114 protein-coding genes, 6 tRNA genes and 2 pseudogenes (1 of these 122 only partly in view) are annotated in these 109,827 nt (G+C 62.0%); 62 read left to right on the forward strand and 60 right to left on the reverse strand.

The window, feature by feature from the left end; genetic code table 11:
• Positions 1-120: pseudogene (locus RYZ20_RS13640) on the reverse strand (IS3 family transposase); the annotation flags it as partial.
• A gap of 203 nt (positions 121-323) precedes the next feature.
• Positions 324-395, reverse strand: a pseudogene (locus RYZ20_RS13645) (hypothetical protein); the annotation flags it as partial.
• A gap of 170 nt (positions 396-565) precedes the next feature.
• On the opposite strand from RYZ20_RS13645, the gene RYZ20_RS13650 reads away from it, so the two are divergent.
• Complete coding sequence (locus RYZ20_RS13650) at positions 566-1,795, forward strand: DNA methyltransferase (RefSeq protein ID WP_317674377.1); 1,230 nt, start codon at positions 566-568, stop codon at positions 1,793-1,795.
• A 1-nt stretch (position 1,796) separates the two neighbouring features.
• Here RYZ20_RS13650 and RYZ20_RS13655 read toward each other — a convergent pair whose 3' ends face one another.
• Positions 1,797-2,039, reverse strand: coding sequence for a hypothetical protein (locus RYZ20_RS13655; protein ID WP_317674379.1), 243 nt, complete (start codon positions 2,037-2,039; stop codon positions 1,797-1,799).
• A 71-nt stretch (positions 2,040-2,110) separates the two neighbouring features.
• On the opposite strand from RYZ20_RS13655, the gene RYZ20_RS13660 reads away from it, so the two are divergent.
• Genes RYZ20_RS13660 through RYZ20_RS13670 form a run of 3 tightly spaced genes read left to right on the forward strand, consistent with a single transcriptional unit; the run spans position 2,111 to position 3,656 of the window.
• On the forward strand, positions 2,111-2,596 hold the full coding sequence (locus tag RYZ20_RS13660) for a hypothetical protein (protein ID WP_317674381.1): 486 nt from the start codon (positions 2,111-2,113) through the stop codon (positions 2,594-2,596).
• A complete protein-coding gene (locus tag RYZ20_RS13665; RefSeq protein ID WP_317674383.1) occupies positions 2,593-2,829 on the forward strand; it encodes a hypothetical protein in 237 nt (78 codons plus the stop codon). The genes RYZ20_RS13660 and RYZ20_RS13665 overlap by 4 nt, the downstream gene beginning before the upstream one ends.
• Positions 2,826-3,656: a hypothetical protein gene (locus RYZ20_RS13670; protein ID WP_317674385.1), complete on the forward strand. Its 831-nt coding sequence runs from the start codon at positions 2,826-2,828 to the stop codon at positions 3,654-3,656. The genes RYZ20_RS13665 and RYZ20_RS13670 overlap by 4 nt, the downstream gene beginning before the upstream one ends.
• 629 nt (positions 3,657-4,285) lie before the next feature.
• Here RYZ20_RS13670 and RYZ20_RS13675 read toward each other — a convergent pair.
• Entirely contained in the window at positions 4,286-4,432 is a 147-nt protein-coding gene (locus tag RYZ20_RS13675; protein ID WP_317674387.1) for a hypothetical protein, read from the reverse strand.
• Positions 4,433-4,572: 140 nt separating this feature from the next.
• On the opposite strand from RYZ20_RS13675, the gene RYZ20_RS13680 reads away from it, so the two are divergent.
• A complete protein-coding gene (locus tag RYZ20_RS13680) occupies positions 4,573-5,505 on the forward strand; it encodes a DNA adenine methylase (RefSeq protein ID WP_317674389.1) in 933 nt (310 codons plus the stop codon).
• Here the strand turns inward: RYZ20_RS13680 and RYZ20_RS13685 are convergent.
• The 4 genes from RYZ20_RS13685 to RYZ20_RS13700 all read right to left on the reverse strand — a co-directional run bounded on the left by RYZ20_RS13685 (position 5,467) and on the right by RYZ20_RS13700 (position 8,250).
• A complete protein-coding gene (locus RYZ20_RS13685; protein ID WP_317674391.1) occupies positions 5,467-6,204 on the reverse strand; it encodes a type II restriction endonuclease in 738 nt (245 codons plus the stop codon). The two genes, RYZ20_RS13680 and RYZ20_RS13685, sit on opposite strands and share 39 nt — an antisense overlap.
• A 501-nt stretch (positions 6,205-6,705) precedes the next feature.
• A complete protein-coding gene (locus RYZ20_RS13690) occupies positions 6,706-7,143 on the reverse strand; it encodes a hypothetical protein (RefSeq protein WP_317674393.1) in 438 nt (145 codons plus the stop codon).
• Between the two features lie 145 nt (positions 7,144-7,288).
• A tRNA-Asn gene (locus RYZ20_RS13695) sits at positions 7,289-7,363 on the reverse strand.
• Positions 7,364-7,431: 68 nt separating this feature from the next.
• On the reverse strand, positions 7,432-8,250 hold the full coding sequence (locus RYZ20_RS13700) for an MBL fold metallo-hydrolase (protein ID WP_317674395.1): 819 nt from the start codon (positions 8,248-8,250) through the stop codon (positions 7,432-7,434).
• Positions 8,251-8,355: 105 nt separating this feature from the next.
• Here RYZ20_RS13700 and RYZ20_RS13705 point away from each other — a divergent pair, with 105 nt between their 5' ends.
• The 5 genes from RYZ20_RS13705 (at position 8,356) to RYZ20_RS13725 (ending at position 13,227) form a co-directional block, all read left to right on the forward strand.
• Positions 8,356-9,705 carry an ATP-binding protein gene (locus RYZ20_RS13705; RefSeq protein ID WP_317674397.1) on the forward strand — a complete coding sequence of 450 codons (1,350 nt, stop codon included), beginning with the start codon at positions 8,356-8,358 and terminating at the stop codon, positions 9,703-9,705.
• Positions 9,706-9,906: 201 nt separating this feature from the next.
• Positions 9,907-12,321 (forward strand): endopeptidase La, encoded by a 2,415-nt coding sequence (gene lon / locus RYZ20_RS13710; protein WP_317674399.1) that lies wholly within the window; start codon positions 9,907-9,909, stop codon positions 12,319-12,321.
• Positions 12,322-12,547: 226 nt separating this feature from the next.
• Positions 12,548-12,889, forward strand: coding sequence for an HU family DNA-binding protein (locus RYZ20_RS13715; RefSeq protein WP_317674401.1), 342 nt, complete (start codon positions 12,548-12,550; stop codon positions 12,887-12,889).
• An 85-nt stretch (positions 12,890-12,974) separates the two neighbouring features.
• Positions 12,975-13,049 (forward strand) — tRNA-Val (locus tag RYZ20_RS13720).
• A gap of 102 nt (positions 13,050-13,151) precedes the next feature.
• Positions 13,152-13,227, forward strand: a tRNA-Val gene (locus RYZ20_RS13725).
• Positions 13,228-13,347: 120 nt separating this feature from the next.
• On the opposite strand, the gene RYZ20_RS13730 is transcribed toward RYZ20_RS13725, so the two are convergent.
• Positions 13,348-14,397 carry an ABC transporter substrate-binding protein gene (locus RYZ20_RS13730; RefSeq protein WP_317674403.1) on the reverse strand — a complete coding sequence of 350 codons (1,050 nt, stop codon included), beginning with the start codon at positions 14,395-14,397 and terminating at the stop codon, positions 13,348-13,350.
• Between the two features lie 182 nt (positions 14,398-14,579).
• Between RYZ20_RS13730 and RYZ20_RS13735 the strand changes: the two genes are divergently transcribed.
• From RYZ20_RS13735 to RYZ20_RS13755, 5 genes are all read left to right on the forward strand, one after another.
• Positions 14,580-16,001: a cryptochrome/photolyase family protein gene (locus RYZ20_RS13735; protein ID WP_317674405.1), complete on the forward strand. Its 1,422-nt coding sequence runs from the start codon at positions 14,580-14,582 to the stop codon at positions 15,999-16,001.
• A gap of 398 nt (positions 16,002-16,399) precedes the next feature.
• A tRNA-Asp gene (locus RYZ20_RS13740) sits at positions 16,400-16,476 on the forward strand.
• 34 nt (positions 16,477-16,510) lie between these two features.
• Positions 16,511-16,587 (forward strand) — tRNA-Asp (locus tag RYZ20_RS13745).
• A gap of 90 nt (positions 16,588-16,677) precedes the next feature.
• Positions 16,678-16,902 carry an RND transporter gene (locus RYZ20_RS13750; RefSeq protein WP_317674407.1) on the forward strand — a complete coding sequence of 75 codons (225 nt, stop codon included), beginning with the start codon at positions 16,678-16,680 and terminating at the stop codon, positions 16,900-16,902.
• Between the two features lie 60 nt (positions 16,903-16,962).
• Positions 16,963-18,228 (forward strand): glutamate-5-semialdehyde dehydrogenase, encoded by a 1,266-nt coding sequence (locus RYZ20_RS13755; protein WP_317674409.1) that lies wholly within the window; start codon positions 16,963-16,965, stop codon positions 18,226-18,228.
• A 370-nt stretch (positions 18,229-18,598) separates the two neighbouring features.
• Here the strand turns inward: RYZ20_RS13755 and RYZ20_RS13760 are convergent.
• Positions 18,599-18,675 (reverse strand) — tRNA-Arg (locus tag RYZ20_RS13760).
• A gap of 108 nt (positions 18,676-18,783) precedes the next feature.
• Positions 18,784-20,181 carry a sensor histidine kinase gene (locus tag RYZ20_RS13765; RefSeq protein ID WP_317674411.1) on the reverse strand — a complete coding sequence of 466 codons (1,398 nt, stop codon included), beginning with the start codon at positions 20,179-20,181 and terminating at the stop codon, positions 18,784-18,786.
• Positions 20,182-20,469: 288 nt separating this feature from the next.
• On the opposite strand from RYZ20_RS13765, the gene rpmH reads away from it, so the two are divergent.
• The 8 genes from rpmH to yihA all read left to right on the forward strand — a co-directional run bounded on the left by rpmH (position 20,470) and on the right by yihA (position 27,272).
• Positions 20,470-20,604 (forward strand): 50S ribosomal protein L34, encoded by a 135-nt coding sequence (gene rpmH / locus RYZ20_RS13770; RefSeq protein ID WP_096433999.1) that lies wholly within the window; start codon positions 20,470-20,472, stop codon positions 20,602-20,604.
• A gap of 21 nt (positions 20,605-20,625) precedes the next feature.
• Positions 20,626-21,126, forward strand: a complete 501-nt coding sequence (rnpA, locus tag RYZ20_RS13775) for a ribonuclease P protein component (protein WP_317674414.1) — start codon at positions 20,626-20,628, stop codon at positions 21,124-21,126.
• Complete coding sequence (gene yidD, locus RYZ20_RS13780; RefSeq protein ID WP_317674415.1) at positions 21,123-21,380, forward strand: membrane protein insertion efficiency factor YidD; 258 nt, start codon at positions 21,123-21,125, stop codon at positions 21,378-21,380. Before rnpA ends, yidD begins: the two co-directional genes overlap by 4 nt.
• Entirely contained in the window at positions 21,373-22,257 is an 885-nt protein-coding gene (gene ttcA / locus RYZ20_RS13785) for a tRNA 2-thiocytidine(32) synthetase TtcA (RefSeq protein WP_317674416.1), read from the forward strand. Before yidD ends, ttcA begins: the two co-directional genes overlap by 8 nt.
• 81 nt (positions 22,258-22,338) lie before the next feature.
• On the forward strand, positions 22,339-23,874 hold the full coding sequence (locus tag RYZ20_RS13790; protein WP_317674418.1) for a GGDEF domain-containing protein: 1,536 nt from the start codon (positions 22,339-22,341) through the stop codon (positions 23,872-23,874).
• Between the two features lie 148 nt (positions 23,875-24,022).
• The gene (gene yidC, locus RYZ20_RS13795) at positions 24,023-25,834 is read left to right on the forward strand and encodes a membrane protein insertase YidC (protein ID WP_317674595.1); all 1,812 of its coding nucleotides are present in this window, start codon (positions 24,023-24,025) and stop codon (positions 25,832-25,834) included.
• Entirely contained in the window at positions 25,831-26,622 is a 792-nt protein-coding gene (locus tag RYZ20_RS13800; protein WP_317674420.1) for an MOSC domain-containing protein, read from the forward strand. The genes yidC and RYZ20_RS13800 overlap by 4 nt, the downstream gene beginning before the upstream one ends.
• Positions 26,622-27,272: a ribosome biogenesis GTP-binding protein YihA/YsxC gene (yihA, locus tag RYZ20_RS13805; protein WP_317674422.1), complete on the forward strand. Its 651-nt coding sequence runs from the start codon at positions 26,622-26,624 to the stop codon at positions 27,270-27,272. Before RYZ20_RS13800 ends, yihA begins: the two co-directional genes overlap by 1 nt.
• Before the next feature lie 15 nt (positions 27,273-27,287).
• Here the strand turns inward: yihA and RYZ20_RS13810 are convergent, their stop codons facing one another.
• Positions 27,288-28,025 carry an SDR family NAD(P)-dependent oxidoreductase gene (locus tag RYZ20_RS13810; RefSeq protein ID WP_317674424.1) on the reverse strand — a complete coding sequence of 246 codons (738 nt, stop codon included), beginning with the start codon at positions 28,023-28,025 and terminating at the stop codon, positions 27,288-27,290.
• A 139-nt stretch (positions 28,026-28,164) separates the two neighbouring features.
• Between RYZ20_RS13810 and argB the strand changes: the two genes are divergently transcribed.
• The 5 genes from argB to RYZ20_RS13835 all read left to right on the forward strand — a co-directional run bounded on the left by argB (position 28,165) and on the right by RYZ20_RS13835 (position 31,730).
• On the forward strand, positions 28,165-29,043 hold the full coding sequence (gene argB / locus RYZ20_RS13815; protein WP_317674597.1) for an acetylglutamate kinase: 879 nt from the start codon (positions 28,165-28,167) through the stop codon (positions 29,041-29,043).
• Positions 29,040-29,657, forward strand: coding sequence for a ferredoxin (locus tag RYZ20_RS13820; RefSeq protein ID WP_317674426.1), 618 nt, complete (start codon positions 29,040-29,042; stop codon positions 29,655-29,657). The genes argB and RYZ20_RS13820 overlap by 4 nt, the downstream gene beginning before the upstream one ends.
• On the forward strand, positions 29,654-30,172 hold the full coding sequence (locus RYZ20_RS13825) for a SixA phosphatase family protein (protein WP_317674428.1): 519 nt from the start codon (positions 29,654-29,656) through the stop codon (positions 30,170-30,172). The genes RYZ20_RS13820 and RYZ20_RS13825 overlap by 4 nt, the downstream gene beginning before the upstream one ends.
• Positions 30,173-30,186: 14 nt before the next feature.
• Positions 30,187-31,392: a tryptophan synthase subunit beta gene (trpB, locus tag RYZ20_RS13830; protein WP_317674599.1), complete on the forward strand. Its 1,206-nt coding sequence runs from the start codon at positions 30,187-30,189 to the stop codon at positions 31,390-31,392.
• A gap of 173 nt (positions 31,393-31,565) precedes the next feature.
• Positions 31,566-31,730 carry a hypothetical protein gene (locus RYZ20_RS13835; protein WP_317674430.1) on the forward strand — a complete coding sequence of 55 codons (165 nt, stop codon included), beginning with the start codon at positions 31,566-31,568 and terminating at the stop codon, positions 31,728-31,730.
• 51 nt (positions 31,731-31,781) lie between these two features.
• Here the strand turns inward: RYZ20_RS13835 and RYZ20_RS13840 are convergent, their stop codons facing one another.
• Positions 31,782-32,591, reverse strand: coding sequence for a division plane positioning ATPase MipZ (locus tag RYZ20_RS13840; protein ID WP_317674432.1), 810 nt, complete (start codon positions 32,589-32,591; stop codon positions 31,782-31,784).
• 226 nt (positions 32,592-32,817) lie between these two features.
• Here RYZ20_RS13840 and RYZ20_RS13845 point away from each other — a divergent pair, with 226 nt between their 5' ends.
• A complete protein-coding gene (locus tag RYZ20_RS13845; protein ID WP_317674434.1) occupies positions 32,818-33,084 on the forward strand; it encodes a DUF6552 family protein in 267 nt (88 codons plus the stop codon).
• Positions 33,085-33,117: 33 nt separating this feature from the next.
• The gene (locus tag RYZ20_RS13850; protein ID WP_317674436.1) at positions 33,118-33,831 is read left to right on the forward strand and encodes an alpha/beta hydrolase family protein; all 714 of its coding nucleotides are present in this window, start codon (positions 33,118-33,120) and stop codon (positions 33,829-33,831) included.
• A 9-nt stretch (positions 33,832-33,840) separates the two neighbouring features.
• Here RYZ20_RS13850 and RYZ20_RS13855 read toward each other — a convergent pair whose 3' ends face one another.
• Positions 33,841-34,845 (reverse strand): Hint domain-containing protein, encoded by a 1,005-nt coding sequence (locus RYZ20_RS13855; protein WP_317674438.1) that lies wholly within the window; start codon positions 34,843-34,845, stop codon positions 33,841-33,843.
• Between the two features lie 197 nt (positions 34,846-35,042).
• On the opposite strand from RYZ20_RS13855, the gene RYZ20_RS13860 reads away from it, so the two are divergent.
• On the forward strand, positions 35,043-35,183 hold the full coding sequence (locus RYZ20_RS13860) for a hypothetical protein (protein ID WP_317674440.1): 141 nt from the start codon (positions 35,043-35,045) through the stop codon (positions 35,181-35,183).
• 229 nt (positions 35,184-35,412) lie between these two features.
• Here the strand turns inward: RYZ20_RS13860 and rpmE are convergent, their stop codons facing one another.
• From rpmE to RYZ20_RS13905, 9 genes are all read right to left on the reverse strand, one after another.
• Positions 35,413-35,634, reverse strand: coding sequence for a 50S ribosomal protein L31 (gene rpmE / locus RYZ20_RS13865; RefSeq protein ID WP_317674442.1), 222 nt, complete (start codon positions 35,632-35,634; stop codon positions 35,413-35,415).
• Positions 35,635-35,645: 11 nt separating this feature from the next.
• Entirely contained in the window at positions 35,646-36,023 is a 378-nt protein-coding gene (gene rplS, locus RYZ20_RS13870) for a 50S ribosomal protein L19 (protein WP_317674444.1), read from the reverse strand.
• A gap of 51 nt (positions 36,024-36,074) precedes the next feature.
• Positions 36,075-36,836: a tRNA (guanosine(37)-N1)-methyltransferase TrmD gene (gene trmD / locus RYZ20_RS13875; protein ID WP_411572356.1), complete on the reverse strand. Its 762-nt coding sequence runs from the start codon at positions 36,834-36,836 to the stop codon at positions 36,075-36,077.
• A gap of 155 nt (positions 36,837-36,991) precedes the next feature.
• A complete protein-coding gene (rimM, locus tag RYZ20_RS13880) occupies positions 36,992-37,498 on the reverse strand; it encodes a ribosome maturation factor RimM (protein ID WP_317674446.1) in 507 nt (168 codons plus the stop codon).
• Positions 37,498-38,142, reverse strand: a complete 645-nt coding sequence (gene bluB, locus RYZ20_RS13885; RefSeq protein WP_317674448.1) for a 5,6-dimethylbenzimidazole synthase — start codon at positions 38,140-38,142, stop codon at positions 37,498-37,500. Before bluB ends, rimM begins: the two co-directional genes overlap by 1 nt.
• 2 nt (positions 38,143-38,144) lie before the next feature.
• Complete coding sequence (rpsP, locus tag RYZ20_RS13890) at positions 38,145-38,507, reverse strand: 30S ribosomal protein S16 (protein ID WP_317674450.1); 363 nt, start codon at positions 38,505-38,507, stop codon at positions 38,145-38,147.
• A 43-nt stretch (positions 38,508-38,550) separates the two neighbouring features.
• Complete coding sequence (locus RYZ20_RS13895) at positions 38,551-38,853, reverse strand: chorismate mutase (RefSeq protein ID WP_317674452.1); 303 nt, start codon at positions 38,851-38,853, stop codon at positions 38,551-38,553.
• A gap of 6 nt (positions 38,854-38,859) precedes the next feature.
• On the reverse strand, positions 38,860-40,353 hold the full coding sequence (ffh, locus tag RYZ20_RS13900; RefSeq protein ID WP_317674454.1) for a signal recognition particle protein: 1,494 nt from the start codon (positions 40,351-40,353) through the stop codon (positions 38,860-38,862).
• A gap of 200 nt (positions 40,354-40,553) precedes the next feature.
• Positions 40,554-41,126 (reverse strand): FMN-dependent NADH-azoreductase, encoded by a 573-nt coding sequence (locus RYZ20_RS13905; protein ID WP_317674456.1) that lies wholly within the window; start codon positions 41,124-41,126, stop codon positions 40,554-40,556.
• Between the two features lie 99 nt (positions 41,127-41,225).
• Between RYZ20_RS13905 and RYZ20_RS13910 the strand changes: the two genes are divergently transcribed.
• Positions 41,226-42,119, forward strand: a complete 894-nt coding sequence (locus tag RYZ20_RS13910; protein WP_317674458.1) for a LysR family transcriptional regulator — start codon at positions 41,226-41,228, stop codon at positions 42,117-42,119.
• Here RYZ20_RS13910 and RYZ20_RS13915 read toward each other — a convergent pair.
• From RYZ20_RS13915 to RYZ20_RS13930, 4 genes are read right to left on the reverse strand one after another with little or no spacing between them, the layout of a single operon-like run.
• Positions 42,116-43,279, reverse strand: coding sequence for an OpgC family protein (locus RYZ20_RS13915; RefSeq protein ID WP_317674460.1), 1,164 nt, complete (start codon positions 43,277-43,279; stop codon positions 42,116-42,118). The genes RYZ20_RS13910 and RYZ20_RS13915 overlap by 4 nt on opposite strands.
• On the reverse strand, positions 43,266-45,029 hold the full coding sequence (gene mdoH / locus RYZ20_RS13920) for a glucans biosynthesis glucosyltransferase MdoH (RefSeq protein ID WP_317674462.1): 1,764 nt from the start codon (positions 45,027-45,029) through the stop codon (positions 43,266-43,268). The genes RYZ20_RS13915 and mdoH overlap by 14 nt, the downstream gene beginning before the upstream one ends.
• A gap of 3 nt (positions 45,030-45,032) precedes the next feature.
• Positions 45,033-45,209 (reverse strand): hypothetical protein, encoded by a 177-nt coding sequence (locus tag RYZ20_RS13925; RefSeq protein WP_317674464.1) that lies wholly within the window; start codon positions 45,207-45,209, stop codon positions 45,033-45,035.
• Entirely contained in the window at positions 45,206-46,819 is a 1,614-nt protein-coding gene (locus tag RYZ20_RS13930; RefSeq protein WP_317674466.1) for an OpgD/OpgG family glucan biosynthesis protein, read from the reverse strand. The genes RYZ20_RS13925 and RYZ20_RS13930 overlap by 4 nt, the downstream gene beginning before the upstream one ends.
• 409 nt (positions 46,820-47,228) lie before the next feature.
• On the opposite strand from RYZ20_RS13930, the gene RYZ20_RS13935 reads away from it, so the two are divergent.
• Genes RYZ20_RS13935 through RYZ20_RS13960 form a run of 6 tightly spaced genes read left to right on the forward strand, consistent with a single transcriptional unit; the run spans position 47,229 to position 53,390 of the window.
• Entirely contained in the window at positions 47,229-50,258 is a 3,030-nt protein-coding gene (locus tag RYZ20_RS13935; RefSeq protein ID WP_317674468.1) for a monovalent cation/H+ antiporter subunit A, read from the forward strand.
• Positions 50,258-50,608 carry a Na+/H+ antiporter subunit C gene (locus tag RYZ20_RS13940; RefSeq protein ID WP_317674470.1) on the forward strand — a complete coding sequence of 117 codons (351 nt, stop codon included), beginning with the start codon at positions 50,258-50,260 and terminating at the stop codon, positions 50,606-50,608. The genes RYZ20_RS13935 and RYZ20_RS13940 overlap by 1 nt, the downstream gene beginning before the upstream one ends.
• Positions 50,608-52,212 (forward strand): monovalent cation/H+ antiporter subunit D, encoded by a 1,605-nt coding sequence (locus RYZ20_RS13945; protein WP_317674604.1) that lies wholly within the window; start codon positions 50,608-50,610, stop codon positions 52,210-52,212. Before RYZ20_RS13940 ends, RYZ20_RS13945 begins: the two co-directional genes overlap by 1 nt.
• A 14-nt stretch (positions 52,213-52,226) precedes the next feature.
• Positions 52,227-52,718, forward strand: coding sequence for a Na+/H+ antiporter subunit E (locus RYZ20_RS13950; protein ID WP_317674472.1), 492 nt, complete (start codon positions 52,227-52,229; stop codon positions 52,716-52,718).
• Entirely contained in the window at positions 52,715-52,984 is a 270-nt protein-coding gene (locus RYZ20_RS13955) for a K+/H+ antiporter subunit F (protein ID WP_317674474.1), read from the forward strand. The genes RYZ20_RS13950 and RYZ20_RS13955 overlap by 4 nt, the downstream gene beginning before the upstream one ends.
• A gap of 7 nt (positions 52,985-52,991) precedes the next feature.
• Positions 52,992-53,390: a Na+/H+ antiporter subunit G gene (locus RYZ20_RS13960; protein ID WP_317674476.1), complete on the forward strand. Its 399-nt coding sequence runs from the start codon at positions 52,992-52,994 to the stop codon at positions 53,388-53,390.
• Positions 53,391-53,447: 57 nt separating this feature from the next.
• On the opposite strand, the gene dapA is transcribed toward RYZ20_RS13960, so the two are convergent.
• Positions 53,448-54,320, reverse strand: coding sequence for a 4-hydroxy-tetrahydrodipicolinate synthase (gene dapA, locus RYZ20_RS13965; RefSeq protein WP_317674478.1), 873 nt, complete (start codon positions 54,318-54,320; stop codon positions 53,448-53,450).
• Positions 54,321-54,464: 144 nt separating this feature from the next.
• Between dapA and RYZ20_RS13970 the strand changes: the two genes are divergently transcribed.
• Positions 54,465-56,402: a lytic transglycosylase domain-containing protein gene (locus RYZ20_RS13970; protein ID WP_317674480.1), complete on the forward strand. Its 1,938-nt coding sequence runs from the start codon at positions 54,465-54,467 to the stop codon at positions 56,400-56,402.
• On the opposite strand, the gene RYZ20_RS13975 is transcribed toward RYZ20_RS13970, so the two are convergent.
• Both RYZ20_RS13975 and mnmC2 read right to left on the reverse strand, forming a co-directional pair.
• Complete coding sequence (locus tag RYZ20_RS13975; protein WP_317674482.1) at positions 56,399-57,274, reverse strand: DMT family transporter; 876 nt, start codon at positions 57,272-57,274, stop codon at positions 56,399-56,401. The two genes, RYZ20_RS13970 and RYZ20_RS13975, sit on opposite strands and share 4 nt — an antisense overlap.
• On the reverse strand, positions 57,267-57,941 hold the full coding sequence (mnmC2, locus tag RYZ20_RS13980) for a tRNA (5-methylaminomethyl-2-thiouridine)(34)-methyltransferase MnmC2 (RefSeq protein WP_317674484.1): 675 nt from the start codon (positions 57,939-57,941) through the stop codon (positions 57,267-57,269). Before mnmC2 ends, RYZ20_RS13975 begins: the two co-directional genes overlap by 8 nt.
• A 54-nt stretch (positions 57,942-57,995) precedes the next feature.
• Between mnmC2 and RYZ20_RS13985 the strand changes: the two genes are divergently transcribed.
• The gene (locus RYZ20_RS13985; protein ID WP_317674486.1) at positions 57,996-59,045 is read left to right on the forward strand and encodes an NAD(P)/FAD-dependent oxidoreductase; all 1,050 of its coding nucleotides are present in this window, start codon (positions 57,996-57,998) and stop codon (positions 59,043-59,045) included.
• A gap of 59 nt (positions 59,046-59,104) precedes the next feature.
• Here the strand turns inward: RYZ20_RS13985 and RYZ20_RS13990 are convergent, their stop codons facing one another.
• Genes RYZ20_RS13990 through RYZ20_RS14000 form a run of 3 tightly spaced genes read right to left on the reverse strand, consistent with a single transcriptional unit; the run spans position 59,105 to position 61,779 of the window.
• Positions 59,105-60,475, reverse strand: coding sequence for a glutamate--cysteine ligase (locus RYZ20_RS13990; RefSeq protein WP_317674488.1), 1,371 nt, complete (start codon positions 60,473-60,475; stop codon positions 59,105-59,107).
• 54 nt (positions 60,476-60,529) lie between these two features.
• On the reverse strand, positions 60,530-61,075 hold the full coding sequence (locus RYZ20_RS13995) for a hypothetical protein (protein WP_317674490.1): 546 nt from the start codon (positions 61,073-61,075) through the stop codon (positions 60,530-60,532).
• A complete protein-coding gene (locus RYZ20_RS14000; protein ID WP_317674492.1) occupies positions 61,045-61,779 on the reverse strand; it encodes a 16S rRNA (uracil(1498)-N(3))-methyltransferase in 735 nt (244 codons plus the stop codon). Before RYZ20_RS14000 ends, RYZ20_RS13995 begins: the two co-directional genes overlap by 31 nt.
• Positions 61,780-61,791: 12 nt before the next feature.
• Between RYZ20_RS14000 and ubiA the strand changes: the two genes are divergently transcribed.
• From ubiA to RYZ20_RS14015, 3 genes are read left to right on the forward strand one after another with little or no spacing between them, the layout of a single operon-like run.
• Entirely contained in the window at positions 61,792-62,775 is a 984-nt protein-coding gene (ubiA, locus tag RYZ20_RS14005) for a 4-hydroxybenzoate octaprenyltransferase (protein ID WP_317674494.1), read from the forward strand.
• A 51-nt stretch (positions 62,776-62,826) separates the two neighbouring features.
• Positions 62,827-64,806, forward strand: coding sequence for an OmpA family protein (locus RYZ20_RS14010; protein WP_317674496.1), 1,980 nt, complete (start codon positions 62,827-62,829; stop codon positions 64,804-64,806).
• A gap of 24 nt (positions 64,807-64,830) precedes the next feature.
• Positions 64,831-65,160 carry a hypothetical protein gene (locus RYZ20_RS14015; protein ID WP_317674498.1) on the forward strand — a complete coding sequence of 110 codons (330 nt, stop codon included), beginning with the start codon at positions 64,831-64,833 and terminating at the stop codon, positions 65,158-65,160.
• Between the two features lie 64 nt (positions 65,161-65,224).
• On the opposite strand, the gene RYZ20_RS14020 is transcribed toward RYZ20_RS14015, so the two are convergent.
• From RYZ20_RS14020 to RYZ20_RS14040, 5 genes are read right to left on the reverse strand one after another with little or no spacing between them, the layout of a single operon-like run.
• Positions 65,225-65,428, reverse strand: coding sequence for a formate dehydrogenase subunit delta (locus tag RYZ20_RS14020; RefSeq protein WP_317674500.1), 204 nt, complete (start codon positions 65,426-65,428; stop codon positions 65,225-65,227).
• On the reverse strand, positions 65,425-66,198 hold the full coding sequence (fdhD, locus tag RYZ20_RS14025; RefSeq protein ID WP_317674502.1) for a formate dehydrogenase accessory sulfurtransferase FdhD: 774 nt from the start codon (positions 66,196-66,198) through the stop codon (positions 65,425-65,427). Before fdhD ends, RYZ20_RS14020 begins: the two co-directional genes overlap by 4 nt.
• Positions 66,195-69,053: a formate dehydrogenase subunit alpha gene (gene fdhF / locus RYZ20_RS14030; RefSeq protein ID WP_317674504.1), complete on the reverse strand. Its 2,859-nt coding sequence runs from the start codon at positions 69,051-69,053 to the stop codon at positions 66,195-66,197. Before fdhF ends, fdhD begins: the two co-directional genes overlap by 4 nt.
• Complete coding sequence (locus RYZ20_RS14035; RefSeq protein ID WP_317674506.1) at positions 69,050-70,567, reverse strand: NADH-ubiquinone oxidoreductase-F iron-sulfur binding region domain-containing protein; 1,518 nt, start codon at positions 70,565-70,567, stop codon at positions 69,050-69,052. Before RYZ20_RS14035 ends, fdhF begins: the two co-directional genes overlap by 4 nt.
• Positions 70,564-71,007 carry an NAD(P)H-dependent oxidoreductase subunit E gene (locus RYZ20_RS14040; protein WP_317674508.1) on the reverse strand — a complete coding sequence of 148 codons (444 nt, stop codon included), beginning with the start codon at positions 71,005-71,007 and terminating at the stop codon, positions 70,564-70,566. The genes RYZ20_RS14035 and RYZ20_RS14040 overlap by 4 nt, the downstream gene beginning before the upstream one ends.
• Positions 71,008-71,160: 153 nt before the next feature.
• On the opposite strand from RYZ20_RS14040, the gene RYZ20_RS14045 reads away from it, so the two are divergent.
• The 10 genes from RYZ20_RS14045 to RYZ20_RS14090 all read left to right on the forward strand — a co-directional run bounded on the left by RYZ20_RS14045 (position 71,161) and on the right by RYZ20_RS14090 (position 79,018).
• A complete protein-coding gene (locus RYZ20_RS14045) occupies positions 71,161-72,000 on the forward strand; it encodes a S49 family peptidase (RefSeq protein ID WP_317674510.1) in 840 nt (279 codons plus the stop codon).
• A gap of 4 nt (positions 72,001-72,004) precedes the next feature.
• On the forward strand, positions 72,005-72,181 hold the full coding sequence (locus tag RYZ20_RS14050; RefSeq protein ID WP_317674512.1) for a hypothetical protein: 177 nt from the start codon (positions 72,005-72,007) through the stop codon (positions 72,179-72,181).
• 1 nt (position 72,182) lies between these two features.
• On the forward strand, positions 72,183-73,139 hold the full coding sequence (locus RYZ20_RS14055) for a calcium/sodium antiporter (protein ID WP_317674514.1): 957 nt from the start codon (positions 72,183-72,185) through the stop codon (positions 73,137-73,139).
• Positions 73,136-73,912, forward strand: a complete 777-nt coding sequence (locus RYZ20_RS14060; RefSeq protein WP_317674516.1) for an SDR family oxidoreductase — start codon at positions 73,136-73,138, stop codon at positions 73,910-73,912. The genes RYZ20_RS14055 and RYZ20_RS14060 overlap by 4 nt, the downstream gene beginning before the upstream one ends.
• A gap of 307 nt (positions 73,913-74,219) precedes the next feature.
• Positions 74,220-76,115, forward strand: a complete 1,896-nt coding sequence (gene uvrC, locus RYZ20_RS14065; RefSeq protein WP_317674518.1) for an excinuclease ABC subunit UvrC — start codon at positions 74,220-74,222, stop codon at positions 76,113-76,115.
• A gap of 33 nt (positions 76,116-76,148) precedes the next feature.
• Positions 76,149-77,210: a lysine-2,3-aminomutase-like protein gene (locus RYZ20_RS14070; protein ID WP_317674520.1), complete on the forward strand. Its 1,062-nt coding sequence runs from the start codon at positions 76,149-76,151 to the stop codon at positions 77,208-77,210.
• Positions 77,210-77,656 (forward strand): GNAT family N-acetyltransferase, encoded by a 447-nt coding sequence (locus RYZ20_RS14075; protein ID WP_317674522.1) that lies wholly within the window; start codon positions 77,210-77,212, stop codon positions 77,654-77,656. Before RYZ20_RS14070 ends, RYZ20_RS14075 begins: the two co-directional genes overlap by 1 nt.
• A 49-nt stretch (positions 77,657-77,705) precedes the next feature.
• Positions 77,706-78,335 (forward strand): CDP-diacylglycerol--glycerol-3-phosphate 3-phosphatidyltransferase, encoded by a 630-nt coding sequence (pgsA, locus tag RYZ20_RS14080; protein ID WP_317674524.1) that lies wholly within the window; start codon positions 77,706-77,708, stop codon positions 78,333-78,335.
• Positions 78,328-78,576, forward strand: a complete 249-nt coding sequence (moaD, locus tag RYZ20_RS14085; RefSeq protein ID WP_317674526.1) for a molybdopterin converting factor subunit 1 — start codon at positions 78,328-78,330, stop codon at positions 78,574-78,576. The genes pgsA and moaD overlap by 8 nt, the downstream gene beginning before the upstream one ends.
• Before the next feature lies 1 nt (position 78,577).
• Positions 78,578-79,018: a molybdenum cofactor biosynthesis protein MoaE gene (locus tag RYZ20_RS14090; RefSeq protein ID WP_317674528.1), complete on the forward strand. Its 441-nt coding sequence runs from the start codon at positions 78,578-78,580 to the stop codon at positions 79,016-79,018.
• Here the strand turns inward: RYZ20_RS14090 and RYZ20_RS14095 are convergent.
• The 5 genes from RYZ20_RS14095 to RYZ20_RS14115 all read right to left on the reverse strand — a co-directional run bounded on the left by RYZ20_RS14095 (position 79,005) and on the right by RYZ20_RS14115 (position 84,871).
• A complete protein-coding gene (locus RYZ20_RS14095) occupies positions 79,005-80,180 on the reverse strand; it encodes a TIGR03862 family flavoprotein (RefSeq protein WP_317674530.1) in 1,176 nt (391 codons plus the stop codon). The genes RYZ20_RS14090 and RYZ20_RS14095 overlap by 14 nt on opposite strands.
• The gene (gene holA, locus RYZ20_RS14100) at positions 80,181-81,203 is read right to left on the reverse strand and encodes a DNA polymerase III subunit delta (protein ID WP_317674532.1); all 1,023 of its coding nucleotides are present in this window, start codon (positions 81,201-81,203) and stop codon (positions 80,181-80,183) included. It lies immediately after the preceding gene.
• Entirely contained in the window at positions 81,200-81,694 is a 495-nt protein-coding gene (lptE, locus tag RYZ20_RS14105) for an LPS assembly lipoprotein LptE (protein WP_317674534.1), read from the reverse strand. Before lptE ends, holA begins: the two co-directional genes overlap by 4 nt.
• Positions 81,681-84,224 (reverse strand): leucine--tRNA ligase, encoded by a 2,544-nt coding sequence (leuS, locus tag RYZ20_RS14110; protein ID WP_317674536.1) that lies wholly within the window; start codon positions 84,222-84,224, stop codon positions 81,681-81,683. The genes lptE and leuS overlap by 14 nt, the downstream gene beginning before the upstream one ends.
• A 140-nt stretch (positions 84,225-84,364) precedes the next feature.
• Positions 84,365-84,871 carry a DUF3576 domain-containing protein gene (locus tag RYZ20_RS14115; RefSeq protein WP_317674538.1) on the reverse strand — a complete coding sequence of 169 codons (507 nt, stop codon included), beginning with the start codon at positions 84,869-84,871 and terminating at the stop codon, positions 84,365-84,367.
• A gap of 293 nt (positions 84,872-85,164) precedes the next feature.
• Between RYZ20_RS14115 and RYZ20_RS14120 the strand changes: the two genes are divergently transcribed.
• Positions 85,165-86,055: a porin gene (locus RYZ20_RS14120; RefSeq protein ID WP_317674540.1), complete on the forward strand. Its 891-nt coding sequence runs from the start codon at positions 85,165-85,167 to the stop codon at positions 86,053-86,055.
• 402 nt (positions 86,056-86,457) lie between these two features.
• Here the strand turns inward: RYZ20_RS14120 and RYZ20_RS14125 are convergent, their stop codons facing one another.
• The gene (locus RYZ20_RS14125) at positions 86,458-87,024 is read right to left on the reverse strand and encodes a tyrosine-type recombinase/integrase (protein WP_275811019.1); all 567 of its coding nucleotides are present in this window, start codon (positions 87,022-87,024) and stop codon (positions 86,458-86,460) included.
• A gap of 723 nt (positions 87,025-87,747) precedes the next feature.
• Here RYZ20_RS14125 and RYZ20_RS15875 point away from each other — a divergent pair.
• On the forward strand, positions 87,748-88,185 hold the full coding sequence (locus RYZ20_RS15875) for a DUF6626 family protein (RefSeq protein ID WP_411572355.1): 438 nt from the start codon (positions 87,748-87,750) through the stop codon (positions 88,183-88,185).
• A gap of 234 nt (positions 88,186-88,419) precedes the next feature.
• Here the strand turns inward: RYZ20_RS15875 and RYZ20_RS14135 are convergent, their stop codons facing one another.
• Entirely contained in the window at positions 88,420-89,355 is a 936-nt protein-coding gene (locus RYZ20_RS14135) for a hypothetical protein (RefSeq protein ID WP_317674547.1), read from the reverse strand.
• 63 nt (positions 89,356-89,418) lie between these two features.
• Between RYZ20_RS14135 and RYZ20_RS14140 the strand changes: the two genes are divergently transcribed.
• The gene (locus tag RYZ20_RS14140; protein ID WP_317674549.1) at positions 89,419-90,237 is read left to right on the forward strand and encodes a hypothetical protein; all 819 of its coding nucleotides are present in this window, start codon (positions 89,419-89,421) and stop codon (positions 90,235-90,237) included.
• A gap of 229 nt (positions 90,238-90,466) precedes the next feature.
• On the opposite strand, the gene RYZ20_RS14145 is transcribed toward RYZ20_RS14140, so the two are convergent.
• Positions 90,467-91,417: a tyrosine-type recombinase/integrase gene (locus RYZ20_RS14145; RefSeq protein WP_317674551.1), complete on the reverse strand. Its 951-nt coding sequence runs from the start codon at positions 91,415-91,417 to the stop codon at positions 90,467-90,469.
• A gap of 142 nt (positions 91,418-91,559) precedes the next feature.
• On the opposite strand from RYZ20_RS14145, the gene RYZ20_RS14150 reads away from it, so the two are divergent.
• Together RYZ20_RS14150 and RYZ20_RS14155 are read left to right on the forward strand one after the other, a co-directional pair.
• On the forward strand, positions 91,560-92,363 hold the full coding sequence (locus RYZ20_RS14150) for a porin (RefSeq protein WP_317674606.1): 804 nt from the start codon (positions 91,560-91,562) through the stop codon (positions 92,361-92,363).
• A gap of 96 nt (positions 92,364-92,459) precedes the next feature.
• Positions 92,460-93,119, forward strand: coding sequence for a YggS family pyridoxal phosphate-dependent enzyme (locus RYZ20_RS14155; protein WP_317674553.1), 660 nt, complete (start codon positions 92,460-92,462; stop codon positions 93,117-93,119).
• Here the strand turns inward: RYZ20_RS14155 and RYZ20_RS14160 are convergent.
• A complete protein-coding gene (locus tag RYZ20_RS14160) occupies positions 93,116-93,649 on the reverse strand; it encodes a L,D-transpeptidase family protein (RefSeq protein WP_317674608.1) in 534 nt (177 codons plus the stop codon). The two genes, RYZ20_RS14155 and RYZ20_RS14160, sit on opposite strands and share 4 nt — an antisense overlap.
• A complete protein-coding gene (gene ribA / locus RYZ20_RS14165; RefSeq protein ID WP_317674555.1) occupies positions 93,649-94,728 on the reverse strand; it encodes a GTP cyclohydrolase II in 1,080 nt (359 codons plus the stop codon). The genes RYZ20_RS14160 and ribA overlap by 1 nt, the downstream gene beginning before the upstream one ends.
• A 142-nt stretch (positions 94,729-94,870) precedes the next feature.
• Between ribA and RYZ20_RS14170 the strand changes: the two genes are divergently transcribed.
• Complete coding sequence (locus tag RYZ20_RS14170; protein ID WP_317674557.1) at positions 94,871-95,557, forward strand: response regulator transcription factor; 687 nt, start codon at positions 94,871-94,873, stop codon at positions 95,555-95,557.
• 128 nt (positions 95,558-95,685) lie between these two features.
• Here RYZ20_RS14170 and RYZ20_RS14175 read toward each other — a convergent pair whose 3' ends face one another.
• From RYZ20_RS14175 to RYZ20_RS14225, 11 genes are all read right to left on the reverse strand, one after another.
• On the reverse strand, positions 95,686-95,877 hold the full coding sequence (locus RYZ20_RS14175) for a hypothetical protein (protein ID WP_317674559.1): 192 nt from the start codon (positions 95,875-95,877) through the stop codon (positions 95,686-95,688).
• A 145-nt stretch (positions 95,878-96,022) separates the two neighbouring features.
• Positions 96,023-96,367, reverse strand: a complete 345-nt coding sequence (locus tag RYZ20_RS14180; protein ID WP_317674561.1) for a DUF3775 domain-containing protein — start codon at positions 96,365-96,367, stop codon at positions 96,023-96,025.
• A 61-nt stretch (positions 96,368-96,428) separates the two neighbouring features.
• The gene (locus tag RYZ20_RS14185; protein WP_317674563.1) at positions 96,429-97,595 is read right to left on the reverse strand and encodes a DNA recombination protein RmuC; all 1,167 of its coding nucleotides are present in this window, start codon (positions 97,593-97,595) and stop codon (positions 96,429-96,431) included.
• Entirely contained in the window at positions 97,592-99,463 is a 1,872-nt protein-coding gene (mutL, locus tag RYZ20_RS14190) for a DNA mismatch repair endonuclease MutL (protein ID WP_317674565.1), read from the reverse strand. The genes RYZ20_RS14185 and mutL overlap by 4 nt, the downstream gene beginning before the upstream one ends.
• 55 nt (positions 99,464-99,518) lie before the next feature.
• On the reverse strand, positions 99,519-100,820 hold the full coding sequence (locus RYZ20_RS14195; protein ID WP_317674567.1) for a M16 family metallopeptidase: 1,302 nt from the start codon (positions 100,818-100,820) through the stop codon (positions 99,519-99,521).
• Positions 100,817-102,157 (reverse strand): M16 family metallopeptidase, encoded by a 1,341-nt coding sequence (locus RYZ20_RS14200; protein ID WP_317674569.1) that lies wholly within the window; start codon positions 102,155-102,157, stop codon positions 100,817-100,819. Before RYZ20_RS14200 ends, RYZ20_RS14195 begins: the two co-directional genes overlap by 4 nt.
• 87 nt (positions 102,158-102,244) lie before the next feature.
• Positions 102,245-102,793, reverse strand: coding sequence for a DUF3035 domain-containing protein (locus RYZ20_RS14205; protein ID WP_317674571.1), 549 nt, complete (start codon positions 102,791-102,793; stop codon positions 102,245-102,247).
• Positions 102,794-102,868: 75 nt separating this feature from the next.
• Positions 102,869-103,345 (reverse strand): signal peptidase II, encoded by a 477-nt coding sequence (gene lspA, locus RYZ20_RS14210; RefSeq protein WP_317674573.1) that lies wholly within the window; start codon positions 103,343-103,345, stop codon positions 102,869-102,871.
• A 10-nt stretch (positions 103,346-103,355) separates the two neighbouring features.
• Positions 103,356-104,942, reverse strand: coding sequence for a bifunctional phosphoribosylaminoimidazolecarboxamide formyltransferase/IMP cyclohydrolase (purH, locus tag RYZ20_RS14215; RefSeq protein WP_317674575.1), 1,587 nt, complete (start codon positions 104,940-104,942; stop codon positions 103,356-103,358).
• A gap of 20 nt (positions 104,943-104,962) precedes the next feature.
• A complete protein-coding gene (locus RYZ20_RS14220) occupies positions 104,963-106,720 on the reverse strand; it encodes a heparinase II/III family protein (protein WP_317674577.1) in 1,758 nt (585 codons plus the stop codon).
• Positions 106,721-106,803: 83 nt separating this feature from the next.
• Complete coding sequence (locus RYZ20_RS14225; RefSeq protein ID WP_317674579.1) at positions 106,804-108,069, reverse strand: RsmB/NOP family class I SAM-dependent RNA methyltransferase; 1,266 nt, start codon at positions 108,067-108,069, stop codon at positions 106,804-106,806.
• An 82-nt stretch (positions 108,070-108,151) separates the two neighbouring features.
• Here RYZ20_RS14225 and RYZ20_RS14230 point away from each other — a divergent pair, with 82 nt between their 5' ends.
• Positions 108,152-108,331 (forward strand): DUF1674 domain-containing protein, encoded by a 180-nt coding sequence (locus RYZ20_RS14230; RefSeq protein WP_317674580.1) that lies wholly within the window; start codon positions 108,152-108,154, stop codon positions 108,329-108,331.
• Positions 108,332-108,391: 60 nt separating this feature from the next.
• On the opposite strand, the gene dapB is transcribed toward RYZ20_RS14230, so the two are convergent.
• Complete coding sequence (dapB, locus tag RYZ20_RS14235) at positions 108,392-109,201, reverse strand: 4-hydroxy-tetrahydrodipicolinate reductase (protein ID WP_317674581.1); 810 nt, start codon at positions 109,199-109,201, stop codon at positions 108,392-108,394.
• Positions 109,202-109,301: 100 nt separating this feature from the next.
• Here dapB and rbfA point away from each other — a divergent pair, with 100 nt between their 5' ends.
• Positions 109,302-109,724, forward strand: coding sequence for a 30S ribosome-binding factor RbfA (rbfA, locus tag RYZ20_RS14240; protein ID WP_317674583.1), 423 nt, complete (start codon positions 109,302-109,304; stop codon positions 109,722-109,724).
• Positions 109,696-109,827 carry the 5' portion of a phosphodiester glycosidase family protein gene (locus RYZ20_RS14245; RefSeq protein WP_317674585.1) on the forward strand. 603 nt of this gene lie beyond the right edge of the window, so 132 of the gene's 735 nt are visible here — the first part of the coding sequence; its start codon is at positions 109,696-109,698; its stop codon lies off the right edge, out of view. The genes rbfA and RYZ20_RS14245 overlap by 29 nt, the downstream gene beginning before the upstream one ends.

Consider the following 109,827-nt stretch of genomic DNA (forward strand, 5'->3'; position numbering starts at 1 on the left):
CAGGCGGCGATATCCAAATCGACGCCGCTCAGCCGACAGCTCCCGCAGCCGCTGGCGCAGATCTTTGTCCTCCGGCCGCTTCGGGTGCCGCCGATACACACGCGGATCGATCCCGGCCAGGCCTTGTCCGACAATTGCCACCAAGTCTCAACCACGACGGCATCCTGATTAGGGTGGCGTTCGTCATATCGCGTTGCAAACCGGCGAGGATAATCCTCTGTCACGTCAAACGTGGTTTGCGCTTTTCCGAACGGTCGAATGGATTGCAGGGCGGTGAGCGTTGCGGTTTTGCCTGCCTCGTTCTTTCCGACGAGGCAACACAGTTCACCCACGGAGATTTTTCTCGTGTCAAGAATCGACTTGAAGTTCTGAACGCGAATATGGGTTAGTTTCATGGGATCGGCCCGCTCTTGCTGCTCAACGCAAAGGATGCACCAAGTCTTTTGATTCAACAAGATGTTGTGCTCAGGCCAAGAGACTTGCGAACTTCTGGCGCGAGACGGTTGCGGTTTCGCTCATTTCTAACGCATAAAGGTGGCCTAACCGTCCACGTCAGCAGAGACCCATGAACCAGCTTTCCATCTTCGATCAGGACCAGTTCGCGGCGACGGCTGAGACCTTTATCGACGACCTTCGGGCGTTCGATGACTTCGGCCAGCGCACCGTGACTGATACTGTGGAAGGCATCCCCTACCTGATCAACGAGTTCTGGACGGCAGGGCAGCGCCAAGCGCACTCGATCCACGAGGTGTCCTATCGGGCTTGCTTTAAGGCGCAGTTGCCCGAGTTTTTCATCAATCGGCTGACCAAGCCGGGGGACGTGGTGTCCGATCCGTTCATGGGGCGGGGCACAACGCCTGTGCAGGCGGCGCTGATGGGCCGTCAGGCTTTCGGCAATGACATCAATCCGCTGTCGGTCCTGCTGACCCGTCCACGGCTGCGCCCGATCACCTTGCAGGCGGTTGCGGCGGCGCTGCAAACGGTTGATTGGTCGCGCGGTGCGATTGGGCGCGAAGACCTGCTTGCCTTCTACCACCCCGAAACGCTCAAAAAGTTGGAGGCGCTACGCCTGTGGCTTGCCGAACGCGCCCCGCTTGGTGGCGAGAGCGTTGACCCGGAGGCCGACTGGATTCGGATGGTGGCGATCAATCGCCTCTCTGGCCACTCTCCGGGCTTTTTCTCTGGCCGGTCGATGCCGCCGAACCAAGCCGTGTCGGTCAAGGCCCAACTCAAGATCAACGAGAAGCTAGGCGTTTCACCGCCAGAGCGCGACGTGGCCGCCGTGATCCTCAAGAAGTCGAAGACGCTGCTCAAGGACGGCTGCGCCCCTAGCCAGGCGCGCTCGGGCCTTCACATCGGCGCTGCGTGGGATTTGCGCGGCATCGCTGATGCTTCGGTCGATCTCACCGTCACGTCGCCCCCATTTCTCGACATCGTGCACTATGCCGCCGACAACTGGCTGCGCTGCTGGTTTGCAGGCATCGACCCGGAAACCGTCGCCATCGACATGCACCGCACAGAGGAAGCGTGGACCGCGATGGTGCATCGCGTCCTAGCCGAACAGGCCCGCATCTTGCGCCCCGGTGGCTATGTCGCCTTTGAGGTCGGAGAGGTCCGCAATGGCAAAGTGCTGCTCGAACGGCTCGTCTGGAAGGCGGCGGAGGGCCTGCCGTTCAACCGGCTGGGCGTGATGGTGAACGATCAGGAGTTCACCAAGACGGCCAACTGCTGGGGCGTGGACAACGGCGCAAAGGGCACAAATACCAATCGGATCGTGTTGCTACAGCGAGATTGAGTTAATTCATCTCGCCCAAGTGGTTTCTGAAGATCGACGTCAGTTGATATTCCCAACCGCCGTTGCCGTAGTCGTAAGCATAGCGGCAGATTTTACCGCGATCCTCGTCCGTCAGATCAATTCGCCCGGTTTGTTGGTTGAGTTTGCCTTGGAGGTATTGAAGCAGACTCTGAAACCCACCTTGGCCGACTGTGGGTTCCATCAGGCGAGCAATTTCGGCCGCGTCTAGGGTCACTGTTTTCAACTCAAATCTCCAAGGGTTTACTAGGCGTCGCTAATAGGGGACAACGCTCTCATAGCAACTGTGAGGGCATTGTGGAAAGACGTTTTCAACTTCGCTGGGATGAGGAAGAGCTTGCCCGCGCGTTCCGGGTGACACCCAAGGATGTCCGCGAATACCTGACCGATGGTCGGCGCGTCTCGTTCATCATCGAGCGGCGTCTGATGTGGGAGAATCCGGGCTGGAAGCTGGCCCCGTCTGAGGGCGCTGGCTATGACCTGCTCGACCCTGAGGGCGGCATGTGGGAAGTGCGCTCGATCACGCGGCAGGGGGTGTATTTCAATCCGAGCAATCAGGTCGGGTCTGGCCGGGTGTTCAATGAGGAAGGTTTTCAAGCCAAGCTGTCGGGCATCAAGGGCTTCATCCTGTCCGACATCGTGGGCTTTCCCGTCGTCGATGTCTTCGTCGTGCCGGTGGACAACGTGCTGCGCTGGCATCGCGGTCGTGCGCTTGGCAGCAATGCAAAAATTTCTCGGGAGAAGTTCCTCAACATTTTGGCGCGCGACATCCGCCACGAATGACCGATCCGAAAGCGAAGTATCGCCAGAAGAACCGGGCCTTGCTCGCATACAAGCAGGCCCTGCGTAGGGCGGGGCCTGCTGCCCCGCCTTGGCTTACCCCTGAGCATCGCGCACAGATTCTGGCGATCTATCAGGAGGCGCAGGCGTGGACCGATCAGACCGGGATCAAGCACAGCGTTGACCATTTGGTGCCCCTTATGCGTTCGGCAACGGCGTCGGGCGCGAGCGGATGAAGTCGAACGCCGAGATGCGCAAGGTGCGGCATTGGCTGTGCAACGCCGCCATGTCGTCGGAAAAGACCGTCGAGGGGATTTTCGCAGAAATGGACGAGGCGCAGGCTGGCGGGATGATCTTGCGCCTGATCGACCAGGACATGAATCCATTCTTGCCGCACATCGGGGCGGAAGATGTTCGTGCATTCGAGGACGCTGTGGCTCGCTGCTACGGGGTCGCGGGTCCAGAGTTCGTTCGCCGCCTGATGGACATCGACGACGGCGATCTGCGGGCGCGGCATCGGGCGGCGCTGCTCGATCTGTATGCAGGCGGTGATAGCCGCCTTGAGCGTGCTGCGGCTTCTTACGCGCAGTTGATCGTCGCGGGCGAGATCATGGGCATTGACACGACCGTGGTGTCCGACGCTTGGCGCGCGTGGCTCGACGGTGTGGTCGAGGCGAACGTGATGGACGATCATGTCGGGCTCGCGCGCCGCATCGTCGATCTGATCGACGCCGAGATGAACGCGGGGATCATCCGCATCGGTTCGGCGCAGGATGATGACTATGGCAATTCGGACGAGGTTGACGACGAGGTGACGGAGCGGGGGTATTCCAGCCGCACGCGGCTCGGGTGGTATGACGAGGAACGGGTGTATCTGGCCTCTGGGACCTTGGACAAGATGCTGCGCGGGTTCGACAAGGGCGCGTTCTGCGACTGGGCCGTCGAGAACGGCGCAATGATCAGGCCGCAATCGGATCGGCGCACGGGGTGGATTCCGAAGCTGACGCCGCGGCGTCAGGCATATTGGTTCGACGAGAACGGGCTGCGGTCTGTAACAGGGTGACTGTTACACGGCGGCGGGTGTTGCAGCGCGCGGGGCGGTCTTCGGGCCGCCTCGTTTGCATTTCGACGGGCGGGTTGCAGGGGTGCTGTAACGTGTTACAGGCATTCGAGGGGTACTGTAACACCGCTTTTCGACTGGAAAGCCAAGGGGGTGCCGGGGGTCTGTTACAGTTGTTACACTATCTTCAAAAGAGAGATAGATAGAAGAAACCTGCTGTTTTTGCGTGTTTTTGTCTTATGCCTCTCTCTCGGCCAGACCACTGTAACAACTGCAACAGCTGTAACACTTCGAGCTGCTCCCTCGATCCCCTCGACCCACACTGCGCGTGTCGCCGCGTCTAGGTCCTGCGCAGGTTAATCAGCAATCAATGGTTCTCGGTGCTCAACCGCTTGATCTCTATGGAATCCAAGTGGTTATTTGCAACATTCTTGCAATTCCACGTCGGACGACGGCGCAGACGCGTCAACCTCACTGACCCATTTTAGGCAGACGTTCATTTCTAGAAACGCCCGCGCGCCACCTAATTCCGCGCAGGAACCGCGGCCAGCGCTGCGCCATCGTGTTGCGGTCAACGGAAGACCGAACATGCAACACGATACCCACCTCGCACCCTTCGTCGCCGCGCTCTCTTACGCGTGTGCGACGAGCGGTTCGACGACCTTCTGCCCGATCATCGTGCCCATGCCGACGAGGCCCGAAATCCATATGACGGCTTCGACGGACACGCTTCCGTCTTCGTCGCGCCGAAAGGCGCGTAGGGTTCTGATGCTACTCAAATTCATTCTCCGTTGTTAAGGTCAGCAAAGCTGACCAAACGGAGCATCGGAACTTCGCGCTCGGAACGTCTACCGCAATAGTTGATGGCGACGCGACAAATGGTGCTGTATAGAGGACAGAACCACTAAGGAGAGTGTTCTTGTCGTTCTTGCCCCGCTCCATTCGCCCGAAAGCCCCGCCGATCAAGACGCAGGGGATCAAGACGAAGGTCGTGCCGTTGATCGCACGCTCCATCGTGTGGGATGGCGGGGGGCGATGGATCGAACCGTTCCTTGGGTCCGGCGTCGTGGCACTGAACATCGGCCCGCAACGGGCTGTTCTCGCTGATACCAACGAACACATGATCGACCTATATCGCGGCATTCAAGACGGCTCGATCAACGGGCGGTCGATGCGGCAGTACCTTGAACGCGAAGGATCTGAACTGCTCGACAAAGGCGAGTCGCACTACTACGCCGTGCGCGAACGCTTCAATGAGCACGGCGACCCGTTCGACTTCATGTTCCTAAGCCGCTCCTGCTTCAACGGCATGATGCGCTTCAACAAGAAGGGTGGGTTCAACGTGCCGTTCTGCCGAAAGCCCGAACGCTTCCGGCCCGCGCTCGTGACGAAGATCGTGAACCAAGTCGAATGGGCACGCGGAGCGATGGCAGGCAAGGACTGGGATTTTGTCGTGCAGGACTGGCGCGCAACAATTGCGTCGGCGGAACCCGGCGACATGATCTACTGCGATCCGCCGTATGTTGGACGACACACGGACTACTACAACGGTTTCACTGACGAGGAATCCGACGACCTTGCGCGCGCGCTGATCGAGACCGACGCGTCCTTTGCACTGTCGAACTGGCTCGAGAACAAGTATCGACGCAACGAATACGTCGACCGCTGGTTCTCAAGCCACCCGCAGCGAACCATGTCGCACTTCTATCACGTCGGCCCGCAGGAGGCTTTGCGGAACGAGATGATCGAAGTGGTGATCCTGTCGACGTGTGCGGCGGCTGAGCCCGTCGACGAAACGCATAAGGAATCTGCGCTACCCTTGTTTGAAGCTGCGGAACTCGCCGATGTTTGAGAAGTCGCCACGGTCGGCTTTCGTGCGACCGTAGGCGCGCCAGTAGGCGAGAAACTCGTCCTCGGATTCGAACGGGCCGTTGCCAGCGCGGAAGTCTTCAATCGTGCCGTTGATGGACCCGATGTTGGTCGTGTTGCCGCTGCCAGCGCGGTCGGACGAAATGCGCCATTTCTCCTGCACGAACACTTCGACATTACCGAAAGGCAGCGGAATGTCGGTCAACTGATCGACCGAGAATTTGTGCTCGGCCTGCGCTTTCTTCTCCGCAATACGGTTGTAGACGAACCCGATCACCCAGTGTTCGGCGTAGTGATCGAACGGGAAGACGATGTTCTTCTTCTCGTTCCCAGGTCGGATGAAACTGGTGTAGCCGCCGAGCGTGTAGCTGAACTTGTCGTCGTCGTGGATGCGGTAGGTCGTCTTCACGTCGATGGCGATTTTGCCCATCGCGCCTAGGCCTTTGTGGAACGTGAAGTCCGGGTAATGATTCTGCACGGTTGGTTCGAGGCATTCATACCCGAGTGCTTTCGCCGTCGCATAGACGGCGGGGCGGCTGACCAATTCGAAGATGGTGCTCAGGACCTTCGTGTCTGCGCCGAGTGGATACACGCAGCCAGTCTGATCGACAATGCCGCAGACCTTGTAGGCGTCAGCCAGCTTGTCGAGTTCTTCCGATAGGGTTTCTTCAATGCCCGGCACGCCGCCCCTCCTTCAATTCGCATCTTTTCTCGATGCTTATCTGACGAAGTTGCCGCAGTCGAGGGCGGGGCGGCGTTTCATCCGCGTGCAGCGCCGCGGCAGCACACGGGGCGCCGCGCCTCATTGTCGCCAAGGTGGCGTGTGATGTATCGACGAAAAGGAGTGATCATGCACGACGACTTGCCGAGGTCGCGGGACGAGGCGCTAAGGAAAGGCGCATTTCTGTATTTCACCGGTCGTGTGTGCAAGCACGGGCATGTCGCGCCGCGCTACGCGAGTTTCGGCGGGTGTGTCGATTGCCAGAGCGAGCGCAACACAAAGCGCGATGAATGGCCGGCGCCGCGGCGAAGAATCCTCAGGGCGCAAACCTAATTCGGCCTCTGGCCCTCGCGGAACGGTCGTGCGACGCAGGGGACGCTAAGCGTCCTTCGAGGTGTGGGATCGCGATTGCGGGCAAAACTGGGCGGTCGCTACCTGCGGCCGCCCTTTTTCGTTGGCGACTTAGAAGGGCGGTTCTTCGGGAGGAAAATCGAAGTCTGAGCCAGACGACGCTGCCTGCATCTCCTTGATCTCACGCTTTGTGATTCTCGGCATCCGCCCCGACTTCTCGCCGGGTTCTTTTCCGCGCTCGCCCTGAATGATGTCGATGGGCCTTTTCGGGAGGAGACCCACTTGTCGGCCTTCGCCGCGACGCACACCATGCGAACGGAGTGAATGTCGCTTGCGCTTCGGAAGACCGTAAAAGGTTCGTGCACGCTCCCAGTCGGCGGCGTCGAGCACTTCTTCGAAGAAGTGGAACCGATCATCGACAATAATGCGGCTGACTTCTTTGTCGAACAGGTAAACACGCCCCTCGGCATCGACGGAAGCAGCGTTCATGTGCTTCTGCCGAAAGTTGGGCGTCTTGTAGCGCGGCGGTTTGATCCATTTCACATACATCTGCCTGCTTTGCCTGAACAATCTGGCAATAGTAGGGCCGGTGGCCGTCACATCGAAAGTGACTCGATGCGTTGCAAATACGTTGCAAACGAGAGACGCGTTGCAAATGATGCGACGCGTAACTCATTGAAATCCTATGGATTTTTGGCTCCGGCGGTAGGGATCGAACCTACGACCAATTGATTAACAGTCAACTGCTCTACCGCTGAGCTACGCCGGAACACGAGGGGTGTATAGAAAGACTGTTTGGTGTTGTCCAGAGGGATTGAGCGGAATTTTCGCGAAAAACTAACTTCGCGAAAATCTGCTCGTAAGGGAAATGGCGCCTAAGGATTTTGTTATATTTTCTCTTGTCATTTCAATTAGATGGGCGAGCACGTTTCGCTCTGCTGCAAGCATCAGGGCATGGGGCGTGTCGGTATAGATTGCTTGGGTCAGTTCTGCCGCCGTCGCTGGACCTTTATCAAGCGCTGAAAGAATTTGCTGGCTGCGCTCGTGGCGGTGTGCAGCCAGTTCCTCGATGCGGGAGCGGGGGGAGACCACGGGAGCGCCATGGCCGGGGTAGAGGATGCGGGGGGCTTCCTTGGCGAGTTTGTCGAGCGAACGGAAATAATCTCCCAGATCACCGTCCGGCGGCGAAATCAGCGTTGATGCCCATCCCATGACGTGATCGCCGGTAAAGGCAATGTCGCCGGACAGGAAACACAGGTGATTGCAGAAATGCCCGGGCGTATGGATCGCGCGCAAAGACCAGTTGGCGTCGTGTACGACCTCTCCATCGGCCAGCATTACGTCGGGCAGGAACGCGCGGTGCACACCTTCACCCCCGCCAATATCGGCGAGCGCGGCCAGGTTCCGCATCACCGCCGAGCGCCCGGCCTCGGGAGGGCCGAAGGCATAGACTGGCGCACCGGTCAGTTTGGCCAGCGGGGCAGCGCCTGGCGAATGGTCCAGATGGGCATGGGTTACGAAGATATGGCTGACTGTCTCGTTCGGAGCCAACCCTTCGAGAAGCGCCCTCAGATGTGCCGGATCATCGGGGCCGGGGTCGATAACCGCCACCTCGCCTGTCCCAACAATATAGGTGCAGGTGCCATTCAGCGTCATAGGCGAGGGGTTCGGCGCCACAATCCGCCGCACACCGGGTTCAAGAAGTTCAAGACCTGCCATCTTCCGCTTTTCCTTTCTCATGCTCCAGACTAGGGTTTAGCCATGAAATTCGGCTGGCTCAAACAGATCATGCCGCGCGGGCTTTACGGGCGTGCCGCGCTGATCCTGATTGTGCCTGTGATGACGATCCAGCTGGTGATCTCGGTTGTGTTCATCCAGCGCCATTTCGAACGTGTCACGCAACAGATGACCGGCTCGATGGCGCGCGAGGTGGCGCTGATGGGGGATCTGGCCAAAGCCGCTCCCGATCTGGGCATCGCGTTGCCGGCGATGCGCGCCGTGGCCGAGCCTTTGGAGCTTCTGGTCGAGCTGCCCGCGCCCGAGGGTAACCTGCCCGACGGGAATTTCCGTCGCCCGTGGCTTGATCTGACGGGGATCGTTGTGATCTCGACCTTGCAAGAGGAACTGCCCGATCTGGTGGGCGTCGATCTGGCAGACAGCCGGTATGTGCGGGTGTTCCTGCCATCGCATAACGGGCTGGTGCAGATTGATTTCGCGCGCCGCAGCGCCTCGGCATCAAATCCGCACCAGTTGCTGGTGCTGATGATTGTCGTGTCGCTGTTAATGACGATCATCGCCTATCTTTTCCTGCGCAACCAGTTGCGGCCGATCCGGCGGATGGCTTTTGCCGCCGAGGAGTTCGGCAAGGGGCGCACTGTGCCCTACCGGATTTCGGGCGCGACCGAGGTGCGCAAGGCTGGGGCCGCGTTTCTGGACATGCGCGCGCGGATCATGCGCCATCTTGAGCAACGCACCTTGATTCTGTCGGGGGTAAGCCACGATCTGCGCACGCCACTGACGCGGCTGAAGCTCGGGCTTTCGATGCTGCCGCGCGACGAGGAGGCCGAAGACGAAATCCAGGCGATGGAACGCGATGTCTCGGAGATGGGGAAGCTTGTTGACGCCTTCCTTGATTTTGCGCGTGACGGGGCAATCTCTGGGGAGCCGGAGGTGCGCGATCCCTGCGTATTTGTGCGTCAGGTGGTTGAAGATGCCGCGCGCACAGGGTTTCCCGTGCGGCTGATAGACTGTCCGGGCGAGGGGAATGTCGAAATGAGTTTCCGCCCCGACGCCCTGCGCCGCGCGATGGAAAATCTGATCGGGAATGCCGCGCGCTATGGCACCCGAACCGAGGTTTCGGTCGCGCTCCGCCCGACGGCCTTTGAGATTCGGATCGAAGATGATGGCCCCGGCATTGCGCCAGATGCGCGCGAAGAAGCGCTCAAGCCCTTTACCCGCCTCGATCCGGCGCGCAATCAGGACAAGGGCCAAGGGGTTGGCCTTGGGCTTTCGATCGCGGCCGATGTGCTGCGTGGGCACGGCGGGATGCTGAAACTCGAAACATCTGAACGCCTTGGCGGGCTGTGCGCGCGGCTGATCCTGCCGCGTTGAGGCAGGGTGCGTCGCGTGAAGTTCATCTTGTCGCCCGATCCGGTCTTGCGTGTGTCCGAACCCATGCGCATTGTGAGGACGAGAGACCGCGCTGATGGTTGAAGAAGACAGGTTCGCCTCCTAGATATGGGGCTGACGGGAAGGGGTGAGTGCTGCCGCATCGAGCGGGGCCGGGCCACCTTCGCCACTAAAGGACAAAAGATGACCGAGAGTTTTACCAATACCTTCGCTGTGCTGCCGCTGCGCGATATTGTGGTCTTTCCGCATATGATCGTGCCGCTGTTCGTCGGTCGTGAGAAATCGGTGCGCGCGCTGGAAGAGGTGATGGCCGAGGATCGCCAGATTCTGCTGGCCAGCCAGATTGATCCCAGCGTTGACGACCCCGATGCCGACGGGATTTTTCGTGTGGGCGTTCTTGCGAATGTGCTGCAACTGCTGAAATTGCCCGATGGCACCGTGAAGGTGCTTGTCGAGGGCGCGACGCGGGTGCGGATCACCGATTTTGCCGAAAACGAAATGTTCTTCGAGGCTTATGCCGAGCCTCTGGAAGAGGTCGAGGGCGATGTCGAGACGATCCGCGCGCTTCTGCGCTCGGTGTCGGATGAATTCCAGCGCTACGCCAAGATCAAGAAAAATGTCCCCGAAGAGGCGCTTTCGGCTGTGTCCGAGGCGACCGATGCCGCCAAGCTGGCCGATCTGGTTTCGGGGCATCTGGGCCTTGAGGTGAAGCAAAAGCAGGAGCTTCTTGAAACGCTCGACATCTCGGCGCGTCTGGAGAAGGTATTCGGCCTGATGCAGGGGGAGGTTTCGGTCCTGCAGGTCGAGAAAAAGATCAAGTCGCGCGTGAAATCCCAGATGGAGAAGACGCAGCGCGAATACTATCTCAATGAGCAGATGAAAGCCATTCAGAAGGAGCTTGGCGACGGCGAGGACGGGCAGTCCGAAGTCGCCGAGATCGAAGAGAAAATCGCCGCGACCAAGCTCTCGAAAGAGGCGCGTGAAAAGGTCGAGGCCGAGGTCAAAAAGCTCAAGTCGATGTCTCCGATGTCGGCTGAGGCGACGGTTGTGCGCAACTATCTCGACTGGATTTTGGCGCTGCCCTGGGGCGTGAAAAGCCGCGTGAAGAAAGATCTGTCGCGCGCCGAAGAGATCCTGAATGCGGATCACTACGGGCTTGAGAAGGTCAAAGAGCGGATCGTCGAATACCTTGCCGTGCAGGCGCGGTCGGCCAAGCTTAAGGGGCCGATCCTGTGCCTTGTTGGCCCGCCCGGCGTGGGGAAAACCTCGCTTGGCCGTTCGGTCGCCAAGGCAACGGGACGCGAGTTCATCCGCATCTCGCTTGGTGGTGTGCGTGACGAAAGCGAAATCCGCGGCCACCGGCGCACCTATATCGGCTCGATGCCGGGCAAGATCATTCAGGCGCTGAAAAAGGCCAAAACCACCAATCCGCTGATTCTGCTCGATGAGATCGACAAGATGGGGCAGGATTTCCGTGGCGATCCGGCCAGCGCGATGCTGGAAGTCCTTGATCCGGAACAGAACTCGACCTTCGTCGACCACTATCTTGAGGTGGAATACGACCTCTCGAACGTGATGTTCCTGACCACGGCGAACAGCTACAACATGCCGGGGCCGCTGCTGGACCGGATGGAGATTATCTCGCTTGCCGGCTACACCGAGGACGAAAAGCGCGAAATCGCCAAGCAGCACCTGACCCCCAAACAGGTCAAGGCGCACGGGTTGAAGAAAAGCGAATTTACGCTGACCGATGCCGCGCTGACCGATGTGATCCGCCACTATACCCGCGAAGCGGGCGTGCGGAACCTTGAGCGCGAGATCGCGAAGCTGTCGCGCAAGGCGGTGACCGAGATCATCAAGTCGAAAGGCGCGGTGAAATCGGTGCATGTGGATGAGGCGAAGGTCGGCGACTACCTTGGCGTCAAACGCTTCCGCTATGGTCTGGCCGAGCAGGAAGATCAGGTCGGTGTGGTGACGGGGCTTGCCTGGACCAGCGTCGGGGGCGATCTCTTGCAGATCGAGGCGCTGCGCCTGCCGGGCAAGGGCCGGATGAAGACCACCGGCAAGCTGGGCGAGGTGATGAAAGAGTCGATCGACGCGGCATCGTCCTATGTGCGCTCGGTAGCGCCCGAGATTGGCGTGAAGCCGCCCAAATTCGAGAAGGTCGATATTCACGTCCACGTTCCCGAAGGCGCAACGCCGAAGGATGGCCCTTCGGCGGGTATCGCGATGGTCACGTCGATTGTTTCGGTGCTGACCGGCATTCCGGTGCGCAAGGACATCGCCATGACCGGCGAGGTCACGCTGCGCGGCAATGTGCTGGCTATCGGCGGCTTGAAGGAAAAGCTGCTGGCGGCCCTGCGTGGCGGCATCAAGACGGTGCTGATCCCAGAGGAGAACGAAAAAGACCTCACCGAGATACCCGACAATGTGAAAGAGGGGCTGACGATTATTCCGGTCAGCCATGTGCGCGAAGTGCTACCGCGTGCGCTGGTGCGGATGCCCGAGGCGATCGACTGGGATGAAGAGGCCGAAGAGGCTGCCGCTGCGGCGGCCGTCAAGGCCGCCAGCGAAGGGACGGGTGCCACCGCGCACTAAGATCGTGTCACTTATCGGGAAGGGGCGTGCCTGCGGGCGCGCCCTTTTCATATTTGCGGTCCAGACTGGATTGTTAACCTTTTCCCGCGTAGGCTGCCGCCATCGTTGACACAAACCATCGGGGGCAGTGATGGCTAAACGTAGAACGCGATCCACATCGCGAAGCAAACCCACGCAAACAAACACTCCGGCAACGGCGGCAAAACCTACTGTCGGACTTACCGTCGTGTCGTCCGAGGAGCCCGTGCAAGGCGCGGCGCCCGAACCGTCGGTCGTTCTGAAGAAAAAAGAGTTTTTCGAACGCGTCGTCGCGCGCTCGGGGGCGAAGAAGTCGGAGGTTCGCACCATCGCCGAGGCTGTGCTGGAGGAAATCGGTGAGGCGCTGTCGAAAGGTGAAGTGCTGGCCCTGCCGCCTCTTGGCAAGGTGCGGGTTACGCGCTCGGTCGATCGCGATAGCGCCGAGATGATCGTCGCGAAAATCCGCCGCCCGAAGGCAGGTGCCGGGGCATCGGACGCGAGCGATGACGACGCGTCGGATACCGATATGGACGAGGGCGACGACGAATAAGCCCCGCGCGCGCCAGTGTGGTCCAGAAAAAAATCAAGCGGGCCTCTTGCGAAGAATTCAGAGCTTCGCTAGAAGCCGCGCTATCGGGCGATTAGCTCAGCGGTAGAGCGCTTCGTTCACATCGAAGATGTCAGCGGTTCAAATCCGTTATCGCCCACCAGAATTCGAAAAGCGCTCCTGAAACGGGGCGCTTTTTATTTTCTCCCGGTCATCGTTACGGGCTTGCGCATCGCTTTGTGCCCGCGTTAAAAGCGCTGCGGTCGGGCGGTTAGCTCAGTTGGTAGAGCGCTTCGTTTACACCGAAGATGTCGGGGGTTCGAGTCCCTCACCGCCCACCAGTTATCCCGTTGAAATGTTGTGGCCCCCAGGCGTGATCTGGCATTTGCGGCCTCATCAGTCGGGTTCTTATTTGAAAACGGGGCCATCGTCGGCCCCGTTTGTTGTCCCGCAGGGCTGTATCAGAAGCCTGCTTTGATCTTCTCGAACTCGGCCAGCTGACGTTCGCGCAGGGCCGGATCGTTCGGGGTCTGGGCCAGAATCGGTGCGGAAATCTGTCCCAGGCCTGCGGTGACCAGATCTTCGGCCGGAACCAGCTCCATCGCTGTGGTGTTCGAGTGGCCATAACCGATCGCGTCGATCAGCGCGGGGCCGGACGAGGGGGCGAGCCACGCGTTGATAAAGTCATACAGCTTGTCTTCCGAGCCGGGGCCGTCCTTCATGTTGACGAAGCCGCAGAACCAGGTCGAGGAGCCTTCTTTCGCCTCGCGCTGGAAGCCAACCGGATAGCCGTCGTCTTGCAGATAGGCGACGCCATCGTTCCATGACCACGAAATCAGAACCTCGCCCGAGGCCATGGTCTGTGCCTGCTCGGCGGGGTCCGCCCAGTAGCTTTGCACATTCTGGTGCGCCTTGCGCAGCCAGTCGGCGGCGGCGGCGAATTGCGCGTCGGAAATCTCGGTCCAGTCGCTCACGCCGGTAGCCAGATAGGCCAGCGCCCAGACGTCGTCCGAGCTGTCAGGCAGCGAAATGCGGCCCATGTAATTCGGGTTCAGGAACACATCGAGCGAGGCAACATCCTCGGCGGGAACCTCTTCGGGGTTATAGGCAACAGCCGTCACTCCCCAGTCGGTCGGGATATACCAGACGCCTGCGTCATCCTTGAAAATCTTGGAGTTCAGGAACTTCGGATCAAGGTTGGCGAATTCGGGAATGCGCGAGACATCCCATGGCTCAATCAGGCCGGCATCGCGGTATTTCGACACCATCTGCGAGCAAGGATGCGCGGTGTCGGCCTTAAAACCCGAGGCGAGCTTTTGATAGGCTTCGTCGTCGTCACCATAGAAAGTATAGCTTGGGCCGTCGCCGTGCTTTTCGGTGTAGGCGGTGAACAGGCCGGGCTCCTCGAAGCCTGCCCAGTCAAAGACGAGCAGGTCAGGATCGGCGGCGAAAGCGGGCATGGAAACCGCGAAAAGCGCAGTGCCTGTCATGAGTGCAGCAAGTTTTTTCATCAGTAGATTCCTGTTGGTTTTACTTGTTCTGATCCCGACGCTATGTCGCCCCGCGTAATCGGGCAAGAGGGTTTTGCGCCGAACTTTCGGGCGATAAAAACCGTCGAAAGATAACTGGAAACGGGTGCGGCAGATCATATCTGGACGCAAAGGTCCGCGAGCAGGAGCGCTGTCAATTGGAATTGAACGAACGACCAGTCATCTTGTGGTTGCGCCGCGATCTGCGTTTGCACGATCATCCCGCGATGCAGGCAGCAGTGCGCACGGGCAGGCCGGTGATTCCGGTGTTTATCTGCGATGAGACTGTCGAGGGGCTGGGGGCTGCGCCGAAATGGCGGTTGGGGCAGGCGCTGGAGGCGTTCTCGGCGTCGCTCAACGCGATCGGGTCGCGGCTGGTGCTGCGCAAGGGCGCCGCGCTTGAGGTGTTGCGTGCGTTGATTGCGGAAACGGGCGCGGGGTCGGTGTTCTGGAGCCGCTATTACGATGGCCCTGCGCGCGACCGCGATTCCACGGTCAAGGCAGCGCTAAAGGCCGAGGGCGTCGAGGCCGAAAGTTTCGCGGGGTTCTTGCTGTTCGAGCCTTGGACAGTTGAAACCAGACAGGGCGGCCCCTATCGGGTCTATACGCCCTTCTGGCGTGCGGTCCGTGATGTGCCCGTTGCTGCGCCTGAGGCTGCCGTGACTGCGTTGCCTGCGCCGGATTGCTGGCCGGAAGGCGACAACTTGGCCGCTTGGCGTCTTGGCGCGGCGATGCATCGCGGCGCGGATGTCGTTGCGCGCTATGCCCGTGTCGGAGAGGCGGCGGCGTTGGACCGCTTGCAGCAGTTTTGCGAGGATAAGATCGAGGCTTATGCCGAGGCCCGCGACTTTCCCGCGCGCGCTGCGACCTCGGGTCTGTCGGAAAACCTGACCTATGGCGAGATTTCTCCGCGTCTGATCTGGCACGCGGGCTGGCGAAGTGTCCACGAGGGCGCGCGCGGGGCCGAGCATTTTCTGAAGGAACTGGTCTGGCGCGAGTTCGCCTGGCACCTGCTCTATCACTTCCCTGATCTGGGGCAGGCCAACTGGCGCGCCGAATGGGACGGGTTCCCGTGGCGCGGTGACAGTGCCGATGCCGAAAGCTGGCGGCGCGGGATGACTGGGGAGCCTCTGGTTGATGCGGCCATGCGCGAGCTTTATATCACCGGCACGATGCACAATCGCGCCCGCATGATCGCGGCCTCCTATCTGACCAAGCATCTGTTGACCGACTGGCGTATCGGGCGGGCGTGGTTCGAGGAGACGCTGATCGACTGGGATCCGGCGGCGAATGCGATGGGGTGGCAATGGGTGGCGGGCTGCGGTCCCGATGCCGCGCCCTATTTCCGGGTGTTCAACCCCTCCGGCCAGGCCGATAAATTCGACCGTGATGGAGGTTATCGGCGCCGCTTTATTGCCGAGGGCCAAACTGATCCGGCCCGATCCGCACTTGATTTCTTTGCGGCGGCCCCGCGCAACTGGGCGCTGTCGGCCGCGCATCCCTATCCATCTGCGCAGGTCGAACTGGCCGAGGGGCGCCTGCGTGCCTTGGCGGCCTATGAGGCATTGCGCGCCAAAGCCTTATAGGCTGCGTTTCGCAGAAAACGGCGTGTATCGTCGTGATGCCCGGAGACCCTGAACGCCCTGCATCAGGTGCCGGGCATCACTCGGCTGCAGGACGCGGTGAAGGCAGAGGGACCGCGCTGTCTTTTGGGATTTCATGGCGTCGTCGAGAGAGCGGGGGGGGGGCAACAGCCGCCATATACGCGGACGACCGGAGGTATGGGCGATTCCGTTTGCCCGCTGAGAAACTGGCCGGTTTCATCCCCGTTCTGCGGCGTCAAAGCTCGCGTTAAGCTTGTTTCCAAGGCTGCCGTGCTGCGCGCGAATTTTTATCGCGAATTTCGTAAAGGTCCGCTTGACGCCGCGCGCCGCCCTGCGTAATACCCTCTCCACGCTCGGACAGCGATCCGAAGCGGGAGCGAGCGGTTGTAGCTCAGTTGGTTAGAGTACCGGCCTGTCACGCCGGGGGTCGCGGGTTCGAGCCCCGTCAACCGCGCCAGCTCCTGTTTTGAACGCCCGAGTGCCATAAGTGCGCGGTTGTAGCTCAGTTGGTTAGAGTACCGGCCTGTCACGCCGGGGGTCGCGGGTTCGAGCCCCGTCAACCGCGCCACTTTTCCCCTTAGATGAATGGATGCGCGCCGCAAGCGATTGCGCTTGTGGGTCGATTTTCGTATTCGGGTTTTCGAATATGGAGGGAGCCATGGCATTTATCGACCGGATCAAGCTTGAAACCGCGCTGATTGCCGCGCTGTTCCTGGGGCTGGCCCCCTTTGTGCCCGAGCCGCATGTCTGGGAAAAGCTCAAGATGCTGGCCTCTGGCGCTCTGACCCGCCCCATCGACATCTTTGATCTGGTGCTGCACGGCGCGCCTTGGATGGTGCTGTTCCTGAAACTCGGGCGGATGGCTGGCCGTAAGGCGGGCTGAACTTTTCAAACCCCGCGAAGCCGCGTATAGCGAAGGCAGTTTACCCAAGGGAGCCTCGCTATGACGGACCAACTGGATGCAAAAGCGCTGATCGACGAGCTGGGGGCGAAGGCCCGTGCGGCTGCGGCGGAGCTTGCCTTTGCGCCAGCCGAGGCGAAGGCGAAGGCTCTGACGGTTGCGGCCGAGAAGGTCTGGCAGGACCGCCACGCGATCATCGCCGCCAATGGCGAGGATATGGCTTTTGGCGCGAACAAGGGGCTTAGCCCCGCGATGCTGGACCGGCTGATGCTGGACGAGGCGCGGATCAATGGGATTTGCGAGGCGCTGCGCGCGGTCGCGGCGCAGGAAGATCCGGTCGGTAAGGTCATCGCGGAATGGGATCGCCCCTCGGGGCTGCATATCAGCCGCGTGCGCACGCCTTTGGGCGTGATCGGGGTGATCTATGAATCGCGCCCGAACGTGACGGCGGACGCGGGTGCTCTGTGCCTGAAGGCGGGCAATGCCGTGATCCTGCGCGGCGGATCGGAGAGCTTCCATTCAAGCCGTGCAATCCACGCCTGTATGGTGGCAGGGCTGGAGGCCGCGGGCCTGCCGGTCGATGCGATCCAGCTTGTTCCCACGCGCGACCGCGCCGCTGTGGCCGAGATGCTGAAGGCGGTCGGCTATATCGACGTGATCGTGCCGCGCGGTGGCAAGGGGCTGGTGGGGCTTGTGCAGGCCGAGGCGCGCGTGCCCGTTTTTGCGCATCTCGAAGGCATCTGCCACATCTATGCCGATGGCGCCGCCGATCCGGAGAAGGCGCGCAAAGTGGTGCTGAACGCGAAGACGCGGCGCACGGGGATTTGCGGTGCGATGGAGTGTCTGCTGATCGACCGCGCCTTCTATGCCAAACATGGCGGTGTGCTGATCGAAGATCTGGTCAAGGCCGGCGTCGAGGTGCGTGCGGATGGCGAGTTGGCCGAAATTCCGGGCACCGTTCCGGCGACCGAGGAGGATTTCGGCAAGGAATACCTTGATGCGATCTGTGCGGCGAAGCTGGTCGACGGCGTGGACGGGGCGATTGCGCATATCCGGCGCTATTCATCGTCGCATACGGAATCGATCCTGACCGAAGACGACGCGGTTGCCGCGCGCTTTTTCGCACGGGTCGATAGCGCGATCCTGATGCGCAACGCTTCGACCCAGTTTGCCGATGGCGGCGAGTTCGGCATGGGCGGCGAGATCGGGATTGCGACCGGCAAGCTACATGCGCGCGGCCCCGTAGGCGCCGAGCAGCTTACCTCGTTCAAATATGTCGTGATCGGGGATGGAACGATCCGTCCCTGATTCGGGCCGGATCGGCTCTCGCCCAAAGGTTCACGCCCGCCCGCAGTAGCTCTGCGGCAGGGCGGGGCTCCTGTATGTGGACGGCGAAACATGCGGCCATCGCTCGTGCGCTGCGAAAGCCCGGTGCCGTGGGTCGACAAAAGCGCGCGAGGGCACCGAATCCGATGCGACCTATCTGCGCGCACTGTGCCTGAAGGCTCTCAGGCATCGCAATGGCAGGCGAGGCTGTGAAGCATATGTCTGGCGGCTGAGGGCGTGCCGAACACTGATCGGTCTCCGGCAGAAGCTTTGCGTCATGCCGACTTGGATGCAGCCGACATTGGCACGTTGTTGAACGTCCAAATGCCTGTCTGGCGGTTGTTTTGGGAAATGGCGGACCCGGAGCGATTCGAACGCCCGACCCCCAGATTCGTAGTCTGGTGCTCTATCCAGCTGAGCTACGGGTCCGCTGTGAGGGGGGATTTAATGCCCGTGCCGACCCTTTGCAAGGCCGAAATGCCGAAAAAAGAAAAACAAATTTTCGGGCGGGAAAAGCCCCTTGTTTTGCTGCGCGGGTCAGGCGGCGTCGGTCACCAGGTCTTTCGGAAGGTGCATCCGGAACTCGGTTCCCTCCGAATCGCTGCGCGCCAGATCGAGGTGCCCGCCATGCCCGCGCACCAGCTCGGCCGAGATCGCAAGGCCAAGCCCCGTGCCGCCTTTGCGCGTGCCGCCCTGAAAGGGGCGGAACAGGTGTTCACGGGCACGCTCGGGGAGGCCCGGGCCGGTGTCTTGCACGCGTATCCACCACTCATCACTGGCCTCGCCTGCGCCCACCTCGATGGTGCCGGGGGCTTGCGTCGCTGCAATCGCTTGCCGCGCATTGCGCACGAGGTTCGAGAGCACGCGGTAAAGTTGCTCGCGGTCCGCGCGGATCACCAGATTCGGTGCGATGTCGGTGACAAACTCGATCTGGGCGGCATCTGCGGGCGATTGCTCGCTCTCGATGATTTCGTTGACCAGTTCGGCCAGCATAAATCGCGACAGGCTGGGCGGGGGTTCCTCGGCGCGCCCGAAGGCCAGCGTCGTTTCGCACAGGTTCACCGCCCGCCCGATCGAGGCGACCAGCTTGGGCGCGGCCCGTTTCACCCCCGGATCTTCCGAGCTTTCCATCCGGTCCGCAAAAAGCTGCGCTGTCGTCAGGATGTTGCGCAGGTCATGGCTGATCTTTGCCACCGCCTGCCCAAGCTGTGCGAGCCGCTCCTTTTGCTTCAGCGATGCCGTTAGCTGGTGCTGCATCGTCGAGAGCGCTTCTTCCGCGACGCGCAGTTCCTTGATCCGCGCCGACGGTTCGATGAAGCGGCGTGCGTCTTCGGGGGCGTCAGCGTAGATCGACATCTGTTTCACGACGCGGCTGATCGGTTCCAGAACCAGACGGCGCACAGCGGCGAACAGCAGTAGCGCCAGAGGGCCAGCGATTGCCGCCGAGAGCATCAAAAGCCGCAGCCCGTATTCGATCATCTCGACGCGCATCGGGCCGGTTTCCATCGTAACTTCGATGACAAGGCCGCCTTTCTGCACCGGATCACCGATCACGCGGATCACATGGTTGCCCGAATCGACCAGCACCACGAGGGCATCGCGGATCTTTTCCCAGAACCCCGGCTCGCGCAGGTCATAGGTCGAGACGACGGGCGAGGGGATTTGCGAGGACAGCACCAACTGGCGCACCTCATCGCGGCGCAACACGACGTTGAACACTCCCGCATTGGCCAAAAGCTCTTTTTCCAGATCCTCGTCGATCATCTGGTCGGTCGTCAGCAGCGCGAGCGAGGCAATCTGGGCGCGCTCAAGGCGTGAGATAAGGTAGTCTTCGCGAAAACTGCCAACGCCCGGCAAGAGGAGCGCTACCTCTGCCAGCACGACGAAGATCGTCGTCAGAACCAGAAACCGGCCTGAAAGAGTGTTGACCGCCATCGTTCACCGTCTGTGCGGAACTTCCTCCGCGCGGGGCCTTTCCTCCCGTCTTTCTGCCAAGATGCCTGGCATTTTCTTGATTTGCCAAGGCTTTCGCGAGAACATAGGCAGTGATACGCCGAGGAAAAAGAGGGCGATCCGGTTTGAAACCCGCTTTTGGCGGAAAAACGGTAAAAATCCCCCTTGGGTGAATTGACTTGCCTCCCAACCCTCACTAAAGGACTGGCTTCGAATGTTATCGGCCCTCGAATCCGCAATGGTTTGGGGCCCGAACCGGAGTAGAGACATATGAAACGCACGTTCCAGCCGTCGAACCTCGTTCGCGCCCGCCGTCACGGCTTCCGCGCCCGCATGGCTACCAAAGGTGGCCAAAAGGTGCTGAACGCTCGTCGCGCCAAGGGCCGCAAGCGTCTTTCGGCCTAAGGTCCAATCGGCCTTAACGACATGACACCGCCGGAGGCACCCGTGACTGACCCCAAAGGTCGGAGTGCGGGGGAAGCGCCGGCGGTTTCTGTATGTCCGGAGGGTGCTTTGGTGTCCACGGCCATTCTTCGCAAACGCGCCGATTTTCTGCGGGCTGCTTCGGCGCGCAGGCAAGGCACGCACGGTTTCCTCTTGCAGGCACGCCCGCGTGTGGGCGGAGAGGGTGTTCCCGCCGATCTGATCCGTGTGGGCTTTACCTGTTCCAAAAAGGTCGGCAATGCCGTTGCCCGCAACCGTGCCAAGCGTCGCTTGCGTGAAATTGCCCGTGCGATCTTGCCGAAAAACGGGAAGGTGGGCTGGGATTATGTGCTGGTTGGCCGCCCCGAGGCGACCGCGACACGCGAATTTGCCCTGATGCTGGACGATATGATCCGCGCGCTGGCCTCGGTCCATTCGGATAAGCCGCGCCCGCCGCGAGATGACAAAACCCCGCCGCGCGGTCGGCGCAGGGGGCGCGGATGAGTCCCCTGGCCTTTGTCGTTTCGCTGCCTGTGCGGACCTATCGGCTTTTGCTGTCGCCCTATGTGGGCCATGGCTGCCGGTTCCAGCCGACCTGCTCGGCCTACGCGATGGAGGCGCTGGAAAAGCACGGCGCGTTCAAGGGTAGCTACCTTGCGGCTTGGCGCATCCTGCGGTGCAACCCTTGGGGCGGGCAGGGCTATGATCCGGTGCCGGGCTGCGGGCATGACCATCACAAGGACACGGACGATGCTTGACGACGAAGACGCCCCGATCCACCCGCTTTTTGCGGGCGCCCCCTCGACGACCGAGTTCAAGAAGCTGCGTAAGCGGATCGTGCGCGAAACCCGTGATGCGATCGAGAAGTTCGGCATGATCGAACGCGGTGCAAAATGGCTGGTCTGCCTGTCGGGCGGCAAGGACAGCTATACGCTTCTGGCGATCCTGCACGAGCTGAAATGGCGCGGCCTTCTGCCGGTGGAATTGCTGGCGTGCAATCTTGACCAGGGACAGCCGGGGTTTCCCTCGACGGTGCTGCCGAAGTTCCTTGAGGACATGGGGGTGCCGCACCGGATCGAGTATCAGGACACCTATTCGGTCGTCGTCGACAAGATCCCGCAAGGTCGCACCTATTGCTCGCTGTGTTCGCGTCTGCGCAGGGGGAATCTGTATCGGATCGCGCGCGAAGAGGGCTGTTCGGCCGTTGTGCTGGGGCACCACCGCGACGACATTCTTGAGACGTTTTTCATGAACCTGTTTCACGGTGGCCGGTTAGCGACGATGCCGCCCAAGCTGTTGAATGAAGAGGGGGATTTGTTCGTCTATCGCCCGCTGTCCTTTGTGGCCGAGGCCGATTGCGAGAAGTTCGCCAATCAGATGAACTACCCGATTATTCCGTGTGATCTGTGCGGCTCGCAGGACGGGCTGCAACGCCAGCAGGTCAAGCGCATTCTGGATGAATGGGAAAGCCGCAGTCCGGGGCGCCGGCAGGTGATGTTCCGCGCGCTGATGAATGTGCGCCCCTCGCATCTGTGTGACCCGTCGATTTTCGATTTTTCGGGGCTAATGGCCAATCTACCCAAGGATTCGACGGATTTTAGGCAAAACATCCCCGATTTGTTGGGCCGCGATTAACGGTTCGCTGACGTTCACTCCCTAAGGTGCCGGTTGAAGGTGGCGGTATGTGCCGCTGGCGATTGGTGCTGAGGTAGGGATATGGCGAAGAGCAGAGACCCGTTGGGCAAGGCAATCGGCCCGATTCTCTGGCGCCGCGAGATGGTGGCATTTGTCCCCGCGGTTGGGCTTGCGTGGCTGTGGTTCGGGCTTGGGGTGATGATGCTTGTGGGGGTGACGGCGTTGGCTGTCGCATGGATGACGCGCCCTCTTTCTGCGCCCGATTTCGAGAATCAGCCTCCGCGTGACGGGGTGACCGGCTTGCCGCTGCGGGCTGAGGGAGAAACGATCCTGGAAGGTTTGCTGATCGAGGCGGAAAACACTGCACAAAGCACCGCGTGTCTTGTTGTCGGGGTGGACGGAGCCGAGGGGTTGGCGCATCAGCTGTCCCCCACCGAGTTTGACGAAGTGCTTGGCAAAATAAGCGAGCGACTGGTTGATTCGTTACGGCACAAGGATAGGGTGGTTCGTCTTGAAGGCGCTAAGTTCGCTGTGATGCTGAAGCCGACGCCGCGTCCCGATCTTGAAAGCATGATTCAACTGTCCGGGCGCCTTCAATCGGCGGTATCTGACCCTGTTTCCATCGCCTATCGCGCGGTTTCGCTCACGCTTTATGTGGGATTTTGCCTGATGGGGCGTGCGCCGGAAGCAGGTGCGGTTGCGCTACTGGGTGCTGCCGAACTATCGGCCGAGGAGGCTGCGCGGAATGGTCCGAGAGCCATTCGGGCCTATTCGACCGAGATTTGCCAGTCGGCGGATGTCCGGTCGGCGCTTTCGTCCGAAGTGACGGCCGCTTTGGAAAACGGGCAGGTCAGAGCCTATTTTGTGCCGCAGCTGTGCACGGATACGGGGCATGTCTCTGGAATGCAGGTCGTCCCGCGCTGGGTGCATGAGAGCCGCGGCGTTCTTCCGGAACAGGATCTGATGACTGCGTTGGAGGCGGCGGGGCTGCGCCAGCGGTTTGCCGAAGTTATGCTGTATCAAAGCTTTGCTGCATTACGGGCGTGGGAAGAGCGTGCTTTGAACTTGGGAGCGATCTCGCTGCCCGTTTCTGCTGAGCTGCTGAGCAACCCGAAAATGACAGAGCGTCTGCGCTGGGAATTTGACAGATTCGATGTTCTGCCGTCGCGAATCCGCCTGATCCTGCGTCATTCGGTTCTGCCCCTGATCGGTCAGGAAGTGGTATCGCGAAATTTGCGGGCATGTGTTGCGCTTGGGTGCCAGATCGAGCTGTCTGGCTTTGGCAACGGTCAGGCTTCGGTCAGTTGCATCCGACGCTCGAACGCACAAAGGCTGCGCATCCACCGGAGCTTCGTCGCGAATGTCGATAAAGACCCCGAGCAGCAGCGCCTCGTAGCTGCTCTGATTTCCCTCGCGGAAGGTTTGGGGCTAGAGACAATAGCCGAAGGCGTGCAGACCATAGGCGAACACTCGATGCTCGCCCAGCTTGGCTGCCAGCATGTGCAAGGAAAGGCGATCGCAGCCCCGATGCCTCTTGACGAGACCTTCGACTGGTCGGAGCGGCATCTGGCCAAGCTGGCCGCAACCCCGATCCTGCAAACACGGCGCGGTGCGTAGCTCTCCGTTCGGCGTAGGGTCGCGAAATCGGGCCATGTCGACGAAAACGGCAGGGCAAATGGATCTTCTCGGGAAAAAGCCTTGACCTTTGCTGCCCCCTTCTGTTGAACCTCCAGCAACCTTGGACCGTCTGGTGGACCCCGATTTTATGGATAATCAGAACAAAAACCTGATTCTCGCGACCGTTCTCTCGGCGCTGGTGCTGATCGTTTGGAGTTTTCTCTTCCCCGCGCCCGAAGCGCCTGCCCCTGCCGAAGCGGTGGCGGTCGAGCAAGGGGTATCCGTTCCCGCGCCGGTGACCGATGCCGCAACGGTGACAACCGCGCCGGCCCCTGCGCAAAGCGCCGTTGTAGACGCACCGCGTATCAAGATCGAAACGCCGCGCCTGACCGGCTCGATCTCGTTGATGGGCGGACGTTTGGATGATCTGTCGCTCAAGGATTATAAAGAATCGCTCGACGAGGATTCCCCGCTCGTGCGCCTGCTTGCGCCGGTTGGCGGCGATGACCTGAATGCGGCCAAACCCTATTATGCGGTTTACGGCTGGTTGCCGACCGCAGGGCTGGATGCAGCACTTCTGCCAGGACCGCGCACGCTCTGGACGACCCCGGCGGATGCGACTTTGACGCCGCAATCGCCCGTGACCCTCACTTGGGACAATGGCGCCGGGCTGATCTTCAAGCGCGAACTGTCGGTCGACGAGAACTACCTGTTCACCATCAAACAATCAGTCGAGAACCGGACTGCCGCGCCCGTGCGGATCGCGCCCTACGGCATTATCGCACGCCACGGCATTCCCGAAAGCCGCCGCGTCTATGTGCTGCACGAAGGCGCGGTTCGTATGTCGGACGGCAAACTTTCCGAAAAAGATTACAAAGACATTACCGATCTCGACGAGGTCGCGGGTGAAGGTCAGGCCAATAAGACTGAGGTCGCCGAGGGTGGTTGGACCGGCTTTACCGACAAATACTGGATGACGACGCTGGCGCCGATGTCCGGCCCGTTTACTTCGGTTGTGAAATATGTCGCGGCGCTGGACATCTACCAGACCGAGACGCGCCTCCCCGTGATGGATGTCGCTGCTGGCGCCAGCACCTCGATCGAGACCCGCCTCTTCGCTGGCGCGAAAGAATGGGAAACGATCAAGCATTACGAAGAAGAGGTCGGCATTCAGGGCTTTGTGGATTCGATCGACTGGGGCTGGTTCTACTTCCTGACCAAGCCGATGTTCCAGCTTCTGCACTGGCTTCATGGCGCGATCGGCAACATGGGTTGGGCGATTATCGCGCTGACCATAATCATCAAGGCGCTCGTCTTCCCGCTGGCGCGCAAATCCTACATCTCGATGGCGAAGATGAAGGAATTGCAGCCCGAGATGGAGAAACTCAAGGCCACGACGGGCGATGATCGCGCGAAACTGCAGCAGGGCATGATCGAGCTGTATAAGCGCGAAAAGGTAAACCCGGCTGCGGGCTGCCTGCCGATCCTGCTGCAAATCCCGATTTTCTTCTCACTCTACAAGGTGATTTACGTCACGATCGAACTGTATCAGGCGCCGTGGCTTGGCTGGATTCGCGACCTCTCGGCGCCCGATCCAAGCTCGATCCTGAACCTCTTTGGCCTGCTGCCCTTCGCGGCGCCCGAGCAAGGTTCTCTGTTCTTCATGTTCAGCCTTGGTGTGCTGCCGATCCTGCTGGGCATCTCGATGTGGATGCAGCAAAAACTGAACCCGGCGCCCACCGATCAGACGCAAGCGATGATCATGGCGTGGATGCCTTGGGTGTTCATGTTCATGCTGGGCAGCTTTGCATCGGGCCTCGTGCTTTACTGGATTGCGAACAACACGATCACGTTCCTCCAGCAGTACACGATCATGTCGATGCACGGAAAACGGCCTGATATCTTTGATAACATCAAAGCGAGCTTCAAAAAGCACTCGGCCGACAAACCGAAGCAATGACGGCACAACTGGCCCATATCATACGCCACCCGATCAAGTCGGTCGGCTATGAGGAAATCGAAAGCGCGCCCCTGCAAGAGGGGCGCGCTCTGCCTTTTGACCGGATCTGGGCGATCTCGCACGAGGGGGCCGAGTTCGACGGGCCGCTCGACCATTGGGCGGCGAAGCGGAACTTCCTGCGCGGCGCCGCAGCGCCCGAGCTGATGGCGATAACCGCGCAGACGANCGCAGCGCCCGAGCTGATGGCGATAACCGCGCAGACGACCAACGAAGGGATCATGCTCAACCATCCCGGTCAGTGGCACGCGCTGTTCGACCCCACCAAGCCTGAGGATTGCGTCAAGCTGATCGAATGGGTGCGCCCGTTCTGGCCGCTGAACCGCCCCGCGCTGCGGGCGGTCGAACGGGTTGCCGATGTCACCTTGGGCGATATGGAAGCGCCTTATATTTCGATCCTGTCGCTTGGCTCGCTTGATCGGCTGTCCGAAGCCGCGGGCGCGCCCGTGTCGATGCATCGCTTTCGTGGCAACCTTTGGGTTTCGGGCTGGGAGGCAGGTGCCGAGCGGGATCTGATCGGGCGGCGCCTTCGCATCGACGAGGCCGAGCTGGAGGTCGTCATGCCGATCACCCGCTGCCGCGCCACCTGCGCCAACCCCGAAACCGGCGCGGAAGACATGAAAACGCTTGAGCTGCTCCAGTCGATCTGGGGCGATACGCAATTCGGCCTTTACGCCAAGGTTGTTCGCGCTGGCGAAGTTCTGACCGGCGATACCGTGGAGATACTCTGATGGAGCTTCAGTTCCAGATCACCCCCGAACCCGACGAGTTTGCCCGCGAAAAGGGGCGGCTTTTGTTTGCGGCCCCCGTCGAGTTTCTGAAGGGCGTTGTTGCGATGAACGGGCTGCCGCCTGCGGACCGGATCGAGGTCTGCTTTGCGGGGCGCTCGAATGTCGGGAAAAGCTCGCTGATTAATGCGCTGACGGGCCGCAAGAACCTTGCGCGTGCCTCGAACACGCCGGGCCGGACGCAGGAGATCAACTTTTTCACCACGCAGGACGGCCCCTATCTGGTGGACCTTCCGGGCTATGGCTTTGCACAGGCGCCGGTCGCGGTGGTGAAAAAATGGCAGGCGCTGCTGAAAAGCTATCTCTCGGGGCGGGCAACGCTGCGCCGGGTCTTTGTGCTGATCGACGCGCGCCACGGGATCAAGGATGTCGATGACGAGATCCTGACGCTTCTGGATCGCTCGGCGGTGACGTTTCAGGTCGTGCTGACCAAGCTTGATAAGATCAAGACAAGCGAGCACCCGAAGCTTCTGGAGCAGGTGAAAGGTGCGCTGCAAAAGCATACCGCCGCCTACCCCGAGATCGTGATGACCTCGTCCGAAAAAGGCGAGGGGATCGCCACCTTGCGCGCGATTATCGCGGGACTTGAGTAGCGCCAGAGCGGCCGGTCAGACATGCTGACCGGCGTTCACCTCGATCTCGGTTCCGGTGACATAGCTCGACGCATCCGAGCACAGGAACCAGATCACATCCGCCACTTCCGAGGGCTGACCAAGCCGGCGCAGCGGTAGCCCTTCGACGATTTTCTCGGTGCCGGGGGACAGGATCGAGGTTTCGATCTCGCCCGGCGCGATGGCATTGACGCGCACCCCCAAGGGGCCGAAATCATGCGCCATTTCGCGCGTCAGCGCCTTGAGAGCGGCTTTTGATGTCGCATAGGCGGCACCCGCGAACGGGTGCACGCGCGATCCCGCGATCGAGGTCACATTCACCACCGATCCTTTCACCGCCGACAGCTCGGCCTTTAGCCCCCGTGCCAGCACGATCGAGGCGAAGAAATTGACGTGGAACACCTGTCCCCAAGTGCTGAGATCGGTGTCGAGCGTGTTCAGCCGCGACCCGCCTTCGCCTTTGGGTGAAATGCCTGCGTTATTCACCAGCGCGTGCAGCTTTCCATCCAGCCGATTACGAATCTCATCAATTGAGGCGATGGTTTTCTTCGGGTCAGCCAGATCAAGAACGATATGATCCTCGCGTCCGCCCCCCCACGGGCATTGCTCGGGGAAGGGTTGACGCGAGCAGGTAATCACCCGCCATCCCTCGCGCGCGAATTTCTTGACCGTGGCGTGGCCGATGCCCCGGCTTGCCCCTGTCAACAACATCACCTTGCGTTCGTCTTGTGCCATCTGCCCCTCCGGATCGCTTGACCTTGTTCTAGCGCGTCTTTTCCGCCCTGCAAGCGCGGACCCCTTGGCAGTGCGCGTCGAAGTGCTTAACACTAGCCTTCGCACCCCACCCGAGACGAGCGCCATGAGAAAGCTGACGATGAACCGAGACTGGATCGCCACCGCACGGACCCTGAACGAGGCCTTGCCTTACCTGCAACGCTATACCGGCGCGGTTGTCGTCGTGAAATTCGGCGGGAATGCCATGGGCGACGAGGCCGCGATGGCCGATTTTGCCCGTGACATCGTGCTGATGCGGCAGGTGGGTATTTATCCGGTTGTGGTGCATGGCGGCGGCCCGATGATCAATGACATGCTGGGTAAGCTGGGGATCGAGAGCCAATGGGTGCGCGGCAAGCGCGTAACCGATCAGGCAACGGTCGAAGTGGTCGAGATGGTTCTGGCGGGGCTTGTAAACAAGCGCATCGTGCAGGCGATCAACGATCAGGGGGGCCGCGCGGTTGGCATTTCGGGCAAGGACGATGACCTGATGGTCTGCGTGGCTGACGATCCGGAGCTTGGCTTTGTCGGGCGTCCGGTCGAGATGAACGTGCAGGTGATCCGCGATTTGTATAACGCGGGCATCATTCCGGTGATCGCGCCCGTCGCGACCGGCGAGAACGATAACGAGACCTTCAACGTTAACGGCGACACGGCTGCGGGCGCGATTGCAGGTGCGCTTCAGGCCGACCGCCTGTTGCTGCTGACCGATGTCGCGGGCGTCAAGAACAAATCGGGCGAAGTTATCACCCAGATGAGCCCCGCCGAAGTGCGCGAGATGATCGAAGACGGCACTATCGCGGGCGGTATGATCCCGAAAACCGAAACCGCGCTTAAGGCGGTTGAGGAGGGCGTGCGCGCCGTGGTCATTCTGGATGGCCGCGTGCCCAATGCCTGCCTGCTGGAGCTGTTCACCGAACATGGCGCGGGGTCGATGATCCGGTCGACCGCGCCGCGCGTTGTGCCGCAACACCCATGATCGGGGCATTGAACGCCGCGCTCGCGGATGAGCGCCTGTATGTGTCTGCCTCTCTTTATCAAGAGGGCGAGACGATCTATTTACTCTCGCCCGCCGAGCCGGGTTTCTGGCCCAATTTCACGGCGAGCGCCGAGTTCAACGATGGTGCGCGCCAGCCCTTGGACCGCTGGTCGGAGCGCGTGATCGGCCCCGTCGCCAAGGCGTTCGATGGGCGCGCGCTTTACCCGTTTGGCGAGCCGCGCACCCCGTTTGTGCCGTTGATTCTCGGGTCTGGTCAGGCGTTTAGCTCTCCGATCTTCTTTATGGTCCACGAGAAAATGGGGCTGCTGGCCTCGTATCGCGGGGCAATCGCGATCCCCGGCGAACACGAATTGCTGCCAATCGTCACATCGCCTTGCGAGGGTTGCGATGAACCCTGCTTGGCTGCGTGCCCGATTTCGGCCTTCTCTGCCGAGGGCTATGACGTGAAATCCTGCTACGCCTATCTGGATGGCGAGGGCAGCGAAGGCTGCACTTCTGGCGGTTGCCTCTCTCGTCGGGCTTGCCCGGCAAGCCAAGGCTATGGCAGGCTACCGGAACAATCTGCTTGGCACATGAGGCAAAGGCTAAAATGACACCACTTGGACATCGCCGCTTGATACTGACCCGCCACGCGAAATCGAGCTGGGATGATCCGGTAATGGAAGACATCGACCGCCCGCTGAATGCGCGCGGTCAGGCGGCGGCGCGCGAGCTGGGGGATTTCCTTGCCTCGCGCGGGCTTGAGCCTGAAGAGGTCATGTGCTCGACCGCGCGGCGCACGCGCGAAACATGGGACGGGGTTGCCTCGGCGGTGATCGAGACGCGCCCCGAGATCACATTCGTCGAAAGCCTGTATCACGCTTCGCCCTTCATGCTGCTCGAGGTTCTCAAAACCGCCAGCGCGCCGACGGTGATGATGATCGCGCATAATCCGGGGATTGCGGAATTCGCCGCGATGCTGCCCGCGCAGCCGATCTATAACCCCGATTTTCGCAAATATCCCACCTGCGCCACTCTGATCGTCGATTTTCAGATCGAGGACTGGAGCGACCTTCAAGCCGGTCAAGGAAGCGTGCTGGAATTTTTCACCCCGTCGGGGCGCGGCTGATACCTAGAGGAGGAATTATGGGTTATCTGAAATCGACACCGAACAAGGACGGCTTTTTCGGTGAGTATGGCGGCGCGGAACTGCCGCCGCCGCTGGTCCCGCATTTCAAGGAAATCACCGAGGCCTATGACCGGATCGCGCACTCGGCCGAGTTCGTCCGCGACCTGCGCTATATCCGCAAGCATTTTCAGGGCCGCCCGACGCCAATCAGCTATCTGAAAAACCTGTCGGATGATTGCGGCGGCGCGCAGATCTACGCCAAGCGCGAGGATCTGAACCACACCGGCGCGCATAAGCTTAATCACTGCATGGCCGAGGCGCTTCTGGCCAAGTTCATGGGCAAGACCAAGCTGATGGCCGAGACCGGCGCGGGCCAGCATGGTGTCGCGCTGGCGACGGCGGCGGCCTATTTCGGGCTGGAATGCGAAATTCACATGGGCGAGATCGACATCGCCAAAGAGGCGCCGAACGTCACGCGCATGAAGCTGTTGGGCGCGACCGTGGTGCCCGTGGGCTTTGGCGGGCGTTCGCTGAAAGAGGCGGTGGATAGCTGCTTCCAAAGCTATGTCGCGCAGGCCGATACCGCGCTGTTCGCGATCGGCTCGGTTGTGGGGCCGCATCCTTTCCCGCGCATGGTGCGCGATTTCCAGCATGTTGTCGGTATCGAGGCGCGCGAGCAGTTCCTTGAGATGACAGGCGATCTGCCCGACATCGTTGCGGCCTGCGTTGGTGGTGGATCGAACGCGATGGGCCTGTTCGCGGGCTTTATCGAGGATAAGGACGTCGCCCTTTATGGCGTTGAACCCAGCGGCACCTCGTCGAAGCTGGGCGACCACGCGGCCACCATCACCTATGGCGAAGATGGCATGATCCACGGTTTCCGCACGATGGTTCTGCATGACGCGAACGGCGATCCGGCGCCCGTGCATACGGTCGCTTCGGGGCTGGATTATCCGGGCGTTGGCCCCGAGCACGCGCATCTTTATCGCACGGGCAAGGCCAATTACACGACCGCTGATGACAAAGAGGCGCTCAACGCGTTCTATCAGTTGTCGCGCCGCGAGGGGATCATCCCCGCGCTCGAAAGCGCCCACGCGGTCGCCTTTGCCATGCGCGAGGCGAAAAACCATCCGGGCAAGACGATCTTGCTGAACCTTTCGGGGCGCGGCGACAAGGACATCGACTACGTCACCGAAACCTACGGCTTTGGCGAAAGCTAAGGCTGGCTGAGCCGAAATTGAACGGCCCCTGCGTTTGCGGGGGCCGTTTGCATTGATGCGGGGATTATTTTCGCCGCGCTATCATCATCGGATCACCCCGCCCGAGCCATTCTTTGGCCCGATTTGACCGTGAAATTGGGGTTAACAGCCGCACCGCCAGCGAGGAGGACCAGATGGCGCACGCAATGATCCTGTTGAACAAGCTTGGCCTGTTCCGCCCGACCGAAGATCCGATTCTGGAGGCCCGTTTCACGCAGCTTGAACTGAAACCCAAGCGGGGGCGCCGCGCGCATCGCCGGACCATCTCGCCCTTCGCGACGCGCCAGCAGTTCGCGTAGCCTATTCCTGTAGCGAGGAAACTTTAGCGCCCTGCGGGGCGCGTTTCTTTATCAGAAATTGATCTCTATGCCGGGCAGGTTCAACTCGTTCAGCAGATCGCGCAATTCCTGACGCGCGGCCACGTTCGAGAGGTTGAGGTTGTCCACCCCCAGATCGCGCAGATCAAGCAGCGTGATCCCGCGCGGGAACAGCTCGCGGAAGATGACACGCTCGGAAAAACCGGGCGCCACACGGAAGCCGATCCGTTTGGCCAGTTGCTCCAGCGCCTCACCAACCTTGCGCTTGTTGTGCATCTGCTGCGCACCTAGACGGTTGCGCAAAACGATCCAGTCGATCGGCTTCAGCCCTGCGCGGGCCCGCAACTGACGCGCCGCCCAGACCATTTCGGAATAGATCGAGGGGCCGATCACCTTGGAGGTCACGGGGTCGATCCGCGCCAGCAGGTCAAAGTCGATAAAGCTGTCGTTGAGGGGGGTAATCAGCGTATCGGCCAGCGAATGTGCGACCTGACTGAGCCGCGTGTGCGAACCGGGGCAGTCGATGATGATGAAGTCACAGGTTGTCTCGCAATCGGCGACGGCTGCCGAGAGGCGATGATCGTAGGGGTTCTCGCCCGGCGCGAGCGAGGTCGCGTCGACCTCGGGAAGCTCGCGATACTCGGGGCAGGGCAGATCGACGCCTTCGCGCGCCATGAAGGCGAGCCGGTTCTCGATATAGCGCCCGAGCGATTTCTGCCGCAGGTCGAGGTCCAGAACGCCGACGGTTTTGCCCATCCGCGCCAGTGCAGTTGCAACATGCATCGAGGTGGTCGATTTCCCTGACCCGCCTTTTTCGTTCCCCACAACAATAATATGCGCCACGGCCTGTCCCTCTGGTTTCTGCCCCTGCCCGCAAGTGCGGACACCCGCGCGCGACTATAGGTGCCTTCGGCTACCGAAGGAAGAGAGGCGGCGCAAGGGGGCGTGATCGCCTTGATACGTGGCGCAGAGCGAAATGACAGAATTTGCGCGTCCTCCGTTCTTGGTGCTTGCGGGGGACGCGGGGCTGCACTAGAGGCCGAAGAAGGCACACTCCCCCGAGGCAATGATGACAACGATCGAGATCCCCGCTGTGGACCCCAAAACGCTGCGCAAGGCGCGGATCACCTTTGGCGTGAAATGGGCCGCCTCGATCGTGCAAATTCTGGGCTATGCCGCGACGGGCTTCGGATATACGCCGTGGAATCTTTATCTGTTCCTTGTGGGCGTGTTCGGCTGGTTTGCGGTTGGCGTGTTGTGGAATGACCGCGCGATCATGCTGATCCATGTGGTTGCCCTGGTCTCGATGCTGGCGGGAATGGCGAGCGCCGGATAGGTTGCACGGAACGGGGCCAGTCAAGGGCGGCGCGTGGAGTTCGAACGGATATGGAGCAAGCGGCCCTATGCGGTCGACTTTCTGGACGGGGAGGGCGGCGATCTGGTGATCTCCTTCTCTTCGGTCGGCCATGATCCATCGCGCCTGCCCTCGCCCGAGTTTGTCGCAACCGCGATCGGGAGGGGGGCGCACGGTCCACCGCGCCGCGCGCTTTTCGTGATGGATGAAAGCCGGAGTTGGGCGAATGCGGAGGGCTTTGCCGAAGCGCTGCTAAGCGCGCTGGCCACCGTTCGGTCTCGCGCGCCGGTGGATCGGATTGTTGCGATGGGTGTGTCGATGGGCGGGTTTTGCGCGCTTGCGGCGTCGCAGGTTATCCCCGTCGATGCGGTGCTGGCCTTCTCTCCGCAGTGGTCGGTTGTGCCCGATGTGGTGCCTGACGAGCGGCGTTGGTCCATCTGGACCGAGAATTTGCCGCCTGTCCGATGGCGCACCGCACCCCTGCCCGAAACCGCGTGGGTCTGCCTGTTTCACGGTGCCAAGGATGATATGGCGCAGGCTGCGCAGTTCCCGGCCGGAGCGGGGCTGGACCATCTGATTTTCCCCGATCACGGGCATTCGGACCTTGTGGACCATCTGAAAGAGCGTGGCGCGCTGGCGGGAATGCTTGATGCCACGCTACGCCATGACCGGCGCCGGCTATTGCGGATTGTTGCATCTGCAGGAGGCCGACGGCGGGGCAGGGGCTAGCTGCCCCCATCAGAGCGGCGGGCCTTGCCACAAATCCAGAAGCCCCCCGTGGCCCTGAAGGATACGGCTCATCAGCGCATATTGCGCGCGCGGAGGCGGGACGGGGCGCGCGGCCTCACCTTGCGGGTCTTGCCAGCCAACCGTCGGGAAGCTGCTTTGCAGTTCGATGCGGGCCGGCTTACTCAGAGTCTCTAGCGCAAGTTGCCCCGGCAACAGGCTTTCGGTGGGAACCCCCTCGGCCAGAAGTATCTCATGCCGGTCGAGAAGAAGATGCAGGTAGCTGACCTCCCCCCTGCTTGAAACCCGTCGCACGCCCCCAAACCCTGCCAGACGCGTGGCGGGGACAAGCAGTTCATGCGCTCCGAACAGATCACGCGCCACGCTTGAAGAGACAAACATCCGGTGCTGCTGCGACACCCAAAGGTCACGCTGCGGCCGTTCCTTTCCCAGGCTGTTCGCGGGTATGCAGACCGGCGCGTGCTTGCCCGTCGCGACGGGGCGACTGGAATAGCGCCAGCGGATCGGCCGGGGGCCATGATCGAGGGTTGATACCAGATCGCCCGCTTCCAATGTCTCGACCCTTCGCGCGCCGGTCGGCGTCTGGAGCAGGGTTCCTGCCACGAAGCACTGGGCGCGGGGCGTGATGATCGGTGCCTCGGGCGTGGCCAGTGCCCCGACTCGCACGGCAACAACCGGCTGCGCCATCAGCGCGGTCGCATCGGCACCAAGAGCGGAAGAGGGGGCCAGCAGCAGATTTCCCGGCCCGTCTTGAAAGAGCAGGGCTGAAATTCCGGCAGTGGAGCCGTCTTGATAGACCAGGCTTGCGTAGAACCGAGCGCGCTCCTTTGCCTGCAAGGAGGTCTGGTCAATCTGTGTCAGGCTAAACCGCCCCTTGCCGTCATGCACAAAACGCTGCCCGGCAAAGGCAATTTGACCCGCGATGCCGCTGCCACCGACCTGCGCGCCGCAGGCCGAGGGGGGACCGAGATTGAGGGCGTTCCATGCTTGGGACATCTGGGCTGCATAGGTTGAAAAGGACAAGGCGCCACTGCCGGCGCGTTTGCAATCTAGGCATGGGATAGAAACAAACCCTTAAGAGATCAGAGAATTTTACGCATATTTTCACCCCTCTAACAAAGCTGGTTAACTGTTTTCGGGGCGCCGGTCTGATGAGCTATGGCGATTGAAGGCTCCCGAATTTGGCAAGGGCAATGACCAGCGCATATGCTTCAGGCCCGGTTGTTGCCGGCTTTGTCGAGGTAGCGGTTCCCACAGGCACCACCCGTATGACGGGATGGACGGTTCAGGTCTGCGATGGCGCAGGACAGGTTTTCTGCTCCGGCGCGGACTAGCGCGCGGATTGCGTCGCCTCAACTCCGCATCTTGGGGCAAGGAGTGACCGATAAGGTCATGCCATCGGCGCCCGAATTTCTGGCGCCCGCGAATGCGTTGATCGGGTTTTTCCGGGATATGGAGCGCAAGCCTTCTGGTCGGCGCGATGCTCCTGAGCGGTATATTGCGCCGCAAAGCAAAAGGGCGCGCCTGAGGCACGCCCTTCGCATAAGAACCGCAAGGTCGGGATCAGAAGCCCAGGCCTGCGTATTTGTTCTTGAACTTGGACACACGGCCCCCGGTGTCCATCAGCTTGGCGCCGCCGCCGGTCCATGCCGGGTGCACAGTCGGGTCGATGTCGAGCGTCATCGTGTCGCCTTCTTTGCCCCAGGTCGAACGGGTCTGGTATTCGCTGCCATCCGTCATTTTGACGGTGATGAAGTGATATTCGGGATGGGTATCGGCTTTCATCTTCCGTCTCCTCAGGCGTTGGCTTTGGGTTTGTAGGTGGTGTCTTCGGCGATACGTGCCGACTTACCGCGACGGGCGCGCAGGTAGTACAGCTTGGCGCGACGCACGCGGCCACGACGGACAACTTCGATCGAGTCGATGTTGGTCGAGTAGAGCGGGAACACACGCTCCACGCCTTCGCCGAAGGAAATCTTGCGGACGGTGAACGAGGCTGCGAGCGTGTCGCCACCTTTGCGCGAGATGCAGACGCCTTCATACATCTGGACGCGCGAACGGGTGCCTTCGGTCACTTTGAAGCCGACGCGAACGGTGTCACCGGCTTTGAAATCCGGAATAGTTTTGCCGAGAGCGGCGATTTGTTCCGCCTCGATTTGAGCGATCAGGTTCATCGCTGTTCCTTTCATGTGCTTGCGGTATGCCCGCAATTGGTGTGTGCGTCCTCAGAGCTCTCGGTCTTCATCCGGGTCCCTGTTGTGCGTCGCACACCAAGCCCGCCAGAGGTCAGGTCGTCGTTCCTTTGTCAGCCTTTCGGCCTGAACCCGCTTCCACGCCTCAATTTTCGCGTGATGGCCGGACTGAAGAATTTCCGGTATCGCGCGACCTTCCCAAAGCGCAGGTCGGGTATATTGCGGGTGCTCAAGCAAGCCATCCGAAAAAGACTCTTCTTCGGTAGATGCCTGATTCCCTAAGACGCGCGGTATAAGCCGCACTGTCGCGTCAATCAAGACCTGAGCGGCGATCTCTCCGCCGGTCAGGACAAAATCGCCGATCGAGACCTCTTCGATCCCGAAATGGTCCAGAACGCGCTGGTCCACACCCTCGAAACGGCCGCACAGGATGGTCATGCCGTCGGCTTCGGAAAAGCGGCGCGCCATCGCCTGATCGAAGGGTTTGCCGCGTGGCGACATATAGATGATCGGCCATTTCGCGCGGTCTTGCGGGGCACCTGCCGAGGCATCCGCGATCGCTGCGGCCACGACATCGGCACGCAGCACCATGCCCGCGCCGCCACCAGCGGGCGTGTCGTCCACATTGCGGTGCTTGCCGACACCATAGGGGCGCAGATCAAAGGTGTTATAGGCCCAAAGCCCCTCGTCGCGGGCCTTGCCCAAAAGCGACAACCCCAGAACGCCGGGGAAGGCCTCGGGGAAAAGCGTCACGATATTCGCGGTCCAAGCCTTCGGCGCAGGGCGCTCTTCCATCAGGTCGCGCGGACGACGGAGCGAGGTCACGCGACCGGCCAGAGACATCCGCCCGTGCGAACGCGGGGCGGCCTTTTCATTGGCCTCGCCCGCGAAAAGATCTGTCGTCGAGAGTTTCTCGATCCTGGCCTTGCGGGGGGGCGTGTCGTCGTCGTTCATGCCTGATCCTCGGGCGGGTCGACGATGATCCGGCCAGCGGTCAGATCGACGGTCGGCACGACAAGGCGGGTGAAGGGCAAAAGCAGCGCCTTTTGCCCCGCTCCGGTGACCTCAAGAATGTCGCCCGCGCCGTAGTTATGGACCGCGCGCACCGTTCCCAGACGCTCGCCGCCGGTATCCAGAACCTCAAGGCCGATCAGGTCGGCGTGGTAGAACTCGTCATCGGGCAGCGAGGGCAGTTTATCTCGATCCGCCCAAAGGGTGACGCCGCGCATCGCGTCGGCCTCTTCTTTGGTCGCAATCCCCGCCACACGGGCCGCCAGCCCGCCCTTGACGCCGCGCGTCAGTTTGAGCGTGAACGAGCGTTTGCCGTCCTCGGTATAAAGCGGCGCGTAGGCGGCGATGTCCTCGGGGGTGGAGCAAAAGCTCTTGATCCGCACCTCGCCCTGCACGCCGAAGGCTCCGGCGATGGCACCGACACAGACACGTTCAGGAGTGGTCATCAGCGTTCCTCCAGAGGCGGCAGGCCAAGGCGCGGTTCCCAGCCAAGCTCTTCAAGTTCGGCGGTCTCGGATTCGATTTCCGGATAACCGATGCAGAAATACCCGATCAACCGCCAGCTTTCGGGCAGATCAAGGTCGCGGCTCAGGCGCTCGGGGTCGAGGATCGACACCCAGCCAAGGCCGATGCCTTCGGCCCGCAAGGCGAGCCACAAAAGCATGATCGCGCCGACGACCGAATAGGCCCGCATCTCGGGCATGGTGCGGGCGCCAAGCCCGCCACCCTTCGGCGTTTCGTCGTCGCAGAATATGGCAAGCTGGACGGGCGCGTCTTTCATGCCCGACAGCTTGAGATTGGCATAGATCGCCGCGCGCTCGGGGGTGTCGCTTTCGCGAAAAGCCTCTAGCGCTTCGGCATTCGCTGCCTCGAAATTGGCAAGCGCCGCAGCACGGGCCGCGGCGCTTTCGATCTTCACGACGCGCCACGGCTCGGACAGTCCGACCGAGGGCGCCATGCCAAAGGCTTTCAGCCCGCGCTCCAGAACGTCGGCAGGCACGGGGTCTGGACGGAAGCGGCGCACATCGCGCCGCCACCGCATCAGCTGTGCCAGCTCGTCCTGAAAGGCGTTGCCGAAAACCGGAGCCAAACTTAGCTCTCGGCCGAATCTTCGGCAGCGGCTGCTTTCGCGGCTTTCTCAGCAGCGCGTGCAGTTGCTTTCTTGCCCGGAACGGCTTTCTTCAGGTTCTTGCGCTCGGTCTTCGGAGCAACGCCCGCCGCTTCGAGGAAGCGTGCAACGCGGTCGGTCGGCTGGGCGCCTTGCGACAGCCAGTACTGAACGCGCTCCATGTTCATCTTGACGCGCTCTTCCGAGTCTTTGGCCAGCAGCGGGTTGTAGGTGCCCAGCTTCTCGAGGAAGCGGCCGTCACGCGGCATGCGCGAGTCGGACGCAACGATTGCGTAGAAGGGGCGCTTTTTCGAGCCACCACGGGCGAGGCGGATTTTCATAGCCATGTGAGTTTCTCCTTTGAATGGCTTGGGTCGGGCCGATGGCCCGTCATTTCTGGAATTGCTCGTGGTGCCGGATCACTTCGGCAATCACGAAATTGAGGAATTTCTTAGCGAACTCGGGGTCGAGACCGCTTTCTTCTGCCATCCGTTCCAGACGGGCGATCTGGGTCGCCTCACGCGCGGGATCGGAGGGGGGAAGCTCGTGTGCGGCCTTCAGCTTGCCCACGGCTTGCGTGTGGATAAAGCGTTCTGCCAGCGTATAGATCAGGATCGCATCGAGGCGGTCGATGCTGTCGCGGTGATCTTTCAAAAGGGCTGCGGCGCGGGCCGTGGCGTGAATATCGGTCATGGTGCGTTACTTCTTTTTCCCGAAGCCACCAAGGCCGCCCAGACCACCCAGCCCCGGAAGACCGCCCATGCCGGGCAGCTTGCCGCCCATTGCCTTGGCGGCGGCTTCCATTTCCGCCGGGTCCATATTGGCCATGTCGGGCATACCACCTTTGCCGCCCATCATCTTCATCGCCTGCTTGAGCATCCCGCCTTTGCCCATCTTCGACATCTTTTTCATCGCGTCAGCCATCTGGCGGTGCATTTTCAGAAGCTTGTTCAGCTCGGCGACCTCAAGACCCGCGCCAGCGGCGATGCGCTTCTTGCGTGAGGCTTGCAACAGGTCGGGGTTGGCGCGCTCGCGCTTGGTCATCGAGTTGATCAGGGCGATCTGGTGGCTCAGCGTCCTGTCGTTCAGGCCCGCGTCTTCCGCCTGCTTGGCGTATCTTGCCATGCCCGGCATCATGCCCATAACGCCCTGCATGCCGCCCATCTTGACCATCTGCTCAAGCTGGCTTTTCATGTCGTTCATGTTGAACAGACCCTTGGCGAAGCGTTTCGCCATCCGCTCGGCCTGTTCTTTTTCCAGCGTTTCCTGTGCGCGCTCGACGAGGGCGACGATGTCACCCATGCCAAGGATGCGGCCTGCGATACGCTCGGCCTCGAAGGTCTCAAGCGCGTCCATCTTTTCGCCAAGGCCGACAAAACGGATCGGCTTGCCGGTAACGGCGCGCATCGACAGAGCCGCACCGCCACGCCCGTCGCCATCCATACGGGTAAGGACAACGCCCGAGATGCCGACTTTGTCTTCGAATTCCTGCGCCACATCGACGGCAACCTGACCGGTCAGGCCATCGACCACCAGCAGCGTTTCGCGCGGGCTGACCGCGTCGCGCACCTGCTGAACCTCGGACATCAGGACTTCGTCGATATGCAGGCGGCCCGCGGTATCGAGCATGTAGACATCATAGCCGCCCAGCATCGCCTGCTGCTGCGCGCGCTTGGCAATCTGCACCGCGCTTTCGCCTTTGACGATCGGCAGGGTATCCACGCCGATCTGCTGGCCGAGGATCGCAAGCTGCTCCATAGCGGCCGGACGATAGATGTCGAGCGAGGCCATCAGCACCCGCTTGCCGTTTTTCTCTTTCAGGCGCTTGGCAAGTTTACCCGTCGTGGTCGTCTTACCCGAGCCTTGCAGACCAACCATCAGGATCGGCGCGGGCGGGTTGTCGATCTTCAGCGCGTCGGCCTCGCCTTCGCCCGCAAGCATCGTGATCAGCGCGTCATGGACGATTTTCACAACCTGCTGGCCGGGAGTCACCGACTTGGTCACCGCAGCGCCAGTGGCTTTCGATTCGACCGCCTTGATGAAATCGCGCGCAACCGGCAGCGAGACGTCGGCCTCAAGCAGGGCCACACGCACTTCGCGCAGCGCGGTTTTCACGTCATCGGCAGAAAGGGCGCCCTGCTTCGTCAGCCGGTCGAAAACGCCGCCAAGGCGTTCTGATAGGTTCTCGAACATGGCGCACCTCCATGCGGTTACCGGACTGGCCGGCGGGACAAACGACAATCGCACCAGTGGGCGCAACGCGCTGACTGGTGGCGATCCCCCCGTTACGGGTTGGGACCGGAGGGCTGGTCCTCCGGGAAATCTTGGGTGCCTTACGGAAAAAGGCCCGCGGAGTCAACCACGGGCCTTTGAATTATTGAAGCAGATGCCGATCAGGCGGCAAGTTCCGCAATCTGGGCTTCGGCGCGCTGGACGGCGGCGGCTTCGTCAACGGCCACGCCTTCGGCGGCGACGATGGTCACATCGGTCAGGCCGATGAAGGCCAGAACCTGCTTGATATAGGCCGAGGCCAGATCATAGGCCGACCCAAGCGGCACGCCGCCCGAGGCATAGGCAACGATCACGCGCTTGCCCGAAAGCAGACCCTCGGGGCCGTTTTCGGTGTAGCGGAAGGTTTCGCCAACGCGGCAGATCTGGTCGATCCACGCTTTCAGCGGGCCAGTGACGCCAAAGTTATAGACCGGCGCGCCGATCACGATGGTATCGGCGTCGCGCAGTTCTGCAATCAGCGCATCCGACAGCGCGAGCGTCTCTTTCTGCGCGTCGCTGCGCTGGTCAGCAGGCGTATAGGCCGCGCCGATCCAGTTCCCGTCGATCAGCGGGATCGAGGTGGCGTCGCGGTTTACGGTCTCGCCGCCGATCTTGCTGGCGATGGTGTCGGTGAGTTTGGTCGTCACCGAGTTCGGGCCTTTGATCGACGAAATGATACGAAGCGTTTTGGACATGGGGAGGTTCCTTTGGAAGCGTGTCTTGCCTCTAAATTGTTCTTTGCGGTCACAAACGCAATTGGCTAGAATGCGCCGAACCTGTTCAGGAGTGCACATATGCCGATCGACAATTGGGATGAGATTCGCACGGCCTTTCAGGTGGCGCGCATTGGCACGGTTTCGGGCGCTGCCGAAGCCTTGGGCGTGCATCATGCGACCGTGATCCGCCATGTCGACGCGCTTGAGCAACGCCTTGGCACCAAGCTGTTCCAGCGCCACCCGCGCGGCTATACGCCGACCGAGGCGGGGCAGCAGATCCTCGCCGTCGGGCAGGCGACCGAAGACCAGTTCTCGCAACTGGCGGCACGGATCGCGGGCGCGGGCGAAGAGGTTTCGGGCGAGCTGATCGTGACCTCGGTCCTCACGCTGTCGGGGATGGTGCTGCCCGCGCTCAAGCGGCTGATCGAGGAACACCCCGCGCTGCGGCTGCGCTATCTGACCGATGCGCGCGTGTTCCGGCTGGAATATGGCGAGGCCCATATTGCTGTGCGCGCGGGCAACCGCCCGACCGAGCCGGACAACGTGGTGCAGCCGCTGGCGCCTTTGCAGGTCGCGCTTTTTGCCTCCAAGGAGTATCTGGCCGAACACGGCAAGCCGGAGGATGAGGCCGCGCTTCAGGGACACCGGTTTATAGCCAATGACAGCCGCGAGGGGCGCGCGCCCTATCTGCGCTGGCTGGCGGCGATGATCCCCGAACAGCAGGTCGTGTTCCGCGCGAACGACCACGAGGCCCAGTGGGCCGCGATCCGTCAGGGCATTGGCATGGGATTTTTGCCGGTGGTCGAGGCACGGATGGACCCGCTTCTTGAAGAGGTCATGCCTCCCCGCGAGGAGTGGACAGCCTCGGTCTGGCTGGTGACGCATGTCGATCTGCATCGCACGCCAAAAGTGCAGGCGGCCCTTCGCGTGCTGAAAGAAACCGTGGCCGAGATCTGCCCGAACGGCCTTTAGGCCAGCGCCACGCGGGTGTTATTGGCCGTCGCAGGCTCGGGCGCTTTCGCCGGTGCCGCGATGCGGCCCCGGATATAGGCCAGCGCAAGCTGCACCATCAGCCCGCCGACGATCAGCAGCGTATCCTGCGCCAGACCGGCCGGATGCACATGGCGGATCGCTTGGGCCAGTATCGCAAGGATGGTTCCGGTCGCGAACACCGGCAGCCCGTGGCGCCCCAACATGCACAAGGGCGCGGCAAAGCGCGAGGCGGCAAAAGCCGGAACAAGGCCCGGCAGCGACAGGATATAGGCCAGCGCCAGAATATGCGTCAGGCGCGGGAGTGACACGAAAGTCTTGTCGAACTCGACCAGATAGAAGGGCACGCCCCACTCGCGCAACTGCCAGCTGACATGGCCAAGCGAGGCCATCGCCGGCTCAGAGTTGACCCAGAATGCGCAAAACACCAGCCAGAGCGCCGCCACACCGACAAGCCAGCGGTTCACAGGCACAAACCGCTTGCCCTCACGCAGCGCCAGCCCCGTCAGGATGCCAAGGCAGAACAGGATCTCCCATGCGAGCGGGTTGAAGAACCAGCCGCCCTCGAACGGGAAATTCGGCAGGTTCAGGCGGAACTGGCCCGTCGTTACCCAGAACAGGATTGCGCCTGCCAGCAACGCGCGCGGAGCAATCTGCCCCAGCCGGATCAGGAACGGCGCGGCCAGCAAAAGCACCGCATACATCGGCAGGATATTCACATAGCCCAACTGGTGCGTCAGCGCCGGTATCCCGATCAGGAACTCCAGGGGTTTGGTCGTCAGCGGCTTGAAAGCGTTTTTCGTCAAAAGCTCCTCTCCGCCGAACCAAAGGGCAGCCCCCGCGATGATCGCGATGGCCCAGAAGGCGGTGAACAGATGCACAAGGTAAAGCGTCCACGCACGGTTCCAGACCTTGCGCAGCGCCGCCCAGTTCAGCCCGTCGATCAGGCGCGGTCCATAGGCCAGCGCGGCGGCTGCGCCCGCCATGAAGACAAACCCCTCGGCCGCGTCCGAATGGCCGAAGTTGCGCGAGGTGAACCTCTCGTAAATCTGGCCGGGAATGTGGTTGAGGAAAATCATCACCAGCGCGATGCCGCGAAACATATCAAGGCGCGGGTCGCGGGGGGCTTTAGGCTTGGACATGGGCAACAGTCTCCGGTTCGGAGGGCACAGACCAGCGCTCCAGAATGGCATCGTGAAGCGTGGCAACGGGGGGAGGGTGGCTTTCGGACGGCACCCGCATCAGCGGGCTTTTCGAGGGCTGCGAGGACCACCACAACACAACGGGCGCGGCAATCATCGGCAGCCCCACGGGCAAGAGCCAGAAAATCAGATGCGGCGCGAACAGATAAGCCGCCAGCGTGACGATAAGCCCCGTCGCGGTGATCCAGTTAGACGCCGCATAGGCATCGGACAGGCTTAGCCGGCCATCGCCACGGTTGTTCGTGGGCCAGCCGCCATCGCGCCCCATCAACACCTGAAACACCGAGCGCGTCGCATACATCAAAAGGATCGGCGCGGTGATCGACGAGAACAAAAGCTCCGCGATGGTCGAGGCAAAGGCAACCGGGGCACCGCCAAAAGGCGCGGCTTCGTCCCGCAGCGCCGCGCGCAGTGCAATCAGGATTTTCGGCAGCAGAAGAAGCCCGAAAATGCCGATAGCAAGCCCGATGGCTTTCGACGCCTCGGAGGGCGGAAAATAGGGGAAGGGCCAATACGGCTCGGGGAAATAGTCGATCGGATCGGCCAGCAGCGGCGCAAGGATCGAGGCGGTCAGAAACCCGATCCAGAACAAGGGCGCGATATAGGCCATGATGCCTTGCACAAAAACAAAGCGCGACCAGGGCTTCAGGCCCGGCGCCAGCAGAAGCCGCGAATGTTGCAGGTTGCCCTGACACCAGCGCCGGTCGCGTTTCGCGTGGTCGACGATATTCTCCGGGCCTTCCTCATAAGAGCCGCCCAGATCGTCATCCAGCCGCACGATCCAGTTTTGGCGCGCCAGCAGGGCGGCCTCGACATAGTCATGACTCATGATGTGGCCACCAAAGGGCGGCGCGCCGCGCAGGACGGGCAGGCCGCAACTTTCTGCGAATGCGCGCGTGCGCACCATCGCGTTATGGCCCCAGAACGGCCCCGTCTGCCCCTGCATCATCGCCAGACCGCGCGCGAAAACGGGCGAAAAGAAGCTGGCCGAAAACTGCATCGCGCGGCCAAAGCGTGATCCTGCGCGGATCACCTTGGGCAAGGTTTGCAGCAGGCCAAGGTGCGGCTCGGCCTCCATCCGGCGGACCATCTCAAGGATCGTCGCGCCTTCCATCAGGCTATCGGCATCAAGGATCAGCGCGAAATCATAGCCCGCCCCTGAACGGGTGATGAAATCCTCGATATTGCCCGCCTTCTTGCCGGTATTGGCGCTGCGACGGCGATAGAAAAACCGCTTTGCGCCGTTCGTTTCGGCCAGAAGGCGGGCGAAAAGGTGTTGTTCCTCGGCGGCGATGGCGTCACTGCGGGTGTCCGAAAGCACCGCGAAATGCAGGTAATCCGCGCCCTCGGCCTTGAGCGACGCATCCATCGCCGCAAGACGCGCAAAGGATACGCGCGGGTCTTCGTTATAGACCGGCATCAGGATGATCGTGCGGCTGCGGCCTTCGGGACGGGGCGGCATCGGCGGGGTTTCGGGCAGGGTCGTCAGCCCGATCAACGCCTGAACCGCGCCCCATGCCAGCCAGAGCGTCGAAATCAGGATCAAAAGCGCGCGGATGATGTCCAGAGCCTCTAGCCCGTCCGAACGCCCGAACTGCATGAACAACCAGAACGCCCCAAGCCCCGCCACCAGCGATAGCAAGATGGCAAGGCTGCGCAACGCATAGAGGCCGGTGAACGGCCGGAGCATGGGTTACATCCGCGCGCCCGCCGAGGGCGCATCGGTATGATCGGGCGTAAACAGCGCCATAAGACGGCGCAGCAACCCTTGGTCATGTTCAAGCACCTGCTGCGGCATCGCCATCGGCGCATCGGGCAGCGAAAAGGCGGATATGTCGAACGAAAGGTGCGTTGCCTGAGGCTGGGTCATGGCTTGATCCATTGATAGGCCCATATCTCGGAGAGCGTATCGCCCCAGCCCGAGAGATGGGCGGAAAGTTCGACGGTGGCGCCGGGGTTTGCGTGCACATCCAGCACCAGACGCCAGAGGTTCTCGGACGGGATTTTGAATAGCGTCTGCGTGCGGACCTCGCCGCGCGTGACGCTGACAACCGGCTTGATCTGATCGGCGGCTTCGGGCGGCAATGAGGCCAGCGTGCCGCCTGCAAAGTCGATTACGAACTTGCGGGTTCCGTCCGTGTTATGGACGCCCGAGACACCACCTTCGCCCGCGCGGGAAGCGATAATATAGGCGCGCTCGGCCTGCGGATCGGGGGGCAGGTCGCCCCAGATCAGGCGGTAGGAAATCTCAAGGCTATCGCCTGCCTTGGCCGGTTTCTCGGGCACCCAGAAGGCGACGATATTGTCGTTCACTTCCTTGTCCGAGGGGATCTCGACCAGCCGCACGACGCCCTTGCCCCAGTCTCCCACGGGTTCGACCCGCACCGAAGGGCGGCGTTCATAATGGGCGGCGGCATCCTGATAGGCGTCGAAATTGCGCTCGCGCTGATACAGGCCAAAGCTGCGCGGGGCGGTCTCGGTGAAATAGGACGAGGCGAGGGAAGCCGGGTTCGACAAGGGCCGCCAGAGCGCATCGCCCGACGCACGCGTAATCGCCAGCCCGTCGCTGTCATGGACGCGGGGACGGAAATCATCGAACTGCTCGCGGTTGCGGTCGCCAAACAGATACATCGAGGTCAGCGGTGCCACGCCAAGCTGGTCAATATCAGCGCGGAAAAACAGCCGCGCGGTCACACGCATAACCGTCTCGTCTCCCGGTGTGATGTCAAACCGATAGGCTCCGGTCAGCGAGGCGCTTTCAAGGGCGGCATAGATTGTCAGCGTATCGCCGCCGGACTTCGGGCGCGCGATCCAGAAATCGGTGAAGCGCGGGAATTCCTCGGCCTTGCCAAGCCCCGTGTTCACCGCAAGCCCGCGCGCCGAAATCCCGTAAAGCGACCCGCGCCCGAGCGCGCGGAAATAGGACGCGCCCTGAAAGGCGATCAACTCGTCAAGCACATCGGGGCGGTTGAGCGGATAGTGCAGGCGGAAGCCCGCGACGCCGGGCAGGGATTGCCCTTGCGGAGCATGGGCGGCGGCCTCGCGTTCGTAGATGAAATCTTCGGTTCCGAAATCCATCGGGGCTGCGGTTTCGCCGCCCAGTTCGAACAGGTGCACCGGCTCTTTGAACAGCCACCCCAGATGGAAGGCATGGAGCCGGAAGCGGCTGTTCTCGACATCGCCAAGACGCGCGCGATCGGGGTTGAACCGGATCAGGCGATAGTCGTCATAGGTGAGCGTCGAGAGGAACCCCTCGGGCAGAGAGGCAGGCAGGGCCGGTTCGGCTGCGGCCGCTAGCCGCATTCGGGCCGTCAGCACGTCGAACGAGAATTTGGTGCCTGATTGCTGCGGTGCGGCAGAGGCGATTTCATCGGCCAGAGCGCCCGTTGAAAAGGCGCAAAGACTTGCCAGAGCCGAGGCACCGCAAAGCAGGGCGCGACGGTTTAGAAAAGCGGCGGAGGGGCGCAAGGAGCGATCCATATTTTTATATGTAACTCATACAGTTCCGGCAATCGTGCCTGCCGATCTCGGCGCGGGTGAATAGACATAGGAAAAGGCGACTTGCAAGAGACTTCGATGCGCGCGGACCTCACAGCCGCGTGACGCAGAGCGAAAGCGGCTTTTTGCGCGATTCCTTGCTAGGTTCAGATGAAAAAACGAGCAGGATTTCGCCGATGCAGCATCATAAGGGCGCCGGACAGGGCAAGCTGCGTGGGCGAGGCTTTGTCGCAAAATACGCCGAAATGGGATGGAATCATCTCCAAAAAAGCGCGGAGTTCTTGACAGTCGGTGGGCGGCAACGCAGTTAAGGAATACTTCGCGAAATTGGCCCTGCGCGCAGCATTGTTGCGCAAATCCAAGGCCCGCCAGAGAACGGACCGGAGAGAAAATGTCGCCTGCCCTGATTGCCGCTTTGCCTTTTCTTGGCGCAGCCCTGCCTGCGCTGCTGATCCGGACGGGGCGCAACAATGCGGCCCTTGCTGCCGGAGTGACGACGGGGCTCGCGCTCTTGGGGCTGTTGCTGCATCTGCCCGCTGTTCTGGCGGGGCAGGTGATCACCGCACAATTCGACTGGCTGCCGTGGCTCGGGCTGAACGCGAATTTCATGATCGACGGTCTGGGGATGCTGTTTGCGACGCTGATCCTTGGGATTGGCTTGCTGATTATCCTTTATGCGCGGTTTTATCTAAGCAATCAGGACCCTGTCGGGCAGTTCTATACCTATCTGCTACTGTTCCAAGGCGCGATGGTCGGGATTGTGCTCTCCGATAACATCCTGCTTTTGCTGATCTTCTGGGAACTGACCTCGCTGAGTTCTTTCCTGCTGATCGGCTATTGGAAGCATCTGCCCGAAGGGCGTCAGGGCGCGCGGATGGCGCTGACGGTGACGGGGCTGGGTGGCCTGTCGATGATCGCGGGGATGCTGATCCTTGGGAATATCGCGGGCAGCTATGATATTTCGCAGATCTTGCAGGCAAAGGCCGCCATTCAGGCGTCGCCTCTGTATCTGCCCGCGCTGCTTTTGATCCTTGGCGGGGCGTTTACGAAATCGGCGCAGTTCCCGTTCCATTTCTGGCTGCCGCACGCGATGGCTGCGCCGACACCGGTTTCGGCCTATCTGCACTCGGCGACGATGGTGAAGGCGGGGCTGTTCCTGATGGCGCGGCTTTGGCCGGTGCTTTCTGGCACGCCCGAGTGGTTCTATATCGTCGCGACAACCGGCCTGATCACGATGCTGATCGCGGCGAAGATTGCGATCTTCAAGGATGACATGAAGGCGCTTCTGGCGTTTTCAACGGTCTCGCATCTGGGGCTGATTACCTTTCTTCTGGGGCTAGGGACCAAGGCGGGCGCAATTGCCGCCGTGTTCCACATCATCAACCACGCGAGCTTCAAGGCGGCACTGTTCATGAGCGCAGGCATCGTTGACCACGAGGCCCACACCCGCGATCTGAAGCGCCTTGGCGGGTTGCGCAAACTGATGCCTGTGACTTTTGTCATAGCCACGATTGCGACGCTCTCGATGGCGGGGATTCCGCTGTTTAACGGCTTCCTGTCGAAAGAGATGATGCTGGAAGAGGCGTCGCACACCGGCTGGATGGGCAACCCCTGGCTGGTGCCTGTGCTGGCGACCGTGGCGGCGCTGTTCTCGGCGACCTATTCGTTCCGCTTTCTCGCGCATGGCTTCTTTGGGCCGGTGCGCGACGACTATCCGCACAAGCCCCATGATCCGCCGGTTGGCATGTGGCTTAGCCCCGCGTTCCTGACGGTTCTGGTGCTGCTGATTGGGGTCATGCCGATGACCTTTGCTGGCCCCTATGTCCAGATGGCGGCAAGTGCCGTGACGGGGGAGGCGCTGCACCTCCACCCGATCAAGCTTTGGCACGGGATTACGCCCGCGCTGATGATGTCGGGCATGGCGGTTCTGGGCGGTCTGGCGATCCTTGCGGGCTTCAAGCCGCTCAAGGCCATGTGGGAGGCGACCCCGCGCCCCGAGGCAAAGGCAATTTTCGACGCGATCATCGCGGTGTTTGCTGCGCTGGCCGAGTGGTTTACCGCAGCCCTCCATAACGGCTCGATGGCGCGCTATCTGACGGGCTTTACCATTGCTTCGGTCGCGGCTGGCTTCTGGGCCTTCGCGGGAGGCGCCTTCGGTCCCGAAACCCGCGAGATGCTGCCGGTGTCGCCGGTCGCGATTGCGGGCTGGGTGATGCTGGTGACGGCCTCGGCCTCGGTCGTGGCCTATCATCATAACCGTATTCTGGCGCTGGTGCTGATCAGTATCGTCGGGCTGATCGTGTCGATCTGCTTTATCTACCTGTCCGCGCCAGACCTTGCGCTGACGCAGATCTCGGTCGAAGTGGTGACGGCGGTCCTGATGATCCTTGCGCTGAACTTCCTGCCCAAGCACACGCAGCGCGGTGTTGGCCCGATGAAGCACCTGTTCCATATTGCGGTGGCGGGGGTGACGGGGCTTGCGACGGGTCTTTTGATCTATGCGCTGATGATGCGCGATTTCGCCTTTGAAAGCATGTCGGCCTATCATCTGGCGAACTCGCATAATCTGGGCGGGGGGGATAACGTCGTGAACGTGATCCTCGTGGATTTCCGCGGATATGATACCTACGGCGAGGTCACGGTTCTGGGGATTGCCGCCCTTGTGATTTTCGCGCTGACCGAGGCGCTGATGTCCGGCACCGCGTCGAAAAAGCTGATTGCGTGGCGCCCCGATGTGGCGCGCGCGGGCGACAAACACCCGATTATGTTGCTGGTTGGCACGCGGGTGATGATGCCGATTGCGCTACTTGTCGGCGTGTTCATCTTCCTGCGCGGGCATAATCTGCCGGGCGGGGGCTTTATCGCGGGCCTTGTCGTCTCGATTGCGCTTGTGATGCAGTATATGGCGTCCGGCTTTGCCTGGACGCAGGCACGGCAGAAAGTCTATTACCATGTGCTGATCGGGATCGGTGTTCTTGCGGCGGGGATCACCGGCATTGGCGCGTGGTTCAACGGGATGCCCTTCCTGACTTCGGACTTCGGCTATGTAAAGCTGTTTGGGCTTGAGCCGTTCGAAATGGCGACCGCTGCCGGGTTTGACCTTGGCGTGTTCCTTGGTGTTGTCGGCTCGGTCCTTCTGGCGCTTGGCGGGCTGTCGCGGATGGCGCGGCGCGCGGCTGTGGGCGATGAGCCCGCGCAGGCCCATATCATCGCGGAAAAACCGGCGGCGCGTAGCGGTCAGGCCGAGGGAGCGCACGCCTTCCCGCCCGAGACCAACCTGCCTCGGCGGTGGGCGGCGGCGCGCGGCTATACCAGCGCGCGGCAGGATGACGAAAAGATCAAGCTGCCGAAAGTGCCCAAACCCAAGATGCCATCGGTGAAAAAGACCAAAAAGAAGCCGACCAAAGGGGAGGGCAAATAATGGAAGCGCTTGTAGCCAGCGCCGTTGGCGTAATGACCGCTGCCGGGATTTACCTGATCCTTCGGTTGCGCACTTTCCCTGTGGTTCTGGGGATGTCGATGCTCTCTTATGCGGTAAACATCTTCCTGTTTGCGACGGGGCGTCTGGCGGTGAACCTGCCGCCAATCCTTGATCACGCGGGCGCTGCCACGGCGGGCTATACCGACCCGATTCCGCAAGCACTTGTGCTGACGGCGATCGTGATTTCCTTCGGGATGACGGCGGTTGTTGTGATGCTGGCGCTTGGTGCCTTTATCGAGGCGGGTGACGATCTGATCGACCTCGACGAGACCGAGGAGGCCGGCCAATGATGTCGCATCTGATGATTGCGCCGGTCGTCATTCCGGCCTTCCTTGCGCCGCTGATCGTTTTGTGGATGCGCTTCGATCTGCGCACGCAGCGGGTGTTCTCTGTCGCGGGGATGGTGGTTCTGGTCGGGCTGGCGCTGGCGCTGGCGTCTTCCGCCAGCGTGAACCCGCCCGAAGTCTATAAGCTGGGCAACTGGGAGGCGCCTTTCGGCATCGTTCTGGTGCTGGACCGGCTCTCGGCGCTGATGCTGGTGCTGACTGCGGTTCTGGGGCTGGTGGTGGTGCTTTATGCCATCGGCTCGGGCTGGGACAAGCGCGGCTGGCATTTCCACTCGCTGATGCAGTTCCAGATGATGGGCCTGAATGGCGCATTCCTGACGGGCGACGCGTTCAACCTGTTCGTGTTCTTCGAGGTGCTGCTGATCGCCTCGTATGGCCTGATGATCCACTCGGGAGGGCAAAAGCGCCTGAAAGCAGGCGTGCAATATGTGGTCTATAACCTGGCCGGATCAACCCTGTTCCTGTTTGCGCTTGGCACGATCTATTCGGTGACGGGCACGGTCTCGATGGCGGATCTGGCGCAGAAGGTGGCGATGATGCCTGCCGATGACACCGCGCTTTTGCGTGTGGCGGCGGTGCTGTTGATGCTGGTCTTTGCGGTCAAGGCGGCGCTGGTGCCGTTCCAGTTCTGGCTGCCCGCGACCTATACAAATGCGCCCGGTCCGGTTGCGGCGCTGTTTGCGATCATGACCAAGGTCGGAGTCTACGCGATTATCCGCATCTATACGATGGTGTTTCCCATTGGCGGCACGACCGGCACACTGGCGCAGGATGTGCTGATGCCTGCGGCGCTGGTATCACTTGTTATCGGGATGGTCGGTGTTCTGGGCGCGCGTGATCTGGGCCGAACGGTGGCCTATGCGGTGATCGGCTCGGTCGGCACGATGATGCTGGCGTTCAGCCAGTTCACGCAGGCTGCGACGGGGGCGGGGCTTTACTATATGGTCCATTCGACGCTGGCTGCTGCGGCGCTGTTCCTGATTGTCGATCTGGTGAAAGAGCGGCGCGGGGCGGCGGGTCTGGCCATCACGCCTGCGCCGAAGACCCTGACGCATGGCCTGCTGGCGGCGCTGTTCTTTGTGGGGGCTATCGCGATGGCGGGGATGCCGCCCTTGTCGGGCTTCCTTGGCAAGCTGATGATCCTCGACGCGCTGCGCGGTGAATGGACGATCTGGGCGGTGATCCTTGTGACCTCGCTGATTGCGATTGTGGGCTTTGGCCGCGCAGGTTCGACCGTGTTCTGGAAGGCCTACGCGACCGAGGGCGATCCGCCCGAGGGGCCGCGCGATGCCTCGGCGCCGGGGTTGGCATTTGTGGCCGCCGGGGCGCTGATCGCGGGGTTGGTCGCGCTGACCGTTTTTGCCGGACCGGCGACGGGCTGGCTGCGGGTAACCGCTGACCAGTTGCACCATCCGCAAGCCTATATCGGCGCGGTGATGGATGGCGCCTATGAGCGCGCGGCCGAGGCGCAAGCCGAAGGCGCGGCGTTGATGGGCCACGGCGAGACCGAAGCCACGGGGCACGAAGCCCCCGCAGCGGCGCATTGAGGGAGGGCTGAACCATGCTACGCAAACTCTTTCCCCACCCGCATCTGACGATCCTCCTGACGGTGGTCTGGCTGTTGCTGGCCAATGCCTATACGCTGAACTCGCTGGTATTCGGTCTGCTGATGGGGCTTGTGATCCCGTGGATTACCGCGCCCTACTGGCCGGATCGCCCGATCATCCGCAATGTGCCGAAGATCCTCGAATATATCGCGATCGTGTTCTACGACATCGTTATGTCGAACATCGCGGTGGCGAAGATCGTGCTGTTCTTGCCGAATTCGAAGCTGCAACCCGCCTGGGTTTCGGTGCCGCTGGACCTGCATGAACCCGAGGCGATTACCGTTCTGGCTGGCACGATCACCATGACGCCCGGCACCCTGACCGCCGAGGTTGCGGCGGATGGGCATTCGCTTCTGGTGCATTGCCTCCATGCGCCCGACCCTGACGGGGTGCGCGACGACATCAAGGCGCGCTACGAGCGCAGGCTGAAGGAGATTTTCGAATGATCACCTACGCGCTTATGTTTGCTATCGGCTGTTATGCGGTCGCGCTTTTGTTCAACCTCTACCGTGTGGTGCAATCGCCCGGTGTCACCGACCGCGTGCTGGCGCTGGATACGATGGCGGTGAATGCGATTGCGCTTTTGGTGCTGTTCGGCATCTGGGAAGGCACGGCGATCTTTTTCGAAGCCTCGATCCTTTATGCGATGACAGGGTTCGTCGCGACCGTGGCCTATGCGAAGTTCCTGCTTCGCGGCGACATCATCGAGTGAGGGCGTGATGGAACTGTTCTGGGAAATCCTGGTCTCGGCGCTGCTGGTAATCGGCGGGTTCTTTGGCCTTGTCGGCAGCTACGGTCTGGTGAAGCTGCCTGATCCGATGACGCGCCTTCACGCCCCGACCAAAGCAGCGACGCTTGGCGTTGGCGGGGTGCTGATCGCGTCGATGGTCTATTTCGCGGTGTTCAAGGGGCATCTGTCGCTGCACGAGCTGATGATAACGATCTTCATCTTCCTGACGGCCCCGATCTCGGCGCATTTCCTGTCGAAAGCCAATATCTTCCATGACTGGCCTGCCGATAAGCTGCCGCGCCCCGAGGGCGATGGGCAATGGGCCGTGCATGAGGTCGAATCCGACACCTCGGCCGAGGAACTGCTGGAAGCCGAAGAAAACAGCTAAGCCGGAAACAAAAAAGCCCCGCTTCGGCGGGGCTTTCGTTTGCTCTGGCTTCGGGCCTTAGATCAGGCCCGCATGTGTCATGGCCGCGTCGATCTTGGCTTTGGTCGCGTCGGTCAGGCCGACCAGCGGCAGGCGGACCTCTTCCGAACACAGCCCCAGCTTCGAGAGCGCATATTTCGCACCCGCCACACCCGGCTCAAGGAAGATCGCGATGTGCAGCGGCATCAGCAGATCCTGATACTCCAGCGCTTTGGCGTAATCGCCCGCAAGAGTCGCCGCCTGCATCTGCGCGCACAGCTTCGGCGCGACGTTGGCCGTGACCGAGATACAGCCCACCCCGCCCATCGCGTTAAAGCCGACAGCCGTCGCATCCTCGCCCGAAAGCTGGATGAAATCGGTGCCACAGGTCAGGCGTTGCTTGGCCACGCGGGCCAGATCGCCGGTGGCATCCTTGACGCCCACGATCCGCGGAAGTTTCGCCAGTTCGCCCATGGTTTCGGGCGACATATCGACAACCGAACGGCCGGGGATGTTGTAGATGATGATCGGAAGGTCCGCAGCATCATGCATCGCGGTGAAATGCGCGATCAGACCAGCCTGCGTCGGCTTGTTGTAATAGGGCGTCACGACAAGGGCCGCGTCGGCGCCAGCGGCTTTGGCGTGCCGGATCAGGCCAATGCCTTCTTGCGTGTAGTTCGAACCCGCGCCCGCGATGATCTTGATGCGGCCAGCGGCGGCTTTCACCACTTCGGACACCACAAGGTTGTGCTCGTCATGGCTGAGCGTCGGGCTTTCGCCCGTGGTGCCGACCGGAACCAGACCGTCGCTGCCCTGCTCGACATGCCATTCGACAAGTTTCTTGAGCGCGTCCAGATCCAGCTCGCCGTTCGTGAACGGCGTGATGAGTGCGGGGATGGACCCTTTGAACATGACACGCTCCTTTGTGTGGGGTCGGGCTGGATTCGCCCGGTTGAAATCGGGCGGACATTATGCGAGCGCGCGCCGCTTGCCAACTTGTGAATTGATCCCGCGCGCCAGACAGGGCAGGTTTGGGAAAAACAAAGAGCAGATATGATGATCCGAGCCCTTTCCGCCGCTGCCCTTCTGGGGGCGAATCTGTGCCTTGCGACCGCTGCGCAGGCACAAGAGGCGAATGCGCCCGCCCTGGCCGAAGCGCTGGCGGCGGCGCGGGCGGAAAACTGGGATGGCGCGCTGGCGAAGGGCAGGCTGTCGGGCGTTCTGGGGTTTGATCTGGTCGAATGGCAGCGCCTGCGCGCGGGCGAGGGCAGCTTTGCCGATTACGCCGATTTTGCGGGGCGCCGAGCCAATTGGCCGGGGATAGATCTGCTGCGCAAGAAGGGCGAGGCAACGCTGGCAGAGGCATCGCCTGCGGCTGTGGTGGCCTATTTCGGATCACATGCGCCGCAAACGGGCGAGGGGGCGATTGCCCTTGTCGATGCGCTGCTCTCGCTCGGGCGGAAAACCCAAGCCGCGCAGGTGGCCGAAGCCGCGTGGCGCGATCTGGAACTGAGTGACGACGAACACGCAGCCTTTCTGGCCAAGCACGAAGCGTTGCTTTCACCCCATCACGGCGGGCGGATGCAGGTGATGCTGGATCGGGGAGACCTGAAAGACGCGCGCCGTCTGGTCGATCTGGTGACCTCGGGGACGCAGGCCGTTGCGACGGCGCGCATCGCGCTACAGGCGCGCGAGGACGGGGTGGATGCGCTGATAACGGCGATCCCCGAGCGGATGCTTGGCTCATACGGGCTGGCGCGCGACCGCGCGGTCTGGCGCTGGCGCAAAAGCTTTGAGGATGGCGCGGCGGATATTCTGCTTGAACGGTCTGTTTCGGCGGACACTCTGGGTGACCCTGATCTTTGGGCCGATGTGCGCAAGCGCATGGCGCGGTGGGATCTGCGCAGGGGCGATGCGCGGCGCGCCTATAAGATTGCAGCGCGGCACCGGCTGGCCTCGCGCGGGGGGGATTATATCGAGCTGGAGTGGCTGGCGGGGTTTGCGGCGCTGAAGTTGGGGGATGCCCCCACGGCGGTCAAGCACTTCACCGCGATGCAGGCGCAAGGGACGATCCCGACGACCATCTCGCGCGCGGGTTTCTGGCTGGGACGGGCGCAAGAGGCGGCGGGCAATGGCGCTGCGGCGCAGGCGGCCTATCAAAGCGCGGCGGCCCATGTCGAAACCTTCTATGGTCGTCTGGCGGCCGAAAAGCTGAACCTTGACGAATCTAACCACTTTGCCGCCGATGTTGCGGTGCCGAACTGGCGGCAGGCTGATTTCACCCGCTCGACGGTATTTGCAGCGGCGCAACTGTTGCAGCAGGCGGGCGATGATGCGCTGGCAGAGCGGTTTATCCTCCACCTCGACGAGGGACTGACGCGAACCGACACCGAGGCGCTGGTCGGGCTTGCGGTCGAATGGGGCAACGCGCATCTGATGCTGACGCTGGCAAAACGCGCGTCCTTTGAGGGCAAGGATCTGATGCCCGCGCTGTATCCAATGCCGACTTTCGCAACCTCTGATCTGGGGGTTCCGGCTGAGCTGGCACTGGCCATCGCGCGGCAGGAAAGCGAGTTCGATTATCGTGCCGTCAGCTATGTTGGTGCGCGGGGGCTGATGCAGCTGATGCCCGAGACCGCCAAAATGATGGCCGCGCAACAGGGCGTCCCCTACGATCTGGCGCGCCTGACCGAAGACCCGCATTACAACGCGCAACTTGGTGGGGCTTATCTCAAGGGGCTGCGCGACGAGTTCGGATCATCGCCGCTGTTGATCGCGGCGGGCTACAACGCTGGCCCCGGCCGCCCGCGCCGCTGGATCGAGGAGATGGGCGATCCGCGCAAAGGGGCGGTCGATCTGGCCGAATGGGTCGAGATGATCCCCTTCGACGAAACCCGCAACTATGTGCAGCGCGTGTCCGAGGCGATGCCGATGTATCGTCAGCGCCTTGGCGGGGCGCCGGTGCGGTTTAGCGACGAATTGCGCGGGCGCTAAGCCCCGCGTGCTTTCTTGCGGGCGCGCAGAAGGGTGAACACCCCCGCGCCCGCCACAACTGCGGCCCCGATGGCGACGTTGGTCTTTAGCGTCTCGCCAAAGACGAAGATCCCCAGCACCGTGGCAAAGACAAGCTGCAGATAGGCGAAGGGCTGGATCGCGGAAGCCTCGGCCACCTCGTAGGCGCGGATCAGCAGGTAATGCCCAAGCGAGGCCGATATACATAAAACCACCATCCACCCCCAATCGGGGCCGCTCATCGGCTCCCAGTGCCAGATGCCGATGATGGTGATGATGATCGCGCCTACAACCCCCGTGTAGAAAAACGACACCGACGCCGGATCGACCCGCCCCACATAGCGCGTGAGCAGCGAATAAAGCGCAAACAGGAAGGCCGAAACCAACGGGATCAACGCATAGGGCGAGAACACCCCCACCCCCGGTTGCAGGATAATCATCACGCCGACAAAGCCGATCCCGATGGCCACCAGCCTGCGCCAGCCAACTTTCTCGTGCAGAACGGGGCCGGAAAGCGCGGTCACCAGCAACGGGTAGCAGGCGAAAACCGCGTGGCTCTCGACCAGCCCCAGATAGACGAAGCCCTGCACCATGATGATCACCTCGACCACCAGCACCGCCGAGCGGAACACCTGCATCCACGGCAGCCCCGAGCGCGTGGCGCGGCGGATGCCTCCGGGGGCGCGGGCTGCTATGACGGTCACGAAAATAGCGAAGAACCAATAGCGCACCATCAGCGTCATGTAGACGTTGTAGGTCTCGGCCAGATGGCGTGAGATACCGTCTTGCATCGCGAAGATTAGCATTGCCGCGACCATCAGAAGGATGCCGCGAGAGGTGTGTTGTTCAGCCATTCCTGACCCCGAGAGACATATGACGTTTGTGCCCGTGTCCTGCTTCGCGCGTGACCTCAAACCCGGCGGCGCTAAGGTTGCGGCGCACGAAACCGGCGGCGGTGTAGGTGGCGAAGGAGCCGTGCGGCGCGGTGTGTGCCCCGACTTGCGCCATCAGGTCTTCGCCCCAGAGTTCGGGGTTTTTGGCGGGCGAAAACCCGTCCAGAAACCACGCATCGGCCTTGCCCGGCCATGCCGCCAGCGTGTCGCGGGCGTCGCCGATAATCACCTCGACCTCCAACGGGCCAAAGGCAAAGCGGGTTTGCCCCGCTGCCCATGCCGCCAGAAACGGGTCGGCAATTGCGCGCGCCTGTGGAAAGGCCTCCAGCGCGCGGGAAATCTCGGGGGCGGACATCGGGAATGCCTCGAAGCTGGTGAACCCGACCCGCATCCCCTCGGGCACGATCAGCGCGAGCGCCAGCATGTTCAGCCCCGTGCCAAAGCCCAATTCCGCTACCTGAAACCCGTCGCGCAGCCGCGCAGGCAGGCGATTGCCACGCAGGAAAACATGTCGCGTTTCCTCCAGCCCGTTTGCGAGCGAGAAATAGGGGTCGTCAAAGCGGGTCGAGACGGGAATGGCCCCGTCGCGCCACTCAAGCGCGGCTTGGCTCTGGTCAGGCAGTGACATGAAGGATAGTCCAATGGGCAAATCAGTTGCGGACAGTGGCGAAAGGGCAAGGGAATGGCAAGCGGGCGCGTTGATCTGACGGTGCGGGGCGGCGGGGCTTTCGGGCTTGCGATTGCATTTGAGGCATCACGGCGTGGTGCCAAGGTCCGGCTGATCGAGAAAGTGCGCCTCGGGGCCGGATCGTCGGGTGGCACGGTGGGGGCGCTGGCGCCGCATGTTCCTGAACAGTGGAACCCGAAAAAGCAGTTCCAGTTCGAAAGCTTGCGGATGGCGCAAGGGTTCTGGGACGGGGTGCGCGAAGCAGGCGGGCTGGACGCGGGATACGCGCGCCTTGGCCGGATACAGCCTTTGGCCGACGAGGCTCAGGTCACGCGGGCGCGCGAGCGGGCGCAGGGTGCGGCAGAGCTGTGGCAGGGCTTTGCGGACTGGCGCATTATGCCTGCGGACGGGTTTGGCCCCTTGGCGCCGCACAGCCCGACGGGGCTGGTGATCTATGACACGCTGAGCGCCCGCGCCGCGCCGCGCGCAGCAGGGGCCGCGATGGCGGCGGCGATTTCCGCGCTTGGTGGCGAGATCGTGATTGGCGATGCGCCCGAGGAAGGTGCGGTGGTCCACGCAACAGGCGCCAAGGGTCTGGCCGATTTGTCGGACGCATTTGGCAAGCAGGTTGGCAATGGCGTGAAGGGGCAATCGGCACTCTTGCGCTTTGACGCGGGCACCGCGCCGCAGGTCTATGCCGAGAGCCTGCATATCGTGCCCCATGCCGATGGAACGGTTGCGATCGGGTCTACCTCGGAGCGCGACTATGACGCCGCTGACAGCACCGACGCGCAGCTTGATGCGCTGATCGAAAAGGCGCGGCGGATTTGTCCCGTTCTGTCAGAGGCTCCGGTGATCGACCGTTGGGCAGGTGTGCGCCCGCGCGCAAAATCGCGCGCGCCGATGCTGGGTGCGTGGCCGGATCGCGCGGGGCATTTCATCGCAAATGGCGGGTTCAAGATCGGCTTCGGGATGGCACCCAAGGTCGCGCAGGTGATGGTCGCTCTCGCGCTCGATGGCCACGATGCGATCCCCGAAGGGTTCCGCGTCGAAGACAACCTCTAGCGCCAGCGGGCGCAGCCCGACGAAAGGCGGGGGCTCGATGCCCGCGCCTTTCGTAGCCCTTAGTAGCTGTATTCCGCGTAGATCTTCGATAGATCGCCGTTCCACTCGCCGTGATATTTCTCCAGCAATTCATCTGCCGGAACACGGCCCGAGGCGACGCTTTCCTCAAGCGCATTCAGGAAGTGCGTTTCATCGGGGATCAGCCCGCCTGCTCCCGGTTTTGCGCGGGCTTTCAGGCCGGATTGCGCAATCGCTACCGCCTCGCGGGCCAGATCGTGCAGCTTGATGCCGTTCACCTCGCCCTGAAGCGCGTCCTTGGCGGCCGCACGGCGCAGCCCTTCGCGGGTTTCGTGATCCCAGCCCTTCACCAGATCCCAGGCCGCATCCAGCGCGGTCTGGTCATAGGTCAGCCCGACCCAAAGCGCGGGCAGCGCACAAAGCCGCCGCCACGGGCCGCCATCGGCGCCGCGCATCTCGATGTATTTCTTGACGCGTGCTTCGGGGAAGACCGTGGTCATATGATCCGCCCAATCCGAGAGCGTGGGCTTTTCACCGGGCAGCGCAGGCAGCTCGCCCTTCAGGAAGTCGCGGAACGACTGCCCGAGCGCATTGATATATTTGCCATCGCGGTAGACGAAATACATCGGCACATCGAGAACGTAATCGACCCAGGCCTCATAGCCCATGCCGTCCTCGAACACGAAGGGCAGCATCCCCGTGCGCGCCGGATCAAGGTTCTGCCAGACATTCGCGCGCCACGACTTGAACCCGTTGGGCTTGCCGTCAAGGAAGGGCGAATTGGCGAACAGAGCGGTCGCGACCGGCTGCAAGGCCAGCGCCACGCGCATCTTTTTCACCATGTCGGCTTCGGAGGCGAAGTCGAGGTTCACCTGCACGGTGCAGGTGCGATACATCATCGTCTTGCCCATCGTGCCAACGGAATCCATGTATTCCGTCATCAGCCGGTAGCGGCCCTTGGGCATCATCGGCATTTCTTCGTGCGCCCATTCGGGGGCGGCACCAAGGCCAATGAAGCGTGCGCCAATCCGGTCGGCGATCTGGTGGACTTCGCGCAGGTGTTCGTTCACCTCGTCGCAGGTCTGGTGGATGGTCTCCAGCGGTGCGCCCGACAGTTCAAGCTGCCCGCCCGGCTCTAGCGAGACATTCGCGCCGTTCAGATGCAGGCCGATGATTTTGTCCTGCTCGTAGATCGGGTTCCAGCCGAACTCGTCGCGCAGCCCTTCAAGCATCGCGCGGACAGACCGTGGCCCTTCGTAAGGAAGGGGCTTTAGCACATCCTTGCAATAGCCGAATTTCTCGTGCTCGGTGCCGATGCGCCAGTCGTCACGGGGCTTTTCGCCAGAAGCGATATACTCGGCCAGTTGGGCATAGCTCTCGATCGGGCCGCCGCCCTCTTGCGGAATGGACATTGCTCGCCTCTCGCGTGAATTGGAAAACTTAGGTGGCGCTAACGGGGGGCCGAGTCAAGCGCCAACGGGCGATTTCGGCTGCGGCCTAATCCACAGGCTTTGTGCGGGAATGTCGTGCTCAAGTGCGACAGTCAACGCCCCCATATCGACATCGGGCAGGGTTGCGAAGGCATCATAAAGCGCCACTGCCCCCGCAGCGGCGACCGGAATGACGATCGCGCCCCCCTCGCGCGACTTCAGCCGCCAGTGTTTGCGCCCGCGCAGGGTGAGAAGCCTGATCTCCGTCAGATCATCCAGCGCGATATAGCCGCCAAGCCCTTGGCCTGCGCCAAAATAACCGATCTGACCTTCGTCGAATTCAACGACGCCCGGGTCTTCGACAGGGCGCGCAAAGCGGGTGCGTCGGAAAGCGATGATCGCCCAGCCAAGCCCCAGAAGGGCAATCGCTCCGCCCACGGGTTGCAGCAAAAGCCCGCCAAGAGACGCGACCCAAAGGCCGAAAGCGCCGGTGGCAATGGCCGCGAATACCTCGCGCCAGTGCATAAGCGCGCGGGCCAGTTCGGGGCGGATCACCGCCAGTCCCCAAGCGCGGATTGCCACAGGGTAATCGCCGCGCAAACGGCGGTATCGGCGCGCAGGATGCGCGGCCCAAGCGAGATTGGCGTGACGAAATCGAGGGCGCGCAGCTTGGCGCGCTCGGTTTCGGAAAAGCCGCCCTCGGGGCCGATCAGGATCGCCCAAGGACCAGCGGGCAGGGTGTTCAGCGTCTCGGCGGCACCCACCAGCGCCTCGTCGGCCCAAAGGATGCGGCGCGAGGTGTCCCATCCGGCCAGCAGTTTTGACAAGGGCTGCATATCATCGACGGGGGGGACATAGGTGCCAAGGCATTGCTCGGCGGCCTCCATCGCGTGTGCCTGAAGCCGGTCCTGCCGGATGCGGCCCGAATTGGTGAACTCGGTCTGCACGGGGATGATCCGCGCGCAGCCCAGTTCGGCCGCTTTTTCGACGATAAAGTCGGTGCGCTCTTTCTTGATCGGTGCAAACAAAAGCCACAGGTCCGGCGGGGTTTGCTGCGGCGCGGCTTGTTCGCGGCAGGCAAGGATGCCCTTCTTCTTGCCAGCCTCGACCACCTCGGCGGTCCACTCGCCGTCGCGCCCGTTGAACAGCGCAATCGGCTCGCCCACGCCTTTGCGCATCACCCCGAAAAGGTAATGCGCCTGATCTGGCGTAAGAGGCACGGCTTGCCCCGCCCCCAAAGGGTGCTCTACATGAAGACGGATCTTGGCGCGTTGCGTATCAGACATGAGGCAGAAACTATGACCGGGACGAGCGAAAAGCCAGAGGGTGCAGCGGGTGTTGTTGCCGATTCCGTCGGAAACTGGGTGGATCGCTATGCGCCGCCCGCCACGCGGCCCTATCTGCGGTTGGCGCGCGCGGATCGCCCGATCGGCACATGGCTTTTGCTGCTGCCGGGGCTGTGGAGCATTGCCCTTGCCGCCGCGCAGACCGGCCCGCGCCTGTTCGACCTGTGGCTGGTGGTGGGCTTTGCAATCGGGTCGTTCCTGATGCGTGGGGCGGGCTGCACATGGAACGACATCACCGACCGCGATTTCGATGGCCGGGTCGAGCGCACGCGGTCGCGCCCGATCCCCTCGGGGCAGGTGACGGTGAAACAGGCGCTGGCGTTCATGGGGTTGCAAATGGCGATCTCGGCGCTGGTGCTGCTGACCTTCAACGCAGCGGCGATTGTTATGGCGCTGGTCGCGCTTGGGCCGGTCGCCATTTACCCCTTCGCCAAGCGGTTTACATGGTGGCCGCAGGTGTTTCTGGGGGTGGCCTTTAACTGGGGGGCGCTTCTGGGGTGGCTCGCGCATAGCGGCACGCTCGAATGGCCCGCGGTGATCCTTTATCTTGCAGGGATCGCGTGGACGCTGTTCTACGACACGATCTATGCTCATCAGGACAAAGAGGATGACGCGCTGATTGGCGTGAAATCGACCGCGCGACTGTTTGGCGAGGATAGCGCAAAATGGCTGGGCGGTTTTTTGATTGCTGCGGTCGGTCTGATGACCATCGCGGTTCTTTGGGCGCTACTGCCGGTGCGTGCGAACCCTGCGGTTCTGGCGCTGTGTCTTGGCGCGCCCTGGGTGTTTGGCGCGCATATGCTGTGGCAGATGCGGCAGCTTGACATCGACAGCCCCGAGAATTGCCTGCGGCTGTTCCGTGCGAACCGCGATGTCGGGCTGATCGTTGCGCTGTTTCTTGCCACCGGTGCAATCGCGCGATTGATCCTTGGGTAACAGCACCTTAAGGAAAGACGAGATCTATCTTTCGGAGGGTTTTCCTGCCCAATGCGTTTGCGCACAACCATTCTGACGACAGTAGCCTTCGCAACCGCCGCGCTGCTTTCCGCCGCTGCTGCAAGTGGCATCGCCGTTCTGGTCGAAAACCGCTCGCATCAGATGGTGCGTCTCGCGCTTGAGGCGGCAGGTCAGGGGTGGGCGCAGGTCGAGACGGACGGTCTTCAGGTGATCCTGACCGGAACTGCCCCGGACGAGCCTGCCCGCTTTCGCGCTCTTTCCGTTGTGGGCAGTCTGGTCGAGCGTGACCGCATCATCGACACGACCGATGTCAAAGGCAGCGCGAGCGTGCAGGCGCCCGAATTCTCGCTGGAAATTCTGCGCAACGGTGATGGCATCCAGTTGATCGGGCTGATCCCGAAAGCCAGTAAAAGCAGCAAGCTGATCAAGGAATTGCAGGATCTGGCCGAGGGCGGGCAAGTCACCGACCTGCTGGAAACCGCCGATTACCCAATGCCGCCCGGCTGGGCGCAGGCGCAAAGTTTCGCCTACGAGACCCTGCGCACCCTGCCACGCGCGAAGATTTCCGTCTCCAGCGGGCATGTCTCGATCGAGGCGATCACCGAATCGGTGAAAGAGAAAGCCCGCGTGGAAACCTCGCTCGCGCGGCGGCGTCCGGCGGATATGAAGCTGGACTTCGACATCTCGGCGCCGCGTCCCGTGATTACCCCCTTTACGCTGCGCTTCATCATTGATGACGAAGGCGCGCGATTTGATGCCTGTTCCGCCGATACCACGCGCGCGCGCGACCGGATCATTGCGGCGGCGCGTGGCGCGGGGGCCGAGGGGGCGCAGGGGTGCACCATCGGTATGGGGGTTCCCTCGCCGCAATGGGGCGCTGCGGTCGAGATGGCCTTGGGTGCGCTGAAAGAAATGGGCAAGGGAACGCTGACATTCTCGGATGCGGATATTGCTCTGAGCGCCGATCCGTCTGTGGCGCAGCAGGATTTCGACCGCGTGGTCGGCGAGCTGGAATCCAACCTCCCCGAGGTGTTCTCGCTGAAGTCCGAGCTGCGCAAGGCCGAGGTCGCGACGACGGCGGCGGTCGAGTTCTTGGCGGAGAAAACGGAAAACGGGCGGGTGGTTCTGCGCGGGCGGGTCGGGACTGCCGGCCAGCGCGACATCGTCGAGAATTTCGCCCGTGCGCAATTCGGGCATGAAGCGGTTTATGGCGCAACGCGGAGTGCGGAAAACCTGCCCTCGGGTTGGTCTTTGCGCGCGCTGGCAGGGCTTGAGGCGCTGCATGAATTGCATCAGGGCAGCCTTACCGTCACGCCCGCCAAGATCATCTTGCGTGGCGTCAGTGCCAGCCCCGAAGCCTCTGATGCTGCCGCCCGCATTCTGGCCGAGCGCCTTGGCGAAGGCGCCGACATCGAGCTTTCGATCACCTATGACAAACGCCTTGATCCCGTGCTGGCGCTGCCCGACGGGCCGGAATGTGTGGCGCGTCTGAATACGGTTCTGGCGGGATCAAAGATCACTTTCGAGCCGGGGTCGTCAACGATTGCGGTCGCGGGGGGGGAGGCGCTCGACCGGCTGGCGGGCGCGATGAAGGATTGCGATGCCTTCGGCATGGAGATCGGTGGGCATACCGATAGCCAGGGCTCCGACGAGATGAACCTGCGCCTGTCGCAAGATCGTGCTTCAGCCGTGCTGCGCGCGCTGATGGATCGCCGGATTTCGGTGCGCAACCTCTCGGCCAAAGGCTACGGCGAGACGCAGCCGATCGAGGCGAACGATACCGAAGAGGGCCGCGAGGCCAACCGCCGGATTGCGTTTGTGCTTCTGGATGCGACACCTCAGGATGAGGGCGCCGCCGATGCTTCCTCCACCGAGGTTACTGCAACTGAACCCGTGGCCGCGACACAGGCCACGAACGCCGACACTGCCCGTGGGGCAGAGGTTACTGTCGAAACGCCCGCCAAAGATACACCCCGCCCGAAGCCGCGCCCCGAAGGGCTTGGCCAGTAAGCTCCATCACGAGGGAAAGCGGACATGAACAACATCCAATTCACCGTCGCTACCGCGATTATCCTGTTCGTCGCCTTTGCGCTTGGCTGGGTGGCGTCGTGGCTGATCCATCGCCTGACGCGGGTGACGCAAGCCGATATGGGCGAGCTGGAGCAAATGGCGCAGGCGCTTCACGAGGCCGAGGAAACGCGCGAGCAGGCAATCACCTATATCGAGCAGCGCGAGGCCGAACTGATGAACCAGATCAACCAGACCGAGGCCGAATTGCGCGCCGCGATGGATGGTCTGCGCGACGCCCGCCACGAGGCCGAGGAACTGCGCGCCTATATCGAGCGGATGCAGTCGGGCGAGTAACCGGGGGCGCAGCCGCCGACGAAAGGACGGGGCTCGACGCCCCGGCGTTTCGTAGCCTCCCCGCTCAGGCGGCAGGTTTGCGGATCGCGGGCGCGGCCTCTTTCACCAGTGCCGCCAGCGCGGGGTTTTCCAGCTCCGCCATCAGGTCACCGCGCATATCGGGCGACCAGTTTTCGTTGATATGGGTGGCAATGCCAGCGGCGCGATCCCCCGGCTGGCTTTCGAAAAACGCGGCGATCTGGTTGGCCATTTTGATGATCTGGTTCATGCTTCCTCCAGAAGGCGTTCGGGATGGGTGTAAATCTGGCACTCTTGCGCGCTTGCGCGGCCAATCAGGGTCAGGTTGCAGCGGTCGGCCTCGTCCACGGCCAGCGCGGTCGCTGCCCCCGCGCCGATCAGAACTTCGGCACCCAGCATCGCGGCCTTTTGCACAAGGTCAACCGAAAGGCGTGAGGTCACAACCAGCGCGCCGCCCGAGGCATCGCCCTTCAGCTTGCCCGCCAGCTTGTCCAGCGCATTGTGGCGCCCGACATCTTCGGCAGTGGCGACAAGCCCGTTATCAGACCTCCAAAGCCCCGCCGCATGGGTCGCGCGGACCTTGTCTTGCAAGGGCTGGCAGGCCCGCAGCGCCTCCAGCGCTTGGCATGGTGCTGATGCGTCTAGCCGCAGGGAATTTGTGGCGATAGCGGGCACCTCGCGCAGCGCCTGCGCGATTGAATCGATCCCGCACAGCCCGCAACCTACCGGCCCCATCATCGCGCGGCGCCGCTCGCGAAAAGCGCTCCCCGCCTCGGGGGCCAGCCAGCCGCGCGCCTCGATCCCACGTTCCAGATCCACGATCTCGTGGCGGGTCAGTTGCGCAGGCGTTTCGATGATGCCTTCGGTCAGGGCAAAGCCCAACAGGAACGCCTCGATGTCATCGGGCGTCGCCATCATCACAGCCTGCGTCACCCCGTCATAAGACAGGGCGACGGGCACTTCGTCAGCCAAGGGAAATGGGCCGGACTGTCGCCAGCCGGATCGGCCCGTCTTGGTCATTCGGCGGCCTCGATCCGGCGCGACTTGTCGGCCTGCTCGGAATACTCGGTTTGCCATTCGGACGGTCCGTTCGAGGGCGCGACCTGCACGGCGGTGACTTTGTATTCGGGGCAGTTGGTGGCCCAGTCCGAGTTATCCGTCGTCACCACGTTCGCCTGCGTCGTCGGGTGGTGGAAGGTCGTATAGACCACACCCGGCGAGACGCGTTCCGTGATTGTGACGCGCAGCGTGGTATCCCCCGAACGCGAGGCCAGCCGGACCCAGTCGCCCTCAGAAATGCCGCGGGCGTCTGCATCCTGCGGGTGCATTTCAAGAATATCCTCGGCGTGCCAGGCGGTGTTCTCGGTCCGCCGCGTCTGCGCGCCCACGTTATACTGCGACAGGATGCGCCCAGTGGTTAGCAACAGCGGGAAGCGCGGGCCGGTGCGTTCGTCGGTCGGCACGTAGGCTGTGCGGATGAACCGCCCCTTACCGCGCACGAAGGCATCGACGTGCATCACGGGCGAGCCCTCGGGGGCTGCATCGTTGCACGGCCATTGCACCGAGCCACGCGTCTCCAGCATGTCATAGGTGACATTGGCAAAGCCGGGCGTGGTTGCCGCGATCTCGGCCATGATCTGGCTGGGGTGCGTGTAGTTCCAGTTCGCGCCCATCGCATTGGCAAGCATCTGGGTCACTTCCCAGTCGGCAAAACCGTTCTTGGGCGACATCACGCGGCGAACCATATTGATACGACGTTCGGCGTTGGTGAAGGTGCCGTCCTTCTCAAGGAAAGTCGACCCGGGCAGGAACACATGCGCGTAGTTTGCGGTCTCGTTCAGGAAGAGGTCGTGAACGATCACGCACTCCATCGCGGCAAGCCCTGCAACGACGTGACGGGTGTCGGGGTCGGACTGCAGGATGTCTTCACCCTGAATGTAGATCCCTTTGAAGCGGCCCTGAACGGCGGCGTCGAGCATGTTGTTGATGCGCAGGCCGGGTTCGGGATCGAGCGTGACGCCCCATGCGTTTTCAAAGATCGCGCGCACGGCAGGGTCCGACACATGGCGATAGCCCGGCAGGTCTTGCGGGAACGAACCCATGTCGCACGAACCTTGCACGTTGTTCTGGCCGCGCAGCGGGTTCACACCCACGCCCGGGCGCCCGATATTGCCGGTCATCATCGCAAGGTTTGCAATGGCGATAACCGTGGTCGAGCCCTGGCTGTGCTCGGTCACGCCCAGACCGTAGTAGATCGAGGCATTGGGCGCCGCCGCATAGGCGCGCGCAGCGGCGCGCATGGTCTCGGCCGGAACGCCGGTCAGCTCGGCAACGGCCTCGGGCGAATAATCGGGGTTCGAGACGAACTCGGCGTAATCCGACCATTCCTCCCAATCGCAGCGCTCGCGGATGAAGGCTTCGTTGAACAGACCCTCGGTCACGATCACATGGGCCAGCGCCGTGACGGTGGCAACGTTGGTGCCGGGCTTGAGTTGCAGATGCAGGTTTTCGCCCAGATGCGGGGTTTCCAGCAGGTCGATGCGGCGCGGGTCGACAACGATCAGGCTGGCGCCCTGACGCAGACGCTTGCGCAGACGCGAGCCGAAGACGGGGTGCGCGTCGGTCGGGTTCGCGCCGATCACCAGTGCGAGATCGGTTTCCTCGACCGAGTCGAAGTTCTGCGTGCCGGCCGAGGTGCCGAAAGTCTGCTTCAGACCATAGCCGGTCGGAGAGTGGCAGACGCGGGCGCAGGTGTCGGTGTTGTTATTGCCAAACACCGCGCGCGTCAGCTTCTGCACAAGGTAGGTTTCTTCGTTGGTGCAGCGCGACGAGGTGATAACGCCGACCGAGTTCTTGCCGTAAGTCGACTGAATCGCGCCCATCTTGCGCGCGGTGAAGGCCAGCGCCTCCTCCCACGAAACCTCGCGCCACGGCTCGTCGATGGTGTCACGGATCATCGGGTTGAGGATACGGTCCTGATGGGTCGCATAGCCCCATGCAAAGCGGCCCTTCACGCAGGAATGGCCCCGGTTTGCCTCGCCGCCCTTGTAGGGGACCATGCGGACCAGCTCTTCGCCGCGCATCTGCGCCTCGAACGAGCAGCCGACGCCGCAATAGGCGCAGGTGGTGACGACCGAACGCTCGGGCAGGCCGACCTCTTCGACGGATTTCTCGACCAGCGTCGCGGTCGGGCAGGCCTGCACGCAGGCGCCGCAGCTTACGCAATCCGACGACAGGAAATCGGGCGCCGCGGTCGAGATGCGGGCGTCAAAGCCGCGCCCCTCGATGGTCAGCGCGAAAGTGCCCTGAACCTCTTCGCAGGCACGCACGCAGCGCATACAGACGATGCATTTCGCCGGGTCGTAGCTGAAATAGGGGTTCGATTGGTCTTTCGGAATATAGCAGGGGTTTGCCTCGCCGTTCTGGCGCGGCTCGAAGTGGTTTTCGCCCGCCAGATAGCGCACATCGCGCAGCCCCGTCGCAGCTGCCATGTCTTGCAGCTCGCAATCGCCATTGGCGGCGCAGGTCAGGCAATCCAGCGGGTGGTCCGAGATATACAGCTCCATCACACCGCGGCGCAGTTTCGCAAGCTGCTCGGTCTGCGTGTGCACAATCATGCCCGCCTGAACCGGCGTGGTGCAGGACGCAGGCGTGCCGCGCATACCCTCGACCTCGACCATGCACAGGCGGCACGATCCGATGGGCTCAAGCATATCGGTGGCGCAAAGCTTGGGCACGGTGATGCCGGCCTCTTTCGCCGCGCGCATGACCGAGGTGCCCGCAGGCACGGTCACGGCAACGCCGTCGATGGTCAGGGAAACCGGCGCGCCCTTGCGGACAGGGGTGCCGTGATCGGGGATGATAAAGTCTTTCATTCTGCGGCCTCCTGTTTGCGAGGGCGGAACTCTTCGGGGAACGCATTTAGCGCAGATAGGACGGGGTAGGGGGCAAATCCACCAAGCGCGCAAAGCGAGCCGAGTTTCATCACCTCGCACAGATCGCGCAGGATCGGTTCGGCGGCAGCATCACCCGCCAGCATCCGGTCGATGGTTTCGACGCCGCGCACCGAGCCGATACGGCACGGCGTGCAGGTGCCGCAGCTTTCGATCGCGCAGAACTCCATTGCAAAGCGTGCCATCGCGGCCATGTCAGCGGTTTCGTCGAAGACGGTAAAGCCCGCGTGGCCGACGATCCCGTCTTTGGCGGCGAATTCTTCGTAGCCGACGGGGATGTCGAATTGTTCGGGGGTGAAATAGGCGCCCAAGGGGCCGCCCACCTGCACCGCCTTCACTGCGCGGCCCGAGGCTGTGCCGCCACCGATGGTGTTGACCACCTCGCCAAGCGTGGTGCCGAAGGCGGTTTCATAAAGGCCACCAAAGCGGATGTTGCCCGCCAGTTGCAGCGGCATGGTCCCGCGCGAACGCCCGATGCCAAAATCGGCATAAGCGGCGGCGCCGTTTTCGAAAATCCACGGGATCGTGCCAAGCGACAGGACGTTATTCACCACCGTCGGGCGGCCCATGAAACCTTTGAGCGCGGGCAGGGGCGGCTTGGCGCGCACAGTGCCGCGTTTGCCCTCAAGCGAGTTCAGAAGCGAGGTTTCCTCGCCGCAGACATAGGCGCCTGCGCCGACGCGAATCTCCAGATCGAAGCCGTGCTCCGAGCCAAGGATCGACGCGCCCAGAAGCCCCGCCTCTTTGGCAACGGCGCAAGCCGCGCGCATCACGCGGATCGCATCGGGGTATTCCGAGCGGATATAGACAAAGCCCTTGGTCGCACCGACCGAGAGGCCCGCGATCACCATGCCTTCGATCAGGCAAAGGGGATCGCCCTCCATCAGCATACGGTCTGCGAAGGTGCCGCTGTCGCCCTCGTCGGCGTTGCACACGATGTATTTCTGCGGCGCCTCGGCATTCGCGACGGTTTTCCATTTGATGCCGGTCGGGAAGCCCGCGCCGCCACGACCACGCAGGCCCGAAGCGGTGACTTCCTCAAGCCGCTCGTCGCGCGACATGGACAGCGCGCGCTTGACGCCGGACAGGCCGCCGTTCGCCTGATAGTCGGCGATCGAGAGCGGGTCGATCAGGCCGACGCGGGCGAAGGTCAGGCGGGTTTGCGATTTGAAGAACGGGATTTCATCGACAAGGCCAAGCGCCTTGGGGTGTGCAGCCAGATCGCCAAAGAGGGCGGGGACATCCTCGGGGGTCATCGGGCCAAAGCCCATGCGGCCTTGCGCCGTTTCGACCTCGACCATCGGCTCCAGCCAGATCATACCGCGCGAGCCGTTGCGCACGAGGGTAATGTCCTGGCCCTGCGCGCTGATCGCGGCGGCAACAGCATCGGCACCAAGGGCGCGGGCGGCGGCATCTGCGGGGACGTAAATCTTCATGCCGAAACCTCCGCGGCCAGACGCTCGGGGGTGGCGCGGCCGATCAATTGGTCGTTCACTTGGGCTGCCGGACCACAGGCACACAGCCCGAGGCAATAGACCGCCTCAAGCGAGACCTTTTCATCCGAAGCCCCAAGCTTCACGCCAAGCGCGGCCTCAAGGCGCGCAATCATGCCCTCGGCGCCCATCGACTGACACGCCTCGGCGCGGCAGACGCGGATCACATGGCGCTTGGCCGGTTCCGCGCGGAAATCGTGGTAGAAGTGCAAGACACCGTGCAGCTCGGCCTGCGTAATGCCAAGGGCTGCGCTGATCGGCGCGTGGGCGGCCTCGGGCACAAACCCGAACGCGTCCTGCAATGCGTGCAGAATCGGCAAAAGCGGCCCTTCGGTGCCTTCGTGAGCGGCGATAATCGCAGAAATCTGTGCGGCGTCTGACATATGACTCCTCCCCTTGCGCCCCTGACTCTGACCCCAAGCGGGCAAATGAGGCAAATCAAAATACGACGACCCATGGCGTGATTGCGAAGTCATGTCGGATTATCGCTTGCGAGGCGCTTGTCGGCCTTGCCGCGAAGCCCTACATCGGAGGCTATGTCAGTGAGCCGCTTCATCCCCGCCCGTTTCAACCGCAAAATTCCGGTTGTGCCCCTGATCCGCCTTGATGGTGCGATCGGAGCGGGTGCGCGTCCCGGCGCGCAAGGCATGTCGGATAAGGCGCTGGCGCCGCTGATCGAACGCGCCTTTCGCAAGAAGCCTGCGGCGGTCGCCTTGGCGATCAACAGCCCCGGCGGCTCGCCCGTGCAAAGCTCGCTGATCGCGTCGCGTATCCGGCGGTTGGCGGATGAAAACAATGTGCCGGTTCATGCCTTTGTCGAGGATGTCGCAGCATCTGGCGGCTATTGGCTGGCCTGCGCGGCGGATGACATCTGGGCGGATGCTGCCTCGGTCGTGGGGTCGATCGGGGTGATCTCGGCGGGGTTTGGCCTGCAAGGCTTTATCAAGAAGCACGGGATCGAGCGGCGGATGCACACGGCTGGCACCTCCAAAAGCTTCATGGACCCCTTCGCGCCCGAAAAGCCCGAAGATGTCGCGCGCCTTCAGTCGATCCTTGAGCCGATGCATCAGATTTTCAAGGACTGGGTGGTGCAGCGCCGTGGCGAGCGGCTGGCCGAGAATGATGAGCTGTTCACCGGTGCGTTCTGGCTGGCAGAGCGCGGGCAGGAACTGGGTCTGGTCGACGGGATCGGCCATGCCGCGCCCAAGCTTAAGGAATTCTACGGCGAGAAGGTGCGCATCCTTCCGCTGAATATCGGCCGCCCGTGGTATCGCCGCTTTGGCGCGGGGCTTGGGGCCGAGATCGGCGCGCAGGCCGCGGGTGCCCTGATCGACAGCGCCGAAGAGCGCGCCCTTTGGCAACGCTACGGGCTGTAAGCGGATGCTTGTCAAAGGAATGACCCTGTTTCTGGTGGTGATGGCGGTGCTGGCCATGTTCGGGAAGCTCCGGTTTCCGGGGCTTGGCGGGCGCAAACCCGCACGCCTGAGCAAACGCTGCCCGTCCTGCGGGCGCCCGCAGATCGGCTCAACCCACTGTTCGTGCAAGACAAAGGCATAAAATGCTCTGGGATATTTTTCTGATCACGCTCGGGCTCGGGCTTTTGGTGGTTGCGGGCGATATGCTGGTCAAAGGCGCGGTCAGTCTGGCGCTGAAGCTGGGTATTCCCGCGCTGATCGTAGGTCTGACGATCGTTGCCTTTGGCACTTCGGCGCCCGAGATGATGGTCTCGGTTGCGGCTGTGCTGGACCATGTTCCCGCAATTGCCTTGGGCAACGTCATCGGCTCGAACACGGCGAATGTTCTGCTGGTGCTTGGCCTGCCCGCGCTGATCGCGACGATCCACACCGCCGAGCATGACACCCGCGAAAGCGCGGTCATTATGATCGGCGCGACGGTGCTGTTTATCCTTGTGTGCTTCCTCGGGCCGATTGGCTGGCCGCACGCGCTGGTTCTGTTGGGGGCGCTGGCGCTGATACTGGGGCGGCAGATCCATCACGCGATTTGTCACCGCAATAACCGCGACGAAGAAGAGATCGAGGGCGCCGACCCGCATCTGCCCGGCTGGAAGATAGCCGCCTATATCGGTGCGGGGCTTGTTGGCCTGCCGTTCGGCGCGGATTTTCTGGTCGAGGGGTCCAGCTCGATCGCGCGGGCCTTTGGGATTTCCGAGGCGGTGATCGGTCTGACGCTTGTGGCTGTGGGGACGTCGCTGCCGGAACTTGCGACCTCGATCACGGCGGCGCGCAAGGGTCATGCGGATGTCGCCTTGGGCAATGTGATCGGCTCGAATATCTTTAACCTGCTCTCGATCATCGGGTTTGCCGGCCTTGTCGGTCCGTTGCCGGTGCCTGCGCAAATGCTGGCGGTGGACCTGTGGGTGATGCTGGGGACAAGCCTTCTGGTGCTGCCGTTTGTCTTCAACGGCTGGCCCATCGGCAAGCGGGTGGGCCTCGTGTTCACCGCGCTTTATGCTATCTATGTGGTAGCCCTCGTGATCGGAGACAAACTGATATGAAAACGGCCCTCGTCACAGGCGGTGCAAAGCGGCTGGGGCGGGCGATGGTGCGCTATCTGGCGGGGCGCGGGTTTGATGTAGCGATTCATTACAACGGCTCGGGCGCCGAGGCCGACGAGCTTGCCGCCGAGGTCCGCGCAGAGGGCGTGCAGGCCATTGCTCTGCAAGCCGACATGTTGAACGAGGCCGAGGTGACGCCCTTGGTCTCGCGCGCGGCCGAAGGGCTGGGGCGGCCGCTTGATCTCTTGGTCAATAACGCCTCGATTTTCGAATACGACAACATCCGCACCGCGACGCGCGAAAGCTGGGACAGGCATTTCGAATCCAACCTGCGCGCGCCCTATGTCTTGATGCAGGAATTCGCACGCCAGGCGCCGCAAGCCGACCGCAGCGGGGGCGAGCCGGTTGCCCGCGCGCTGGTGGTCAATATGCTCGATCAGCGGGTGCGCAAACTTACGCCCGAGTTCTCAAGCTATACGCTGGCCAAGATGGGGCTTTGGGCGCTGACGCAGACATCGGCGCAGGGACTTGCCCCCGATATTCGCGTGAATGCGATCGGGCCGGGGCCGACCTTGCAAGGCGCGCATCAAAGCGAAAGCCAGTTTGCGAACCAGCGCGCCGCGACGCTTTTGCAGCGCGGAGCCGACCCTGACGACATCTGCGCGGCCCTGGGCTATCTGATCGACGCAAAGGCGGTAACGGGGCAGCTTATCTGCGTGGATGGAGGGCAGCATCTGGGCTGGAAAACCCCCGATGTGAGGGGCGTCGAGTGACCTGCGGGACCGCGAAAACCTGTATCTGCGCGACAACTTGTCCACCAGCCGCGTTTCCGTCACGGAAACGTTACGAAAAGGTTAGGAAATTCAGGGGGTTGCTTGGGGCATAAAAATTTATAAAGTAAAATCAAATACTTGCAAAACTGCCTAATTTTTGTGCATCTTAACGAAATGCAAACAGAACAAGGAAGATTCCGCGCTCGCCCAAGTTTTCCAACAGAGTTATCCACAGAAATGGTGGACAGGTTTTCCCTTGAACTAGATCGCATATGATTGCAGCCGACCAGAGAATCGCACCGACCAGATGAGTGATAGCGACAACATCGACTTTGACCCTGAAAATGCCGGTCCCGAGCGGCTGACGGGGCACGCGCTGATCGCGGATTATGTGACGCGGCTGGATGGCTCGCCCGGCGTCTACCGGATGCTGAACGAGACCGGCGAGGTGCTGTATGTCGGCAAGGCGCGCAACCTGAAAGCGCGGGTGTCGAACTACGCGCGCACCACGGGCCATTCGGCACGCATCCAGCGGATGATCTTTGAAACGCGGCGGATGATGTTCCTCACCACGCGGACCGAGACCGAGGCGCTCCTGCTGGAGCAGAACCTCATCAAGCAGCTCAAGCCGCGCTACAACGTGCTGTTGCGCGACGACAAAAGCTTTCCGCATATCCAGATCACGGGCGACCACGACTTTCCGATGATCCGCAAGCATCGCGGCAAGCGGGGGACGACGGGCGCCTATTTCGGGCCGTTCGCCTCGGCCAGCGCGGTGAACCGGACGCTGAACCATTTGCAGCGGGTGTTTTTGCTGCGCGATTGCTCGGATGCGATGTTCGGCGCGCGCACGCGGCCCTGCCTGCAATACCAGATCAAACGCTGTTCCGGCCCCTGTGTCGGGCGCATTTCCGAGGCCGAGTATGCGGGCCTTGTCGAAGATGCAAAGCGGTTTCTGGAGGGCAAGACCACCACGATCCAGAAGGAACTGGCCGCGCAGATGCAGGACGCCTCGGACACGATGGAGTTCGAACGCGCCGCCGCTTTGCGTGACCGGATCAAGGCGCTGACCAATGTGCAGGAAAGCCAGGGCATCAACCCGCGCGGCGTGGCCGAAGCGGATGTCGTGGCGCTGCATATGGAGGGCGGGCAGGCCTGTGTGCAGGTGTTCTTCATCCGCGCGCATCAAAGCTGGGGCAACCATGCGTTTTATCCGCGCACAGGCTCGGGCGCGGATGAGGCCGAGGTCTTGCAGGCCTTCCTTGCGCAGTTCTATGACCACAAACCCCCGCCGAAGCTGATCTTGCTGTCGCATCCGATCGAAGACGAGGATCTGATGACGGACGCGCTCAGCCAGAAGGCAGGTCGCAAGGTCGAGATCGCCATGCCCAAGCGCGGCGAAAAGGCAGAGCTGGTGGAGAACGCCGCCCGTAACGCGCGCGAAAGCCTTGGACGGCGGATGTCGGAATCGGCGGCGCAGGCCAAGCTATTGGCGGGGGTGGCCTCGGCCTTTGGCCTAGGGGCACCGCCCAACCGGATCGAGATTTACGACAACTCGCATATTCAGGGCGCCCATGCGGTCGGTGGCATGGTCGTTGCGGGGCCGGAAGGCTTTATCAAGGGCCAGTATCGCAAGTGGAACATCAAGGATAATGACCTCACGCCGGGCGATGACTTTGGCATGATGAAAGAGGTTCTGACCCGTCGCTTCGCGCGTCTTATCAAAGAAGACCCGAACCGCGAAAGCGAAAGCTGGCCCGATCTTTTGCTGATCGACGGCGGTGCGGGGCAGGTATCTGCCGTGCGCGAGGTGATGGAGGCGATGGGCGTTGGCGATATTGCGATGGTCGGTGTCGCCAAGGGGATCGACCGCGATCTGGGCAAGGAAGAGTTCCACCGCACCGGCCAGCGCCCCTTTGCGCTGCAACGCAACGACCCCGTGCTTTACTACATCCAGCGCCTGCGCGACGAGGCGCACCGTTGGGCGATTGGCGCGCATCGGGCCAAGCGTGCCAAGGCAACGATGGCGAACCCGCTGGACGAAATCCCCGGAATCGGGGCAACCCGCAAGCGCGCGCTTTTGGCGCATTTCGGCTCGGCCAAGGCGGTATCACGGGCGGGTCTGGTCGATCTGATGGATGCGCCCGGCATTTCCGAGGCGATGGCCGAGACGATCTACAACTTCTTCAACGACAGAGATTGACGAAAGCGCCGTCACACCGTAGCGCCCGCAGACATGAGCAACGCCCGCCCAGATCACCCCCGCGCCCTGACGCGCCTTGATGACCTTGCTTCGGCAGGGCTGGTGGCGCGCGCCGATCTGCCAGCGCTGGCGCCCGTGGCTGATGAATTCCGTATCCGCGTGACGGGCGAAATGCAGGGCGCGATTGCGAGCCCCGACGACGCAGTCGCGCGGCAATTTCTGCCCGAGACCGCCGAACTGGTCACGCGCCCCGAAGAACTGCTGGACCCGATTGGCGATGAGGCCCATTCGCCCGCGCCCGGTCTGACGCATCGCTATCCTGATCGGGTGATCTTGCATATCACCAAGACCTGCGATGTCTATTGCCGCTTCTGTTTCCGGCGCGAGACCGTGGGAGAGACCGGCGCTTTGCCGCCCGAAGAACTGGCGCAGGCGCTGGACTATATCGCCGCGACCCCCGCGATCCGCGAAGTGGTCCTGACGGGGGGCGATCCGCTGACGCTTTCGTCGCGGCGTCTGGCCGAGGTGATCGGGCGGCTGAACGCGATCGCTCATCTGACGCAAATCCGCATCCACAGCCGTGTGCCGGTTGTCGCGCCCTATCGCATTACGCCCGCTTTGGTTGCCGCTCTGCGGTCCTCTCGCCCTGCGCTTTGGCTGGTTTTGCACACGAACCACGCGCAAGAACTGACCCCGGCGGCCCGCGCAGCGATTGCACGACTGGTTGACGCAGGCGTGCCGATGCTGTCGCAGTCGGTCTTGCTGCGCGGTGTGAATGACACGCCCGAGGCTTTGGAGGCGCTGTTCACAGGGCTGACGTCCCTGCGCGTGAAGCCCTATTATCTGCATCATTGCGATCTGGCGCGGGGCACCTCGCATTTCCGGACCACAATCGCGGCGGGCCGCGCCCTGATGGCGGCGCTGCGGGGCAAGGTTTCCGGCACGTCACTTCCGACTTATGTTCTTGATATTCCGGGCGGCTATGGCAAGGTGCCGATCACTGCCGACCATTTTGCCGAGGTGACGCGGGGGCTTTGGCGCGTGACCGACTGGAAGGGGCGGCTGCACGACTATTCCGATCCGGAGCCCAACTGATGAACGTTATAAAAATACGCCCCCTTGAAGCGAGTGATTTTGCAGCATGGAGCGCGCTCTATGCGGGCTACGCCGCGTTCTACCAAGTCATCCAGACCGAAGAAATGCGCGCGCGCGTCTGGAAATGGATTTTCGACCCTGAACACGAAACCGAAGGGCTGATCGCGCTTTTGAATGGCAAGCCGGTCGGGATAACGCATTTCCGCCCCTTCGCGCGTCCGCTGTCTGCGACGACGGGAGGCTTTCTGGACGATCTGTTTGTCGCGCCCGAGGCGCGGGGCACTGGCGCCGCCGAGGCACTGATCCGTGGCGTCGAAAACGAGGGCCGCGCGCGCGGCTGGTCGGTTATCCGCTGGATCACCGCCGAGGATAACGCCCGCGCCCGAGCTCTGTATGACAAGATCGCGCAACATACCGCATGGCAGACCTACGACATCAAACTTTGACGTCATGCACACTCTTCCCCTTCTGCGTGCGTGCCGCTAACCTGCGCGCATGAAATGGACCTTGCCGAATATCCTGACGGTTCTCCGTCTGATCGCCGCACCCGGAGTTGCGGTGATGTTTTTGTATTTCAGCCGCCCGCTGGCCGACTGGTTCGCGCTGGCACTGTTTGTCACGGCGGCGATAACCGACTGGTTTGACGGCTATCTGGCGCGGGCGTGGAAGCAGGAAAGCAGGTTCGGCGCGATGCTTGATCCGATTGCCGATAAGGCGATGGTGGTGATCGCACTGGTGGTGCTGACCGGCTATTCGGGGATGAACCCGTGGCTGATCCTGCCCGCGACGGTGATCCTGTTTCGCGAGGTGTTCGTCTCGGGCCTGCGCGAGTTTCTGGGCGCGGATTCGGGCAAGCTGCGGGTGACGAAGCTGGCGAAATGGAAGACCACCGCGCAGATGTTCGCTCTGGCGACCCTGTTTCTGGGCACGGGGCTGCACTATCTTGAGGCGGGCCTGCCGCCGCGCGCGGGCGAGGGGGATTTGCCGACGGGTGTCTCTCCTGCCGATATTGCCAATCACATCGGGCTTGGGCTGATCTGGATTGCTGCGATTCTGACGGGTGTCACGGGTTGGGATTACTTTGCCAAGGCGCTGCCCTATCTGCGGGAGCCGAAAGATGGTTGAGGTTCTTTACTTCGCATGGCTGCGCGAACGGATCGGCAAGGCGCGCGAGAGCGTTGAGACCTCGGCGGCGACGGTTGCCGATCTGGTCGCGGAGCTGCGTGCGCGCGATGATCGTTATGCGGCGGCGTTTCAGGACACGGCCTCGCTGCGCGTCGCGCTGGATCAGGATCTGTCGGATTTCGACGCGCCCTTGGCGGGTGTGCGCGAGGTGGCGTTTTTCCCGCCGATGACCGGAGGCTAAGGTGAAGGTCTCGGTCCAGAGCGCGCCCTTTGATTTTGCCGCCGAAACCGAAGGGTTCGGCGTGGGTAGTTCCGATGTCGGTGCGGTTGTCACCTTTACCGGCGTGGTGCGCGACGACTCGGGCGACCTTGAGGCGCTGGAGCTGGAGCATTACCCCGGCATGACCGAACGCGCGATTGCCAAGATCGTGGACGAAGCTGCCGCGCGATGGGCGCTGGCCGATGTGATCGTCATCCATCGGCACGGTCGGCTGGCGGTGGGAGAGACGATCATGATGGTTGCGACGGCTGCGCGCCACAGGGTCGCGGCGTTCGAGGCGGCGGAATTCCTGATGGATTATCTGAAGTCGCGCGCGCCGTTCTGGAAGAAAGAGCATATGCGCTCGGGCACCGCATGGGTTGCGGCCAAGGACGAAGATGAGGACGCGCTCAAGCGCTGGTAAGCCGCGCCGCCGCCGCGCGGCCTGCATGAAGCCCCGTCGCAAAGCATCCGGTCAACAGGTAGCCGCCCGTCGGTGCCTCCCAGTCCAGCATTTCCCCGCAGGCAAAGACATTTGGCAGGGCGCGAAGCTCTAGATCATCGGTCAGGGCGTCATGGCTGATGCCGCCCGCGCTTGAGATCGCCTCGGCCAAGGGGCGTGGGCCAGCGTGCCGCGCGGGTAGGGCTTTGATCAGCGCGGCCAGAGCATTGGGCGCAGTGGGCAGGGGGCGGCCCCATTCGTTCAAAAGCGCCAGTTTCGTCGCATCCATCCCAAGCGCGCGTTTGATCCGGTTCGCGACGCTTAACTTCGCGGGCTGGCGGGCCAGTCGTGCAGTGACTTCCGCCTCGGTCAGATCGGGGCAAAGGTCGATATGCAAGGGGCTGCCCTCGCGCAGATGCGCCGAGATCGTATAGATGCCGCCGCCTTCAAGCCCGCGTTTCGAGAGCACAAACTCGCCGCGCGTGATGCCCGCGTCGGTATGCAGCGCCGCGCCCTTGATCGCCGCGCCGAAATGCGGGGCCATATGAGCGGACCAGTCCACCAGAAGCCCCATGTTCGCGGGCTTGAACGGGGCAAGCGCCACGCCTTTCGCCGTAAGCCAAGGCACCCAAGCGGCATCTGACCCAAGCCGCGGCCAGCTTGCCCCGCCAAGCGCCAGGACCGTCACGCGGGGCGCAATTTGTTGCGGGCCATCGGGCGTGTCGAACCGAAAGCTCTCTTCGTCAAATCCGGTCCAGCGCCAGCGGGTGCGGATGTCGACGCCAAGGCTCGCAAGCCGCGCGATCCAGCCCCGCAGCATGGGCGAGGCTTTCATCACCCTCGGAAACACCCGCCCCGTCGATCCGGTGAACAGCTCTTGCCCCAGATCGCGGGCGAAATCCTGCACCCGATCGGGGCCAAAGGCGCGGATATAGGGGCGCACCCAGTCGGGGTGATAGTGCGAAAGGAAAGCGTCCAGCGGTTCGGCCCGTGTCAGGTTCAGCCCCGACTTGCCCGCCATCAGGAATTTGCGCGCAAGCGAGGGCTTGGCCTCGGCCAGAAGCACGCTATGGCCCGCGCGCGCAAGCTCTTCGGCGGCCATCAGCCCCGCTGGCCCGCCCCCTATGACAAGTGCGTCGGTCATTTACCGGCGCGCCATCATCGCCAGCCGCATCAGCGCGCGCTCGATCACCGCCATTTGCGGCGCTCGGCTGGAGGAGCGCAGCGTCAGATCGGTCTCGATCAACAGCTTCACGGCCTCTTCCAGCCGGAACATGCCCCAGTTCCCCGCCTGCCGCTGCATCCGGTCGCGGCGCGGGCCGAAAATCGGCGGGCGCATCCGCGCGATCCCCGAGGCTGGCCCCGCAGGGTCCGAGGCGGCGGCATGGAGTGCGCGAAAATGGCGCAGGCTCTGGATGGTGAGGGTGACGGGGGCCACGCCTTGCCCCTCGATCCGGCGCATCATCGGGCCAAGCTCGGCCGCGCGGCCATCAGCGACGATGTTCAAGACATCATCCACATCCGCCTCGATCGAGGCAGGCGCGCAGGCGGCCACATCTTCGGGCGTAAGCGCGGTTGTATCGTCGTATTTATACAGCGCGATCTTCTCGACCGTCTGGCGGAAATCACCCGGATCAAGCTCTTTCGAAAGCGCCATAAGATCGGTCATGGCCGCTTGCGAAATCTCGCGCAGGCCCGCTTTGCGCAAGGTATCCTCGACCTCTTCGCGCGACGGAGGATCGTCGTAAATGCCTATGGCATAAGCGTTATTATGCCCCTCGAACAGCTTGCGCAGTTTGGATTTCGCGGTCAGTTGCCCCGCCGTCACGATGATCTGCGCATCACCCTCACGCCAGTCCGAGAGCGCGGCTGCCACCGTATCGGCCAGACCATCCGTCGCGTCCTCGACGAAAGCCACGCGGGGGCCGGGGAAAAACCCGACCGCCTTGACCGCGTCCAGAAGGGCCGCCCCGTCTTTGCGTAAATCGCCTGCTGGCAGGCGCGACAGGCGCATTTCTTCTTCGCCCTGCGGCCCGATCAATGCCGCGATAGCCTCTTGGCGGCGCAAGGCCACGCGCATCGCATCCGCGCCGAAAATCAAAAGCCCCGTGCGATTTGCCTCGGGTTTGGCGAAATAGCGTGTCGCGGCGATGCCCGAAAGCTTCATCCCGGCAGCGCCCCGGATTGCGCGATAAGCTGCGTCACCATCCGGTCGGCAAGAATCACCATCAGGCGGCGGTGCGCGTCTTCTTCGGCAGCTTGGGTGGCAACGACCGATCCGGTTGCGGACCACGAGGTGAAGGATTGCACCTCGCCCGACAGAAGCAACTTGCGGCTGGCGCTGTCGCGCAACTGATAGGTGACGCCGCCGCTGAGCGTATAGCGGGTGGTGGCGTTGGCCGAGGTGATTGCAAGGCTGCGCCGTTCGACCGAAACCTTATAGCCAAGCGCGTATTTCGGCACGACAGCCGATCCCAGACGCTCGGACAGGCGTTGCACCAGCGCGAAATCGTCGCGCGTTTCGGGTGCGTCGGGTTCGACCCCGCCCAAAAGGCCCGTTGCCGCACCATCCGGCCCGTAGGCCGGTTTGAAACCGCAGCCCCCAAGCAGGGCTGCGGCGGAAACTGCCAGAAACTTGCGGCGATCAGATGACCACATTGACGATACGCCCCGGAACCACGATCAGCTTTTTCGGCTGACCACCGGCCAGCGCTTTGACCACAGCTTCGTCGGCCAGCACGAGTTTTTCAACCTCGTCTTTCGCCATATCCTTCGGAACCGACAATTCCGAGCGGCGTTTGCCGTTGATCTGGATCGGCAGGACCACCGAATCCTCAGTCAGAAGGGCAGGGTCGGCCTTGGGCCATGCGGCGCTGACGACGAATCCTTCGCCGCCAAGCAGCGCCCAGATGTCTTCGGCAAGGTGCGGCACCATCGGCCCCATCAGCTGCGCCATGATCTTCATCGCGTCGCGTTTGGCCGCGCTGCCTGCCTTGGATTTGGCCAGCGTGTTGGTGATCTCATAGAGCTTCGCGACCGCTTTGTTAAAGGCGAACCCGTCGATCGAGCGCGTGACCTCGTCAATCGCCTTATGGGCGGCTTTCAGAAGCGCCGCGTCTTCGCCGTTTTCCGCATCGTCGCTGGCAGCGATGTCATTGGCGATGCGCCAGACGCGGGCGAGGTGCTTGCTTGCGGCTTCGGCGCCCGCAGCCGTCCATTCGACATCGCGCTCGGGCGGGCTGTCGGACATGACGAACCAGCGCGCGGTATCGGCGCCGAAATCCGCGATGATGTTCATCGGATCGACGACGTTCTTCTTGGACTTCGACATCTTGGCCGAGGGGATGATTTCGACCGTTTCACCGGTTGCCTTAACCTTGCCGTCCTCGATCTCCTCGGGGAGGTGATAGACGGGGCGCCCGCTGGCGTCGCGCGTCAAATAAATCTCGTGCGTCACCATGCCCTGGGTGAAGAGCGCGTTGAACGGCTCGATCGCTTTGGCGGGCAGGTGGCCGGTTTTCTGCATCGCGCGGGCAAAGAAGCGCGAATAGAGCAGGTGGAGAATAGCGTGCTCGATCCCGCCGATATATTGATCGACGTTCATCCAGTAATCGGCGTCTTCCGGCACGGTCGGGGTATTCGCCCGCGGGCTGGTGAAGCGCGCGTAATACCACGAGCTATCGACGAAGGTGTCCATCGTGTCGGTTTCGCGTTTCGCAGGCGCGCCGCAGCACGGACAGGTGCACTCACGCCACGTCGGGTGACGGTCAAGCGGGTTGCCGGGACGATCAAAGGTCACGTCGTCAGGAAGCTGGACCGGCAGGTTTTCCTTTTTCTCGGGAACCACGCCGCAAGCCTCGCAATGCACGACCGGAATCGGGCAGCCCCAATAGCGCTGGCGCGAAAGCCCCCAGTCACGCAGGCGGAATTTGGTGACGCCTTGGCCGAAGCCGCGCTTTTCACATTCGGCAATCGCGGTCGCAACGCCTTCGTCGCCGGTTTGCGTGGCCGCGCCTGCAAACCCGCGCACATAGCGGAGGGGCTCGGATTTCATCGGCACATAGGCTTCGCCTGCCGGATAGTCGCCCTCGACCGGTTCGAATACCGGATTGATCGTCAGGCCGTATTTGGTGGCGAATTCGAAATCGCGCTGGTCATGCGCGGGGCAGCCGAAAATCGCGCCGGTGCCATAATCCATCAGGATGAAGTTGGCGATATAGACCGGAAGTTCCCACGTCGGGTCCAGCGGGTGACGGACGCGAATCCCCGTATCGAACCCCAACTTTTCGGCCGTCTCTATCGCTTCTTCGGTGGTGCCACCCTTGCGGCATTCGGCAACAAAGGCCGCGATCTTCGGATCGGCCGCCTCAAGCGCCTTCGCCATCGGGTGATCGGGCGAGATGCCGGCAAAGCTTGCGCCCATCAGCGTATCGGGACGGGTGGTGTAGACCTCAAGCGTGTCGAACCCTTCGGGCGCACCCACCAGATCAAAGGCAAATTGCAGCCCGCGCGACTTGCCGATCCAGTTGGCCTGCATCAGGCGCACTTTCTCGGGCCAGTCTTTCAGGCCATCCAGAGCATCGAGCAACTCGCCCGCGAATTCCGAGATCTTAAAGAACCACTGCGTCAGTTCCTTGCGCTCGACCGGCGCGCCCGAGCGCCAGCCCTTGCCGTCGATCACCTGCTCGTTCGCAAGCACGGTCATATCGACCGGATCCCAGTTCACGACCGCGTTCTTACGATAGACCAGCCCTGCATCCAGCATGTCGATGAACATCGCCTGCTGCTGGCCGTAATACTCGGGGTCACAGGTCGCAAACTCGCGCGTCCAGTCCAGCGAGAAGCCCAAAGGCCGCATCTGCTCCTTCATGTCGGCGATATTGCCGTAGGTCCATTCTTTCGGATGGCCGCCTTTTTCCATAGCGGCGTTTTCCGCCGGCATCCCGAAGGCGTCCCAGCCCATCGGGTGCAGCACCGAGAACCCGCACGACATCTTATAGCGCGCGACGACATCGCCCATCGTGTAGTTGCGCACATGGCCCATGTGGATGCGGCCCGACGGGTAGGGGAACATCTCCAGCACATAATATTTCTCGCGCGCGGGGTCGCGCCTGGCGGTGAAGACGCCGGCCTTCCCCCATGCAGCCTGCCATTTCGGTTCGGTCTCGGACGGTGCGTAGCGCGACATATCGGTGCCTCTTGCGGAAAATCTGCGCCCGCTTGCTACACCGGAGAGGGCGGCAAGGTCCAGAGAGAGGCGTCATCTGGCCCGCAAATAGCAACGCCGGAGGCTGGCTCCGGCGTTTGCAACGTAAAATCTGTGTGTCGTCAGAGCTTGGAGGCAGCAACCCGCAACTGGCGTGCGCGGGTCAGAATCGCATCTTCGACCGCGTGCTGGGTTGCCGCGGACACCGGACCCGAGCGCGTTTCCAGCGCCACTTTCAGCGACCGCGCATCCAGAGCGGGGTCATTGATATAGACGGTCGCCTTATAAGCGCGGCCACCGCCGGGCGGCGTGCCATAGCCCGTCACGATCACGCCCGAGAACGGGTCGACCGATTGAACCGGCAGGAAGTTCAGCACCTCAAGCGAGGCTTGCCACAGATAGCGGTTCACCTCGATCGTGATGTTCGGATCGTCCGAGTTCGAGAACAGATCCCAGATCGTGCCTTCTTTTGCATTCGGGTCTTTCTTGACCTTCTGCTGTGCCTGCGCCTCGTTCGCGCGCGAGAAACCGCCCCAGCTGAACAGCTTGCTGCTGGACGCGCCGCAGCCCGCAAGTGCCAGAACAAGGCCAAGGGCCGCACCGGTCCGCAGGATTGTCTTGATGTTCATTACAGGCTGCCCCCCGTTGGCAATTTCGCAGCGACCCCATTTCCTGTTCGTCTCTATCTTAAGGGGCAGAAGGCGACAAGGTTTTTCCCGTTCCATATATAGAGAGCCGTTTTGCCTGCCGCAGCGGAAACCGGGCAGGGCGGGGACTGTGGCAAGACTGCACCACGATGGGGGGCAATGCAGATTTCGATGCTCTTTCGTTTGCAATGTCGGCGGGGTGGAGTGAAAAGACTTTCATACCCGATCCGGATTCCCCGGTTTGGGGCACACCTTAGAGATAATGAGGGAAAATCATGAAAAAGGTTCTCTTCGCGACGACCGCTCTGGTGCTCTCGGCTGGCTTCGCTTCGGCTGAAATCACCATGTCGGGCTCGGCCAACATGGGCATCAAGCACGCTGAAAACGGGCTGAGCTGGGCTGACGGCGACGGCAATGCAGCCACCCGCGGCAAGGACACTGCCGGCTGGTACGAAATCGACATCGACGTCGTCGGCACCACCGAAACCGACTCGGGCCTGACCTTCGGCGCACGCATCCAGCTCGACTCGGATTACTCGACCGTTCTGAACACCGCTGGTACTGACATCAACGGCAACGTGTTCGTCTCGGGTGCGTTCGGCACCTTCAACATCGGCTCGGGCCTCGACCCGGTGTCTGATGATGACACCCTGTCGGACATCGGTCTCGACGGCATCGGCACCGACAACGTCGCCGAAACCTTCGCCTATAAAGGCGCAGCTGATGCGCGCTGGGACTACTCGGTCGGCGCTCTGACCCTCGGTGCCTCGGTTCACACCATTCAGGAAGACTACGCTGTCAAAGTTGGCTATGACTTTGGCACGGCTGCGATCGCGGTCGCTTACGACCACGACGAAGCTTCGGACACCGACACCGTGCAGGCCAAACTGTCGGGCAGCATGGGCGCTGTCAGCGGCCAGATCTTCTACGCGACCAGCGACTCGTCGACGACCGCCGCCAACGATGGCGACTCGTACGGCGTCTATGCTGCCTACAAAACCGGCGCTCTGACCCTGTCGGCTTCGTATGCTGACGCTGATGGTCTCGCTGACGCTGCTTACGGCATTGGTGCGGCCTACGACCTCGGCGGCGCAACCCTCGCTGGCGGCATCGGCTCGGTCAACGACGAAACCGTCGCTGACTTCGGCGTGTCGTTCAAATTCTAATCCTAACGGATTGGTTTGATGGGAAGAGCGGGCCTTGGCCCGCTCTTTTCATTTTGCTCCTACCGTTCTCAAGTGAATAAATAGTACCCTATGACGCTGCAGTTGCAGTGCTGCACAGCATCAATGCTTGCGAACAGATCATGACCTATTTCGGGTATTGGCCGTTGTTGTCGCCGTTGCTTTGACAGTGTTTATGACCAAGGCAATTGTTCTTCGTGGAACATACAGCTCAGATATTCACCGCCATATCCGTTATTTTTGCGAGTTCTGTGCGTAAGATGAGGATGCGGCGCTGACATTTGCGAAGCTGTGAGCTGCTTGGCAAGTTCTTTTGCAGCCACAGCCTATGCTTGAGTTCGCGCTCGAGTTTGCGTGTGACGGAAAGGGCGCCTACCTTTGCCATTATGCCAGTTCCACTGCGCGAGTAAGAAGTGCATCGTTGACCGCAATGTAACGCTGGGTGGTTTGGATGCTCTGATGACCAGCCAATGCAGCCAGCAAGTGCACAGCAACCCCTTGTTCTGCCAATCGCGTAATGAAGCTGCGCCTGCCGCTGTGACTGCTGCAGCCACGCAATCCCGCGCTGTGATAGATAATGAGGAACAGCTGGCTGATTGTGTTGGCAGAAAATGCGCTGTTTTGCTGTGTCATGAACAAAGGTTCGTGTTCTTCGCGGAACAAAATGGATTGCCGATAGTCGCGCAGGACGCGGGCGAGGCGCTGATTGACGTAGAACACGCGAGCACGATGTCCCTTTGTTTGACTGGAAGTGAGTGTGACGCTGTTTTTGACCGCGCCCTGATCGTCATACACGTCGCCCACTCGTAAGCTGGCAATCTCGCAGGCACGTAATCCGGCATAATAGCTCAGTTGGAGGATTGTTTGGTCACGTACAGTGTGTCGGCGGCTGCTACATTGAGCGAGGGCACGCTTGAACTCGCGTTCGGTGATGAGTTTGGCGGCAGGCATAGCTGATCTCTCACAAAGGATGTGCACACACTGTATGGTCTGAGAGGATGGTTGGGCGACCGAAATCGCAGTTCATAAAAGTATCAATAAGAACAAGAACTTAAGCATATTCCCCATACAATATGTATTCTATGAGATATTGCCACGCTGTAGTCAGAGCTTGGCCAGCCGCCACTGTGTTAATCACTTTTGAACAATTCCAAGTTGAGCGTCGCTCAACTGCTCTACGTCATCTGCTGCGTCTCGCTGTCGCTCTCGCGCAACTGACTTGAGCGATGCCCTATTCGTTAACTGAGATGGCTCAGTCAGATTGTGAGCCATAATGAGGCTTATGCAGCCTCATCATGCTTAGCAAGTCTCAGTCGAGTTGCTTCGCCGATCCATAAGCAAGCCTTCTGCTGTTGCAGCGGACGCGGGTTACGCTGTGCGCCCTGTGCTTGCCGACGAGTTGATCGCAACGCAACTGCGCGGTGCTATGGACACGACATCCGCGCAGCATATGGGGTACTTGATGTGTCAAGCCTCAGTCCCATTCCTGCCAATTGACTTATAGGCCGCAGGTTGGCGCTGCGACGGTTGTTGCTGAGCAGCTCGGCGTAACACTGCTTGGCATCCACCTCCAACGTCTACAGCGTTACCTGTGCTCGTCTCTGCGGAGCATCTTGCGATGCAATAGGGCCTGTCGCCGATAAATAAGCAAGCGCCACCACGCAACTCGCTTACATGTTTATTTATCAACGAGAGGAAAAAACGGTGTCAAATTCGATAGTTGAAGCTGTTCGAGATGAATTGCGACAAATTGGGGCGGTCAGGAACGAGGCCGAGTTTTGCCGGGACTGGTTAGGACGTGGCGAGAGTTATCTACGCACTTTACGGTTTACAGGTAGACAGCCAAGTGCAGCGGCCTTGTTGTTCTGCGCGGACCGATTGCAGCGATTGGCGCTGCACTTATCGAGCAATTCGGTGGCGAATGGGGCATATTGGGCAGAGCGTTTTGCCCTGCTTGCACGAGACTGTCGCGCGGAAATGGAAAGAAACGCACTGGTGAGGTGCCCAATTCCGCAAAATCGTGTGCTACAAAATCAAACAGGGAAGTACTTATCAAATCACGGTGGCACTGTTGCCACACCCCATCGGCGCGGGGCTGAAAGATGCGTGTGAGCGAAATAATCCAGCGTTCATCATGTCCGCCGTGTCCGCCTTGTAAAGCCAAGTCAAAGCCAAAGCCTGTTGTTCCGCGCAGAACTAAGCCCAAGCCGCCGGGAACACTGCCGACGGGAACAGGGCTGCGATGACGTGTTCCTCGCGGAACAAAGAGACAGCAATGCTGACGTTCGTGGTGGGCGACGAAGGCAAACAGCCGCGCAAAAGAGCGCGGCTGTTGCATTGGCACAGTTAGGATTGCGGAACTTCTTGAACCTCCGCTTGCACGACAACAGTTTCCGCAGCGTCTGCAGGAGCGTCAGCGATGGGGTCAACTCCATAGTCCCACTTGGAAGGGTTGAATTCGACCTCCCAAGCATTTTGCTTTGCGGCGTTAAAGCGATTGGCTTTCGTCCACTCGTAGGCGCGGTCGGCTTCGGCAACAAACTGAACACGAATAGGCAAGCGACTTTCCACTTCCGCTAGCGCCTTGCGGGTCATGCGCCAATCGAACACGTCCACAAAGCTCTTGGTGAACATAATCTTGGCAAAAACAAAGTGTTGACTGTCTTTGTCGCGCGGCAGCAGCTTATCAATCTGCTTTTCCTGACGAGTTGCTTCGAGCAAATCGGTCAGTTCCTTACCCTTCAGCTTGCGAAAATCGTAACCGCTTTCCACGTAATTGTCGAACTGACGGGCGGGGATTTGCGTGATGGTGTAGATTTTGCTCCATTCGTGCGGAAGGTATTCAGCGTGCTTGACGAGGCGGGGTTGCAGCTTGCCGATGGCGCAGTACTTGCGGATCACGCTGCTTTTGTCCTTGTGGCCGATGGCGGTGCAGAAATCCGCAAAGTCATGTTCGGCAAGGGACTGCTTGGCTTCGTAAACGACACGGCACATTTTCAACGTAGCACGGGCGGTGCGCTCCTCGGTCTTGCGGAACATATCAACGTACTGATCGCGCGAACGCGGTTTGATCGTTTCCACATCGGCGTAGGCGCGTTCGGCCGACGGCTGATTGAGGGCAAACGGGTTGTACATGACCTTGGCAAGCGTTGCGCCGGCAGTGGTGCAGCGTTCGGCAACTTCCTTGGCCTCTGCAACACTGTCAAAGTTGTCATTGTTGTACACATAATCCGCATCGACGGGTGCGGGGGTGGTGTTGGTGGTGATCTTCTTGTCCAGCATGGGTTACTCCTTTGTTAAGCTAGAGACGCAGATTGCGTCGGGTTAAGCTTTACGTGAGCTTTGATGCCGTTATTGATTGCCTCAAGAACTTACAAAATTGGCGTCAAGATGAGATGGAAAGAACAACTAACCGCGGCCTATCAAAACTTCCCCTTTGCGCCGCCAGATTATCCGGGTGCGCCTTACAGGCCACGCCTACCTGACCCTCCATATCCGGGTGCGCCGGGCTGGAAGTGTTCGGTCTATTATTATTGGTGGGAGTATTTGCGACGGCACGAGGGATATCGTGCGACATGCGAGCGTGGTGGCGAAGGAGAACATGCGCTTCTCTTCCAGCATTTTGGCGATGTGCATGCCACCGACTTTCACACATGGTGGTGGGAACATTTGTGGCTGTTCACCTTTGTCAGCGAGGCACAGGATATTGCGTTGTCGGACAAGTTCCACATCGAGTGCGAGGGCATTTTCCTGCATGTGGGATACTCGCGCTCGCGCACTGCTATGGTCAATTCTGTGCGTGAGGCGCTGGCGCAGATCAGGCCGGAACGGATGGAGCGGGAAATCCGCAAGCTTTATCGCTGTTATCCTGTTGGGCGTCCACGGCTGCGGTCCCTGCATGAACATTTACTGGTTTGGGATGCACGCCAAGCCAATCCGGATGCGGACTATGCTGACCTTGCCGATATTGCGGGACTGACTGGACTAGAGCGATACGACCAAGCGACTATCGCCCAGTTAAAGGCTGAGGAGAATTTTGTTGGCGACCTTGAACGGGCTAACCGGCGTTCCAAGCAACTTGCCGTACAGCGCCACCTTCGTATTGCAGAGCAGTACATCGAGAATGTCGTTAAGGCAGAGTTTCCGTTAAGGTCGCGGCGGTAGCGTGTTCCTCGTGGAACAAAGAGACAGCAATGCTGACCTTATATCGCTTAAGCAAATGGCCTCAACTGCGGTGTAAGCTGCGCCTACAGTGGCGGTCGCAATCGTTTTGGGGTCAACACAGCTGACGCGAGAGGCTGCGTGTTTTGGCGGAAAACTGCACAGTCTATGCGGTGTTTGTCTGCTGCAGCAGCGATAGGCTGACAGGCATAGTGAGGCTGGGATCAAATACTCAGCCACCGCTGCTGCATACGATCTTGCCCACCAACTCTGCTCTACTATGCAGGCGGTCTGGGGAGAGATGGGCATAACGCTGCGTCATCTGAACGCTGCTGTGGCCCAGCAATGTCTGCACTTCGTAGATGCTCACGCCCCTGTTTACCAGAAGGCTAGCATAGGTGTGACGCAGGTCGTGAATACGCACATCGTCCAGCCCTGCAGCAGATCGGACCAGATACCATGCGGCATAGAAGCTGTCGTAAGGCTGGAGTGTGCGCGGGTTGGTAAACACGTAGGCTTTGGCTTCGATTGACAAGCCCAGTCGCTCTACTGTTGCCCTGCAATCGTCCAAGACCTCTAGCGCAGCGCCGCTGAGCACAACACGACGTGACCGACCATTTTTGCTGACAGGTACGGTCCAAATCTTTTTATCCCTGTTGATGTCCAGCCACCGCATTGTCCGTGCCTCACCTTTCCGCGCCCCCGTCAGCAGTAAAAGACGGATGAAATTATACAGGTGTGGGTGGGAGCTGCGGTGGGCATGGATAAGCAAGCGTTCGATCTCTTCTGGACTGAGAAAGCGTTGCTTATAGTCCCCAAGGGGCAGTCGCCGCAGGTTCACTTGGTTGGCGTTATGTTGAATGTGGCCCCAATGCCGCGCCAAGTTCAGCAGCCTGTTCATGAGGAAAATGTGTTTGTTGATGGTGCTGCGCTGATAGCCAGCCACCACCTGCTCACGCACCCAAACATCGAGCACTGGGTTGGTCAATTCGTCGAGTTTGTAGTGGCCTAAGCTCGCTCGCAAGTGCGTATTGAACGTGCTCCAGTCGTGCTTGCTCTCCTTCTTCGCCACTTTGACATGGGGAAAGTAATGTTCATCGAAGAACAAACTCAGCGTTAAGCAGGGTTGAGGTCGATGATGCTTTGATCGCGTCTCATCGTCGCTCTTGAACGAGAAAAACATCGCCTTCTCCGTGTGTTATCAAGCAGTGTGTATTACCTGATTACCGTATGGGCGACGATTAAGATGGTCTAAACAGTCATCGCATAACAAAATCGCCTACGACGGGACGTAGGTTGCAAGGTGTCTCTTCGCGACGACCGCTCTGGTGCTCTCGGCTGGCTTCGCTTCGGCTGAAATCACCATGTCGGGCTCGGCCAACATGGGTCTGAAATACGACAACGGCGGCCTGTCCTACGCTCCGGCTAAAAAAGCTGCTGGCTGGTACGAAATCGACATGGATGTCGTCGGCACCACCGAAACCGACTCGGGCCTGACCTTCGGCGCTCGCATCCAGCTCGACTCCGACTACGCTAACGGCGACACCGTCTACGGCGCACAGGTCTTTACCTCGGGTTCGTTCGGCAAATTCACCGTCGGCGCAGTTGACCCGATGGCAGACGACCTCGGCCTGACCGACATCGGTTTCGACGGCATCGGCGTTGACGACGTTGCAGAAGCTTCGAACTACACCGGTTCGGCTGACGCACGTTGGGACTACTCGGTCGGCGCTCTGGCTGTTGGCGTTTCGCTGAACACCGTTGCCGAAGACTATGGCGTCAAAGCTGCTTACGACTTCGGCACCGTTTCGGTTGCTGCTGCTTACGACCACGACGAGTCGCTGTCGAACAACTCGACCTCGCTTCTCCTCAAAGGTGGCGCAGCTGGCATCAACGGCGAAATCTACTACGCCAAAGATGACATCACCGGTGACTCGTATGGCGTTTACGCTGCCTACAAAACCGGCGCTCTGACCTTCGAAGCTGCTTACGGCGACAACGATGCGGCTGCTGACGCTGCATACGGCATCGGCGCTAAGTACGACCTCGGCGGCGCAACCCTCGCAGGTGGCGTGGGCAAAGCAGGCGGCGACACCGTTGCTGAGCTCGGCGTCTCGTTCTCGTTCTAATCCTAACGGATTGGTATGATGGAAAGAGCGGGCCTTGCGCCCGCTCTTTTCTTTTTTGCCTAACCGTGGTGTCTTGGCGCAAAAAGGAGACAGACCATGGGCTTGGCGCAAATCAAAGCGCGACTTCGCGCCGCCGAGGCATCCGCAGGGCGCGCGGCCGGATCGGTCAACCTGATCGCCGTGTCCAAAGTGCAGCCGCCCGAGCGTGTCGAGGCTGTCCTGCGCGAAGGCCATCGGTTATTCGGCGAAAACTATGTGCAGGAAACTCAAGGCAAATGGCCCGCATGGCGCGAGGCCTTCCCTGACGCGTCCGTGCATATGATCGGGCCGCTGCAAACCAACAAGGCGAAGGTCGCGGTTGATCTGTTCGAGGCGATCCACACGCTCGACCGGCCATCGCTTGCCACCAAGCTGGCCACTCTTGCGCAGGCGCGCGGGCAAAGCCCTGACCTTTTCGTGCAGGTCAATACCGGGCTGGAGCCGCAAAAAGCGGGTGTTCTGCCCGATGATCTGGACGCGTTTATCGCGCAGGCGCGGGGGATGGATTTGCCCGTTATCGGCCTGATGTGCATCCCGCCCGAGGATGAAGACGCCGCGCCCCATTTCGCCGCCTTGGCGGACATGGCCGCGCGCAATGGTCTGACAGGGCTTTCTATGGGCATGAGCAGCGATTTCGAGGCGGCGGTGGCGGCTGGCGCGACCCACGTCCGCGTGGGATCAGCGATTTTCGGAGCGCGCGATTACGCCAATCGCTAGGCTTTGTCGCCCGCGACCGTATTTCCCCCGCGCGGCGCAAATCCAGCCAGCGGGGGGATCAGCAACGGCTCGCCAAGGCTAACACGCCCCGCCAGCCAGATCAGATGATCGCGCCGGAAGGCAAGGCAGCCGGCGGTCGGAAAACCCTGTCGGCGGCGCTGATGCAGGAAGATCGCAGAGCCTTTGCCCGCAACGGCGTGGGGAAAGTTCCAGTCGGTCAAAAGCACAATGTCATAAAGCGGGTCGGCACGGCGCAGCGCCTCGTGACTGGCGGGAAACGCCGCCTTCACCGGCAGGTTATAGGCCGGATGATCGGGCGCATCGCACCACAGGTCACGCGGCCCGATGGACTGCGCCCAAGGCTGCGGCGGTGCAATCCGGTCGGGACGATAAAGCATCCCCGCGATATGCAACAGGCCAACGGGCGTCGCGCCGTCCCCCTCGCGTTTGTCGGTGCTCAACCCGCCGCGCCCGACCTCGACGGGCAAGAGTCGCCCAAAGGCGCAAAGCCCGCGCGGCGTGAGGCGCATCACAGGATATGCCCCGATTTCGCGGCCTTTGTCGCCAGATACGCCTCGTTATGGCGACTAAGGCCGACCTTCAGCGGCACACGCTCGGCCACGGTGATGCCGTTGGCCTCCAGCATCCGCACCTTGGCAGGGTTGTTGGTTAGTAAACGAACCGCCGAAAACCCGAGTTTGCGCAGAAGCGCCGCGCCCGTTCTGAAATCGCGCTCGTCATCCTCGAATCCCAGGCGATGGTTCGCTTCTACCGTATCAAACCCTTGATCTTGCAGGGAATAAGCGCGCATCTTATTGGCCAGACCAATGCCGCGCCCCTCTTGATTGAGATACAATAGCACCCCCGCGCCTTCATGCCCCATCTGGGTGAGCGCCGCGTCAAGCTGTGGCCCGCAGTCGCATTTCAGCGACCCCAGCACATCGCCCGTAAAACAGGCCGAATGGAGCCGCGCCAGCACCGGCTTGTCGCGCGGAGGCGCACCGATTTCGATCGCATAATGTTCTTCACCGCCGTCATCGGGCCGGAAGATATGAAGCCGCCCCTTTTCAGCGGCGCGCATCGGCACACGGGCGGCCGCGACCGGGGCCATAAGGGCTTCGGCCTCCAGAAGCTGCATCGCCTCGGCGGCCTCAATCGCGGTTAGCCCATCTGGGGCCGGATCGGGCAGCGGCGCGAGCAACGCGGCAGGCAAAAGCTGTGCCGATTTCGCGAGACGGATCGCGGCGCGGGCCAGATCCGGCGCGCCATCGCGGAGCGACTGGAGCGGGCCTTTCATCGGCATACGCAGGTCATCGGCGGGGTCCGCCAGCGCGCGCAACCAGCCCAGATCGGCGTCAACCGGCACCTGCAACCGTGCAAGATCGCCATCATAGACGCGCGCCTTCAGCGTCTCGGCCCGCCGCGCGGTGATCGCCAGTTGCAGCGGCCCAAGAGCGCGCAGCGCCGCCAAACGTTCGGGCGAGAGCGTTTCGACCGCGACGGCCAGCATCTGCCCCGACAATACCACCGGCAGCCCCATGCGCAGATCGGCGCGGGCGCGGTTCAGGCGTTCAGCGGGCGAAGGCCCAAGGGAAAAGCGGTGTTCCATCGCCCAACAGATAGCGATCCTCGAAACAAATTGAAACATATCACGGCGTTCTGACACGACCGCGTGAGAAAGATTTCACGCCCCTTGTCGAAATGGTGAGCAAAGAGCAGCTTTGCACAAAACGCATAAGGAGGCCGGAACGATGGCAGCTTTGAAGAAAATCCTGCTGGTCGATGATGACGATGACCTGCGCGAGGCACTGGCGGAACAGCTTTTGGCGACTGACGAGTTTGATGTGTTCGAGGCGAATTCGGGCGCGACTGGTGTCGAGAAGGCAAAAGAGGCACTTTACGATCTGGTGCTTCTGGACGTGGGCCTGCCTGACACCGACGGGCGCGAGCTGTGCAAAAAGCTGCGCAAGCTGGGTGTGAAATGCCCGATCGTGATGCTGACCGGCCATGACACCGACGCCGATACGATCCTTGGCCTTGATAGTGGCGCGAATGATTACATTACCAAGCCGTTCAAATTCCCTGTGCTGCTGGCCCGCCTGCGCGCGCAACTGCGCACGCATGAACAATCCGAAGACGCGGTGTTCCAGCTTGGCCCGTATACGTTCAAGCCCGCGATGAAGATGCTGATCGACGAGAAAGAGCGCAAAATCCGCCTGACCGAGAAAGAGACGAATATCCTCAAGTTTCTCTATCGCGCGACCGATGGCGTGGTGCCACGCGATGTGCTGCTGCACGAGGTCTGGGGCTATAATGCCGGGGTGACGACGCATACGCTTGAAACCCACATCTACCGCCTGCGTCAAAAAATCGAGCCCGACCCCTCGAACGCGCGGCTTCTGGTCACGGAATCGGGCGGCTACAGGCTGGTCGCCTGAGGGTATCCCTCGCGAAACAACAAATGCAAAAGGCGGCTCTCGGGGCCGCCTTTGGTATTAGGAAGGAGATGAAGGCATGAGCGCCGGAGATCCGGAAAGAGCCCTTTGCGGACTGTCAGCGTTAGCTGCTAGTCGGAGAGAACTTCAGGGTCGAACATCATGGTTGCACCTATAAGTCGAACTCTGGCGCAATCAGCATGAGAGGCGATTGTTTGGATTGCATCCGTAGTGCGCATCAGATTTTCCAAAGTAATCCTGACTGCGCGCTCATCATTCAACTCGATTGCCTCGCCGCAAAACCAGCAGATGTTATCCTTCATTATCGAAGCTCCAGACCGCGCACGTTGAAATAGACTAACCGCCAGATTGTCTGGCGCAAGCGACTGCTTCGTCCCGCACAGCTGCCATTAACCCCATCGGAACTCGCAGGGCATAGCCTCCAACTGGCAATCTGATTTCCGCAGATCAAACCGACGGGTAGATGTCTTCTTCCGCCTCTTCGAGCGACAGGCCAAGCGCGCCCAGGCCATCCTCAAGGTAATCGGCCAGCATCGGCACGCCCAAGAGGTAATCCTCGGTCGGGGCGGTAGCCTCGGCATGGGCGGTGGCGATCGCCTCTTCCAGTTCTTCGGCCTCGAAGGTTTCGCGCCCGATCCACATCACGGCGGTCAGCGCGGCTTTCTCGTCATCGTTCAGCCCTGCGATAAAGGCGCGCAATTCGCGGGCCTGACCCGAGCCGGGCACGTCCGCGTCGAACTTGCGGGCGCGAATGATGATATGGGCGATCTTGGCCGGGCTGATGGTGAGCATGTTTCCCTCCGTTATGCCCTATTTTTGCGCGCAGTTTCAGCGCGCTGCAAGGTGCAAAACGTCAGGGTTCGATATTCACAATTTTGGGTTGCGCGGGCTCGGGAGCGAGTTCTTCGAAATCGAAGTTATCAAGGCGGCGCGCGCGTTTGCCCGCCTTTTCGGCGGAAATCTTGATCTCGCCAATATCCTTGGCTGCCTGCGCGAAATGCCGGTCAAGGTTTTCGACGCGCGCCCCAAGCCGGTCAACATCACCATAAAGAGCGGCCAGTTCGCGCCGGATCGCGCCGGCCTGTTCGCGCATACGGGCGTCTTTCAGAACCGCGCGCATCGTGTTCAGCGTCGCCATGCAGGTGGTCGGACTGACGATCCAGACCTTGGCGGCAAAGCCATCGCGGACCAGCTCGGGGAAATTGGCGTGAAGTTCGGCATAGACGGCCTCTGAGGGCAGGAACATCAGCGCGCCGTCTGCCGTTTCGCCCTCAAGGATATATTTCTCGGAAATCGCCTTGATGTGCGCGCGCACGGCGGTGCGCATCATCCGTTGCGCCTCGGTCAGTTCATACTGGGTTTCCGCGCGGCGCAGGGCTTCATAGGCCTCCAGCGGGAACTTGCTGTCGATCACAATCGGGCCGGGCGGATTGGGCAGATGCACAAGGCAATCCGCGCGCTTGCCGTTCGAAAGCGTGGCTTGCATCGTATAGGCGTCCGACGGCAAGGCCTTTTGCACGATGTCATGCAGCTGGATCTCGCCAAAGGCACCGCGGGTCTGTTTGTTCGACAGAATATCCTGCAATCCCAGAACGTTGCCAGACAGCTTCTCGATATTCGCCTGTGCCTTGTCGATGGCCTCAAGCCGCTGGTGCAGATCGCCGAGTGAACGCGCGGTGCGGGTCGCGGTGCCGTGCAGGCTTTCGGTCATGGCGCGGTTCACTTCGGCCAGACGTTGCTCCATCAGCCCCAGCACTTTGGTCTGGCTGGTCGCCTGCGCCTCGGAGACATGGTGCAGCCCGCCCGCAAGCTGTTGCTGCCCATCGGAAAGTGACTGCACGCGCTGGCCAAGCAGTTGCAGATGATGCGCCATCGGGTCGATCGCGCGCCCGGTGCGGCCCGTCGCGCGCAGCACAAGGACCAGCAGGATCAGCAGCAAAAGCGCAGCGCCGATCCCCGCCAGCACCAGCAGGACCATCGGGTCATTCAGGTCGAATTGATATGTCCCGATCTGGATCATGTGCGGCCAAACAGTCTTTCGATGTCGCTGAGCTTTAGCTCGACATAGGTGGGGCGGCCGTGGTTGCACTGGCCCGAATGGGGGGTGGCTTCCATCTCGCGCAGCAGGGCGTTCATTTCTTCGACACGCATCCGGCGGCCCGAGCGGATCGAGCCGTGACATGCCATGCGGCTAAGGACCGCCTCGACGCGGGCTTGCAGGTTCTGGCTATCGCCAAGGTCCGCCAGTTCGTCCAGAATATCGCGCAGCATCGCGCCTGCGTCGATCTCGCCCAAAATCGCGGGGGTCTCGCGCACGGCAATGGCGCCGCCGAAGGCCTCGACCGTAAGGCCAAAGCGGGCCAGTTCGTCCGCGCGTTCAAGCAAAAGCGCCGCATCGCCTGAGGACAGTTCGACGATCTCGGGGATCAACAGCGCCTGCGAGGGCACGCCATTTTCGGCCATCTGGCGTTTCAGGCGCTCATATACGAGCCGTTCGTGGGCGGCGTGCTGATCGACGATCACCACCCCGTTTTCGGTTTGTGCGATGATGTAATTCTCGTGCAACTGCGCGCGGGCGGCGCCCAAGGGGGCGTGGATCGGGGCGTCTTGCTCGACCACCTCTTCGGCGCGCGCCGAGGGCGCGAAGCCCGTGTCAAAAACAGGGGCCGCTTCGGCAAATCCTTCGGTCCAGGCGCTTTGCTGCGGTGCGGGCGCTTGGGCCGCATAGACCGAGCGGATCGCGCCAAGGCTCGGGCGGTCCATCTGGTAGATGCGCGGCGCGCCCGTGGGTTCGGGGCGCATCGCCCCCAGCGTCGCGGTCGAGACGGTTGAGCTGGCGCGGTGTCCGGCCTCGGCCAGCGCATGACGCAGCCCCGTGACGATCAGCCCGCGTGCGATGGCGGCCTCGCGAAAGCGCACCTCGGCCTTGGCAGGATGAACGTTCACATCGACGCGCTCGGGTTCGCAGGTCAGGAACAGGACCGCCGCCGGATGCCGGTCACGGCTCAGGAAATCCATATAGGCGGCGCGCAGCGCCCCCGTCAGCATCTTGTCGCGCACGGGGCGACCGTTGACGAAGAGGAACTGCTCGACCGCCGCGCCGCGTGAATAGGTCGGCAGCGCGGCATAGCCCGACAGGCGGATACCCTCGCGCTCGGCCTCGATCCGCACGGAGTTATCGCTGAACGCCTTGCCCAGAACACGGCCCAAACGGGCGGAGAGTGCGTCGAAGAGTTCTCCTTGCTCGGCATCGGCGCGGAAAATCTCACGCGACTTGTTCCCCGAAACATCGGTCAGAGAAAAGCTGACATAGGGTTCGGCCATCGCGAGGCGCTTGACGACATCGGCAATCGCCTGTGCCTCGGCGCGGTCGGTGCGCATGAATTTCAGCCGCGCGGGCGTCGCAAAGAACAGATCGCGCAGCTCGACCACGGTGCCACGGTTGAGCGCGGCGGGTTTGACCGGCCCGATGGCGCCCCCCGCCACGGTGATCTGCACGGCCTCATAACCGGCGGCGCGCGACGTGATCGTCAGCCGTCCGACAGCGCCAAGCGAGGGCAGCGCCTCGCCCCGAAAGCCGAAAGTGTGGATGTTCAGAAGGTCCGACCCGTCGATCTTGGAGGTCGCATGGCGCGACAGCGCAAGCGGCAGGTCGTCCGCCGTCATGCCGCAGCCGTCATCGGTAATGCGGATCAGCGTCTTGCCGCCATCGGCATAGGCGATCTCGATCCGGCCCGCGCCCGCATCCAGCGCATTCTCGACCAGCTCTTTGACCGCGCTGGCGGGGCGTTCGACAACCTCGCCCGCCGCGATACGGTTCGCGGCCGCGTCGTCTAGCTGGCGGATAACAGGGCGATCCGTGCTTATTTTGCGTTCGGGGGCGTTCATCCTACAAGGGATAGCATAACGCCCCCGCACCTTCCAACGATTCGGGCGGCGTGCTTCACTTCAGATCGACAGGCTTGCCCGCGACGACAAAGCTCAGCGCGTTCGCATCCAGAATGCGCTTGGCCAGCCGTGTAATATCGTCCTTCGTGACCGCCTCGACCTTGGCGTTGCGGGTCTCGATATATTCAGGCGGCAGCCCCGAAAGCTGCATCCCCACAAGGATTTCGGCAATCTGGCCGTTGCCATCGAAACGCAGCGGGTAGGCGCCCGTCAGATAGGTTTTCGCGTCGGCAAGCTCGGCCTCGGTCACAGCACCGGTTGCCGCCTTGGTCCATTCCTCTTTGACGATGCGGATCGCCTCGGCGACCTTTTCGTTCGAAGCCGAGAACGACCCCATCCAGACCTCGGCCAGATCCTTCGGCACAAGGTAGGTGTAGATGCCATAGGTCAGGCCGCGCTTTTCGCGCACCTCGTCCATCAGCCGCGAGGAAAACCCGCCCGCCCCGATGATCTGGTTCAGCAGATAGGCGGCGAAAAAGTCGGGATCATCCATCGCCAGCCCCGCCTGCCCGAACACCACAACCGACTGCGGCGAGTCGTAATCGACCACGCTCACAGAGCCGTCAAAGGCGGGCGTCACCTTCGGGGGCATTGGCGCGCCGCTATCAGGCAGCCCGCCAAGCAGGTTGTCCAGAAGTGGTCCCAGCTCGGCTGCGGTAATGTCGCCCACGGCAGAAATCACGATCCGGTCCTTCGCCATGACGCGCGCCTTGGCGTCGAACAGGTCTTCGCGGGTCAGCGCCTTGAGGCTGGCGGCGGTGCCATTGTTCGAGCTGCCATAGGGATGCGCGCCGTAAATCAGCCCCGAGAGCCGCTCGCCTGCAAGGGAGTTCGGGTCCTGGGCATCCGAGGCGATGATTGACAGAACCTGCGCGCGCACGCGGTCAATCGCCACCTCGTCAAAGCGCGGGTTCACCAGCGCCTCACGCAGCAGATCGACCGAAGCCGCGCGATTTTCGGTCAGGAAACGCGCAGAAATATCCAGCGTGTCATCGCCCACATCAAAGCCGAATTCGGCGGCAAGCCCCTCGGCGGCCTCGGCAAAGGTCTGGCTGTCCATCGTGCCCGCGCCCTCTTCAAGAAGGCCCGTCATCAGAACCGTTGCGCCGCGTTTGCCCTCGGCATCAAGGCTGGCACCACCCCGAAAGCTGATCCGCAGCGCGGTGAAGGGGATGTCATGCGCCTCGACCAGCCACGCGGTCAGCCCGCCCTCCGACGTGACTTGCCGAATATCCAGTGCGCGCGCCGGAAGCGCCAGTGTGAGGGCGCAGACCAGGGCCAGAGCAAAGCGGATCATTGTTGGGCCTCCTCGGCGGCGGGGCGGTCAAGGTAGCCGGTCACGGCCTGCCTGCGGTCAAACACCTCGCGCGCGGTAGTCATCACATCGGCTTCGGTCACGGCCATCAGCGCCTCTGGCCAGCCCTGCACATCGGCAACCGTCAGGCCAGACGCCAACGCCTCGCCATAACGGTGGGCAAGCCCTTGCGTGTTGTCGCGGGCATAAATCTGCGCAGCCTTGATCTGGGTCTTGATGCGCGCGAATTGCGCGGGGTCGATGCCTTCGCTCAGGAAGGCTATCAAAGCCTCGTCAAGGCCCGCCTCGGCCTCGTCCAGCGTCACATCGGCTGCGGGCATCACCGCCAGCCCGAAGGTCGTCTTGTCGATCGACAGCCCATCGTAGAAGGCCGAGGCATAGATCGCCTCGCCCGTGCCAAAGACCATCTTGCGCCCCAGAACCGAGGTCGCGGGATTGCCGCCCAGAACCTCGGCCAGAACGGTCAGGGAGGCGGCTTTGGCCTGATCGCCGGGGTTGCGCTCGGGCGCAAGATAGCTGCGAGAGACGAAGGGCTGCGCGACACGCGGATCGGTAAAAATCACCCGTCGTTCGGCAAGCTGTTGCGGCTCCTCGACACGTTTGCGCGGCGGCAAATCGGCGCTTGGCTCCAGCGGGCCGTAATAGGTCTCGGCCAGCGCCTGAACCTGGGCGGGCGTCACGTCGCCCGCAACCACCAGAACCGCGTTATTGGGTGCGTAATAGCGGCGATACCACCACAGCGCATCCTCGCGCGTCAGCTCCATCATCTCGTTGCGCCAGCCGATCACAGGCGTGCCATAGGGATGGTTGAGGTATTGCGCGGCCGTTTTCTGCTCGCTGAACAGTGCCTGCGGGTTGGAATCGGTGCGTTGCGCGCGTTCCTCAAGGATCACATCGCGTTCGGTCTGCCAGTCATCCTCCGAGAGCACGAGGTCGCGCATCCGGTCGGCCTCCATCTTCATCACCAGTTCAAGCCTGTCCGACGCGATGCGCTGAAAATAGGCGGTATAATCCTGCGAAGTGAAGGCGTTATCCGATCCACCGTTGGCCGCGACGGTTTTCGACAACTCGCCCGGAGCCAAATCATCGGTGCCTTTGAACATCAGGTGTTCCAGGTAATGCGCGATGCCCGATTTGCCGCGCGGCTCATCCGCCGCACCCGCCTTATACCAGACCATATGCACGACGACGGGGGCGCGGTGATCCTCGATCACGACCGCCTCCAAGCCGTTCGCAAGGGTGAAATGGCTGACTTCTTCGGCAATCGCGGGGCTAAGGCCAAACGCCCCCAGAGCAATCGCAAGCATCAAACGCAGCATCGGCACCTCATGTGTTTTCGCCTACACATGCCGCGTGCGCGCGCCAAGGGCAACCCGCCTGACGAGGAGTTGATTACTGCGAGGCGTTTACTGTGCGAAATCCTGAGCCGCCGCGCTTGGCGGAGCGGCAGGCGTGCGCACGCCCAGTTTGCGCCAGCGCTCCAGCTCGGCTTCCTGGTCAAGCTCCATATCGCGATAGGCTTTGAAATAGACGCTCGTGCGGAACAGCTTTTCCAGTATACGCCCGTCATTCGCGCGGCGATGTTCAAGATCGGCGGCCGCCAGTTCCGCGCGGATGGTCGGGGTGATCCCGTAGCGCCCCGCGTAGGACACAAGGCCACCATCGCCCGCGCCGATTTTGGTGTTCCACAGGTAGACCGGCTTGCCGCCAAGGGCCGCGACGGCATCAGCCTCGGGGGTCTGGTCGGTCAGGTTTGCGCCGCCCGGCGTCGGCTCGGGCAGTTCGGTCAGGGTGTCGGGCATCTGCAAGGGCTTGGCGGGCACGATCGAGAACTCATCCGGCCCATTGGTATTCGAGCGCAAATGCATCAGGCGCGGCTCTTTGTCAGACGAACACGCAGCCAGCGCGAGCAGCACTGCCAGCATCATCCCAAGCTTGCCTGTATTCGACGCCATTCCGCCCCCTCCGGCTTTCTTCGACCCTGTCTTAGCCTATTGATGCGCCCCCGTCACCTGCGAAAGCGGCATCATTCACGCGGCCGGTTCATCCTTGTGCCCGGTGAACAGAACCAACCCGAACGCGCCGGCAAATATCGCGACATCAGCGATATTGAACGAATAGGGATTCGCCCATCCGGGCACAGACATATTGATGAAATCGGCCACCGCCCCATAAAACAGGCGGTCCGCCACATTCGCCAGCGCTCCGCCGACCAGAAGCCCCGCGGAAATCTGCGCAAGCGCGGCGGGGTGGTCGCGGCGCACCCAAAACCAGACCCAGCCCGAGATTATCAGCGCCACGGCGATAAGAACCCAGCGGGTCATTCCGGCCTCTCCCGAGAACAGGCCGAAGTTTACCCCCTGATTCCATGCCATGCGGAAGTTCAGCCAGGGCGGCAGGACATCAATCGCCTGCACCTGATCCAGCCCCAGCACACGCACCACGGCGTATTTCGAGAACTGGTCCAGCGCAAAAGTCAGACCCGCGACGATACCTGTCACACGCATAAGCTGGTCCTTAGTGGCGGAAGTGGCGCATACCGGTAAAGACCATCGCAAGGCCACGCTCGTTTGCGGCGTCGATGACCTCCTGGTCGCGCATCGAGCCACCGGGCTGGATGATCGCGGTTGCGCCAGCCTCGGCGGCGGTAATCAGGCCATCTGCAAAGGGGAAGAACGCGTCAGAGGCCACAACCGAGCCTTGCGTCAGCGGGGCGGGCAGACCCATCACTTCGGCCATGTCCTGCGCTTTGCGGGCCGCGATGCGGGTCGAATCGACGCGGCTCATCTGGCCCGCGCCCACGCCCACGGTGGCGCCGTCTTTGACATAGATGATCGCGTTCGATTTTACATGCTTGGCGACTTTCCATGCAAACAGAAGGTCTTTGAGCTCCTGCTCCGAGGGCTGACGCTCGGTCACGACTTTCAGGTCATCCATGCTGATCGCGCCATTGTCCTTGCCCTGCACGAGGAAGCCACCGGCCACCTGTCGGTAGGTGGTGATGGTGGCCTTCGGGTCAGGCAGCGCGCCGGTGGTCAGAAGGCGCAGGTTCTTTTTCGCGGCAAAAATCGCCTTGGCTTCGTCGGTTGCCTCGGGGGCGATGACGACCTCGGTGAAGATCTTGCAGATCTCTTCGGCGGTGGCCCCGTCAAGCGTCTGGTTCAGCGCGATGATGCCGCCAAAGGCCGAGGTGCGGTCGCAATCGAAGGCGCGGGTATAGGCCTCGATCATCGACGACCCACTGGCGACACCGCAGGGGTTGGCGTGCTTGATGATCGCGCAGGCAGGCGCGCTGGTGCCGAATTCGGAGACCAGTTCGAACGCCGCGTCAGTGTCGTTGATGTTGTTGTAGGACAGTTCCTTGCCCTGATGCTGCTCGGCCGTCGCAACACCCGGACGGTTCGAGCCATCCAGATAGAACGCCGCCGACTGGTGCGGGTTCTCACCATAGCGCAGCGATTGGGCCAAGGTGCCTGCGAAGGCGCGGCGGCGCGGGGTTTCCTCGCCAATCGCGGCGGCCATCCAGGTGGAAACCGCGGCGTCATAGGCGGCGGTGCGGGCATAGGCGATCTGCGCAAGACGCTGACGGAAGGTGTAGGTCGTCTTGCCGCCGTTTGCGTCAAGCTCGGCCAGAACCGCGTCGTAATCTTCGACATCGACAACCGTTGCGACGAACGCATGGTTCTTCGAGGCCGCACGGATCATCGCCGGACCGCCGATGTCGATGTTCTCGATGCAGTCGTCATACGCGGCGCCTTTGGCGACGGTGGCCTCGAACGGGTAAAGATTGACGACCAGAAGGTCGATCCCTTCGATCCCGTGGGTGTTCATCGCGGCGACGTGTTCAGCGTTGTCGCGCAGCGCCAGAAGGCCGCCGTGCACCTTGGGGTGCAGCGTTTTCACGCGCCCGTCCATCATCTCGGGGAAGCCCGTCACCTCGGCCACGTCGCGCACCTCAAGCCCCGCATCGCGCAGCGCTTTGGCGGTGCCGCCGGTGGACAATAGCTCGACGCCGCGCGCGGACAGCGCCTTGGCAAAGTCGATCAGCCCGGTCTTGTCGGAAACAGAGATCAGGGCACGGGTCAGCGGGAGAGCTTGGGTCACGGGGCAGCGTCCTTCGAAAGCTAGGTATCGGATTCGGGGTTCGGTATGCGCGAGGGGGTAGCCTGTGCGCTCGTCAAGGTCCAGCCAATCTGGCAAATATGCTCGAAAACATTGGCTTTCAGCACGATCTGGAGGCTGGCGCGGGGCCGTAGGCGCCCCTTTTCAAGATAGACCGACGGCTCAAGGCTCAGCTCGCCCACCCCGTCATGGCGAAACAGCCACAGCTCGCCGGATTTAAGAACGACCGAAACCGCAGCGCCGCCAAGGTCGATCTGGGCATCGGCCTCGGGGTGCAAATGGAAGCGCAGGGTGAAGGGAATGCCGTTGAGCGGGTCTTTCAGCAGCAACGCATCGAACTTGTGCCGGTCCTCGACGCTCATCGCGCCAAGGGTATCTTGCCCGCGCAGGCTGCACCCGTCCTGCGACAGATCAAGCTCGCGGATATGGGTCATGCCGTGGGTCGGGATATAGCCGTCATGGCCAAAGATCAGGTGCAGCCCGTCGGGGCGCTCGGCGCGGTGCCAGACCTCTGTGGGGGTCGCCTCGAAATAGGTGCGCGCACTCTGGCCAAAGGCGCGCACAGGCCCGAAGCGCGACGAGGAATAGCCGTTGATGGCCAGTGTCGAATGAGAGGGCGTGGCGCGCCCCGCGCGGTGCCATTCGCGCCCGAACATCGCGCCCGAGCCGCAATTCACGATCAGCGGGTGACGCCCGCAGGTCATCTCGAAGGCCAGCGTCGAGGCATGGGCATTAGCCGAAGCCACGCCTTTTGGTGGCGCGCTGGTATCGACGATCAGGCTGGTGCGCAACGTGTGCAGGCGCGCAAACCCCATCGACAGATCATCGTGGCGGCTCTCGCGGGTTTCCGCGATCGCCAACGCCTGATCAAGCCGTCCGTCCAGCCCGCGCCCGCCGCCGTGAAACCGCGCAAGCCCGCCATCCACATGGCGCAGCGCGCGCAGGGTGGGGGCGATGCGTTCGATGGCATCATGCAGAGGCGTGTTTGGCTTTTGGCCTGCCTCTTCCAGCGCCTGCTTGGTCCAGACCAGAAGCGTCATTACTTCGAGCAATTCTTCGGGGTTGCGCGTCGGGATCGCGCCACGCGCATCAATATGGCGCGCGCATTCCTGGCCAAGTGCTGCCAGCGCGGGGGCAACGTGACGCTCCATCCCGCGCAGCGCCAGCCCCGCCGCGACAAGGCCGGTCAGCGCTTCGAACCGTGGCAATCCGGGCGAGGCTGCCTTCCAGCGTTTCGCCAGAAAAAGCGTCTGCTGCGCCAGCGTGCGGAAGAAAGCGTCCGCCTGCGCGCGGTCGCGCCCGTTCAGCAACAAAATCGCGTGGTTGATCAGCCGGACCATGCGCCGCCCCGTCAGGTCGGGCGTCCAGCCGGGGCCAGAGCCCTTGCCGTGGCGTGTGATCCACGCAAACACCCAGTCCTGCGCCCGCGCCCGCGCCTCGCGGTCGCCCACAGCGGCCAGATCATCCAGCCACGCCATGCCGTGCAAGGTTTCCCCGAACGCCTTGTCGGGCATCGGCAGATCCCAGATCAGCAGGTCTTTGCCTTCGATCAGAAAACCCGCGAACTGGAAATTTCCGGCGATAAGTTGCCGACCGCGCGCAAAAGAGCCAATCGTGCGGGGTTCGGGCTGGCTGGTAAAGCCGGTGGCGGGGCGCGAGGCCGCCGCCAGACGCGCACTCAGACGGTTCCGCGCCGCACCGATGCGCGCACGCAGAATACCCGTTTTACGCTCTTCAAAGCCGGATCGCACCTTGGCCATCGTGCCTTTGCCTCACCTTGGCGCCGCTTGCGCAGCCCCCTCCTGCCAGATTGCGCGCACCATAAAGCGCGCGCCCCGCGCTGTCACCGGTCTATGCGCGCGATGTAGAACCCGTCCATGCCGCCACGCTCGGGCCAGTAGTCGGGACGCAGGCGCAAGCCCCCTTCGGGGGTGCGCCAGTGGTCCTCGATCCCTGCGGCGTTAATGGGTGCGATTGTCAGGTCTGGGTGGTGGCCAAGCGCCATGCGGATTTGCGCCTCGCCTTCCTCGGGCAAAAGCGAGCAGGTGCAATAGACCAGCCGCCCGCCGGGTTTCAGCCAGCCAAGAGCGCGCTCCAAAAGCGCGGCCTGAAGCGCAAACAGCGGCTTGATGCCCTGCGCATCCTTCACAAAAGGCAGGTCGGGATGGCGGCGGATCGTGCCGGTGGCCGAGCATGGCGCATCCATCAGGATTGCGTCGAACGGCGCCTCGGGGTCCCAGTGGAGCGCATCGGCCACCACGGTTTCAGCCGCAAGCCCTGTGCGCGCAAGGTTTTCCTGAACCCGCGCCATCCGGCCCTCGGATATATCCAGCGCAGTGACCTGCGCGCCAGCGGCCGCCAGTTGCAGCGTCTTGCCCCCCGGGGCTGCGCAAAGGTCTAGGATGCGTTCGCCCGGCTGCGGGTTCAGCGCCTTGGCGGCCAGCGCGGCGGCAGCGTCCTGCACCCACCATTCGCCCGCCTCATAGCCCTCAAGATCGGTGACCTGCACGCGGGTTTTCATCCGCAAAGACCCCGTCGGCAGCAATTCCGCCCCAAGGCGCGCGGCCCAGTCGTCGGCATCCGATTTGCAGCTGAAATCGATGGGCGCGCCGTCGTGATGCGCGATCTCCATCTTTTGCACCGCCGCCTTGCCATAGGCCGACATCAGCCGCCCGCGCAGCCAGCCCGGCAGCTCGGGCACAGGCAGGGTTTGCCAGCGCGCGCGATCCTCGGAGACTTTGCGCAGAACCGCATTCACCAGCCCCGCGAAGCTTTCGGTCTTTTTGCCTGCCGAGCGCACCAGCGTCACGGCGGCATTCACCACCCCGTGCGCGGGGGCGTCATCCTCGCACAGCTCGACCGTGGCCATGCGCAACAGCACATGGATGTCAGGCGTGGGGCGTTTGCGCAGGAAGGACTTGAGCATCCGGTCCGCGCGTTCAAGGTTGCGCAGCGTCGATGCTGCAAGCCGTTGCGCGCGGGCGCGCTCGGCGGGGCTCAGGCCATCCAGCGCATCGGTGTTGATCTGCTCGGCCAGTGTCAGGCGGTCCTCAAGGACGCCAAGGATCAGGCCAAGGGCGGCGCGGCGGGCGTGATCGGGTGCAGCCATGAGGCGTGCCTTCCATGCAGTTGCTTGTCCGGTGTCTCCGTGCGGCCTATAACAGCGACACCAAGCTGACAAGGACTCTGCTATGCCGGATGACCGCACGAAAGACCTGCCCCCCGCCGCTCAGCGTGCGCTGGCCGAGGCCGAGGAACGCCGCAAGGCCGCCCAAAAGGCCGAGTTGCCGCCGGAACTGGGCGGACGCGACGGGCCGGAACCTGTGCGCTATGGCGATTGGGAAAAGAAGGGCATCGCGATCGACTTCTGATCGCTGGAAAAGAAAAAGGCCGCGAGTTCCGCGGCCTTTGCGTTTGAAAATGGTTGGCGCTTACAGCCCCAGCACGTCGATCATATCGTATTCACCGGGTTTTTGGGTTTGCCCCCAAAGAGCGGCCCGCAGCGCGCCACGGGCAAAGATCGCACGGTCAGTGGCGATATGGCGCAGCACGATGCGCTCGCCCGCCGCTGCGAACAACACATCATGCTCGCCCACGATGTCACCTCCACGGATGGCCGAAAAACCAATCGCCCCCGGTTTGCGCGCGCCGGTAATCCCATCGCGGCCGGATTCGGTGTTGTCCTCAAGGTCGATCCCGCGCCCTTCGGCGGCAGCGCGGCCCAGCATCAACGCGGTTCCCGAGGGCGCATCGACTTTTTTGTTGTGATGAGCCTCGATCACCTCGATGTCCCAATCCGCGTCCAGCGCCTGCGCGACCTTCTTGGTAAGCTGGGTCAGCAGGTTCACGCCAAGCGACATGTTCCCCGCGCGCACGATCACCGCATGGCGCGCAGCAGCCGCGATTTTCGTCAGATGCTCTGCCTCGAACCCGGTGGTGCCGATCACATGCACCGCCCGCGCCTGCGCGGCCAGCAGGGCAAATTCGACCGTCGCAGCAGGGGCGGTAAAGTCGATCACCGCCTGCGCCTTGGCGAAAGCCTCCAGCGGCTCGTCGGTGACGATCACGCCCATCTCGGCGCCGCCCATACAGGTGCCCAGATCACGTCCGACCCAGTCGTGCCCCTTGCGCTCGACCGCGCCGACCAGATGTGCCTTGCCAGAGCTGTTGATGGTTTTCACCAGCATTTGCCCCATGCGGCCCGAAACGCCCGTTACCACGATACCCGGCAGATCGCTCATCTGATGCACTCCTTCGCTTTTCACGCTTTCCTTAGCGGCGATTGGCCGCTTTGGCAAAGCCCCCGTTGCGGGGCGCGCGTTTAGGCACTATGTGGCGGATATGGCAAAGAACCGCTTTCATTCGGGCGACGGCCCCTCTCAGCGTCAGCTTCGCGTCGGCGAGCTGATCCGGCGCACCCTTTCGGATGTGCTTTTGCGTGGCGATGTTCACGACCCCGACCTGTCGCGTTATTCCGTGACGGTGGGGGAGGTGCGCACGTCGCCCGACCTGAAGGTCGCGACCGCCTATGTCGCGCCTTTGGGCGGCGAAGGCGCCGAAGAGCTGATCAAGATCCTGGCGCGCAACCGTGGCGAGCTGCGCCACCTTGTCGCCAAGGAGATGTCGCTCAAATTCGCGCCCGACCTGCGGTTCCGCATCGACGAGACCTTTGATCGCCTTGACGAAACCCGCCGGATGTTCGCCGATGAAAAGGTGCAGCGCGATATTGCGCAGGATGATGACGACGAAGACGACGATCTTTAACGCCGCTCTTGCGGTGCTTGGCGCGCCTGCATTCGCGGGGGCGTGCAATGATCTGACCTTCGACGGGGCGTCGTTTACCGTTTGCGAGGCGCAAGTCACCGAC

The organism is Pseudothioclava alba (genome assembly GCF_033100795.1).
Classification (GTDB): domain Bacteria; phylum Pseudomonadota; class Alphaproteobacteria; order Rhodobacterales; family Rhodobacteraceae; genus Pseudothioclava.

Excerpts from the sequence above, each read along its gene's own strand:
- RYZ20_RS14015 (WP_317674498.1), top strand. The coding sequence starts at position 64,831 with ATGAACAACATCCAATTCACCGTCGCTACCGCGATTATCCTGTTCGTC.
- RYZ20_RS14155 (WP_317674553.1), top strand. The coding sequence starts at position 92,460 with ATGGGCTTGGCGCAAATCAAAGCGCGACTTCGCGCCGCCGAGGCATCC.
- RYZ20_RS13820 (WP_317674426.1), top strand. The coding sequence starts at position 29,040 with ATGATCGGGGCATTGAACGCCGCGCTCGCGGATGAGCGCCTGTATGTG.
- RYZ20_RS13650 (WP_317674377.1), top strand. The coding sequence starts at position 566 with ATGAACCAGCTTTCCATCTTCGATCAGGACCAGTTCGCGGCGACGGCT.
- fdhD (WP_317674502.1), bottom strand. The coding sequence starts at position 66,198 with ATGACCAAGACGGGCCGATCCGGCTGGCGACAGTCCGGCCCATTTCCC.
- RYZ20_RS14175 (WP_317674559.1), bottom strand. The coding sequence starts at position 95,877 with ATGAAGGATAACATCTGCTGGTTTTGCGGCGAGGCAATCGAGTTGAAT.
- RYZ20_RS14225 (WP_317674579.1), bottom strand. The coding sequence starts at position 108,069 with ATGGCTGCACCCGATCACGCCCGCCGCGCCGCCCTTGGCCTGATCCTT.
- argB (WP_317674597.1), top strand. The coding sequence starts at position 28,165 with ATGAACCGAGACTGGATCGCCACCGCACGGACCCTGAACGAGGCCTTG.
- RYZ20_RS14000 (WP_317674492.1), bottom strand. The coding sequence starts at position 61,779 with ATGTCTGATACGCAACGCGCCAAGATCCGTCTTCATGTAGAGCACCCT.
- ribA (WP_317674555.1), bottom strand. The coding sequence starts at position 94,728 with ATGGAACACCGCTTTTCCCTTGGGCCTTCGCCCGCTGAACGCCTGAAC.
- RYZ20_RS14120 (WP_317674540.1), top strand. The coding sequence starts at position 85,165 with ATGAAAAAGGTTCTCTTCGCGACGACCGCTCTGGTGCTCTCGGCTGGC.
- rpmE (WP_317674442.1), bottom strand. The coding sequence starts at position 35,634 with ATGAAAGCCGATACCCATCCCGAATATCACTTCATCACCGTCAAAATG.
- RYZ20_RS14205 (WP_317674571.1), bottom strand. The coding sequence starts at position 102,793 with ATGGCGTCGAATACAGGCAAGCTTGGGATGATGCTGGCAGTGCTGCTC.
- ttcA (WP_317674416.1), top strand. The coding sequence starts at position 21,373 with ATGCTTGACGACGAAGACGCCCCGATCCACCCGCTTTTTGCGGGCGCC.
- rplS (WP_317674444.1), bottom strand. The coding sequence starts at position 36,023 with ATGAACCTGATCGCTCAAATCGAGGCGGAACAAATCGCCGCTCTCGGC.
- RYZ20_RS14140 (WP_317674549.1), top strand. The coding sequence starts at position 89,419 with ATGCCGTTATTGATTGCCTCAAGAACTTACAAAATTGGCGTCAAGATG.
- RYZ20_RS14040 (WP_317674508.1), bottom strand. The coding sequence starts at position 71,007 with ATGTCAGACGCCGCACAGATTTCTGCGATTATCGCCGCTCACGAAGGC.
- RYZ20_RS13935 (WP_317674468.1), top strand. The coding sequence starts at position 47,229 with ATGTCGCCTGCCCTGATTGCCGCTTTGCCTTTTCTTGGCGCAGCCCTG.
- RYZ20_RS14045 (WP_317674510.1), top strand. The coding sequence starts at position 71,161 with ATGTCAGTGAGCCGCTTCATCCCCGCCCGTTTCAACCGCAAAATTCCG.
- RYZ20_RS13790 (WP_317674418.1), top strand. The coding sequence starts at position 22,339 with ATGGCGAAGAGCAGAGACCCGTTGGGCAAGGCAATCGGCCCGATTCTC.
- RYZ20_RS13730 (WP_317674403.1), bottom strand. The coding sequence starts at position 14,397 with ATGAAAAAACTTGCTGCACTCATGACAGGCACTGCGCTTTTCGCGGTT.
- RYZ20_RS13905 (WP_317674456.1), bottom strand. The coding sequence starts at position 41,126 with ATGTCCAAAACGCTTCGTATCATTTCGTCGATCAAAGGCCCGAACTCG.
- RYZ20_RS14200 (WP_317674569.1), bottom strand. The coding sequence starts at position 102,157 with ATGCTGCGTTTGATGCTTGCGATTGCTCTGGGGGCGTTTGGCCTTAGC.
- RYZ20_RS13690 (WP_317674393.1), bottom strand. The coding sequence starts at position 7,143 with ATGTATGTGAAATGGATCAAACCGCCGCGCTACAAGACGCCCAACTTT.
- uvrC (WP_317674518.1), top strand. The coding sequence starts at position 74,220 with ATGAGTGATAGCGACAACATCGACTTTGACCCTGAAAATGCCGGTCCC.
- RYZ20_RS13915 (WP_317674460.1), bottom strand. The coding sequence starts at position 43,279 with ATGTCCAAGCCTAAAGCCCCCCGCGACCCGCGCCTTGATATGTTTCGC.
- RYZ20_RS13895 (WP_317674452.1), bottom strand. The coding sequence starts at position 38,853 with ATGACCGATATTCACGCCACGGCCCGCGCCGCAGCCCTTTTGAAAGAT.
- RYZ20_RS13765 (WP_317674411.1), bottom strand. The coding sequence starts at position 20,181 with ATGGCGGTCAACACTCTTTCAGGCCGGTTTCTGGTTCTGACGACGATC.
- ubiA (WP_317674494.1), top strand. The coding sequence starts at position 61,792 with ATGACCGGGACGAGCGAAAAGCCAGAGGGTGCAGCGGGTGTTGTTGCC.
- RYZ20_RS14070 (WP_317674520.1), top strand. The coding sequence starts at position 76,149 with ATGAGCAACGCCCGCCCAGATCACCCCCGCGCCCTGACGCGCCTTGAT.
- ffh (WP_317674454.1), bottom strand. The coding sequence starts at position 40,353 with ATGTTCGAGAACCTATCAGAACGCCTTGGCGGCGTTTTCGACCGGCTG.
- lptE (WP_317674534.1), bottom strand. The coding sequence starts at position 81,694 with ATGTGGTCATCTGATCGCCGCAAGTTTCTGGCAGTTTCCGCCGCAGCC.
- RYZ20_RS13950 (WP_317674472.1), top strand. The coding sequence starts at position 52,227 with ATGCTACGCAAACTCTTTCCCCACCCGCATCTGACGATCCTCCTGACG.
- mdoH (WP_317674462.1), bottom strand. The coding sequence starts at position 45,029 with ATGCTCCGGCCGTTCACCGGCCTCTATGCGTTGCGCAGCCTTGCCATC.
- dapA (WP_317674478.1), bottom strand. The coding sequence starts at position 54,320 with ATGTTCAAAGGGTCCATCCCCGCACTCATCACGCCGTTCACGAACGGC.
- RYZ20_RS13670 (WP_317674385.1), top strand. The coding sequence starts at position 2,826 with ATGAAGTCGAACGCCGAGATGCGCAAGGTGCGGCATTGGCTGTGCAAC.
- RYZ20_RS14115 (WP_317674538.1), bottom strand. The coding sequence starts at position 84,871 with ATGAACATCAAGACAATCCTGCGGACCGGTGCGGCCCTTGGCCTTGTT.
- RYZ20_RS13970 (WP_317674480.1), top strand. The coding sequence starts at position 54,465 with ATGATCCGAGCCCTTTCCGCCGCTGCCCTTCTGGGGGCGAATCTGTGC.
- lon (WP_317674399.1), top strand. The coding sequence starts at position 9,907 with ATGACCGAGAGTTTTACCAATACCTTCGCTGTGCTGCCGCTGCGCGAT.
- holA (WP_317674532.1), bottom strand. The coding sequence starts at position 81,203 with ATGAAGCTTTCGGGCATCGCCGCGACACGCTATTTCGCCAAACCCGAG.
- RYZ20_RS13930 (WP_317674466.1), bottom strand. The coding sequence starts at position 46,819 with ATGGATCGCTCCTTGCGCCCCTCCGCCGCTTTTCTAAACCGTCGCGCC.
- RYZ20_RS13910 (WP_317674458.1), top strand. The coding sequence starts at position 41,226 with ATGCCGATCGACAATTGGGATGAGATTCGCACGGCCTTTCAGGTGGCG.
- rimM (WP_317674446.1), bottom strand. The coding sequence starts at position 37,498 with ATGACCACTCCTGAACGTGTCTGTGTCGGTGCCATCGCCGGAGCCTTC.
- RYZ20_RS14135 (WP_317674547.1), bottom strand. The coding sequence starts at position 89,355 with ATGCTGGACAAGAAGATCACCACCAACACCACCCCCGCACCCGTCGAT.
- RYZ20_RS14055 (WP_317674514.1), top strand. The coding sequence starts at position 72,183 with ATGCTCTGGGATATTTTTCTGATCACGCTCGGGCTCGGGCTTTTGGTG.
- RYZ20_RS14230 (WP_317674580.1), top strand. The coding sequence starts at position 108,152 with ATGCCGGATGACCGCACGAAAGACCTGCCCCCCGCCGCTCAGCGTGCG.
- RYZ20_RS13665 (WP_317674383.1), top strand. The coding sequence starts at position 2,593 with ATGACCGATCCGAAAGCGAAGTATCGCCAGAAGAACCGGGCCTTGCTC.
- RYZ20_RS13825 (WP_317674428.1), top strand. The coding sequence starts at position 29,654 with ATGACACCACTTGGACATCGCCGCTTGATACTGACCCGCCACGCGAAA.
- mnmC2 (WP_317674484.1), bottom strand. The coding sequence starts at position 57,941 with ATGTCACTGCCTGACCAGAGCCAAGCCGCGCTTGAGTGGCGCGACGGG.
- yihA (WP_317674422.1), top strand. The coding sequence starts at position 26,622 with ATGGAGCTTCAGTTCCAGATCACCCCCGAACCCGACGAGTTTGCCCGC.
- RYZ20_RS14060 (WP_317674516.1), top strand. The coding sequence starts at position 73,136 with ATGAAAACGGCCCTCGTCACAGGCGGTGCAAAGCGGCTGGGGCGGGCG.
- RYZ20_RS13955 (WP_317674474.1), top strand. The coding sequence starts at position 52,715 with ATGATCACCTACGCGCTTATGTTTGCTATCGGCTGTTATGCGGTCGCG.
- RYZ20_RS13860 (WP_317674440.1), top strand. The coding sequence starts at position 35,043 with ATGACCAGCGCATATGCTTCAGGCCCGGTTGTTGCCGGCTTTGTCGAG.
- RYZ20_RS13960 (WP_317674476.1), top strand. The coding sequence starts at position 52,992 with ATGGAACTGTTCTGGGAAATCCTGGTCTCGGCGCTGCTGGTAATCGGC.
- rpmH (WP_096433999.1), top strand. The coding sequence starts at position 20,470 with ATGAAACGCACGTTCCAGCCGTCGAACCTCGTTCGCGCCCGCCGTCAC.
- RYZ20_RS14185 (WP_317674563.1), bottom strand. The coding sequence starts at position 97,595 with ATGATCCAGATCGGGACATATCAATTCGACCTGAATGACCCGATGGTC.
- RYZ20_RS13750 (WP_317674407.1), top strand. The coding sequence starts at position 16,678 with ATGGCATTTATCGACCGGATCAAGCTTGAAACCGCGCTGATTGCCGCG.
- RYZ20_RS13985 (WP_317674486.1), top strand. The coding sequence starts at position 57,996 with ATGGCAAGCGGGCGCGTTGATCTGACGGTGCGGGGCGGCGGGGCTTTC.
- RYZ20_RS13925 (WP_317674464.1), bottom strand. The coding sequence starts at position 45,209 with ATGACCCAGCCTCAGGCAACGCACCTTTCGTTCGACATATCCGCCTTT.
- RYZ20_RS13700 (WP_317674395.1), bottom strand. The coding sequence starts at position 8,250 with ATGACGCTGAATGGCACCTGCACCTATATTGTTGGGACAGGCGAGGTG.
- leuS (WP_317674536.1), bottom strand. The coding sequence starts at position 84,224 with ATGTCGCGCTACGCACCGTCCGAGACCGAACCGAAATGGCAGGCTGCA.
- RYZ20_RS14020 (WP_317674500.1), bottom strand. The coding sequence starts at position 65,428 with ATGAACCAGATCATCAAAATGGCCAACCAGATCGCCGCGTTTTTCGAA.
- RYZ20_RS13845 (WP_317674434.1), top strand. The coding sequence starts at position 32,818 with ATGACAACGATCGAGATCCCCGCTGTGGACCCCAAAACGCTGCGCAAG.
- RYZ20_RS13810 (WP_317674424.1), bottom strand. The coding sequence starts at position 28,025 with ATGGCACAAGACGAACGCAAGGTGATGTTGTTGACAGGGGCAAGCCGG.
- RYZ20_RS14035 (WP_317674506.1), bottom strand. The coding sequence starts at position 70,567 with ATGAAGATTTACGTCCCCGCAGATGCCGCCGCCCGCGCCCTTGGTGCC.
- lspA (WP_317674573.1), bottom strand. The coding sequence starts at position 103,345 with ATGCGTGTGACAGGTATCGTCGCGGGTCTGACTTTTGCGCTGGACCAG.
- RYZ20_RS13975 (WP_317674482.1), bottom strand. The coding sequence starts at position 57,274 with ATGGCTGAACAACACACCTCTCGCGGCATCCTTCTGATGGTCGCGGCA.
- RYZ20_RS14180 (WP_317674561.1), bottom strand. The coding sequence starts at position 96,367 with ATGCTCACCATCAGCCCGGCCAAGATCGCCCATATCATCATTCGCGCC.
- yidD (WP_317674415.1), top strand. The coding sequence starts at position 21,123 with ATGAGTCCCCTGGCCTTTGTCGTTTCGCTGCCTGTGCGGACCTATCGG.
- rpsP (WP_317674450.1), bottom strand. The coding sequence starts at position 38,507 with ATGGCTATGAAAATCCGCCTCGCCCGTGGTGGCTCGAAAAAGCGCCCC.
- fdhF (WP_317674504.1), bottom strand. The coding sequence starts at position 69,053 with ATGAAAGACTTTATCATCCCCGATCACGGCACCCCTGTCCGCAAGGGC.
- RYZ20_RS14095 (WP_317674530.1), bottom strand. The coding sequence starts at position 80,180 with ATGACCGACGCACTTGTCATAGGGGGCGGGCCAGCGGGGCTGATGGCC.
- RYZ20_RS14125 (WP_275811019.1), bottom strand. The coding sequence starts at position 87,024 with ATGCCTGCCGCCAAACTCATCACCGAACGCGAGTTCAAGCGTGCCCTC.
- RYZ20_RS14220 (WP_317674577.1), bottom strand. The coding sequence starts at position 106,720 with ATGGCCAAGGTGCGATCCGGCTTTGAAGAGCGTAAAACGGGTATTCTG.
- dapB (WP_317674581.1), bottom strand. The coding sequence starts at position 109,201 with ATGAGCGATCTGCCGGGTATCGTGGTAACGGGCGTTTCGGGCCGCATG.
- RYZ20_RS14195 (WP_317674567.1), bottom strand. The coding sequence starts at position 100,820 with ATGATCCGCTTTGCTCTGGCCCTGGTCTGCGCCCTCACACTGGCGCTT.
- rnpA (WP_317674414.1), top strand. The coding sequence starts at position 20,626 with ATGACACCGCCGGAGGCACCCGTGACTGACCCCAAAGGTCGGAGTGCG.
- mutL (WP_317674565.1), bottom strand. The coding sequence starts at position 99,463 with ATGAACGCCCCCGAACGCAAAATAAGCACGGATCGCCCTGTTATCCGC.
- RYZ20_RS13940 (WP_317674470.1), top strand. The coding sequence starts at position 50,258 with ATGGAAGCGCTTGTAGCCAGCGCCGTTGGCGTAATGACCGCTGCCGGG.
- RYZ20_RS14170 (WP_317674557.1), top strand. The coding sequence starts at position 94,871 with ATGGCAGCTTTGAAGAAAATCCTGCTGGTCGATGATGACGATGACCTG.
- rbfA (WP_317674583.1), top strand. The coding sequence starts at position 109,302 with ATGGCAAAGAACCGCTTTCATTCGGGCGACGGCCCCTCTCAGCGTCAG.
- RYZ20_RS15875 (WP_411572355.1), top strand. The coding sequence starts at position 87,748 with ATGTTTATTTATCAACGAGAGGAAAAAACGGTGTCAAATTCGATAGTT.
- pgsA (WP_317674524.1), top strand. The coding sequence starts at position 77,706 with ATGAAATGGACCTTGCCGAATATCCTGACGGTTCTCCGTCTGATCGCC.
- RYZ20_RS13990 (WP_317674488.1), bottom strand. The coding sequence starts at position 60,475 with ATGTCCATTCCGCAAGAGGGCGGCGGCCCGATCGAGAGCTATGCCCAA.
- RYZ20_RS14050 (WP_317674512.1), top strand. The coding sequence starts at position 72,005 with ATGCTTGTCAAAGGAATGACCCTGTTTCTGGTGGTGATGGCGGTGCTG.
- RYZ20_RS13755 (WP_317674409.1), top strand. The coding sequence starts at position 16,963 with ATGACGGACCAACTGGATGCAAAAGCGCTGATCGACGAGCTGGGGGCG.
- moaD (WP_317674526.1), top strand. The coding sequence starts at position 78,328 with ATGGTTGAGGTTCTTTACTTCGCATGGCTGCGCGAACGGATCGGCAAG.
- RYZ20_RS14010 (WP_317674496.1), top strand. The coding sequence starts at position 62,827 with ATGCGTTTGCGCACAACCATTCTGACGACAGTAGCCTTCGCAACCGCC.
- yidC (WP_317674595.1), top strand. The coding sequence starts at position 24,023 with ATGGATAATCAGAACAAAAACCTGATTCTCGCGACCGTTCTCTCGGCG.
- RYZ20_RS14145 (WP_317674551.1), bottom strand. The coding sequence starts at position 91,417 with ATGTTTTTCTCGTTCAAGAGCGACGATGAGACGCGATCAAAGCATCAT.
- RYZ20_RS14160 (WP_317674608.1), bottom strand. The coding sequence starts at position 93,649 with ATGCGCCTCACGCCGCGCGGGCTTTGCGCCTTTGGGCGACTCTTGCCC.
- RYZ20_RS13835 (WP_317674430.1), top strand. The coding sequence starts at position 31,566 with ATGGCGCACGCAATGATCCTGTTGAACAAGCTTGGCCTGTTCCGCCCG.
- RYZ20_RS14075 (WP_317674522.1), top strand. The coding sequence starts at position 77,210 with ATGAACGTTATAAAAATACGCCCCCTTGAAGCGAGTGATTTTGCAGCA.
- RYZ20_RS13945 (WP_317674604.1), top strand. The coding sequence starts at position 50,608 with ATGTCGCATCTGATGATTGCGCCGGTCGTCATTCCGGCCTTCCTTGCG.
- trmD (WP_411572356.1), bottom strand. The coding sequence starts at position 36,836 with ATGGAAGAGCGCCCTGCGCCGAAGGCTTGGACCGCGAATATCGTGACG.
- RYZ20_RS13855 (WP_317674438.1), bottom strand. The coding sequence starts at position 34,845 with ATGTCCCAAGCATGGAACGCCCTCAATCTCGGTCCCCCCTCGGCCTGC.
- RYZ20_RS13705 (WP_317674397.1), top strand. The coding sequence starts at position 8,356 with ATGAAATTCGGCTGGCTCAAACAGATCATGCCGCGCGGGCTTTACGGG.